Genomic DNA, 92,946 nt, shown 5'->3' with positions numbered 1-92,946 from the left:
GAGACCACATTGACATGAACGTTGAATTAATCACTCAAGTAGCAATGGATGAAGGATTAAGATTCGCTATCAGAGAAGGTGGAAGAACTGTAGGTTCAGGAGTTGTTACTAGCATAATCGAGTAATAATTTCTATAAGATAATATAAATTAAAATAAAACTGTGATCACATTCAGAGAGCAAGGGGACGCCCTTGCTCTCTTTTTATTATGTAAAGAAAAATATAATAAAAAAATACTCAATATGAAGTAATAAATGAAGTATCTAGTTATAGTTGATATCTTTAATATTTAATAAATTAATATTTAATAAATTAATATAACGAAAACTAATATAGTAACAATTAGCAAGGAATATACTTAAATTTCCTTGTAAATGATTAATATATTGTAATTAGTTAAGAATTATAATAAGGAAAAATGTTCGCCAAAAATTACAAGAAAAAATGTGTTGATAAAATGTAAAAACAAATATAAAATATATTTACGAAAGAGATCATATTTTAAAGATAGCACTTAAATATACTTTAAAATTTATCAAAAAAGGCCAAAAAACTCTTGAAAAGGCTATGTAAACATAGTATAATAAAGAAGTTGTATAGCAAACAGCGATGAGTCAGGAGGTTGCCGGACTTCCGGGTTAATTCTTGATGAGTATGTTAGGATCTAGAATCCAACGACAGGGGTTTTGTAAAGCCATGTGATTAAGTATGAAACACGTGGAACAGTTTATAGAACATCCGCTGTTGTGCGTTAGAAGTAAAGCGTACATGAAAAGGAGGGAAACCAAGATGTCAAAACAAAAAATAAGAATCAGATTAAAGGCTTTTGATCACAATATATTAGATCAATCAGCTGAAAAAATTGTTGAAACAGCAAAATCAACAGGAGCTAAGGTTGCAGGTCCAGTACCACTACCAACTGAAAAAGATGTTGTTACTATATTAAGAGCTGTTCACAAATACAAAGATTCAAGAGAGCAATTCGAAATCAGAACACACAAGAGATTAATCGATATAGTTAATCCATCACCAAAGACTGTTGATGAATTAATGAGATTAAACTTACCAGCAGGTGTGGATATCGAAATAAAGCTATAGTTAATACTTATTAAATAAACAGTTTGAACGGTTATGATTGTTAAACAATCCGCTAATACGTTTAGGAGGTGTAAATACATGAAAAAAGCTATATTAGGAAAGAAAATAGGAATGACTCAAATTTTCGATGCAAACGGAAAAGTAGTTCCTGTAACAGTAGTAGAAGCTGGCCCATGTGTTGTTGTTCAAAAGAAAACTATCGAAAAAGATGGTTATGAAGCAATACAAGTAGGTTTTGGAGATGTTAGAGAAAAGTTAGTTAACAAGCCAAAGAAGGGACACTATGCTAAAGCAGGAGTTTCATTAAAGAGAAAATTAAAAGAGTTCAGATTAGAAGATTGTTCAGCTTATGAAGTTGGTCAAGAAATAAAGGCTGATTTATTTGAAGCTGGAGATAAAATTGATGTATCTGGAGTTTCTAAAGGTAAGGGATTCCAAGGTGTTATCAAGAGATGGAATGCTAACAGAGGACCAATGAGTCACGGTTCTAAGTTCCACAGAGCAGTAGGTTCAATGGGTGCTTCATCAGATCCATCAAGAACTTTCAAGAACAAGAATATGCCAGGACATATGGGAGCTGTTAACACAACAGTATTAAACTTAGAAGTAGTTAAGGTTATAGCTGAAAAGAACTTAATACTAATCAAGGGTGGTATCCCAGGACCTAACAAAGGTACAGTAGTAATAAGAAACGCAGTTAAAGCTTAATTTCTGTAGAAAGGAGGAAACAGGATGCCTACAGTAGGATTATTTAATCAAGAAGGAAAACAAGTTGGAGATATCCAATTAAATGATAATGTGTTCGGAGTTGAAGTTAACACTGATGCTATGCATCAAGTTGTTGTTGCTTTATTAGCAAACAAGAGACAAGGAACTCAATCAGCTAAGACAAGAGCTGAGGTTAGAGGAGGCGGAATCAAGCCTTGGAGACAAAAGGGAACTGGTAGAGCAAGACAAGGTTCTATTAGAGCTCCACAATGGATCAAAGGTGGTATAGTATTCGCACCAAAACCAAGAGACTATAGAATGTCAGTACCAAAGAGCATGAGAAGAGTAGCTATGAAATCTGCATTAACTAGCAAGGTTCAAGACGGACAAATGGTAGTGTTAGAAACATTAGCATTCGAAGCTCCAAAGACTAAGAAAATGGTTGAAGTTTTAAAAGCATTTGATGCAAAGAAAACTTTAATAGTAACTGGAGAATCAAATGAAGTACTTTACAAATCAGCTAGAAATATTGCTGATGTACAAATCATGCCAGTTAACAACATCAATGTTTATGATTTATTAAAGTTTGAGAAATTAATCATAACTAAGGATGCTGTATCAAAAATCGAGGAGGTGTACGCATAATGACAAGCTATGATATAATAAGAAAGCCTGTTATCACTGAAAAGAGTATGACTGCTATGGCAGACAAAAAGTACACTTTCATAGTTCAAATTAATGCAAACAAGGTTCAAATCAAGAAAGCTGTAGAAGAAATCTTCGGCGTTAAGGTTGAAAAAGTTCAAACAATAAGAACTATGGGAAAAACAAAGAGAATGGGCGTACATGTAGGAAAGAGAGCAGACTTCAAGAAGGCTGTTATCACTTTAACAGCAGACAGCAAGAATATAGAATTCTTTGAAGGAATGCAATAACGCAAATAAAGCGTATTATTGGTACATAAGTACCAGAGAAGCTTAAAGTAAGGAGGGAATTTACATGGCAGTTAAAAAGTTTAGACCAACTACCCCATCAAGAAGAGAAATGACAATGGCTACTTTTGAAGAAATTACAACAAGTACACCTGAAAAATCACTTCTTGTTTCTTTAAACAAAACTGGTGGTAGAAATGCTCAAGGTAAAATAACTGTTAGACACCACGGTGGTGGAGCTAAGAGAAAATATAGAATAATAGATTTCAAGAGAAATAAGGATGGTGTTCCTGCAAAGGTTGCAACAATAGAATACGATCCAAACAGAACAGCATACATTGCATTAGTTGTATATGCTGATGGTGAAAAGAGATATATAATTGCTCCAGTTGGATTAAAAGTTGGAGATGTTATAGTTTCAGGACCAGACGCTGATATTAAAGCAGGTAATGCTCTTCCATTAAAGAACATACCAGTAGGTACTTTCGTTCACAACGTTGAGTTACAAGTTGGTAAGGGTGCTCAAATGGTAAGATCAGCTGGTACTACAGCACAATTAATGGCTAAAGAAGGAAACTATGCAACATTAAGATTACCTTCAGGCGAAATGAGATATGTAAGAATCGAATGTAGAGCTACAATCGGAACTGTATCAAATACTACTAACGATATAATCAATATCGGTAAAGCAGGTAGAAAGAGACACATGGGATGGAGACCTACAGTTAGAGGTTCTGTAATGAACCCTAATGATCACCCTCACGGTGGTGGTGAAGGTAGATCACCAATCGGTAGACCAAGTCCAGTTACTCCATGGGGTAAACCAGCACTTGGATACAAGACAAGAAAGAATAAGAAGTATTCTGACAGATTCATAATAAAGAGAAGAAACGATAAGTAGTATGAAGAGAATCTAAATTTCTCTTCATGGCTTGTCAGCCTATAGATTATGAAGGGAGGCAAATTATAGTGAGTAGATCAACAAAAAAGGGGCCTTTTGTACATGAAGGACTTTTAAAGAAAATTGAAGAAATGAATGCTAGTGGAGATAAGAAGGTTGTTAAAACTTGGTCAAGAAGTTCAACAATATTCCCACAAATGATTGGTCATACAATTGCTGTTCACGATGGAAGAAAGCATGTTCCAGTTTTCGTTAGCGAAGACATGGTTGGACACAAGCTTGGTGAGTTCGCATTAACAAGAACTTACAGAGGACACGATTATGACGAAAAAGCAGCAAGAAAAAGAAAGTAATCCCGGAAAGGAGGAACATAAATGGAAGCTAGAGCTATAGCTAAATATGTTAGAATGTCTCCAACAAAAGTAGGAGTAGTTCTTGATTTAATAAGAGGAAAAAATATTCAAGAGGCTTTCGCTATTTTACAATATACTCCAAAAGATGCAGCTGTTGTTATAAATAAAGTTTTAAAATCAGCTGTTGCTAATGCAGAAAATAATCATGAAATGGACGTAGAAAGATTATATGTAGCAGAAGCATTCGTTGGTGCAGGTCCAACATTAAAGAGATTTAGACCAATGGATCACGGAAAAGCATTTAGAATTAACAAGAGAACAAGTAATATAACACTTGTAGTTAAAGAAAGAGCTTAGAAAGAAGGAGGGAAATCAAGTGGGTCAAAAAGTACATCCTCACGGACTTAGAGTAGGAGTTATCAAAGATTGGGATGCTAAGTGGTATGCTTCAAAGAAGAACTTTGCAGACAATCTAATAGAAGATAACAAGATCAGAGAATTCGTAAAGAAAGAACTTTTCTCAGCTGGTATTTCAAAGATTGAAATTGAAAGAGCTGCTAAGAGAGTTAAGTTAAATATATATACTGCTAAACCAGGTGTTATAATCGGAAAAGGTGGAGCAGGAATAGAAGCTTTAAAAGCTAAATTAGCTAAAGTAACTGATAACAAAAACTTATTAATAAATATAGTTGAAGTTAAAAATGCTGAAGCAGATGCTCAATTAATGGCAGAAAATATAGCTGCACAATTAGAAAAAAGAGTATCATTTAGAAGAGCTATGAAACAAAGCATCCAAAGAGCTATGAAACTTGGAGCTAAAGGTGTTAAGACAGCTTGCTCAGGTAGATTAGGTGGAGCTGAAATAGCTAGAACTGAACAATATCATGAAGGAACAATTCCACTACAAACTTTAAGAGCAGATATCGATTATGGATTTGCTGAAGCTGATACAACTTATGGAAAGATCGGTGTGAAAGTTTGGGTTTATAATGGAGAAGTTCTTCCAACTAAAAAAGTTGAAAAGAAGGAAGAAGTTAACGCATAAGAAAGGAGGAATTAGTCATGTTAATGCCTAAGAGAGTTAAGCATCGTAAGGTACAACGTGGTAGAATGAAAGGAAAAGCTACAAGAGGTAATTTCCTTGCATACGGAGATTTTGGTATTCAAGCTACAACTTGTGGTTGGATAACTAGTAATCAAATAGAATCTGCCAGAATTGCTATAAACAGATATATCAGAAGAGGAGGAAAACTTTGGATAAAGATTTTCCCAGATAAGCCAGTAACTGAGAAACCAGCTGAAACAAGAATGGGTTCAGGTAAAGGTTCACCAGAATATTGGGTAGCAGTAGTTAAACCTGGTAGAGTTTTATTCGAACTATCAGGAGTTAATGAAGAAGTTGCAAGAGAAGCTATGAGACTTGCATCACACAAGCTTCCTGTAAAGTGTAAATTCGTTACAAGAAGAGATTTTGAGGAAATGGGTGGTGAAGAATAATGAAGGCTAGAGAATTAAAAGAATTAAGAGCAAATAATCCTCAAGATTTAAAGGTTAAATTAAATGACCTTAAGGCTGAGTTATTCAACTTAAGATTCCAATTAGCTACAGGTCAATTAGAAAATCCTATGAGAATAAGAGAAGTAAAAAAATCTATAGCCCAAATCAAAACCATCATAAGAGAAGAAGAGATCAGGGCTTTCGAGCAGTAAATCTGAAAGGAGGTAACTCTTAATGGAAAGAGGATTAAGAAAGAAAAAAATAGGTAGAGTTGTTTCAGATAAAATGGATAAGACAATAGTTGTTGCTGTTGAAACTAAGGTTAGACACCCATTATATGGTAAGACAGTTAATAGAACAACTAAGTTTAAAGCTCATGATGAAAACAATGAAGCTAAAATGAATGATAGAGTTTTAATTATGGAAACTAGACCATTATCTAAAGATAAGAGATGGAGACTTGTTGAAATAGTTGAAAAAGCTAAATAGGCTTTAAGACTGAAAGGAGGGTAATTCAATGATACAACAACAAACCTTACTAAAGGTAGCAGATAACTCAGGTGCAAAGGAAATAATGTGCATAAGAGTTTTAGGCGGATCAAAGAGAAAGTTCGGTAACATTGGAGATGTAATAGTTGCTAGCGTTAAAAGTGCAACACCAGGCGGAGTTGTTAAAAAAGGAGACGTTGTAAAAGCTGTTATAGTTAGATCAGTTAGAGGATTAAGAAGAGCTGATGGTTCATACATTAAGTTTGATGAAAATGCAGCTGTTATTATAAAGGATGATAAGCAACCAAGAGGAACTCGTATCTTCGGACCAGTTGCTAGGGAGCTAAGAGATAACGAATTTAACAAGATTTTATCATTAGCACCTGAAGTTCTATAATAGAGGAGGTGTCTCATTTGAAGGTACATGTTAGAAAGAACGACACAGTTGTAGTTGTTTCAGGTAAAGATAAAGGAAAAACTGGTGAAGTTTTAAAAGTATATCCTAAAACAGGCAAAGTTATTGTTCAAGGAGTTAATATAGTTAAAAAGCACCAAAAGCCAACTAGAGCTAATGCTCAAGGCGGAATAATTGAAAGAGAAGGAGCTATATACAGCTCAAAAGTTATGTTATACTGCACAAAATGCAAAAATGCTACAAGAATTAGCAACAAAATCTTAGAGGACGGTACTAAGGTTAGAGCTTGTAAGAAGTGTGGAGAAACATTCTAGAATCTGAAAGGAGGTACTAATTATGACAACAAGACTTCAAGAGAAGTATCAAAAAGAAGTAATTCCAGCTATGATTGAAAAGTTCGGATATAAAAATATAATGGAAGTTCCAAAGCTTGAAAAAATAGTTATCAACATGGGAGTTGGAGAAGCTAAGGACAATCAAAAAATATTAGAAGCTGCAGTTAATGATTTAAGCATAATTGCAGGTCAAAAGCCAATCTTAACTAGAGCAAAGAAATCAGTTGCTAACTTCAAGATAAGAGAAAACATGGCTTTAGGATGTAAGGTTACATTAAGAAAGGCAAAGATGTATGAATTTGCTGATAAATTAATGGCTATTGCTCTTCCAAGAGTTAGAGATTTCAGAGGAGTTTCAAGCAAAGCTTTTGATGGTAGAGGAAACTACTCACTAGGAGTAAAAGAGCAATTAATATTCCCAGAAATTGAATACGATAAAATCGATAAGGTTAGAGGAATGGATATTATCTTCGTAACAACAGCTAACACTGACGAAGAAGCAAGAGAATTATTAAGATTCCTTGGTATGCCATTTGCTCAATAATAAGGAGGGAAAACCGTGGCACGTAAGGCTATTATTGAAAAGTGGAAAAAAGAACCTAAATATAAAACAAGAGCTTATACAAGATGCAGAATATGTGGAAGACCACATTCAGTATTAAAGAAGTTCGGTATTTGCCGTATATGTTTTAGAGAACTTGCTTATAAGGGTCAAATCCCTGGTTGTAAGAAAGCAAGTTGGTAAGAAACTGATGTAGTGAAAGGAGGCACATTAAATGGTTATGACAGATCCTATCGCAGATTTGCTAACACGTATTAGAAATGCAAATGCTGTAAGACATGAAGTAGTAGAAGTTCCTTCATCAAATATGAAGAAGGCTGTTGCAAATATATTATTACAAGAGGGATATATTAAAGAATTAGAGGAATATAACGATGGTGTTGTTCCAATGTTAAGAATATCTCTTAAATATGGCGCAGATAAAGAAAGAGTTATAACTGGTATAAAGAGAATATCTAAACCAGGACTAAGAGTTTACTGCAAGAAAGATGAAATTCCAAAGGTACTAAGCGGACTAGGAATTGCTATAATATCAACTTCATCAGGTTTATTAGTTGATAGAGAAGCAAGAAAAGCTGGATTAGGCGGAGAAGTAGTTTGCTACGTTTGGTAATTTCCAAAGTAGAAAGTAACTAGATTAACATATATCAGAACAAGTAAAACAGGAGGTGCGATTATGTCAAGAGTAGGTAGATTACCTATAGCTATACCTGCAGGCGTAACTGTAGCTGTTTCAGCAGATAACGTTGTTTCAGTTAAGGGTCCAAAGGGCGAACTTGTTAAAGCTATGAATAAAGACATGAATATAGCAGTTGAAAACAACCAAGTTGTTGTAACTAGACCTAGCGATCAAAAAGAGCACAGAGCTCTTCATGGTTTAACTAGAGCGTTAATCAATAACATGATAATCGGAGTTGAAAAAGGATTTGAAAAGAGCTTAGAACTAATTGGTGTTGGTTACAGAGCTCAATTACAAGGTAAAAAGCTTGTAATGAACTTAGGATATTCACATCCAGTTGAAATAGAACCAATCGAAGGTGTAACTTTCGAAACTCCAGCTGCAACTAAAGTTGTTGTTAAGGGTATCGATAAGGAAAAGGTTGGAGCAGCTGCGGCTGATATAAGATCATGGAGAAAACCTGAACCATATAAGGGTAAAGGAATTAAATATGATAACGAAGTAATCAGACGTAAAGAAGGTAAAACTGGTAAGAAATAATAGAAAGGAGTGAAATCTTTATGTTCAAAAAGGTAGACAGAAAAGCTAGTAGAGAAAGACGTCACCTAAGAGTACGTAAGAAAATTTCTGGTACTCCTGAAAGACCAAGACTTTCAGTATATAGAAGTGAAAAAAACATATATGCTCAAATTATAGATGATGTAAATTCAGTAACTTTAGTTTCAGCTTCAAGCTTAGATAAAGCATTCGATGCAAAATCAGGTGGCAACAAAGAAGCAGCTAAAATGGTTGGTGAATTAGTAGCTAAGAAAGCTTTAGAAAAGGGAATTTCAGAAGTTGTATTCGATAGAGGTGGATACGTATATCACGGAAGAGTTCAAACTTTAGCTGAAGCTGCAAGAGAAGCAGGCTTAAAATTCTAATAAACAAGGAGGGAAATACATGAGAATCGATCCTAGCACACTAGACCTTAAGGAAAAGGTTGTTAACATAAACAGAGTAACTAAGGTTGTTAAGGGTGGTAGAAACTTCAGATTCAGCGCTTTAGTAGTTGTAGGTGACGAAAACGGACACGTAGGCGTTGGAATGGGTAAGTCAATAGAAATCCCAGAAGCAATTAAAAAAGGAATAGAAGACGCTAAGAAACATTTAGTAAGTGTTGCAATAGTTGGAACAACTGTTCCTCATCAAATATATGGAAAATTCGGAACTGGTAAGGTTCTTATAATGCCAGCTAAAGAAGGTACAGGAGTTATCGCTGGAGGTCCAGCAAGATCTGTATTAGAATTAGCAGGATTAAAGGATGTTAGAGCTAAGTCATTAGGTTCAAACAATCCTAAAAACATGGTGAATGCTACAATTAACGGTTTAGCAAGCTTAAGAACAGCTGAAGATATAGCTAAATTAAGAGGCAAAACTGTAGAAGAAATTTTAGGTTAGGAGGGAAAAGCAATGGCAAAAATTAAAGTTACTCTAGTAAAGAGTTTAATTGGAAGAAAGAAAGACCATATTGCTACTGCACATGCCCTTGGACTTAAAAAGATCGGTAAGACAGTAGAACATGAAGAAACTCCTCAAATCAGAGGAATGATCAACAAAGTTGACTATCTACTAAAAGTAGAAGAAGTTTAATAAGAGGAGGTGCATTGAGTAATGAAACTTCATGAATTAAAACCAGCAGCAGGAAGTAAGAAAGCTCCAAAGAGAGTTGGTAGAGGTACTGGTTCAGGTTTAGGTAGAAATGCCGGAAAAGGTGAAAAAGGCCAAAATGCTAGATCAGGCGGTGGCGTAAGACCAGGATTTGAAGGCGGTCAAATGCCATTATACAGAAGACTTCCTAAGAGAGGATTCACAAATATATTTGCTAAGCAATATGTTAGCATTAATGTTGACAGATTAAATATATTTGAAAATGGAACAGAAATAACACCAGAAGTTTTACTTGAAAGAAGAGTTATCAACAAAGTAAAAGATGGAGTTAAGATTTTAGGAAACGGAACATTAGAGAAGAGCCTAACTGTTAAAGGATGTAAGTTCTCAAAATCAGCGGCTGAAAAGATAGAAGCAGCTGGAGGAAAAGTTGAGGTGATTTAGTATGCTATCAACCCTACGTAATGCCTGGAAGGTTCCCGAATTAAGAAAGAGATTTATATGGACTATATTTTTAGTTGCAATTTTCAGGATAGGAACGCATATTCCTGTTCCTGGAATTAGCACAAATGTTTTAAAAGATTTAGCTAGCAGTGGAACTATATTTGGTTTTTATGATTTGTTATCTGGTGGAGCGTTTAGACAATTTAGTATATTTGCTTTAAGTGTAACACCATATATTAATGCCTCAATAATAGTTCAATTATTGACTATAGCAATACCATCTTTAGAGCAACTTTCTAAAGAGGGTGAAGAAGGCAGAAAGAAGATACAAAAGATAACAAGAATATTATCAATAGTTATAGGATTTGTTCTTGCTTTTGGAACATATAGCATGGTTGCAGCAAAAGGTGCAGCAGTTGGAATGCAATGGACTGGAATGGTTGTTGTATTAGTAGCATTAGTTGCAGGATCAACATTCTGTATGTGGTTAGGTGATCAAATCACAGCTAAAGGTTTTGGAAATGGTATATCCATATTAATATTCGTGAATATAGTATCTCAGTTACCTATAACTTTAATGTCATTATTTACATTAAAGGATCAAGGGAAAATTGATATAATTGAAATTTTACTATTTGTAGTTTTTGCAATTGCATTATTAGGAGTAGTAATATTCTTCTCATTAGCAGAAAGAAGAATTCCAGTCCAATATGCTGGTAAAGCTGTTGGAAATAAAGTTATGAGAGGGCAAAGCACTCACATACCTTTAAGTATAATTGGATCAGCTGTTATAGCAATAATCTTTGCTATGTCAGTTATGATGTTCCCTAAAACAATTGCAGAATTTTTCCCGAATACAACTTGGGTACAAAGTGTGGTTACAAGTAAGTATAGTATTTTTAATGAAAAAACATGGATGTATCCAGTAGCTTATTCATTATTAACTATTTTCTTCACTTGGTTCTATACACAAATTACATTTAAGCCTGATGAAATGGCAGAAAATCTGCATAAGTCAGCAGGATTTGTACCAGGAATTAGACCGGGAGATGCAACTGAAAAGTATTTTGAAAAAGTACTTACTAAAGTATCATTAGTTGGAGGAGTATTCGCTGCTTTACTAGCAATACTACCAATATTAATTTCAAATACGCAATTACAAGGAATTCAATTTGGTGGTACATCATTATTAATTATGGTTGGAGTTGGACTTGATTTTTCAAGACAATTAGACTCACAATTAGTAATGAGACATTATCAAGGATTCTTAAAATAGATTAATAATGGAGATGATGCCCGTGAAGATAGTATTATTAGGTCCTCCTGGAGCAGGAAAGGGAACACAGGCAAAATCAATTAGTAATAGATACTCAATACCACATATTTCTACTGGGGATATTTTTAGAAAGAATATTTCTGAAAACACTCTATTAGGGGTAGAAGCTAAGAAGCACATCGATAAAGGACAGTTAGTACCAGATGAAGTTACTATTAATATGGTAAAAGATAGACTGCAACAAGATGACTGTAAAAATGGTTACTTATTAGATGGTTTCCCAAGAACAGTCAATCAAGCAGAAGCACTTCAAGAATTTCTTTTAGAAAGAAATGAAAATCTTGATACTGCTTTACTAATTGAAGTACCTACTGGATTTATATTAGAAAGAATGACAGGTAGAAGAGTTTGTCCATCATGTGGAGCTAGCTATCATATAAAATTTAATCCACCAGCTATTGTAGGAAAATGCGATGTTTGTGGAAGTGATATAATCCAAAGAAAAGATGATACAGAAGAAACTGTATCTGAAAGACTTGATGTGTATGAGAGACAGACACAACCACTGATTGATTTTTATAAAGAAAGAAACTTACTTTCAATTGTAGATGGAACAAAAGCTATTAATGAAGTATTCGAAGGTATCTGTAATATCTTAGGGAGTGTTGAATAATGATAATCATTAAAAACAACAAAGAGATTGATCTAATGAGATCAGCAGGTAAAATAGTAGCAGAAACACTACTACTAGTTGAAGAAAAAGTAAGACCAGGAATAACTACTGCTGAAATAGACAGGATAGCAGAAGAATTTATAACTAAGCATGGAGCAAAGCCTTCATTTAAAGGGCTGTATGGATTTCCAGCTTCACTATGTATATCTGTTAACGAGCAAGTAGTTCATGGGATCCCAGGAGGTTATGTATTAAAAGATGGAGATATAGTTAGTGTAGACTGTGGTGCTTATCTTAATGGCTTTCACGGAGATGCTGCAAGAACATTTGCAGTAGGAAATGTTAGTGAAGAAGCTAATAAGTTAATTAAAGTAACTGAACAAAGTTTCTTTAAAGGCATAGAATATGCTAAGGTTGGCAACAGACTTACTGATATATCACATGGAATACAAAGCTACATAGAAGCTTCAGGTTTCGCTGTAGTAAGAGATTTCGTAGGACACGGTATAGGTAGAGTTGTACACGAAGATCCAGATGTACCTAACTTTGGTAAACCCGGTAGAGGTCCAAAGTTGGTTCAAGGAATGGCTTTAGCCATTGAACCTATGGTTAATTCAGGAAGCTATAAAGTAAAAACATTAAATGATGACTGGACTGTAGTAACTAGTGATGGAAGTCTATCTGCACACTACGAAAATACTATTGTAATTTTACCAGATGGACCCGAAATATTAACACTGATTAAATAAGTGTTGCTTAGTTATAAATTCGCATGATACCAAAAGGTGGCTTGTAGATTTATGGCTAAGGTAATCATCGAGGTGAAAAGTTTGCAAAACAATGACTTAATTGGGAAAATGGTTCTTTCAAAAACAGGAAGAGATAAAAATCATTTATATGTGATAATAGGTCATTTAAGTGATAATTATGTAATTCTTAGTAATGGGAGCACTAAAACAGTTCAGATGCCTAAAAAAAAGAATTTAAAACATATAAATGTTTTAGAGGATGTAGATGATGAGATTAAAGCATCTATCATATCAAAAGATAGAGGTACTGATTTAAAAATAAAAAGATTTCTAAAACTTAAAGGCATTGTTAAGGAGGGTTGATTACCTTATGTCAAAAGATGATGTAATAGAAATGCAAGGTACAGTACTAGAAGCACTACCAAATGCTATGTTCCAAGTTGAACTAGAGAGTGGTCACAAGATTCTAGCACATATATCAGGAAAATTAAGAATGAACTTCATAAGAATTCTACCAGGAGATAAGGTTACAATAGAACTTTCTCCATACGATTTAACAAGAGGTAGAATTACATGGAGAGCTAAATAAAGGTAGCAAAAGACTACCACGAAGTATTACAAGGAGGGTTAGCGATGAAAGTAAGACCATCAGTTAAGCCTATTTGCGAAAAGTGCAAGATTATAAGAAGAAAAGGAAAAGTAATGGTTATCTGTGAAAATCCTAAGCACAAGCAAAAACAAGGCTAATACAATCAAAGTATAGGCAAAAAAGTATTATTTTACTATGTAAAATTTATTGACTTTTCACTTAAAGTCAAATATGATTATATAGGCATTTAATTAAGCGGATAAATTTTAGGTGCGGCTGACAGTAGAGATATGCTCTACTGACCTAGGATTTTATATATAAAATACACACATATAATTAAAGTTGTATGCATTTCAATATCAGGAGGTGTAAGTTTTAATGGCAAGAATTTCAGGCGTAGACCTACCAAGAGAAAAAAGAGTTGAAATAGGTCTAACATATATATACGGTATAGGACTTTCTACTTCACATAAGATTTTAGCAGAAACAGGAGTTAATCCTGACACAAGAGTTAAGGATCTTACAGAAGAAGAAGTAACAAAAATTAGAGAATACGTAAAGACTTTAACAATTGAAGGTGACTTAAGAAGAGAAGTTGCTTTAAACATTAAAAGATTAGTAGAAATTGGATGTTACAGAGGAATAAGACATAGAAAAGGTCTTCCAGTTAGAGGTCAAAAGACTAAGACTAACGCAAGAACTAGAAAAGGTCCAAAGAAAACTATCGCAAATAAGAAGAAGTAGTGAGGAGGGAATTCGATGGCTCAAAAAGTTAAAAAGACTAGAAGAAGAAAAGAAAGAAAGAACGTTGAGCATGGTGCTGCACACATCAAATCAACTTTCAATAACTCAATAGTTACTTTAACTGATGCGGCAGGAAATGCTCTATCATGGTCAAGCGCAGGAGCTTTAGGCTTCAGAGGATCAAGAAAGAGTACTCCATTCGCAGCTCAAATGGCAGCAGAAACAGCAGCTAAAGCAGCTATGGAACACGGATTAAAGAGTATAGAAGTATATGTAAAGGGACCAGGAGCTGGAAGAGAAGCAGCTATAAGATCTTTACAAGCGGCAGGATTAGAAGTAACTTTAATTAAAGACGTTACTCCAATCCCACACAACGGATGTAGACCACCAAAGAGAAGAAGAGTCTAGTATTCATATAGGAGGTGTAATTAATGGCAAGATATACTGGAGCTACATGTAGATTATGTAGAAGAGAAGGTATGAAATTATTCCTTAAAGGGGATAGATGTTATACAGATAAATGTGCTTTTGTTAGAAGAAGTTATGCACCAGGACAACATGGAGCAGCTAAGAAAAAACTATCTAACTATGGCGTACAATTAAGAGAAAAGCAAAAAGCTAGAAGAATATACGGAGTATTAGAAAGCCAATTCAGAGCTTACTATGAAAAGGCTGATCATATGAAGGGTATCACTGGTGAAAACTTACTTAAGTTATTAGAAATGAGATTAGATAACGTTGTTTACAGACTAGGTTATGGTGCTTCAAGAGCTGAAGCTAGACAATTAGTTAATCATGGACATTTCTTAGTAAATGGTAAGAAAGTTGACATTCCTTCATACAAGGTTTCTGTTAACGATGAAATATTAGTAACAGAAAAGAGCAGAGGAACTGAAAAATTCAAGACATTTATTGAAAATCCAAAGACATTACCAAAGTGGTTAGAAGCAAATGTTGAAAATTATTCAGGTAAAATAGTTGCTGAGCCATCAAGAGAAGATATTGACGTTCCAGTTAATGAAACTCTTATCGTTGAGTTATACAGCAAGTAATAGTTTAGTATTTGTATTGTTAAGATTTTTCTTACAATACAAATATATAAGCAGTTGCCCTCAGAATAATGTTGCCATTTAAAATATAAGGAGGGTTTGTGCATGTTAGAAATCGAAAAGCCAATAATAGAATGTATAGAAGCAAATGAAAATGGTACTTATGGTAAATATGTAGTTGAACCATTGGAAAGAGGATATGGTATAACTCTTGGAAATGCTTTAAGAAGAATACTTTTATCATCACTTCCAGGTGCAGCTCCAACTTCAGTAAAGATAGATGGAGTACTACATGAATTTTCAACTGTACAAGGTGTTAAAGAAGATGTTACAGAAATAATATTAAACATTAAATCTTTAGCATTAATTATGAATGGTGAAGGTCCAAAGACAATATATATAGATGCTCAAGGACCAGGAGTAGTTACAGGTGCAGATATTAAAACTGATGGAGATGTTGAAGTTGTAAGCAAGGATCTTCATATTGCTACATTAGATGATAATGCAAAGTTATATATGGAGATTACAGTTAATAGAGGAAGAGGATATGTTACTCAAAATAAAAATAAGAGTGAAGACCTTCCATTATCAGCTATAGCTGTTGACTCAATTTATACACCAGTAAAAAGAGTTAATTTTACTGTTGAAAATACAAGAGTTGGTCAAATTACTGACTACGATAAATTAACTTTAGAAATCTGGACTAATGGAACTATAAAGATTGATGAAGCTATAAGCTTATCAGCAAAAATACTTATAGAACATTTCAAATTATTTATGTCATTAGGAGATAGTACTAATGATGTAGAGATTATGATAGAAAAAGAAGAAGATAAAAAAGAGAAAGTACTAGAAATGACTGTAGAAGAGCTAGATTTATCAGTTAGATCATATAACTGTTTAAAGAGAGCTGGAATAAATACAGTTCAAGAACTTGCTGGAAAATCAATGGATGATATGATGAAGGTAAGAAATCTAGGAAAGAAATCTTTAGAGGAAGTCGAAAGAAAGCTTAAGGAATTAGGCTTAGGATTAAGACTAAACGATGAGTAAGGAGGTAAATCCACATGGCAGGTTATCGTAAATTAGGTCGTCCTACTGACCAAAGAAGAGCTATGCTAAGAAGCCTTGTTACAAGCTTTTTAAAGCATGGTAAAATAGAAACAACTGAAACAAGAGCAAAAGAAACAAGAAAATTAGCTGAAAAGATGATCACTTTAGCAAAAAGAGGTGACCTTCACGCTAGAAGACAAGTTTTAGCTTTTGTAAATGAAGAAGAAGTAGTTCAAAACCTATTTGACAATGTTGCTCCAAAGTACGCAGAAAGAAATGGTGGATACACTAGAATGTACAAAAAAGGTCCAAGAAGAGGGGACGGAGCAGAAGTTGTTATACTTGAATTAGTATAATATACAGGGGATTAAGTTAATAACTTAGTCCCCATTTTTACATATTCAAATTTAAATATTATATAAGATCTTATAAATTTATTATAAAGTAATTGTAATTAAGCAAATGTATATTATAATATTCTTATGTTAAATGTATATACACTAATAAGTTTTTATATAATATTTAAGATATAAGTTAAGCGATAAGTTAAGCGATAAAAGGAGGGCTATATATGAAAGAAACAATGATTAAATGTAATGATGTATCTTTTAAATATAGAGCACATGAGGGAGAAGAGGAAAGATACGCTGTAAATGGTGTTAGTTTTGAAGTTGAAAAGGGTGAATTCTTAGTAGTTTTAGGTCATAATGGATCAGGGAAATCTACTATAGCTAAGCATATGAATGCGTTACTTATGCCTTCTGAAGGCAATGTAATTGTAGATAGTTTAGATACATCGGATCCTAATAATTTATGGAAAATAAGAGCAAAGGCTGGAATGGTTTTTCAAAATCCCGATAACCAGTTAGTAGCAACTATAGTTGAAGAAGATGTTGCTTTTGGGCCAGAAAATCTAGGTGTTCCTCCAGAAGAAATAAGAAAAAGAGTAGATGAAAGTTTAAAAAAAGTTGGAATGTATGAATATAGAAGACATGCACCTCATTTGCTTTCAGGTGGACAAAAGCAAAGAATTGCGATAGCTGGAATTTTAGCTATGAAGCCAGAATGCATAATTTTTGATGAGCCTACTGCAATGTTAGATCCTTCAGGAAGAAGAGAAGTATTAAATAATATTAAAGAAATAAACGAGAAATATGGGATTACTATAGTTCTTATAACTCATTATATGGATGAAGCAGCACAGGCAGATAGGGTACTTGTTATGGATGATGGAAAGATAATTTTGGAGGGAAAACCAAGAGAAGTGTTTTCTAATGTAAAGCAAATGAAGGACATCGGTTTAGATGTTCCTCAAGTTACTGAACTTTGTTATGAATTAAAGAATAACGGTATAAATATAGATACAAATATTTTAAATGTAGATGAAATGGTGGATGCGTTATGTCAATTAAAATAGAGAACTTAGTACATGTATATATGCCAAAGTCACCTTTTGAAAAAGTGGCTTTAAATAATGTTAATATAGAGATAAATGAAGGTGAATTTGTTGCACTTATTGGTCATACGGGATCGGGCAAATCAACGTTAATTCAACATATGAATGGATTGCTTAAGCCCACATCAGGAAGAATAATAGTTGATGGGGAAGACATTACAAAGGAAGGTGTAAGGCTTACTGATATTAGAAAAAAGGTAGGGTTAGTATTCCAATATCCAGAATATCAATTATTTGAAGAAACTATAGAAAAAGATATAGAATTTGGGCCAAGAAATCTAGGTTTATCCGATGAAGAGATAACAAAAAGAGTAAAAAGGTCTATGGAAATGGTGGGGCTTGATTATGATACTTATAGAAATAAGTCTCCATTTGATTTAAGTGGAGGGCAGAAGAGAAGAGTAGCGATAGCAGGTGTAATTGCTATGGAACCTAAAGTCCTTATATTAGATGAGCCAACAGCAGGTTTAGATCCAAAAGGTAGAGATGATATTCTAAATCAAATAAAGATATTACATGATGAATATAAAATGACTATAATATTAGTTAGCCATAGCATGGAGGATGTAGGTAAGCTTGCTGAAAGAATAATAGTTATGAGTAAGGGAGCGGTAGCTTTAGAAGGAGCACCGGCTAAAGTATTTAAGGAAGTTGAAACATTAGAAAATATAGGTCTTGCAGTTCCACAAGTAACTTACCTTATGCGAGAATTAAAAAGAAGAGGATTTAATGTTTCAGATGAAGTTTATACTATAGAGCAAGGAAAAGAAGAGCTATTAAGAATATTAAAGGAAGTTAAGAGCTAGGGGGAGCAAAAATGATAAAAGATATAACTATAGGTCAATACATACCAGGTGAAACTTTTGTTCATAAGTTAGATCCTAGAACAAAGATACTATTATCAATATTATTTATTATATCCTTATTTGTCGTAGATAAGTTTATTGGATATATATTAATTGTTGGGTTTTTAGCATTAACAGTATATATTGCTAAATTGCCACCTAGATATTTATATAAGGGATTAAAGCCTGTATTTTTTCTTATAATATTTACTGCGGTTTTAAATATTTTTATGATTAAGGGAACAGCAGATACACTAATATTTGAGCTAGGATTTTTGAAAGTATATGAAGAAGGATTAAGAACAGCTGCATTTATGGCATTAAGACTTATCTTCTTAATAATGGGTACATCTGTACTGACATTAACAACATCACCAATCGAACTAACAGATGGTATAGAAAGACTATTAAGGCCAATTGGTAAAGAAATAGCTCATGAACTTGCAATGATGATGACGATAGCATTAAGATTTATACCAACATTAATGGATGAAACAGATAAAATAATGATGGCACAAAAAGCAAGAGGAGCGGATTTTGAAACTGGCGGAATAATTCAAAAGGCAAAAAGTCTGATACCATTATTAGTACCACTATTTATTAGTTCATTTAGAAGAGCTGATGAACTTGCAATGGCAATGGAAGCTAGAGCTTATAGAGGTGGCAATGGAAGAACAAGAATGAAACAGCTGAAATTTACAAATAGAGATGCTATAGCATTTGCTGTATTTTCTATTTTATTTGTAGGAAGTTTACTGGTTAGATTTGCTATTTAAGTAATATGTGCAAAGGTGATTAAAAATATGAGAAATATTAAACTAACTTTAGAATATGATGGAACAAATTATTTAGGATGGCAAAAGCAAAAGATAGGAGCAACAATTCAAGAAACATTAGAAGAGGCTATTAGCCTCTTAACTAATGAAGCGGTTGAGGTTATCGGAAGTTCAAGAACAGATGCTGGAGTTCACGCAAGAGGATTTGTAGCTAATTTTAAAACCAATAGTAAAATACCATCAGAAAAATTTAGAGAAGCTATTAATTATAGATTACCTAATGATATAGTAATTTTAAAATCTGAGGAAGTAGAAGAAGATTTTCATTCAAGATATAGTGCAAAAGGGAAGACTTATTCTTATTCTATATTAAATAGAGATGTTAATTCTGCAATAGGAAAAGATTATGTGTATCATGTAAAGCGTAAATTAGATATAGGAGATATGAAAGAATCATGTAAATACTTTATAGGAACTAAAGATTTTATGGCATTTAAGAGTAGTGGAAGTTCGGTAAAGACAACTGTAAGAACAATATCAGATTTACATATAGATGTACAAAATGACGTAATAAAAATTTATGTTACTGGTGATGGCTTTTTATATAATATGGTAAGAATAATAGTTGGAACATTAATAATGGTGGGATCTAATAAAATTGATCCAATAGAAGTGCAAAATATAATACACAGTAAAGATAGAAAAAAAGCCGGAATATGTGTCCCAGCAACTGGCTTAGTATTAGAAAAAGTTTATTATTAGAATATAACAATGATTTTAAATAATTAGTTTAAATAATTAATTAAAATAATTACTTAAAATAGTTGACACGCCCGTAAGCGTGTATTATAATAATGTATGTTTGTTTGTTAGAATAATTTATGTATATAAGATCCACTAGCCCCGGGTCTTGACATAAAAGCAGTACTTAATAAGTAAAGCACAAATGTAAGTTCAGGGAGGGAAAAACATGAAATCATACATTGCTAAAGCACAAGAAGTTGAAAGAAAATGGTATGTTGTTGACGCTGCTGGAAAGCCACTAGGAAGAGTTGCTAGCCAAGTTGCATCAATTTTAAGAGGAAAAAATAAACCAACATTTACACCAAATGTTGACTGTGGAGATTTCGTTATCGTAATCAATGCAGAAAAGGTTGTTTTAACTGGTAAGAAGTTAGATCAAAAATTAATGAGAAAGCACAGCTTATATCCAGGTGGATTAAAAGAGACTCCATACAGAGAAGTATTAGCAAAGAAGCCTGAATTCGCTTTCGAAGAAGCTGTAAGAAGAATGCTTCCAACAGGAGTTTTAGGAAGAAAAATGCTTAAGAAGCTAAAAGTATATAGAGGTACTGAGCACGGACATGATGCTCAAAAACCAGAAGTACTTGAATTAAAGTACTAATACGCGCTCGGGAGGAGGAATAAAAAATGGCAAAAGTTCAATACATGGGTACTGGAAGAAGAAAAAAATCAATCGCAAGAGTTAGACTTGTACCAGGAAACGGTAAAGTAGTTATAAATAATAGAGAAATAGAAAACTATTTTGGTTTAGAAACTTTAAGAATGATAGTTAACCAACCATTAGTTTTAACTGGAACTAAGGATAGATTTGACGTTTTAGTTAACGTTCACGGTGGTGGATTCACAGGTCAAGCTGGAGCTATCAGACACGGAATAACTAGAGCTTTAGTAAAAGCTGACGAAAACTTAAAGCCAGAATTAAAGAAGGCAGGTTTCGTAACTAGAGATCCAAGAATGAAAGAAAGAAAGAAATACGGTCTTAAAAAGGCAAGAAGAGCTCCACAATTCTCAAAGAGATAATATATGGAACTTCACAAATCCCACAAACCTTATGGTTGTGGGATTTATTTTTTTTATTTTAATTTATAATAGTGTTAAACTTTTGAAGCTAGAAAGAGTGAGAATTATAGGGATAGAAACTATATGAGACAATATCAGAAGAGATTCTTTTTATATATGAAAAAGATAGTGAAATGAATATATGCATTTTTACTGTTATTCCAAAAGAAATGTAAGAAAAATTAACAGAAGATGTTAGAACCAAGTTTGTTCATATAGGATGCAAGTAGCTAAAGGTTTATACAAATAGGAGAAATGTTAGTAAGAATTTTTACAGTTTATTGTTATAGAAAATGAAAAGAAAAAGGTGCTTTGGAGAGCTTAATTGGCTTATAGAGCATAGTGGTAATTGGAAATATAGATAATATAAGCTAGAGATTAACTGCAGCTAATATATCTTAAAAACATAAAAGTTCAAATTAAGAATATGAAAACTAAATAAAGTAAGTTTTACTATATTAAAATCATGTTAAAAATATATTTAATTACTTAACAAATGTAAAAAAATATTGTAAACTAAAAATGTAAAAATAATGTTGAAAAGGAGAATAACTTTGGAATCATTAAAGGTTATTATACAGTTACTTGGCGGACTAGGTCTATTTATTTATGGTATGAAAATAATGGGAGACGGCTTAGAAAATGCTGCTGGTGATGGATTAAAGTCAATTCTTGAAAAAGTAACTAAAAATCCAATTATAGCTGTTATAGTGGGAGCAATAGTTACAGCAGTAATACAAAGTAGTAGTGCTACAACTGTAATGGTAGTTGGATTTGTAAACGCAGGGCTAATGAATTTAGCTCAAGCGGCAGGAATTATAATGGGTGCCAATATAGGTACTACAATTACTGCACAATTAGTTGCATTTAAATTAGATCAGATTGCTCCATTATTTGTTTTTGTAGGGGCGTTTATGGTTATGTTTGCTATGGGTAAAAAGAGAAAAGACATAGGTAACATAATATTAGGTTTCGGTATACTATTTGTTGGAATGGGGCAAATGAGTGCTGCAATGAAACCTTTAACTGCTTCACCTATTTTCAATAATATCTTATCAACAGTAGGAGATAAGTGGTATTTAGGAATTATAGCAGGAGCAGTTATAACAGCTATTCTACAAAGTTCATCAGCAACTACAGGAATTTTAGTAGCTTTAGCAACTGCAGGAGCAATTAATATATATGATGCTCTTCCTATAGTATTTGGATGTAATATAGGCACATGTATTACTGCAATGCTTGCATCAGTTGGTACAAATAAGACTGCACATAAAGCTGCAATTTTACATTTAATATTTAATTTAGGCGGTACGTTAATATTTATACCGGTGTTAATTAGTGGTATTTTAGGTGATGTAGTATCAACTATAAGCCCAGAAGATGTTAGTAGACAAATTGCTAATGCTCATACAGTCTTTAATATAGTAAATACTGCAATAATGCTACCTTTAACTGGCATATTGATTAAAACTGTAAATAGAATTATTCCAGGAGATGATGAAGAGGATAAACCAGGACCAAAGTATATAGATGATAGATTATTAGAAACTCCTGTTATAGCAGCAGGACAAGTTGCTAAAGAAACATTAAGAATGGCTAAGAAAGCTAAGAAAGGATTAGCTTTAGCATTAGAAGCTTTTGAAAAAAATGATGAAAAGCTAATTAAAAAAGTTTATGACAATGAAGTTATTATAAATACATTAAATGAAGCTATCACAAATTACTTAGTTAAGCTTTCTAAATGTGACTTATCTGATAAAGAGCTAAGTATAGTAGCAGCAACATTCCATGTTATAAATGATATAGAAAGAATAGGTGATCATGCTGAAAATATAGCAGATTTAACATCACAAAAAATTTCTAAAAAACTTGAATATAGTAATCAAGCATTAGAACAAATAAATAATATGTATAATAAAACTAATGAGGCTTTACAAGTAGCTATAGATAGCTATGCAAAAAAGGATGTAGAAAAGGCTAAAAGTATTGAAGACATAGAATCAGAAGTTGATAGATTACAAAAGAAATATAGAGAACTTCATATAAAAAGACTTTATGATGGAACTTGTAATGCATATGCAGGAGCTATATTCTTAGATTTATTAAGTAATTTAGAAAGAATTTCAGACCATTCAACAAACATAGCAGAAAGTGTTATAGAAAATAGCTAAAAATATAAAAATCTCTAGTATAGGATATTAAATCCTAATACTGGGGATTTTTTTATTAGAAAGAAAAATCAATAATATGGACATAATATTTTTACAAGTACTTTTATAAATATTATGGAGGCAAACAAATGAAAAAATTACAATCAATAATTTTATGTATAATTATATCACTATCATGTATTGTACCTATCAAAGTTTTTGCAGAAGAAATAAATCAAAAGATAATACTAATTGATCCAGGACATGGTGGATTTGATGGTGGGGCAAAATCAAAATCAGGTGTGATAGAAAAAGATATAAACCTTCAAATAAGCTTAAAGCTTAAGGATGTTTTAGAGAATAAGGGATATAAGGTTTATTTAACAAGAGAAGGAGATCAGGGCTTAGAAGAAAAGGGGGCTACAATAAAAGAAAAGAAGAGGGAAGATCTTAAAAAGAGAAGAGATTTAAAGGCTGAGACAAAGTGTGATGTTTTTGTGTCAATTCATCAAAATATGTTTCCGCAATCTAAATGTTACGGAGCTCAAGTTTGGCATGCATCTAATGAAATAAGTAAAAAGCTAGCTGATAATATACAAGAATCAATTAAGGAGACAGTTAAGGATAATAATAAAAGAGTATCAAAACCTGCTGGAGATTCTTATTTAATATTAAGAGATAAGTATGAAGGTGCATCTGTTTTAGTAGAATGTGGATTTTTATCTAATCCAGAAGAGGAACAAAGGCTACAAACAGAAGAACATCAAAATGCAATAGTTCAAGGAATATCATTGGGAATAGACAAATATTTTGAAGAAATAAATAAAATAGTAAATTAATAAGATGGTTTCCTGGGAAATATATAAAAAGATGTTGTCGAAAAAGTTTTTTATATTATATTAAGTAAAAGCAAGATATATTACATTTGTATAATATATCTTGCTTTATTTTATTAACAATTAATGTTGATGAAATTTAATTATTATATATACTTTGGTTATGTAGCTTATAGCCTTAAATATTAAATTAGATAATCAAATATTTATTTAAGAAAAAATAAAACTGTTTACCTTGAGGCTGTTTGGAGGTATTTCTTTAAAATTAATGAAAGTAATTAAAGTATAAATTATAAATAAGACTAAAATAGCAATAATAAAATAAACTACAAACTTAGCAATTTTACTTAAATTTATATTCATTACATACTCTCCTTAAACATGTTTATTAATATATAGTTTTTATTATTTAAAAATATGATAAAATATTTATGAAAAGCTTTATATTGATATAAATATGAATAAGTTGTTTTTGACTTTTGAGAAAAAATAGATGCATTACTGATATATCTATAAAGTTTTTTGAAATATATAAATTTTCAACTAGTATAATTTAATATTTTAACAAAAAATACATTAAGTTAGGGAGAGGATATATTTATGAAGACTATATGTGTTGAAAAAATTAAAGATGCTATTAAGGGATTGTGCATAGATTCAAATTATAATTTATCTAATGATGTGTATGAAGCTTTAAGTATTGCTAAAAGGGAAGAAACTTGGGGATTAGCTAATGATATACTGGATAAAATAATGATAAACTCAGAAGTGGCAAGGAATGAAAAAATGCCAATGTGTCAAGATACAGGTATAGCATGTGTTTTTATGGAGATTGGACAAGATGTTCATATAGTAGGAGGAAGTCTTGAAGAGGCTATAAACGAAGGTGTTAGAAGAGGATATGAAGAAGGATATTTAAGAAAATCTGTAGTTAAGGATCCTATAGATAGGGTCAATACCAATGATAATACTCCAGCTATAATATATTATGATATAGTTCCTGGTGATAAAGTAAAAATAACTGTTGCCCCAAAAGGATTTGGTTCAGAAAATATGAGTCAAATAAAGATGCTTAAACCTTCGGATGGAATACAAGGAGTTAAGGATTTTATAATAAAGGTGGTAAAAGAAGCTGGTCCTAATCCATGCCCTCCTATGATTATAGGGGTAGGCATAGGGGGAACATTCGATAAAGCTGCATATTTAGCAAAAAAAGCCTTATTAAGACCTATAAATAATAGACATAATAATAAGTTCTATAGTGATTTAGAGGAAGAGCTACTAAAAGAAATAAATAGTCTTGGAATAGGTCCACAAGGTTTTGGTGGAAAGACCACGGCGTTAGGTCTTAATATTGAAACATATCCAACACATATAGCAGGATTGCCTGTGGCTGTAAATATAAGTTGTCATGCAACTAGGCACAAAGAAATAATTTTATAGGGGGATAAAATTGTGGAAAATAAAGAAATAAGAAAAGAAACTGTGGAAAAAAAAATAAATACTCCTTTAACATATGAAAAAATAAAAGATTTAAGAGTAGGAGACACAATTTTACTAACAGGTACTATATATTCAGCTAGAGATGCAGCACATAAGAGATTAGTTGATTTACTAGATTCAGGCGATGATTTACCAATAAATATTGAAGGAGAGACTATATATTATGTAGGACCAAGTCCAGCAAAAGAAGGACAAGTTATAGGATCAGCTGGACCAACTACAAGCTATAGAATGGATGCGTATTCACCTAGGTTACTAGATTTAGGGCTAAAGGCAATGATAGGAAAAGGTGCTAGAAACCAAGAGGTAGTTGATTCAATAGTAAAAAATAAGGCTATATATCTAGGGGCAATTGGAGGCGCTGCTGCATTAATTTCTAAAAGTATAGTTTCATCAGAGATAATTGCATATGAAGATTTAGGTGCAGAAGCTATTAGAAAAATGGAAGTGATAGATATGCCTTTAATAGTTATAATAGATGTAAACGGTAATAACTTATATAAAGAAGGGCAAAGGGATTATTTAAATTCAATATGATAATTGGTAAGAAGGTTTCATTTGCTTTAATATAAGTATATTGATTTTATAAATTTGAATAAAAAAATTACCCCCGTATTAGATAAAAATAAAACCTAATATATGGGGGTAAAATTATTGTATATTTTACAAAATAATTAATATTAAATTTTATGGAATCCCTTTCCATTGACTTCAGAAACATCTATTATTGTAATAAATGCTTTAGGATCTATTCTTAATATTTTACTCTTCAAATGTATCATTTGAGATGATGTTACAGCAATATAAAGCATTTTCTTAAGCTCATGAGTGTACTCACCTTCAGCAATTAGAGAAGTAACTCCTCTATTCATATCTTTAATAACATACTCTATTATTTCTTGTTCTTTTTCAGTTAATATTAATAGTAACTTTTTACTATTAAATCCATTAATAACTTTATCCACTATAGTTCCTTGAACAAACATAGAAATCAAAGTATATAGAGCTTTAGGAAGACCAAAAATTAATGCGCCTATAAAAACTATTATACAGTTAATAGCGAAGCTAAGCTTACCTATTTCAAAGTTAGAATACTTCTTCCTAAGCACCATTGTTATGATATCAGTCCCTCCAGTTGAACCATTTCTTGAAAAAACTAACCCATAGCCTAAACCACATAAAACTCCACCGTAAATACAATAAAGTAATATATCATCTACTTTAACTAAATTAGATAAGGGTTTCGTGATTATAAGTGAAATTGATAACGAGATCATCCCAACTGCAGAGTATATAGTAAATCTCTTATTTAGCATTTTATAACTTATAAAAAATAAAGGAATATTAATTATAAATACAGTTATACCAGAAGGTACTTCAGCTAAATATTGTAAAATAAGTGCTATGCCAGTAGCGCCACCACTAAGTAATTGAGCATTAACTAAGAATAAATTAACTCCAAGAGATGCTATTACACATCCAACAAAAATAAAAAAGAAATCTAAAATCATGTGTTTGTTAATTGTAAGTTTATGTAACATATAAAACTCCTTAAAATTATCTGTTAGAAATATACACTAAAATTATATATTAAATACTATCGAATGTTAATAATAACTTATAGTGATATTTGATTATTTTAATAAAAATGTAATTTTTACAATTAGTAAAATTTTATAATATAAGATATTATAGTTATAAGATAAGATAGAGGGGTGAAAATATGTTTAACGTTTTAGTAGTAGATGATGAAAAGGAAATTAGAGATGCTATTGATATATATCTAAGAGGAGAAGGCATGAAGGTGTTTAAAGCTAAAGATGGTGTAGAGGCATTAGAGTTATTGGATAAAGAAAAAATACATCTTATAGTTTTAGATATAATGATGCCAAGAATGGATGGGATAAAGACATGTTTAAAGATTAGAGAAAAAAGAAATTTACCAATTATAATGTTATCAGCCAAAGGAGAAGACAGTGATAAGATATTAGGATTAAATGTAGGTGCTGATGATTATATAGCTAAACCATTTAATCATTTAGAGCTTGTTGCAAGAGTTAAGTCTCAATTAAGAAGATACCAAAAACCCTTAGAATTAGAAGGTGAGAGTCCGGATATAATAGAAGTAAAGGACTTAATAATAAATAATAAAGAAAAAACAATTTTCTTAAGGGGAGAAGAGGTAAAAGTTACGGCAACAGAATTTAAAATACTTCAACTTCTAGCATCAAACTTAGGAAGGGTTTTTTCTATAAAAGAAATATATGAAAAAGTATGGGAGGAACCATTTTATAGAAGTGAAAATACTGTAACTGTTCATATTAGAAGGATAAGAGAAAAGATAGAACTTAATACAAAGGATCCTGAATATATAAAGGTAGTGTGGGGAGTTGGATATAAAATTGAAAGAGAAGATTAAAAGGTATATAACTGGTGTATGGGGAATAGAAATTTTAACCGTATGTATATTATTAGTTACATTAACTATAGGATATTATCAATCTTTTAATAATACTTTTTCAGATTTAGGAGCGGGAACATTTGATGCATTATTAAATAAAGATAAATACATAGAATCAATGATATATTATGAAAGTAAAGATATATCAAAATATATATATTCACATACTAATAATCTAGAAGATATTAGAGCATTAGAATATGAAAATGAACATCTATCAGAAAATAATTATTTTTATGGGGATTTATTTTATGCACTAATAAATAAAGAAACAGGAAATTTCACTACTAATGATATAAAGTTGCGTGAAGCAGTAGAAAAGGATGATAATACTGTAGCTTTGCGTGAAGATAGTATAAATACGTATCTAAAGGAATTTGGATATTCATCTGTTAGAATAGATAATAAAGATAAATATAATTATTATGTTACTAGTACTACAGATAAGATAATTAAACAAAATGTAGATAAATATATAGAGATATATTATAGAGACCCTAGCGTATATACATATCTTATAAAAACAGATACTATAACAGCAAAAATAATGATAATATCAACAATACTTGCTATAGTGCTTTTATTAAAGATAATAGTAAACTCTATAATTAACAGTAAAAATATACATTTAGAAATTAAAGTTTTAAAGAGACTTATTTATGTTTTAAGATATGGCTACAAATACAAAAATACACGTAATAAAATGATGCTTTCTTTTGGGGGAGCAATAGCAGTAATACTAGTTTATTTATATTTAATTGCAGGAATAAGAAACCAAAATGTTTTAGTAACATTTTTAACTAGATATCCATTTAAGGGAACGTTAATCTTGGTGCTGATTCCATTAGGTTGTGTATTATATTCCTTAAAGAAAAGTCTTGATATTTCAGTTATTAATGATGGACTAAAGAAAATTAATTCAGGTGAATTAGAATATAAACTAAGTGATATTGGAGAAAGAGAAGTTAAAGAATTAGTAGAAAATATAAATCAAATAAGAGAAGGATATATAATAGCTTTAAATGAAAAGGTAAAAAATGAGAAATTAAAAACAGAGCTAATTTCCAATGTTTCTCACGACTTAAAAACACCATTAACATCAATAATAAACTATGTAAATATATTAAATGATACTAATATAACAGAAGAGGAAAGAAAAGATTATTTGACTATATTAGATAGAAATTCAAAGAGATTAAAGACTCTTATAGAAGATTTATTTGAAGTATCAAAATTAAACAGTGGGAAAATGACTATAGAAAAGCATGAAATAGATATAGTTTCTTTAGTATATCAAGGTATTGGAGAGTACTCAAATTTATATGAAGAAAAAAATATGGAATTTAAGGTAAGTACAAATGAGGATGAAATTTTTGTTGATTTAGATGGTAAATTAATGTCTAGAGTATTTGAAAATATAATTGTAAACGCCTTAAAATATTCACTTAATAATACTAGAGTATATATAGATATAACTTCTAAAGAAAACTCTGTAGAGGTATCTTTTAAAAATATATCCAATTATGAAATGGACTTTAATACACAAGATATTTTTGAGAGATTTGCAAGAGCTGATAAATCAAGAAATTCATCTATAGAAGGATCGGGAATGGGGCTTGCAATTACAAAAAGCATAGTAGAACTTCATAATGGGAATATAAAAATCGAAGTAGAAGGTGACATGTTTAAAATTTATTTAATCATACCTAAGAAATAATATGTTATAATAATAATTAAATAATAATAATTAAATATAGGAGTGATAAATATGTCAGTTTTATTTGTTGAATATCCAAAGTGTACTACATGTAGAAAAGCAAAGAAGTTTTTAACAGAAAATAATATAGAATTTATAGATAGACATATAGCTGATGAAAATCCAACAAAAGAGGAACTTAAAGATTGGATAGCTAAAAGTGGTTTACCAATAAATAAATTCTTTAATACATCAGGTGTATTATATAGGGAAATGCAATTAAAAGATAAAGTTAAAGTATTACCTCAAGATGAACTTTTAGATATATTAGCATCTAATGGAATGCTTGTAAAAAGACCAATAGTAATAAAAGATAATACTGTTTTAGTAGGATTTAAAGAAGAAGAATGGATAGAAAAGTTAAAGTAATAAATGTTATTTAACTTTTAATTCTAAGAAATAAAAATTATTTATAAAAGCTGTTATTAAAGGTGAAAAAAGGAGATATTAAATGAATATCTCCATTTTTTCTTGTTTAGTATTAGATTATTAAATTTTACAAAGGAAAAAATAGAAATTATAATTAACTATATATTGTATATTGATGGAAATGGAAAGAGTATTACATACTATATGTAGTGGAAGGGGAAGAGTATGACACATTTACTTAATATTTGTAGGTTAGCTTTAGATGGAATAGATAATGGTCAAGGTATTTATACAGAGGAGAGGCTTTTAGAAGCATTAAATCATATAGTTAGACCTAATATGGAAGATGAAGAAATAAGAAATTCAATAATACAAGTAGCTTTAGAGCTTACATCAGATACAGAACCACAATGGCAAAATGCAGCAGCAAGACTATATGTGTTTAAACTTTATGATAAAATAAGAAAAAGTAGAGGACTTACTAACGACGATAATATATATGGCGATTTATATGGATTTATAAATCAATTAACTGATAAAGGACTTTATGGAAAATACATATTAGAAAATTATACAAAAGAGGAAATAATAGAGTTAGAAAATGAAATTAAACCAGAAAGAGACTTTTTATTTACTTATAGTGGAATAAACCTTCTAGCAAAAAGATACCTAGTTCAAGATTTTGATAGAAGCACATTAGAACTTCCACAACAAATGTTTATGGGAATAGCAATGCATCTAGCAATTCCAGAAAAGAAAGAAGTAAGAGTACTATGGGCAAAGAGATTTTACGATGTATTAAGTTCTCTTAAGGCAACTATGGCAACACCAACAATGTCTAATGCTAGAAAGCCATTCTATCAACTAAGCTCATGCTTTATAGATACAGTACAAGATAGCTTAAAGGGAATATATAAGTCACTTGATAACTTTGCAGAAGTTTCAAAGTTTGGTGGTGGAATGGGAATATACATTGGTAAAGTTAGAGCTTTAGAATCACCTATTAGAGGATTCAAGGGAGCTTCTGGTGGAGTGATACCATGGGTAAAATTATTTAATGATACAGCCATAGCGGTGGATCAATTAGGAGTAAGAAATGGATCAGTTGCTATATGGTTAGATGCTTGGCATAAGGATTTACCTGAGTTTTTACAATTAAAAACTAATAATGGTGACGATAGAAAGAAAGCACATGATGTTTTTCCAGGGCTTTGTTATCCAGATTTATTTTGGAAGCTTGCAGAAACAGATATAGATGCAAATTGGTATATGATGTGTCCTCATGAGATTAGGTTAGCAAAGGGCTATTCATTAGAAGACTTCTATGGAGAAGAATGGGAAAAGAAATATTATGAATGTGTTGAAGACGAGAATATAAGCAAAAGGGTAATGTCAGTAAAAGAAATAGTTAGATTAATAATAAAGAGTGCTGCTGAAACTGGAACTCCATTTGCTTTCTATAGAGATACAGTAAATAAAATGAATCCAAACAAACATAAAGGAATGATATATTCATCAAATCTTTGTACTGAAATTATGCAAAATATGAGTCCAATGGATATTCAACAATCTGAAGTAAAAGATGAAAATGGAGATACTATAATAGTTGAAAGAACAAAATCAGGTGATTTTGTAGTATGTAATTTATCATCAGTAGTTTTAGGAAATGTTGATGTTAAAAATGATGAAGAACTTGGATATGTTGTAGAAACTCAAATAAGAGCTATGGATAATGTAATAGATTTGAACTATTATTCAGTACCATTTGCAGAAGTAACTAATAAAAAATATAGAGCAATAGGGCTTGGAACAAGCGGATATCACCATATGCTTGCAAATAATTTAATTCATTGGACAGAAGATAGACATAAAGAGTTTGCAGATGATGTTTACGAGAGAATTAATTATCATGCAATAAAAGCAAGTATGAATATTTCAAAAGAAAAAGGAAGATATTCATGTTTCGAAGGATCAGACTGGGATAATGGAAATTATTTTGATCTTAGGGATTATAAATCAGAAAAATGGAACGTTCTAAGAGAAGAAGTAAATACTTATGGAATGAGAAATGGATATTTAATGGCAGTAGCTCCGAATGGATCTACAGCAACTATAGCAGGAACTTCAGAAGGCATAGACCCAGTAATGGCAAGATTCTGGCTTGAGGAAAAGAAGGGAAGTATAATACCAAAAACTGCGCCAAATTTAAATGAAGAAAACTATTGGTACTATAATTCTGCGTATAATATAGATCAAAAATGGTGCGTGCAAATAAACGGAGTAAGACAAAGACATATAGATCAAGGGCAATCATTTAATTTATATATAACAACTAATTATACTATGAGACAAATTATGAATTTATATATAGAAGCTTGCAAATCTGGAGTTAAATCCATATACTATGTGCGTTCAAAATCATTAACAGTAAGTGATTGCGAAAGTTGTTCAGCATAAGTTTGTGATAATACTAATAAGGTCTTGGAGGGTAATAAATGTTTATAAATAAGAAACCTCTTTTTAATGAGTTTGGTGATACTGAAACATCTAAAAAGAGAATGATAAATGGAAATACTACTAACTTAAATGATTTTAATAATATGAAATATACTTGGGTTTCAGATTGGTATAGGCAAGCAATGAATAACTTCTGGATTCCAGAAGAAATAAATCTTGCTCAAGATTTAAAAGATTATAATAAATTGACACATGAAGAAAGAACAGCTTATGATAAAATACTTTCTTTCTTAATATTCTTAGACTCAATACAAACAGCGAATTTATCTAATATAAATAATTATATTACAGCAAGTGAAGTTAATTTATGCCTAACAATACAAGCTTTTCAAGAAGCTGTTCATTCACAAAGTTATAGCTATATGTTAGATACAATATGCTCTCCAGAAAAAAGAAATGAAATATTATATCAATGGAAAGATGATAAAATATTATTAGAAAGAAATAAATTTATAGGTGAGCTATATAATAATTTCTTAGAAGCACCAACTCAAGAAAATCTTATTAAAACTATAATGGCAAACTATATTTTAGAGGGAATATATTTTTATTCAGGATTTATGTTCTTCTATAATTTAGAGAGAAATGGTAAGATGCCTGGGTCAGCACAAGAAATTAGATATATAAATAGAGATGAAAATACTCATCTTTGGTTATTTAGAAATATATTAAAAGAATTACAATTAGAGCAACCTGAAATATTTACAGAAGAAGTAAAAAATCAACTAAAAGAAATGATGAAAACTGCAGTTGAGCATGAAATTTCTTGGGGAAATTATGTTATAGGTGATAATATTCAAGGAATAAATAAAAATTTAATTAATGATTATATAAAATATCTAGGAAATTTAAGAATGAAGGCTATAGGATTAGATGAAATTTATGAAGGTTATGATAATAACCCAGCAGCTTGGGTAGATATATTATCAGATGCTAATTCAGTTAAGACAGATTTCTTTGAAGCAAAATCAACTGCTTATGCTAAGGCTGGGGCTCTCATAGATGATTTATAAAAAACAATAAAATGTAAGGATATCTATAAAATATACATTTTTAGATATCCTTTTTTACTATAATAAAATCAATAAATATATTAAATAAAAAGTAAAAAAATAATAGTTGCTTTGAAAAAAATGTAAAATTTTTTAGAATAATTATACTTATATAGAAAATATGCAAATAAAATGAATAAAAAAATAAAATAAATGATAGAAAATAATAAAAATTATGTGTATTCTTATTAACATAGGCGGAAAATATGTTATAATACATTGTAGTTGTAATTAAAAAAACAGATTAGTACTTTCTATAAATTTCATATATAATTTGAATTTATAGCTATTATTAAGGAGGAATCTCGGAAATGAAAAAAGGTATAGCTGCGTCTAAAGGTTATGCAATAGGAAAAGTATTTTTACAAGAACATGAAGAAATAGTAATAACAGATGCAAAAGTTTCTAATGTAGAAGCAGAAAAAGAAGTGCTACAAAAAGCTTTAGAGCAAGCAAGGGCTCAACTAACTGCTATTAGAGATAAAGCTTTAGCAGAAATAGGAGAACATGAAGCTCAAGTTTTCGAAGCTCACCTAACTTTATTAGATGACCCAGAATTTACTGGTGGGATGCTATTAGAAATAGAATCAAATAGCGTCAATGCAATGAAAGCGGTTGAAAGCGTTACAAATATGTTTGTAATGATTTTTGATTCAATGGAAGATGAATACATGAAAGAAAGAGCTGCTGACATAAAAGACGTTTCTAAGAGGATAATTTCAAACTTAGCAGGAAAAGGTGGAGATGCATTTGCAATAACTGAAGCAAATACTGTAGTTGTAGCTCACGATTTAACTCCATCAGATACAGCTCAATTAGATAGAAGCAAAGTTGTTGGTTTCTTAACTAATATCGGAGGAAGAACTTCTCACTCTGCTATTATGGCTAGAACATTAGAAATACCAGCAATAGTAGGTCTAAAAGATATAACTACATCAGTTAAAAATGGAGATACTATTATAGTTGATGGTATTGAAGGAATATGTATAATAAATCCTGAGCAATCAGTTATAGATGAATATACAGCTAAGAGAGAAAAGTTCTTAGCAGAACAAGAAGAATTAAAGAAATTAATAACTGTAAAGACAGTTACTAAATCAGGAAGAAGAGTTGAAGTTTGTGGAAACATAGGTTCACCAGCAGATGCTGAAGCAGTAGTTGCAAATGGTGGAGATGGTGTTGGACTATTCAGAACTGAGTTCTTATACATGGATAGAGATTCAGCTCCAACAGAAGAAGAACAATTCGAAGCTTATAAGAAAGTTCTTGAAATAATGGATGGAAAACAAGTTGTTATAAGAACACTAGATATTGGTGGAGATAAAACACTTCCATACTTACCATTACCACAAGAAATGAATCCTTTCTTAGGCTACAGAGCTATAAGATTATGCTTAGATAGAAAAGATATATTCAAGGTTCAAATAAGAGCTTTATTAAGAGCTTCTGTTTATGGAAATCTTGCAGTAATGTTCCCTATGATTTCAGGTTTAGAAGAATTCCAAGCTGCAAAGGAATTTGTTGATGAATGTAAAGCTGAATTAAAATCAGAAGGAATAGAATACTCAGAAAAAATTCAATGGGGTATAATGGTTGAAATCCCTGCTGCGGCTGTATATGCAGATGAATTAGCTAAGCATGTAGATTTCTTCTCAATAGGAACAAATGATTTAATTCAATACACTTTAGCGGCTGATAGAATGAGCGAAAAAGTATCATACCTTTATAATCCAATGCATCCAGCTGTATTAAGATTAATAAAGATGACTATAGATGGAGCTCATAAGCATGGCAAATGGGTTGGAATGTGTGGAGAAATGGCTGGAGATGAAGCTGCAATTCCAACATTAGTTGAATATGGTTTAGATGAATTCTCAATGAGTGCTACATCAATCTTAACAGCTAAGAAAATAATATTAGAACAAGAATAATTAAAATAAAGAAAAGTCGCATACTATAAATGCGACTTTTTTATTTTAAATTAATATCTTATATGCATAATAAATATATAGGATTAACTAAGGTGGTGAAAATATGAAAAAAGTTCTAGAAATGTTTATTGCATTCTTTAAAATAGGAGCTTTTACCTTTGGAGGCGGATATGCAATGATTCCATTAATAGAAGAGGAGGTTGTTAATAATAAAAAATGGATTGAAAAAGAAGAGTTTATGGATGTATTAGTTGTATCACAAAGTCTTCCAGGTGCATTAGCGGTTAATTGTTCAATATTTCTTGGGTATAAAATTGGAGGATTAATAGGCGCTATAATGGCTCTATTAGCAGTCATATTACCATCGTTTTTAATAATTATCATAATTGCAGCTTTCTTTATGCAGTTTAGAAATAACTATTATGTTAATGCTGCTTTTAAAGGGATAACTGCAGCAGTTCCTATGTTAGTACTAGTTGGAGCAATAAGCTTGAGTAAGGGGTTAGAAAAGAATAAAAGAACAGTTCTAACAATAATAGTAGCACTTATAGCATTAACATTTTTTGATATTCATCCAATTATAGTAATAATGGCATCAGCTATATATGGAATCATCTTTTTAAGAAGGAAGGTGAGCTAGTTGGAGTTATTGATAAAATTATTTTTTTCTTTCTTTAAGATAGGTTCATTTAGCTTCGGTGGAGGCTATGCTATGCTTCCTTTTATTCAAAGAGAAATAGTAGAAAATAATAATTGGATTAGTATAAATGAATTTTTGGATATTATAGGAATATCACAAATGACACCAGGACCAGTTGCAATAAATTCAGCAACATTCGTAGGGTACAAATTAGCTGGGGTTTTAGGAAGTGTTATGGCAACTTTAGGAGTAGTTATAACATCCTTTATATTAGTATCTATAATTAGTAAAACATTAGAAAAATTTAAAGAATCTACAGTTATTAAAGCAGCATTAATGGGAATGAGACCAGTTCTAATTGCTTTAATAATAAAAGCTTTTTTAGATCTAGCTAAAGAATCCTATTTAGATTTAAAGAGTATCATAATAACTTCGATAATAGGAGTAATACTATTAAGTAAAAAAGTACACCCTATATTAGTTATAGTAATAGCAGCAATAATAGGATTAATATTCTACTTATAAAAATTAAAATGAGGTAATTATAAATGAGAAAAAAGGGTATAAAGACTTATGAAAAAGCACTTAGTTTATATAATGATGGATATATAGATAAAGCTATATTAGTTTGCGAGGTAGGTATATCAAGAGACTTACAAGATTCAAATTTACTTAATTTAAAAGGCCTACTGTTATATTTAAAAGGAGATCTTGAAGATGCAATCTCATTATGGAAAATAAACAAATATAATAATGAAGATGAAATTTCCGAAGCGTATTTAAAAGATATAGAAAGAGATTTCCAAAGAAGAGATTTATTTAAAGATGCAGAAAAATTAATAGAAGACTTAAATATAGATGCAGCTATAGAAGTTTTGATGTATTGTAAAGAAAGTGACTATAATTCTATAAATGTAAATAATGCTTTAGCAATATGTTATATGAGAAAAGGGCAATATGATGATTGTAAAAGATGCATTGAAAAAGTATTCTCTTTAGATAAGGGTAATATATTAGCTAATAGTATTAATAAAGAAATAGATGAAATATTAAATACAAACAGTAATAGAAATATTGGAATAAAACCCATTCTAGTAACATCTATAATATGTATTATTATAGTATCAGGAATCCTAGTGAAATATAAATTACAAAATAATTCAAAAAATAATACAGAAAGTAGTTTTGATATAGCTAATAAAAATGAAAGTATAGTGGAAGAAAATTCGGGGGGAATTTTAAATTCTATTGATAATAGTACAGAAGAAATTAGTAATGAGACAGAAGAAGTCAGTAATGTTATGGAAGAAATTAATGATGGTATAGAAGATAAAGAAGAAGTTGATTTAGAACACAATGCATTAACAGAAGAAGAAATAAGAGAAAATTATATTGAATCAACTAATTTGTTTGCTGAAGAAAATTATGATGCGGCTAGAGATATATTAGAGGATACAGTTTTATATTCAGAGAATAACCATTTAAATGATGATATAATATTTTTGCTAGCTTCAACGTATGAAAGATTAGGGATGAATGACCAAGCAATAAAAAGTTTTGAAAAGTATATATCTAGCTACGAAAATGGGAACTATATAGAAGAGTCTTATTATAAGATATCTTTACTTTATAAGGATTTGAATACTGATAAAAGTAAATACTATGCAAAAGAGCTTGCATCTAAGTATTCAAACTCAATTTATAATAATAGTAATATAGACGATATCTTAAATAATTAACTATAGGAGTGACGCAGATGATAACGGTAATAAAGGGAATTAAGGTTTATTCTCCAGAATACCAAGGAGAAAAAGATGTAGTAATATCATCAACTAAAATTGAAGGGATATATGAAAATCTAAAGATTCCTAAGGATTTTATAGATATAAAGATTATAAATGGAGCAGGAAAATTACTTTTTCCTGGCTTTATTGATTGTCACGTTCATATTAATGGTGCTGGTGGAGAAGGAAGCTTTAAGACTAGGACTCCAGAAATAAAATTAACAGACTTAACAACTGCTGGTATAACAACAGTTGTTGGGTGCATAGGAACAGATGGAATTTGTAGAGATATGGCCAGCTTGATAGCTAAGGCAAGGGCTCTAGAAGAAGAGGGTCTAACTACATATTGCTATACAGGTTCATATGAAATACCAGTAAAAACTTTAACTAATAGTATAAAGGGAGATATAATGCTGGTTGATAAGATTATAGGAGTAGGAGAAGTAGCTATTTCTGATAATAGAAGTTCTCAAGCTACATTTACACAATTTGCTCAAACAGTAGCTCAAGCTAGAGTTGGAGGATTATTAGCTGGAAAATCAGGAATAGTAAATATCCATTTAGGTAATGGAGATAGAAAGTTAAATTATTTATTTAAGTTAATTGAGGAAACAGAAATTCCAGCAACACAATTGCTTCCAACTCATATTAATAGAAATAAGGAATTATTTGAGGCAGGAGAAGAATATGTAAGCAAGGGTGGGTTTATAGATCTTACTACAAGTTCAGATCCTAGTTGTTTAGAACCAGGTGAGCTTAGAGCAAGTGAAGGATTAAGTATTTTGCTTAATAATAACGTTGATTTATCACATGTTACATTTTCTTCAGATGGAAATGGAAGTATGCCTATATTCGATAAGGATGGAAACTTAAGTAAAGTAGGTATTTGTGCAGTATCAACTTTATATGGAGAAGTAAGAGAAGCTATAAAAACATATAATATAAAAATTGAAGATGCTATTAAAGTTATAACATCTAATGTTGCAAATATATTAAAACTTTCAAATAAGGGAGCAATAGAAAAGGGAAAAGATGCTGATTTAGTTTTAGTAGATGAAAGTTCATTAGAAATAGATACTGTTATAGCTATGGGAAAAATAATGATTCAAAATGGGAAACCAGTAGTGAAGGGAACATTTGAATAATAAATAATAAATAATTAATAAATAAGTAATAAATAATTATTAACAATTGAAAATTGATAATTGAGTTGGAAATTCAGCTTTTGCTGAATTTCTTTTTTTATTAATATAGGCTAATAGTTTGAAAACTTAATATAATAAGCATAAGTTTTATATTTAAAATTATAAACTAGTAGGAATGTCTTTCGACATTCCTATGATCTTTTTAATATTTTGTTTTGAAAAATAAGTGTTGGCCAATAGATTTACTATCAGCTTTTTCAACATCTTGCATCCAGGAGCAAGTAGCTATAGCAGGATTATAAAAGAATAATGCTTCATTTGTAGGATCATTACCTTTTATAGCCTCATAAACTGCATTATAACATTCTTCAGTTGGGGTAACAGATATTTGACCATCTACTACACAAGAGAATGCCTTAGGTTGAAATATAACCTCACTAATGCTATTTGGAAATCCTGGACTTAATACCCTATTTAAAATAACCGATGCAACTGCAACTTTACCCTCATAGGGTTCACCTTTACTTTCAGCATAAACGATTTTAGCCATCAAATTTACGTCATCTTCTGTTAAATATAGTATGTTGTCATTGTAATTGAAAACCTCAATCACATTTTCTTTTTGCATATTTATTATAGTACTATTTACTTCTCCATTTAAATTAGTGCTTATTGAACTGTTAGAATTACCTACTAAACTAACATTTTTATAAGCAAACACAGGTATTTCTGCTGAAAATAAAAAGGTTAAAAATAAAATAGGTATTGTTTTTAAATATTTCATAAATAACCTCCTTTTGGATAATATATAATCCAAAATTATTATTTCCAAAAGGAAAAATTTAATACACATTATTTTTCCAGAATATTTTTGTAATTAGAATAAGCATCTATTACATCATTTCTTTTAGAAGTAGCGTTCTTATAATTTTTGTTAATTTCTTTAGAGAACTTATCTATATCTGAACAAGTTTTCTCGTATATAACAGCTTCTTTAATAGATTTTAAATAGATATAGTACATATTAAAATATTCATCTAAAGCATCATATATATCCATGCATCCATCTGGAATAGACATAGATATAATTTTAGATTTCAAATTTTCATAAGATTTTTCCTTGCTATATAAATCCTCAACTATAACCTGTAAATCTCTTTTGTCTTCTCTTATTTTATTGATAGCAGGCATTAAATCTTCATTTAATGAGTTAAATTCTGAATTAAATGAATCAAGACGAAGAAAAAATTCTCGTTGTTGCGTATTTTGAAACTCAGAATCTCTATTAACTTTAATTATAGTATTCAAATAATTATAAGTATTATCAAAAAATTGTAATGTATCATTAGAAAAATCTATATTAATTTTGTCTTGTGCTAAAATAGAATAATCTTTTAGGCAAATTTCTTTAAAGGAATTAAAGTTATCTAAATCAGCACTAGACGTTATGTCCTTAGGATTAGAGAGAATATTAATACAATTATCATATAAGGATATAGTAGAGCTTATAGCATTGCTTAAATCATTTTTTATAGATGAAATTTCAGAATCAGTATCTTCGACTTGAGAAGTTAAATTTAATAATTCTTTTAGTTTATTTGATCCAGATACTAAAAGGTCGTAGGATTTAGTTGTATCAATAGTTAAATCTTTTATACCTGATTCAAGATTTGTATTTACAGTATTTAATTCATTACCAATACTTTTTAGAGTTCTTTTAGCTCTATTGGAATCTGAGTTATATATGATAAAAAACATTGAAAATGATAAGAGTAACAGTAGCGATATTATGAATACCGTTAAATTTTTATGATCCTTGAACAAAGTACTAAGTTTTTCTTTCATAATTTTATCACCCCATATAAATTTCTTTACATAAATTTATATTACAGTAAAGTGAAAAATATTATAGAATTAAAAAAATTTTAAATATTATACTAAGAATTTACTTATTGGTGTATAATTAGTAGTATATGAAAATTAGGGGGGTGCCCTTTATGCAGGAGATTAGTACAGTTATAACAAACACTCTAAAAAATATATCTATATTTGCAGTTTTAGATATATTAGTAGTTGCCTATATATTCTATAAAGGATATATACTAATAAAAGAAACAAGGGCAGAACAACTTTTGAAGGGTATTATACTTATGGTGGCATTGATACCTATAAGTTATGTCTTAAAACTAGAAATGCTAAACTTCATTTTAAATAAGACATTGACCATTGGTCTTTTATCTGTTGTTATAATATTTCAACCAGAGATAAGAAGAGCATTAGAGCACATAGGAAGAAGTGCTTTTGAAGAATTACACAATATTCAAGATGAAGAAGAAAGAAACTTAACTGTAAATGAAATAATTAATGCAGTTGGAAACTTAGCAGAAACAAAAACGGGTGCATTAATAGTTATAGAACAGGCGACCAGATTAGGAGAAATACTTAATTCTGGAACTATTTTAGATGCAAAAGTAACTTCAAATTTACTAGAAAATATATTTGTTGTTAATACACCATTACATGATGGTGCTACTATAATAAGAAAAGATAGAATATTAGCATCAGGATGTGTACTTCCACTTACAAATAATAATACAATAAATAAAAAGCTTGGAACAAGGCATAGAGCAGCAATAGGTTTATCAGAAGTTTCGGATTCTATAGTTTTAGTAGTATCTGAAGAAACTGGGATAATCTCTTTAGCCATAAATGGTAGATTAACAAGAAATTATGATAGAGAAAAATTAAGAGTAATTTTACTTAAAATGATGCAACATAATGATAAGAAGAATGTTAAATCAGCTGGGGAGAGGGTGAAAGCTTGGATAAGAAGGAAAAAAGTAGATTAATAATACCAGTAATATGCCTTTTATTATCTATAGGCTTATGGGTTTATGTAACCAATGTAGAAAATAAAATAAGAACTACAGAAATAAGTAAGATACCAGTTGAATTAATTAATACAGAAGCTTTAACTAGCTCAAAATTAGCATTAACACCAAATCAGGAATTATATGTAACTTTAAAAGTTGAAGGAAATACAAGTGACATAAATAAAATAAAAAAAAGTGACTTTAAAGTTCAAGTTGATTTAAGTGAATATGCTTGGAAAAAGGGAGAAAATAAAGTTCCTGTATCTATAGTAGATTATCCGATTACGGTAAGTATAAGAAATACTAATACACTGACAGTATCGGTTAAGATAGAAGATATGGTAGAAAAAACTATGCCGATAACCTCAAATATTAAAGTTACACCAAGACAAGGATATTTTGCATCAGAGGCAACTATAGAACCAAAAGAAGTTAAGGTAACGGGAGCTGAATCAGTTGTTTCAAAGGTATCAAATTTAGTTGTCTCAGATAATAAAGAGGATGTTTTTGAAAATGTAGTAGGCAGTTATGATATAAAACCATTAGATGAAAATGGAAACGCGGTTGAGGGAGTTTTGCTTTCAGAAAAATTTGCTAATGTTGAAATAAGAGTTAGTAAAGGTAAATCTGTAAAAGTAAATGTAGTAACTACAGGAAAGTTACCTAATGGACTTAAACTAAAGTCCATGGAAAGCAATAAAAAGTTTGTGGAAATTTTAGGGCCTAAGGAGATATTAGATACAATAAGTGAAGTAAATTCAACTCCTCTAGATTTAAGTTCAGTAAATGAGAGTAAAGATGTATCGCTTGGGATAGTAGTTCCAGAAGGATTAAGAATATCTCAAGGGGAAGATTATATTACAGTTAAAGTTAATGTAATAAAATTTGCTACTAAGGATTTTAATGTGAAATATAGTATAACAGGGGAAAGTGAAGGCGTAAAAATTACACCAACTAAAGATACCATAAAGGTGACTATAAGTGGTTATGAAGATGAAATAGGAAATGTAACTGAAGAAAATATAAAAGCTTCTATAGATGTAAGTTCATTTAAGGAAGATGGAAGCTTTGAACAAGAGCCTAAAGTTACACTTCAAGGTTTAAATGAGAACTTCAGTGTAGTTTCTGTTGAAAATGTTGCATTTACAGTAGCAAAACAAGTTGCTCAAAAGCCACCTGAAACTAATAATAATGTTAATAATAGCAATAATAATGAGTAATTCAAGTGAAAAGATGCATAGGTATTTCTATGGATCTTTTTTTATTTATTAAAAAAGATATAAGTTCTCACTAATATTAAGTGAAGATAAAATTATTAAGATATATGGCTATTTACTTTTTATCTAAAGTTATTTATAAAATTAGATGATATAGATTATTTAATATAAGAAAATAGTAGAAAATAATACATATAAAAATAATACTACTAATAATAAATTTATGTTAAAATAAGGTGCAATCTAATGAATGTTTAATTTAAATTATATATAAGGTACAATAAAGCTTTGATATATAAGAGTGACTAATAGAAAGGGGATTATAATATGTCCATTAGAGTTAATAATATAGCTTTAAAGATAGATGAAGATAAAGACACATTGATTAAAAGGGTTTCTAAGAAGTTAAAGATTTCTGAATCAGAAATAAAAAATATTAAAATAATAAAAGAAAGCCTAGATGCAAGAAAGAAAAATGATATAAAGTACATATATTGTGTAGAAGTAGAACACAAAAATGAAGAAAAATTAGTTAACAGATTAAAAGATAAAGATGTAAAGTTTGAAGCACCTTCTTATAATGCAGAAATAGTTTCAGGGGATAAGGAGCTGAAAAATAGACCAGTAGTAGTTGGATTTGGACCAGCAGGAATATTCGCTGCATTATTACTAGCAGAAAAAGGATATAAACCATTGGTGATAGAACGTGGAGAAGATGTGGATAAAAGAACAGAGACTGTTGATAACTTTTGGAAAACAGGTGAATTAAATACAGAGTCTAATGTTCAATTTGGAGAAGGTGGAGCTGGAGCTTTTTCAGATGGTAAGTTAACAACAAGAATAAAAGATACAAGATGTGATTATGTTTTAAGAGAGTTAGTTAGAGCAGGAGCACCAGAAGAAATTACTTATGTAGCAAAACCTCACGTTGGAACAGACCTTCTAAAGGGTGTAGTAAAAAACATCAGAGAAAAAATAAAGGAATTAGGTGGAGAAGTTTTATTTTCATCTAAATTAGAAGATATAAAAAGCGAAGATGGTAGAGTAAAATCTATTATAGTAAATGGCAAAGAAATAGAATGTGAAAATCTTATTATTGCAATAGGACACAGTTCAAGAGATACATATGAAATGTTACATAAAAGAGATGTATTTATGCAACCTAAAGCTTTTGCAATTGGTGTTAGAATAGAACATCCACAAGAACTTATAAATAAAAGTCAATATGGAGATATGTATCAGCATCCAAAGCTTAAGGCAGCTGAATATAGGTTAACATATCAAAGTGAAAAGTTAAAGAGAGCTGTATATTCATTTTGTATGTGTCCAGGTGGGGTTGTAGTTGCAGCAGCATCAGAAAATGAGAGATTAGTATCAAATGGTATGAGTTATCATGCTAGAGATTTAGCTAATGCAAACTCAGCTTTAGTTGTAACTGTAGGACCAGAAGACTTTGAAGGAGATTCACCACTTAGAGGAATGGAATTCCAAAGACATTATGAAAGCTTAGCATATAAGTTAGGGGGAGGAAAGTATAAGGCTCCAGTACAATTAGTTGGAGATTTTATGCAAGATAAGGTTAGTACAAAGCTTGGCTCTGTTACTCCTAGTTATACAGCAGGATATGTATTTAAAGATTTAAGAGAGTGTCTTCCTGATTATGTAATAGAAGCGCTAAAAGAAGGTATAGTTGATTTTGATAAAAAGATAAAGGGATATGGAAACTATGACTCAATTTTAACAGGAATAGAGACAAGAACATCTGCTCCAGTTAGAATGACAAGAGATGAAAACTTACAAAGCATATCTATGAATGGGCTATTCCCAGCAGGAGAGGGAGCTGGATTTGCAGGTGGTATAATATCAGCTGCAGTTGATGGATTAAAGGTTGCAGAGAAAATAATTCAAGAATATAAACCAATGAAATAAATATTAAAGAAAATTCTGAAAATTTAAGTTTTCAGAATTTTTTTTGCTACAATATAAAGGGAAATATTTGTAAATTATATCAACAATTGATATAAATTTAACAAAATTATAGTGTATAAATATTAATTAGGGATTATAATAAATATTAAAGAAAGAAAATTCTTAATTATTAGAATAATGCTTGATTATAAAAAAACTTACACTATTAAATGAGGGGTGCTGAAATGAGTAAGAATTTTGATGACTTATTAAAAAAGGTCAATGGTTGTGCTAAAAAGAAAGTTGCAGTAGCAGTAGCACAAGATGAACCAGTATTAGAAGCAATTAAAGCTGCTAAAGAAAGGGGAATAGCAGATGCAATTCTAGTTGGTGATTCAGTAAAAATAAATGAAATAGCTGATAGGATTGATATGGATCTTACACAATTTGAAATTGTAAATGAGACAAATGTAAATAAAGCTGCTTTAGAAGCAATAAGATTAGTATCATCTGGTGAAGCTGATATGGTCATGAAAGGATTAGTAGATACAGCAACATTTTTAAGAAGTGTTCTTAATAAGGAAGTTGGCCTAAGAACAGGAAAGCTTATGTCTCATGTAGCGGTGTTTGAAATAGAAGGGATAGATAGATTAATTTTATTAACAGATGCAGCATTTAATACTTATCCAGATTTAAAAGCAAAGGTTCAAATATTAAACAATGCAGTAGAGGTTGCACATGCTTGTGGAATAGAACTTCCAAAAGTGGCTCCAGTATGTGCAGTAGAGGTAGTTAATCCAGATATGCCAGCAACAATAGATGCATCATTATTATCAAAGATGAATGATAGAGGACAAATTAAGGGTTGTATAGTGGATGGGCCTTTAGCTTTAGATAATGCTTTATCAGAAGAAGCCGCCCACCATAAAGGAATAACAGGAAAAGTAGCAGGAAAAGCAGATGTAATTTTACTTCCAAATATTGAAAGCGCAAATGTTATGTACAAAACATTAACATATACATCAAAATCAAGAAATGGAGGACTTTTAGTTGGAACATCTGCACCAGTAATTTTGACATCAAGAGCTGATAGTTTTGAAACAAAGGTACACTCCATTGCGTTAGCTGCACTAGTTGCAGAAGCAAAAAAATAATATAAAATATGGGGGAGACTTTGTTATGTCTTATAAACTATTAATTATCAATCCAGGATCAACTTCAACTAAAATTGGTGTTTACCAAGATGAAAAAGAGGTTTTTGTTAAAACCTTAAGACATTCCGCAGAAGAAATAGGAAAATATGATAGCATTTATAATCAGTTCCTATTTAGAAAAGAAATAATTATAAAGGCATTAGAGGAAAATAATATTGACGTAAAAAGCCTGAATGCAATCGTTGGTAGAGGCGGAATGCTAAAGCCAATGGAAGGCGGAACATATTTAGTAAATAATCTTATGTTGGAAGATTTAAAAGTTGGAGTCCAAGGACAACATGCTTCTAACTTAGGAGGAATAATTTCAAATGAAATTGCTAAAGAATTAAATGTACCAGCATATATAGTTGACCCAGTAGTTGTTGATGAATTAGAAGACGTAGCAAGAATATCCGGAGTACCTGAATTACCAAGAGTTAGTAAATTTCATGCTTTAAATCAAAAAGCAGTTGCAAAAAGATATGGAGTAGAGTCCGGGAAAGGTTATAAAAACTTAAATTTAATAGTAGTACATCTAGGGGGAGGAGTTTCAGTAGGAGCTCATAAAAATGGAAAAGTAATAGATGTAAATAATGCCTTAGATGGAGACGGACCATTTTCACCAGAAAGATCAGGAAGTGTTCCAATTGGTGAATTAATAAAGTTATGCTTTAGTGGTAAATATACAGAAAAAGAAATATATAGCAAGATAGTTGGAAAAGGCGGATTTGTAGCATATTTAAATACAAATGATGCTAGAGAATTAGAAAATTGGGTAGATGAAGGAAGAGAGGATGCTGTAAAGTATTATAATGCATTTGTTTATCAAATTGCTAAATCAATAGGAGAAATGGCAACAGTTTTAGAAGGGAAAGTAGATAGAATTATAGTTACAGGTGGAATAGCTTATTGGAAAAAGCTTATAGTTGATTTAAATACTAAAGTAGATTTTATAGCACCAATCATAGTTTATCCAGGGGAAGACGAGCTGTTAGCTTTAGCTCAAGGAACTTTAAGAGTTTTGAGGGGAGAAGAGATAGCTAAAGAATATAAATAAGCAGTTAGGAGGACGTTTAAATGGCTTTAAAATTACTTATAATAAATCCAGGTTCAACATCAACTAAAATAGGGGTATATGATGGAGAACAAGAAGTATTAGTGGAAACTTTAAGACACTCATCAGAGGAAATATCAAAATATGAAACAATATATGATCAATTTAAATTTAGAAGAGACATTATAATGAATGTATTAAAAGAAAAGAACTTTGATATAAATACTTTAAATGCAGTAGTAGGTAGAGGTGGGATGCTAAAGCCTATGGAAAGTGGTACTTATAAAGTTAACGAAAAAATGCTTCAGGATTTAAAAGATGGTGTGCAAGGACAGCATGCTTCAAATTTAGGAGGAATAATTGCAAACCAAATAGGTAATGAACTGAAAATACCAGCTTTCATAGTAGATCCAGTTGTTGTTGATGAACTTAATGAAGTTGCAAGAATTTCAGGTGTTCCTGAATTAGAACGAGTTAGTAAGTTTCATGCATTAAATCAAAAAGCTGTAGCTAAAAGATATGCAAGGGAATCTGGAATTAAATATACAGATTTAAACCTAATAGTTGTTCATATGGGAGGCGGAGTTTCAGTAGGAGCTCATAAAAATGGAAAAGTAGTAGATGTAAATAATGCCTTAGATGGAGAAGGCCCATTTTCACCAGAAAGAGCAGGTTCGTTGCCAGTAGGAGCTCTTATAAAAATGTGTTATAGTGGGAAATTTACAGAGCAAGAAGTATATAGCAAGGCAGTTGGAAAAGGTGGGTTTGTAGCATACTTAAATACAAATGATGCTAGAGATGTGCTAAAGTTAGCAGCAGAAGGGGATAAGAAAGCTCAAGTTTGTTTTGATGCATTTATATATCAAATTTCAAAATCAATTGGAGAAATGGCAACAGTTTTAGAAGGAAAAGTTGATAGAATAATATTTACAGGTGGAATAGCCTATTCAGAAAAAGTTATAGATGAATTAAAGAAAAGAGTAGGATGGATAGCACCTATTGTAGTTTATCCAGGAGAAGATGAATTATTAGCCTTAGCACAAGGAGCAATAAGAGTAATGACAGGAGAAGAAGAAGCTAAGGAATACATTTAAACTGAGCATATAAAGGCTACGATAACTAGATATGTTCCATAAGCTAAATAGCTATGCAAAGAAGTACTAGGCTCGTAAGATGTACTATGCCAAGAGTTTTGGTTAACTCGCTACGCTCAAACAAACCAACAACGCTAAGGCCTAGTACCTCTTCCTTCGCCAAGTACTTCTAATTGCTCGCTATATGCTTATTTCACAGTCTATTTATCTTAGCCAACTTATATTTTAAATTTAAATTAATATTGGAGAATGAAATAGTTAGAAGCAAAACATCATTAACTTTTCATTATTTTGCGCTGTAAAATGCTACTAAGGTTTTAATATTACTTTTATGCAGTTGTCTTTTTTATTATCAAAAATATCATAAGCATGTTCACCATCATTTAATGATATTTTGTGTGTTATTATATCTCTAGCATCGAATTTACCTTCTTGTATAAGCTTTAAGATTGGATCAACATATGCTTGAGCTGGGCATTGACCCATTTTTAAAGTTACATTTCTAGAAAAGAAATCGCCAAGTGGAAATAAATTATATCTAGCGCCATAAACACCAACCATAGAGACAGTACCACATTTTCTAATAGCTCTACTAGCAATTTCTATTGCAGATTTAGAGCCACCTTGAAGTTTTAGCATAGATTCCACTTTTTCAAATGTAGACATTTTACCATCCATGCCAACACAATCAATTACAACATCGGCACCACCATTAGTTAATTCTTTTAGATATTCTCCAGTATCATCATAATCTTCTAAATTAACAGTTTCTACACCCTTGTAGCTTTTAGCATGATTTAATCTATAGTCTACACAATCTACAGCGATGACTCTCTTTGCACCTTTGAATATTGCCCATTTTATAGATAAAAGTCCAACTGGACCACATCCAAGAACTACGACAGTATCACCTTTTTTCATACCGCTCATTTCAACACCCCAGTAAGATGTTGGTAATATATCAGTTAAAAATAATACTTGTTCATCTTCAAGTTCTTCAGGAATTATAGTAGGCCCAACATTAGCATAAGGAACTCTTAAATATTCTGCTTGACCTCCATCATAACCACCAAAGGTATCACTATATCCAAATAATCCTCCAACTTCTCCATAGGGATTAGAATTATCACATTGTGAATATAATTCATGATCACAATACCAACAATGTCCGCAAGAAACAGGGAAAGGTACAATAACTCTATCACCTTTTTTAACCTTTTTAACACCTTTACCTACTTCTTCAACTATTCCCATAGTTTCATGCCCTAAAACTGATCCCTTTCTAAGATTAGGAACTCTGCCATGAATTAAATGAAGGTCAGATCCACATATTGCTGTAGATGTAACCTTAACTATAATATCTTCATTATGTTCTATTTTAGGATCTTCAACATTTTCAACTCTAACATCTCTAATACCCTCATAAACAATAGCCTTCATAAGACACCTCCAAAAAATTATACTAGATATAGTTTTAGAAGTTTTTGTAGATAATATACTTGATAAATAAAGAAAGGTATTGAGATTACATATTTCAGAGGTATTATTAGGTTCTAATAAAAAAATTAAGATCTTTGCTAAAGTAGGATAAATTAAAGATATATAAGGTGTGGTTTAAAAGTTTTATTTTATAGAAATAGGAATAAATGAAGAGGAGTGGTATAAATAGATTGAGTATTAATAGGTTAGAAGGTAATTATATTACATGATTAAAATATTGACTAAGGATATATATTATTACCTTAGTCAATATTTACTAAGTTTTAAATTAAAGTTATAATTATTAACTTTAATTTAAGAAAATTATATGAGGTCAGTTACTCAATAGATTAAAATAAGTTTTGTTAAATTTTATGGCTTCAATATTATTTTTATATATGTATCCTTTCTGTCGTTAAATATATTAGATGAGTAGTCTTGATTGTCAAATGCATTAGATTGGTCATTTCCGTTATTTTTAGTAGTACCTTGAGTTATTATGTCTGCTGTATTTCTAGTATCCCTAATACCTTCATATACAATTGCTTTCATAAAGCACCTCCAACAATTAAATAAAATTTTGAATTAATTGATATATATTAATTCTTCCAAAGTTGCATACCAAATATACATTAAAGTGCGAGGTAGTTTTAAAATATAAAATTATGGTAAAATATAGATATAGGAGGAGATATTATGATAACTTCATTTAATACAAATAATAGGATGACAATGGTTTCAGAAATGAAAGGTGACACAATATTTCAAATTTTAGAGTATGATGATTTAGAGGGATCAGATGATTTAAACTTATCAATCCAATTAGATTTTATGAAAAAATCATCAATAAAATTAAGACAAATTAGATTAATACTAGATGATAGTTCAGTTAAGATAGAAGCAGGAGCCCTAAGTTATATGAAGGGGAATATAGAGATAGAAAATAAAACTGGAGGAATTATAGGACTTGGGAAAAAGTTTTTTTCAAGTAAGGTAACAAATGAATCAATGTTTAAGCCAATTATTAGGGGAAGTGGTGAGGTGTTTTTAGAACCCACATTTGGACATTTTACTTTAATAGAATTGGAAGACGAAGAAATAATTGTTGATGATGGGTTATTCTATGCATGTGAAGAGAGTGTAGAAGTAGAGCCTGTAATTCATAAAAATGTATCTTCATTAATTTTTGGAAATGAAGGAGTATATCAAACCAAATTAAGTGGAAGTGGTATAGTAGTATTGGAAATACCAGTTCCAGATAAGGAAATATTAAGATGTAAGATGTTTAGAGATACTTTAAAGGTAGATGGTAACTTTGCTATTTTAAGAAGTTCAAATATAGAATTTACTGTAGAAAAATCAGGAACTACATTAATAGGAACTGCACTCAATGGAGAAGGTTTACTTAATGTATATAGAGGAACAGGAGAAGTATGGCTAGTCCCAACTAAAGCTATATATGATGAGTTAAAGGAAAAGGGATTAAGGGAATTAAGATATCCACATGGGGATAGTAATACAGAGATTTAGATAAAAAATGCTTTATGGCAATAAAGTTGTAAACAAATAAAAAGACAGGTATAATTTATTAGTAGTATTCAAAAGAAAACAAGGAGTGAGATATTTGGGTCAAGCAGAAAGCAAGCTTAAAAATCCAGAGCTAGATCTATTTTTTGAAGCTGTTTTGAAGTTAGAAAATATAGATGATTGCTATAATTTCTTTGAAGATGTTGCAACAATAAATGAGCTTAAGGCACTAGCACAGAGAATGCATGTTGCAAAAATGTTGAAGGAAAAGAAGGTATATACAGAAATTGCAGATGAAACTGGAGCCAGTACAGCAACTATAAGTAGAGTGAATAAATGTTTGAATTATGGTACTGGAGGATATAACTTAATTCTAGATAGATTAGAAGAAAAATAGAATATAATAAAGTTGTAATAATAATAAAGTTGTAATATATAATTTGTGAATGTATACTATTTATTAGGACATTATGTAAAACCAATAAACCAATAGAAAAAGTGAGGTAAAAAATATGGGTAGAATGTTTGGGACAGATGGAGTTAGAGGTATTGCCAATACAGAATTAACATCTGAAATAGCGTATGGCTTAGGGAGAGCAGGAGCTTATGTATTAACAGAAGGAACTCACAAGCCAAAAATATTAGTTGCTAAAGATACAAGAATATCAGGAGATATGCTAGAAGCAGCTTTAGTATCAGGAATACTATCAGTAGGAGCAGAAGCTGTTATATTAGGCGTGGTTCCAACTCCAGCAGTAGCACACTTAATTAGAGAATATAATGCTGATGCAGGTATAATGATTTCAGCATCACATAACCCTGTAGAATATAATGGAATAAAGTTTTTTGATAATAAAGGATACAAATTACAAGATGAATTAGAAGATGAAATTCAAAGAGTTATAGAAAGTGGATTTGAAGGAGTACCAAGTCCAACAGGACATGACTTAGGAAGATCATCAATTGAAGTTGGAGCTCTTGATGAATATACTGATTATGCATTATCAACAATTCCAGTAGATTTAAAAGGTTTAAGAGTAGCTTTAGATTGCGCTAATGGAGCATGTTACAAAGCGGCAGTAAAGGCATTTAGACAACTTGGAGCAGAAGTTTATGTTATAAATGATAATCCAGATGGAACAAATATAAATGAAAACTGTGGATCAACACATCCAGAAGAATTACAAGATTATGTTATAAGAAAAAAATGTGATTTAGGATTTGCTTTTGATGGAGATGCAGATAGATGTTTAGCAGTAGATGAAAAAGGAAATCTTATAAATGGAGATTTCATACTAATGCTATGTGCAAAATATCTTAAAGACTTAGGAAAGCTTAAAGATGATACTTTAGTTGTTACAGTAATGAGTAATCTTGGTTTAGATATTGCTTCTAAAAGAGAAGGTATCAATGTTATAAAAACTAAGGTCGGAGACAGATATGTATTAGAAGAAATGGTTAAGGATGGATATGTTTTAGGTGGAGAACAATCAGGACATATAATATTCTTAGATTATAATACAACTGGTGATGGATTAGTTACAGCTCTTCAAGTTGCTGCAATAGCAAAGAAAAGTGGAAAAACGTTAAGTGAATTAGCTGGAATAATGAAGGAGCTTCCTCAAGTTTTAGTTAATGCTACAGTTCCAAATGAAAAGAAAAATATATACTTAGAAGACGAAGAAATAGTTAATGAAATAAAGAAGATAGAAGAAGCACTACATGGTGCAGGTAGAGTTTTAATAAGACCTTCAGGTACAGAACCACTAGTTAGAGTTATGCTAGAAGGGGAAAATCAAGAAGAAATAGATAAAATGGCGCATGGATTAGCAGATTTAATATTAAGCAAAATATAGTAGAATAATGAAAAAATGAAATTCTGCTTGAAATTATAAGTTCAAATGTACATGAAATTAAAGAAGAAACTCAGCTGAAGAGCTGAGTTTCTTTTTTTATAAATATACAATTATTTTACAAATTTAGTCAAGTTTCAAGGGGCTAACGTTTCGCGAGTCCCTTGATTTCTATGTCTATTCTTCTATTGTGACTGATAATTGTAACTCCCCATTATCTTTTATATCGTTTATTCTTATATGAAGTACTCCTGAATATTTAACAGCAACATCTGGGTTAATTGCATCAGGTTTTAATGCATATGAGAAATTCTCTTCATTTCTTTTATTATACATCATAATATCAGTATGATTCTTTAGATTGATAGTAGAAATCCCTGTCTGTTTATTTTGTCTAGGTTTTAATGTAGGAATAACTACATCTTCTGACATACTTCCTTCATAATTAAAGGAAATATCATTAATAGTTGTATCAGTATTGTTAGTAATATTTACTAGAGTTAATTGTAGTGGTGGAAATCCGCACATAAAAAACATCCCTCTCAATTTAAATATTTTATATTAAAATAAATAATTTATTATTAACAAATTATTTATTTTAGTATCTTGTGAACTAAATTTAATTTAGAATATGAAATTATATATAAGTAATATGTTTTAAAATCGGTTGATTAATAAATATTTTTATATAATATTGTTCATAGAAATATTATTACTACATTTGTTTTTTATTTTATTTAGCATTGATATTAATGATTAATATAGAAAATATAGGTTATTATATAATATTTTACTATTATTATAAAAAATGTAAATAGGATGATTAATAAATAAGAATCCTAGATTTAAGTTGTAAATTAAATTGATAAAAAAATGTATATTTTAATGGAACAAAAATATGATAATAGAAAAATAATTAGTTGTTTATCAGTAATAAAGGATATTAATTAATAAAATGGTAATTATTAGTATTATGAAAAAGTATTCAAAAAGCAATTTGGTAAAGTTTTGAATTTGTGATTGACACTGGAAGAAATGAGGAGTAGAATTTTAGCAATAACAAAATTTAATATGTCCTTATAAGTTTTATAAATGCGAAGACGGAGACTTTTGTTTAGAAAATAAAGTTACAGAGAGTCCATGGTAGGTGTGAATGGATACTTTACTAAATGAATATCACTCTAGAGCAGTGTCCAGAAAGTACATGGGGGTATGAGTAAGCGACTACCGGTAAGCACCGTTAAAGGCAAGGGTTTGATAGAACCTAGTGATAGTATAATTTAAGACGGAATGTTTATTACCACCATATTGAGTCATATCATAAGGGTGGTTTTTTTACACAGTTTTTTAATAAAGGGGGCTAAAAATTTGGAAAGGCATGTATTATCTGTACTGGTACGCAATTCATCTGGGGTATTAACTAGAGTTTCAGGATTATTTGCAAGACGAGGATTTAACATTGATAGTTTAACTGTTGGGAGAACAGAAAATCCTGAAATATCTAGAATGACAATTGTATTAATGGGGAATGAAGATGTACTAGAGCAATTTACAAAACAACTCAATAAGCTAGAGGATGTTCTAAGAGTGCATGAATTAAAGTCAGAATTTTCAGTATATAGAGAGCTGGTTTTAATTAAAGTACAGGCTTCATCAGAAAAAAGAGGAGCAATAAACGAAGTAGTAAAAATATTTAGAAGCAAGATAATAGACGTTGCTCACAATACAGTAACAATAGAATTAACTGGTGATGATAGCAAAATAAATGCATTAATAGAGCTTATGGAAGACTACGGAATAGTAGAAATAGTAAGAACAGGAATAACAGCATTGGAAAGAGGAGACAAAGATATAACAGAGTATGGGGAATATTTTAATTAATGGACAATTGATAATTGACAATGGACAATTTAATGGATAATGGAAAATTGACAATTGATAATTATCCACTATCAATTGTAAATTACTCTTGGGGGTGTTTTAGCAATGAGCAATAGACGAATAGAAATATTTGATTCGACTTTAAGGGATGGGGCACAGGGTGAAGATATTTCATTTTCTCTTGAGGATAAAATCAAGGTTGCTATGGCTTTAGATGAAATGGGGGTATCTTATATAGAGGCAGGGAATCCTGGATCAAATCCAAAGGATATGGAATTTTTTAAAAGGATGAAAAATATTAATTTAAAGAATTCTAAGTTAGCTGCGTTTGGGGCAACGAGAAAAGCTAACATTACGGTTGAAGAAGATATTAATATTAAAAGTTTAATAAAAGCAGAAACAGATGTTATTGTTATCTTCGGTAAGGCATGGGATTTTCAAGTTAAAGAAATATTGAAAACATCACTAGATGAAAATATAAATATGATAACTGATTCAGTTAGATATATAAAAGATAAAAATAAAGAAGTCATATTTGATGCAGAACATTTCTTTGATGGATATAAAGAAAATAAGACATATGCTATGGAAACTATAAACGCAGCAAAGGAAGCTGGAGCTGATGTAATAGTATTATGCGATACAAATGGAGGAACACTTCCATCTGAAATTAAAGATATATCAAAGAGCGTAATGGAATCAATAGGCGGAAGAGTAGGAATTCATTGTCATAATGATATTGGAATGGCTATATCAAATTCAATAATGGCTGTAGAAGAAGGGATATGCCATGTTCAGGGGACATTTATAGGTGTTGGAGAAAGGTGTGGAAATGCTAATTTATCAGCTATTATACCAACATTGCAATTAAGGATGGGTTATGAAGCTATACCAAAAGAAAGATTATCAAACTTAACAAAGACAGCAAGGTTCATTTCAGAAATTTCAAATATAAATTTATTAGATAATATGCCATATATAGGGGCATCAGCTTTTGCACATAAGGGTGGAATGCATATAGATGCAGTGTTTAAATCATCAAAATCATATGAGCATATAAAACCAGAGCTTATAGGAAATGATAGAAGATTTTTAGTATCAGAAGTAAGCGGTAAAAGTACAATTCTAAAAGAAATACAAAAGATTTTCCCAAGTATAACAAGAGAAAGTGAAGAAGTAGAAAAGATAACTAATAGGCTAAAGGAATTGGAATATGAAGGCTATAAGTTTGAAGGAGCAGAAGGGACAGTAGAACTCTTAATAAGAAAAACAATAGGAAAGTATAAACCTTTTTTCAAACTTAATCATTTTAAAACAATAGGAGAACAGCCATGGAATAATAAAGATTTTACTTCAACAGCATTAATTAATATAACAGTTGATGGTAAGAATAAAATGACTGCATCTGAAGGTGATGGTCCTGTGAATGCATTGGATAAAGCATTAAGAGAAGCTCTTGAATGTTTTTATCCACAATTAAAAGAAGTAAGATTAGTAGATTATAAGGTTAGAGTTTTAGATTCAGAAAGTGCAACAGGAGCAAAGGTAAGAGTTCTTATAGAATCAACAGATGGAGTAGAAAATTGGAGCACTGTTGGGGTATCAAGAGATGTTGTGCAGGCCAGTTGGATAGCTTTAGTTGATTCATTAGAGTATAAATTAATAAAAGATATAGAAAAAACAGTAAGAATGTATTTTTAAAAAGGGGGCTTAAAAATATGGGAATGACTATGACTCAAAAGATTCTAGCAGCTCATGCAGGACTAGAAAGTGTAAAGGCAGGTCAACTAATTGAAGCAAACTTAGATTTAGTATTAGGTAATGATATTACATCGCCAGTTGCAGTAAAAGAGTTTAATAAACTAAACTTAGATAAGGTATTTAATAAAGATAAAATAGCTATAGTACCAGATCACTTTACACCTAATAAGGATATAAAAGCAGCAGAGCAATGTAAATTTATTAGAGAGTTTGCAAGAGAAAAAGAAATCACTAACTTTTTTGAAGTCGGAGAAATGGGAATAGAGCATTGCTTAATACCAGAAAAAGGTTTAGCAATTGCAGGGGATGTTGTAATTGGGGCAGATTCACATACTTGCACATATGGGGCATTAGGAGCATTTTCAACAGGAATAGGATCAACAGATATGGCTGCTGGTATGGCTACAGGTAAGTGTTGGTTTAAAGTTCCTTCAGCAATAAAGTTTGTTTTAAAAAATAAGCCATCAAAATGGGTTAGTGGAAAAGATGTAATACTTCATATAATTGGGATGATAGGTGTTGATGGTGCATTATATAAATCCATGGAATTTGTAGGGGATGGATTAAAATACTTATCAATAGATGATAGATTTACAATGGCTAACATGGCTATTGAAGCAGGTGGAAAAAATGGAATATTCAAAGTTGATGATATAACTATTAAATACTTAATGGATCATGCACAAAGAGAATGGAAGGTATATGAAGCAGATGAGGATGCTGAATATGATGAAGTTTATGAAATAGATTTAAGTACATTAAGACCTACAGTAGCATTTCCACATTTGCCTGATAACACAAGAACTATAGATGAAGTTGGAGAAGTAGCTGTAGATCAAGTTGTTATAGGATCTTGCACAAATGGAAGAATTTCAGACCTAAGAGTTGCAAGAGATATATTAAAGAATAAAAAAGTTAAAAAGGGAGTTAGATGTATTGTATTCCCAGGAACTCAAAAGATTTACCTTCAAGCTTTAGAAGAAGGAATAATAAAAGATCTAGTAGAAGCTGGAGCAGTAGTATCAACACCAACTTGTGGTCCATGCCTAGGTGGGCATATGGGGATACTTGCAAAAGGTGAAAGAGCAATATCAACAACAAACAGGAACTTCGTAGGAAGAATGGGGCATGTTGAGTCAGAAGTTTATCTAGCAAGTCCAGCAGTAGCAGCAGCATCAGCATTGACTGGGAAGATAACAAGCCCGGAAGAAGTAGAGAACAATGGATAATGGATAATGAACAATATAATTAATAATTAATAAGGGATAATGTACAATTTAGGAAATAATTCAGGCAAGCTGAGTTAGAGAATTTTAGTTGTTTTAATAATTCAGCAAAGCTGAATTATATCCACAATTATCAATTTTCCATTGTCAATTGTCAATTTAAACAAGGGGGTTATGTAAATGAAAGCAAGTGGAAAGGTCTTTAAATATGGTGACAATGTAGATACGGATGTGATAATTCCTGCAAGATATTTGAATACATCGGATCCTAAAGAATTAGCAATGCATTGTATGGAAGATATAGATTCTGATTTTACGAAGAAGGTTGAAAAGGGAGATATAATCGTTGCAAATAAGAATTTTGGATGTGGATCATCAAGAGAGCATGCTCCAATAGCAATAAAAGAAAGTGGAGTAAGCTGTGTAATAGCATCAACATTTGCAAGGATATTCTATAGAAATGCAATAAATATAGGATTGTCAATAATAGAATGTGAAGAAGCGGTTAAATCAATAGAAGCAGGAGACGAACTCGAAATAGATTTTACTACAGGAGTAATCAAAAACAAATCAAAAAATCAAGAATACCAAGGAGAACCATTTCCAGAGTTTATGCAGAAGATAATAAATAGCAATGGACTAGTAAACTATATTAAGAACAATTCATAATCAATGGATAATGGAGAAAGGACAATGGATAGTTAATGAATAAACTCCTGCGGAGTTTATAAAATTTAATAATTCAGCGAAGCTGAATTATATCTACAATTGTCTATTGTCAATTAATAAGGGGGGCTTTTTAATATGAATTATAAGATAGCGGTTATACCAGGGGATGGAATTGGTCCAGAAGTTGTGGAACAAACTGTGAATATTTTAAATTGTGTTGGGGATAAGTTTAATCATGTGTTTGAATATGAATATTTATTAGCTGGGGGATGTGCAATAGATAAAAAAGGAACACCTCTTCCAGATGAAACTTTGGAAGCATGCAAGAAGGCTGATGCTGTATTACTTGGTGCAGTTGGAGGACCGAAGTGGGATAATCCAAATGCAAAAATTAGACCAGAGCAAGCATTACTTGGGCTTAGAGGTGGAATGAATTTATATTGTAATTTAAGACCAGCTTTATTATATGAACCTCTTAAGGATGCATCTCCACTTAAAGATAGCATTATAGGTGATGGAATTGATATATGCGTAGTTAGAGAATTGACTGGTGGAATATATTTTGGTGAAAGAGGAAGAGAAGAGCTAAATGGAGTATCTGGAGCTTATGATACTGAAAGATACAATGTAAATGAAGTAAGAAGAATAGCTAAAATAGCATTTGATACAGCAATGAAGAGAAAGAAAAAACTTACTAGTGCTGATAAGGCAAATATTTTAGAAACTTCAAGGCTATGGAGAAGTGTTATAGAAGAAGTAGCTAAGGATTATCCAGATGTAGAAGTAAATCATATGTATGTTGATAATGCAGCTATGCAATTAGTTAGGGATCCAAGACAGTTTGATGTAATAGTGACATCTAATATGTTTGGAGATATTTTATCTGATGAAGCTAGTATGATAACTGGTTCTATAGGAATGTTACCTTCAGCTTCATTAGGAGAAGGCACTCTTGGAATGTATGAGCCGATACATGGAAGTGCACCAGATATTGCAGGGAAGGGAATAGCCAATCCGTTGGCAACAATACTTTCAGCAGCAATGATGCTAAGATTTAGCTTTAATTTAGAAAAAGAAGCTAATCTTATAGAAGAATCTGTTGTAAAAGTGCTAGAAGATGGATATAGAACAGGTGACATAATGAGTGAAGGAATGAAGCTAGTTGGAACTAAAGAGATTGGAGAGTTAGTTATACAAAAAATATTGGGATAAAAGAGGTGAGTTATTTGAGAAGCGATGTAGTTAAAAAGGGACCATCAAGGGCTCCTCATAGATCATTACTAAAGGCTACAGGTCTTACAGATGAAGAAATAAATAGGCCGTTAATTGGAGTTGTAACTTCACAAAATGATATAATTCCAGGTCATATAAATTTAGATAAAATAGTTGAAGCAGTTAAAAAAGGCGTAATGCTATCTGGGGGAACACCTTTGGTATTTCCAACTATAGGAGTATGTGATGGTATTGCAATGGGACATGAAGGAATGAAGTATTCCTTAGTTACAAGAGAACTTATAGCAGATACTATTGAGTGCATGGTTAAGGCTCATGGATTTGATGCTTTAGTTTTAATACCAAATTGCGATAAAATTGTTCCAGGTATGATGATGGCAGCATTAAGATTAAACATTCCAGCAATTGTTGTGAGTGGAGGACCAATGCTTGCAGGGAAATTTAAGGATAAGGAAGTATCACTTTCAACTATGTTTGAAGCAGTTGGCGCTTATGAGAATGGGACTATGTTAGAAGGAGATTTGTGTGAACTAGAAAATAAGGCATGCCCAACATGTGGGTCATGTTCAGGAATGTTTACTGCAAATTCAATGAATTGTTTGGCAGAGGTTTTAGGGCTAGCATTGCCTGGTAATGGAACCATACCAGCAGTATATTCAGAAAGAATAAGACTTGCTAAATATGCAGGGATGAGAATAATGGATTTATTAGAAAAAGATATAAAGCCAAGAGATATAGTTAATGAAAAGTCTATAAAGAATGCTTTAACAGTTGATATGGCTTTAGGATGCTCAACAAATAGTGTACTTCATTTAACTGCAATTGCAAATGAAGCAAAGGTTGAAATGAATTTAGATATTATCAACGAAGTATCTTCAAAAACTCCAAACCTTTGTAAGTTGGCACCAGCATCTGATACTCATATAGAAGATTTATATTGGGCTGGTGGAATACAAGCTGTTATGAAGGAACTTTCAAAGAAGGATTTATTAGATTTGGATTGCATAACAGCAACTTCTAAAACTCATAAAGAAAACCTAAAAGATGTAGTAGTAAATGATAATAATGTAATAAGAAATATAGACAATCCATATAGCACTACAGGTGGAATCCAAGTATTAAGAGGAAACTTAGCAAAAGATGGAGCAGTAGTAAAAAAATCAGCAGTTCTAGAAGAAATGTTAACACATAAGGGACCTGCAAGAGTATTTGATTCTGAGGAAGAAGCAATAGAAGCAATTATTTCTAAAAAAATTATAAAAGGTGATGTAGTAGTAATAAGATATGAAGGGCCTAAGGGTGGTCCAGGAATGAGAGAAATGCTATCTCCAACATCAGCAATAGCAGGAATGGGATTAGATAAATATGTAGCATTAATAACAGATGGAAGATTTAGTGGAGCAACAAAAGGAGCTGCAATAGGGCACGTTTCTCCAGAAGCAGCAGAAGGAGGAACAATAGCATTAGTTGAAGAAGGAGATATAATTTCAATAGATATACCAAATGGTAAACTAGAGCTTTTAATAGATGATAAAGTTTTAGAAAAAAGAAGAAAAAATAAAACATTATTAGAGCCAAAAGTAAAAGAAGGCTACTTAGCAAGATACGCTAAGTTGGTGAGCTCGGCTAGCAAAGGAGCAATACTGGAGTAATGGATAATTGGCAATGGATAATTGTCAACTGTCAATTATCCATTATCCATTGAAATAAGGGGGTTATTTATGTTTTTAACAGGGGCTGAAATATTGATTAAATCTCTCTTGGATGAGGGTGTTGATACTATTTTTGGATATCCTGGTGGTGCTGTTCTTAATATATATGATGAGTTATATAAGTATAGGGATAAGATAAATCATATATTAACAGCGCATGAGCAAGGGGCAGCACATGCGGCAGATGGGTATGCTAGGGCAACTGGAAAGGTTGGTGTATGTTTAGCAACTTCTGGACCTGGGGCAACTAATCTTGTGACTGGGATAGCAACTGCTTATATGGATTCTATACCAATGGTTGCAATAACGGGAAATGTTACAAAGCAACTTCTTGGAAAAGATAGCTTTCAGGAAGTTGATATAACTGGAATAACTATGCCGATAACAAAGCATAATTATATAGTTAAAGATGTGAATGATTTACAAGGAATTATAAGGGAAGCTTTTTATATAGCTAAAGAAGGTAGACCAGGACCAGTACTAATAGATATACCTAAGGATATTACGTCAGCTAAAGCAAAATATGAACCTATAATTCCAAAGGAAGTAGAAAGAAAAACAAAGCATATAACGGATGAAGCTTTAGAAGAAGTAGCCGCATTAATAAATGAGGCTGAAAATCCTTTTGTTTATGCAGGGGGTGGAATAGTAGCATCAGAAGCTTTTGAAGAGCTAAAGGGATTTGTTGAAAAAATAAATTCACCAATAGCGACTTCGCTTATGGCAATTTCAGCATTTCCTTATAATCATCCATTATATACAGGGATGATAGGAATGCATGGAACTAAAGCTTCAAATATATTAGCTACTAAATGTGATCTATTAATAAATTTAGGAGCAAGATTTAGTGATAGAGTCATTAATAATCAAAAAAATATAAAGAATGCAAAGGTAGTTCATATAGATGTAGATCCAGCAGAAATTAATAAAAATATCAAAGTGGATTCATTTATAGTTGGGGATTTAAAGGTTGTTCTTCAAAGGTTAATTCCATTACTAAAAGAAAAGAAAAATGAAGAATGGTTAAATCAAATGAATCAACTTAAAGATTTAAATGTTAAAGATACTTCTATTACAGGAGAGTTAACTCCAGAGTTTTTATTTAGGAAGCTTAGTGAATTAGATGATGGAAGTTTTGTAATAGCTACTGAAGTTGGTCAGCATCAAATGTGGGCAGCTCAGTATTTTAAATATAAGAATCCAAGAAGTTTCATATCCTCAGGTGGACTTGGAACTATGGGATTTGGATTAGGGGCATCAATTGGTGCACAAATTGCACTAAAGAATAAGCAGGTTTTTAATATAGCTGGAGATGGAAGCTTCGGAATGAATTGTAATGAATTAGTTACAGCAGTAAAGAATAATTTGCCTGTAATTATAATAATAGTTAATAATAATTCATTAGGAATGGTAAGGCAATGGCAAAACTTTTTCTATGAGGCAAGATATTCATCAACAACTTTAAATAGATCGACTGATTTTGTTAAATTAGCTCAGGCCTTTGGGGGAAGAGGTTTTAGAGTTTATGAAAAAGAAGAACTAGAACCAGCTTTAAGGGAAGCCTTAGAGTTTAAAGGGCCAGTAGTAATAGATTATGTAATTCATAATGATAAAAAAGTATTTCCTATGGTTGCACCTGGTGCACCAATTAATGAAATAATAAGTGAAGAAGATGTAGATAATTAGGGGGTTAGAAAAATGGCAAAAATGTATTATGAAAAGGACACAAATTTAGAATTATTAAAGGGGAAAAAGGTTGCTATAATTGGATATGGTAGTCAAGGCCATGCTCATGCATTAAACTTACATGAAAGTGGAATTGATGTTGTTGTTGGACTTTATGAAGGAAGTAAGTCTTGGGAAAGAGCTGAAAAAGCAGGATTACATGTAGCAACAGTTGCAGAAGCAGCAAAGGCTTCAGATGTAGTGGTTATATTATTACCAGATGAAAAACAAGCAAATGTATATAAATCAGAAATAGCTCCATATCTAGAAGAAGGAAATGCACTAGTATTTGCACATGGATTCAATATTCATTATGGACAAATAGTTCCGCCAGAAAATGTAGATGTATTTATGTGTGCGCCTAAGGGACCAGGACATATGGTAAGAAGAACATATACAGAAGGATCAGGAGTTCCATGTTTAATAGCTGTATATCAAAATCCAACAGGAAATGCTCGTGATTTAGCTTTAGCTTATTCAAATGGAATAGGTGGAGCCAGAGCTGGAGTATTAGAAACTACATTTAAGGATGAAACAGAAACAGATTTATTTGGAGAACAAGCAGTTCTTTGTGGAGGTTGTACAGCGCTTATAAAAGCAGGATTTGAAACTTTAGTAGAAGCAGGATATGCTCCTGAAAATGCATATTTTGAGTGTTTACATGAAATGAAGCTAATTGTAGATTTACTATATCAAGGTGGAATGAGTATGATGAGATATTCTATATCAGATACTGCTGAATACGGTGACTATATGGTGGGGAATAGAATAGTAACTGAAGAAACAAAGAAGGAAATGAAAAAGGTGTTATCTGAAATTCAAGATGGAACATTTGCAAAGAATTGGTTATTAGAAAATCAAGTTGGAAGACCTATGTTTAATGCAAGAAGAAGAATGGAAGCAGAACATCCAATTGAAAAAGTTGGTCAAGAATTAAGAGAAATGATGAGTTGGATAGATACTAAGAAGTTGGATTAGGAATATTTTAAAAGGAGCTGTCTATAAGGCAGCTCTTTAATTTTAATTGTAAGAAGGCTCTTTATTCTATACATATTTAATATATGTTATAATTAATATAGTAAAAACAAAGGAGGATTGGGTATGTTTTTAGATGAACTTAGCAAAGAGTTAGGTACTGCCTATATCAACTTACTTGTAGAATTTGCGTTAGTAGATGATAAAGTAGAAGAAAAAGAGAAGGAATTAATTGAGAGAGCATTAAAAGAAATGAATATGGAGGACTTTGATTTAGAAGAAGTTAGCCATGAAGAAACAATCAATGTTATAAGGAATGCTGGAGAGAGAATAATAAACATAGTATTTTTTGAATTAACTAGAGTTGCATTAGCAGATGCTGAATATGAGATGTCTGAAGTAAGATTTTTAGATGATTTAGCTGAAGAATTAAGCATTTCTAGGGTTAAGAGATTCCAAATGGCAGATTATTTTTATAAGCATTCAGAATATGATGAAGAAGATAAAGAAAGTCAAGAATCAGTTAAAATAGAGGCACAAGCATTTTTAAATTAAATATTTAAATTAAAAATTAAATAAATGAAAGTAAACTAGTAGAGAAAACTTATATCTCATGTTTTAGAACTTATTTATAAAATTAATAAATTTGAATTTCTCTACTTTTTTCTTTTAATTTTAGGTGGAAATATATAAGTTTATTCTAATTCTAAACAAATTTATTAGATTGGTGAACTTACATATTTTCACTTTCTTATTTTTAAAAGAAGTTATAAAATAGTTAATATAATATTTTTAGAGGGAGAGATTAATTTTGAGAATAGGTAGCTTTTTAAAATTAGTAGAGATACAAACAAAAGTAGCAAGTGTAATTCCATTTTTATTAGGAACTTTTTATGCTTTATACAGATATGATAATTTTAATATAAAAAATTCAATAATAATGTTTTTATCAATGATAATATTTGATATGACTACTACAGCGATTAATAATTATATGGATTATGCAAAAGCAGTTAAAAAAGAAGGATATGGATACGAAACTCATAATGCTATAGTTAGTTATAATTTAAATCCAAGAGTAGTTAGGATAACTATTTATTTTATGCTTATATTAGCAACAGCTTTAGGGTTACTGCTAGTTAAAAATACTAATATAATAGTTTTATTAATAGGTGCAATTTCATTTGTTATAGGAATTACATATTCATTTGGTCCAATACCAATATCAAGGACACCATTTGGAGAAATATTTTCAGGTCTTGCAATGGGATTTATAATAACGTTTTTAACTATCTATATACATATATTTGATTCAGAGATATTATCAATTAACTTTACCAATTTAAATAACATAAGCATAAACTTTAATATACTTGAGTTGATATACATATTTATTGTAAGTTTACCAGCTATAACTGGAATTTCTAATATAATGCTTGCAAATAATATTTGTGATATAGATGAAGATATAGTAAATAAAAGATATACACTTCCGATATATATTGGAAAAGAAAATGCCTTAAAGGTATTTAAATGGTTATATTATATTGGATTTATTGCTATAGTAGTTGGAGTATTGCTTAGAATATTACCGGTAGTTTCAATAGTAACATTACTAGTATTAAAAGTTATAAAGGGAAATATAAATAAGTTCAATAAACTTCAAACTAAAAAAGATACTTTTGTATTAGCAGTAAAGAATTTTGTTGTGATGAATGTAGTTTATGCATTAACTGTGTTAGGTGGAGTTATTTTAAATTTATTTTAAAAACAAAAATATTATTTAAACAATTTAAAATAAATTAATGGATTTATTGATTGTGTCAAATTACATAAATAATTTTTAATTTTATAGGAGGAACTGTCTTTTAAGATAGCTCCTTTTTTTACTATAAATTTAGATTGAAATGAATATTGTATTTTGGTAACTGCAAGCTTTCTGAACTTATGAGGGCATCATCAATAAGATGATTACCTAATAAGTATAATTTAAAGTTTAAGAGAGAAAATAATTGTGTGGTTATGAGAGAGGGAGAATAAATATATGGTGAAAAAAGGAGGAACTAAAATGAAAAAATTATTAATAGGTATGTTAATAACTTGTAGTTTAGGATTAGCAGCCTGTGGAAACGCTACAGAAGGAAATCCATCAACAAATAACAATTCAGGTACAGGAGTAACAGATAAGGCAGGCACAGGAACAACAGATGGTACAAACGGAATGAATGGAACAAATGGTACTGGAGTGACAGATAATACAAATTCAAATACTAATGGTACTAATAATCAAGGGGGCTCAGTAAATGAGAGTAGGACTTCTGTAAATAATTTATACACAGAATTTAAAGGAAAAGTTGAGGGCGGAGTAGAAAATATAAAAGCTGAAGATTGGGATAAATATAGCAGTGAATTCAAAGGGAAACTTACAAATTTAAAGAACACAGTTGAAGATGCTTCCATAAAAAGTACTGTAGATGATATGGAAAATTTATTTAACCAATATGATAAAGCAATAAGAGAAAAAACAGATGTTGCTAAAGACAAAGTAGAAGAAATAAGAAATAGAATAGAAAATGCATTAAAATAGATATTGAATAAAAGGTTATCTTAAAAAGTATAGTTTAAGATAACCTTTTTATTAAGTTATAAATTACTTTTATAAAAGCTTTTTATTGAGTTATAATTTACTTATTAAAAATATAATGAAGATTAGACTAGGTGATAAAATGAATTACGTTTATATATTAAAATGTAGCGATAACACTTTATATACAGGGTGGACAACCTCTCTAGAAAAAAGGATTAAAGCTCACAATAGTGGAAAAGGAGCTAAATATACAAAAGCTAGATTACCAGTAGAAATAGTATATTTTGAAGAATTTGAAGATAAAAAAGATGCAATGAAAAGAGAATATGCAATAAAGCAATTATCTAGAAAAGAAAAATTAAAATTAATAAGCATGTTTACTATGCATAATGCAGTTTAATATAATATATTTATAATAAAAATGAAATTAATAAAGGATGTAGTTACTTTTATAAAAAGAAAAAGTAACTACATCTTTTTTAGATAATAGACAATTGATAAAAGAATCAACCTTAAAGCATAGATATGAAAATTCAGCTTAAGATGAGCTTTTTACATAATTATGAATTGTCCATTATCAATTATCCATTGTAAATATGTCTAGACATCTACATGTATAGTTATTAACAAGAGTAAATAAGAGAAAATGAAAGATATATAGAATTAATTTAATAAAATAGCTTAAAATAATTAAATTTAAATAAAAATAGTTGATTTTAACAAAAAATGTGTTAGAATTAGTGTAGATTTTAATTTTATATGCATAAGATAGAGTATAGATTAAATCAAATATTTAAAGAAAGGAGAAAAATGATAATAAAAATAAAAGCGCCAGAACTCAAATGAGTTGACGAGGTTGGGGAGTATCGATACTTCGGCGGGTGCCCCACGGTATTGCACACTACCGTTAACAGCTAATAAAACTACAAAGTGATTTGTAGGACAACATTAGCTTGGTGTTAAAACCTTCAATAAGGAATATAAGTTCTTTATTAGAAATAAAATTAAAAATACAGTTGAAGAAAAGGAAGGAAGATAAATATGTGCGGAATAGTTGGATTCGTAGGAAAAAAGGAAGCATCTCCAATATTAGTTGAGGGATTATCAAAGCTTGAATACAGGGGATATGACTCAGCAGGAGTAGCTGTATTAGAAGATGGAGAAATTAAAGTTAGAAAGTTTAAAGGACGTTTAAAGAATTTAGATGATCATTTAAAGCAGAGTCCTTTAAAAGGAAGTATAGGAATAGGACACACTAGATGGGCAACTCATGGAGAGCCATCAGATATAAATTCACATCCTCATACAAATGGAAATGCAACAATAAGTGTTGTTCATAATGGAATTATAGAAAATTATATGAAGTTAAAGGAATGGCTTAAGACAAAGGGATATGAGTTTTATTCAGAAACTGATACAGAAGTTATTCCAAACTTAGTAGATTATTATTATAAAGGTGATTTATTTGAAGCTGTAGTAAAGGCAACTTCAAAAATGGAAGGAAGCTATGCAATAGGTGTTATTTGTAAAAATGAGCCAGATAAAATAGTTGCAGTTAGAAAAGATAGTCCATTAATAGTTGGACTTGGAGAAAAAGAATACTTTATAGCTTCAGATATACCAGCAGTTCTTAATCATACAAGAGAAGTTTATTTATTAGAAGATAAAGAATTTGTGGTAATGACTAGAGATGGAATAGAAATTAAGACAGAAGATGGCGAAGTTATAGATAAGGAAGTATATCATGTTACTTGGGATGTTGATGCTGCTGAAAAGGGTGGATATGAAGATTTCATGTTAAAAGAAATTCATGAGCAGCCAAAGGCAATAAAAGATACTTTAACTTCAAGAGTTTTAAAGGATTCAAAAGTTAAATTAGATAATATAAATATCACTAAAGAAGAATTAGAATCTTTTGATAGAGTATTTATAGTTGCTTGTGGAACAGCTTATCATGCAGGATTAGTTGGAAAAACTATAATAGAAAAGTTAGCTAAAATACCAGTTGAGGTTGATATAGCTTCAGAATTTAGATATAGAGATCCATTAATAACAGAAAAGTCATTATTAATAGTTGTTAGCCAATCAGGAGAAACTGCTGATACTTTAGCAGTTTTAAGAGATGCGAAAAGAATAGGAGCAAAAGTTTTAGCTATAACAAATGTTGTTGGAAGTTCAGCTTCAAGAGAAGCACATCATGTACTTTATACTTGGGCGGGTCCAGAAATAGCAGTTGCTTCAACAAAGGCTTATGAAACACAATTAATAGCAATGTATATTTTAGGAATATACTTTGGAGAAGTTAAGGGTACAATTGATAATGAAACAGCAGAAAATCTTAAAGAAGAATTAATGAATTTACCAGAAAAGGTAAATGAAATATTAGTTAAGAAAGATGAATTACAAAAGTTTGCATCTAAAAACTATATGGATAAAGATCTTTTCTTCTTAGGAAGAGGATTAGATTATGCTGTTGCTTTAGAAGGTTCTTTAAAGCTTAAAGAAATATCATATATTCATTCAGAAGCATATGCAGGTGGAGAATTAAAGCATGGTCCAATAGCTCTAATAGAAAATGGAACTCCAATAATAGCATTATTAACAGAAGATAGATTAAGAGACAAAATGATAAGTAACATCAGAGAAGTAGTTACAAGAGGGGCAAGAGTTCTAGCAATAGCAAATGAAGGGGACGAAGATGCTAAGGAGGTTTGTGATGATGTAATTTATATCCCAAATACAAATTCATTATTAACTCCAGTATTATCAGTAGTTCCACTTCAATTAATATCATACTATATGGCTAAGCAAAAGGGTTGTGACGTAGATAAGCCACGTAACTTAGCAAAATCAGTTACTGTTGAATAGTATTTGTTATAAAGGAGAGAAGTAATCATGAGAGAAGATTTAGTTAAAACTTTATTAAATGAATATAAGGAAACTGAAAAGGCATTAGAGCTTGGAATAGATTGGTTAAATGATAAAGATTACGCTAAAGGAAAACTTGATTTAGTAAAAGTAATAATATCTGATTTAGAAAGGCTATCTAAAGAAGCTTAATAATATAAGAATGGGGCTGTAGCAAAATAAATTTTGATATTAGCTCATAAAAAGGGAAGCTCTAATTCGAGCTTCCCTTTATTCATACATAAATGATAAAAATTTATATTTAAATTTAAAAATGTCTTTAAGCAAGCAAAATCAATGGTTTAAAAGGGGCTCGCGAAACGCGACCCCCTTTATAAAAATAAGAGATTAACTTTTTTAAGGCAATAAAACTACTTGAAATTGAATTGGACATTGATTTAAAAAATATTTTAAAAGTATATTTTATTAAAAAGGTAGATAAATATGATAAAATGTAGATATACATAATCTAAATGAGGACATATGGTAAGTATAACTTTTATATAAATAAATTAGGAGATTCTTTTTATCATTTATTTGAACTTTATTATAAAAGAAAGGAGGACTACAATGCAAAGAGAGATTACAGAAAATACAAAGTTATTAAATGAACAAGGAAACTTAAATCAACCAGGATATGCAAGGAGTTTAATATTAGATTACGATAGAAAAGATATTAAAGCGAACTCTTTACGTATTAAAGAATGGGATTATTATTTAATATACAATGATGAATATGGAATTGCTTTAACTCTTGCGGATAATTCTTATATGAGCTTAGAGAGTGTATCTATCTTAGATTTTAAAAATGCAAGAGAAAAAACAGTATCACCAATTCAGGCATTTTCTCTTGGTAAAATAAATATGCCTTCGAGTTCAAAAGAAGGAGATGTGGTTTTTACTTCTAAAAAAATTGATTTATCATTCAAACATAAAGCTCATAAAAGAATTTTAGAATGTAGAATACATAATTTTCATGATAAACAAACATTTCATTGTTATCTTGAACTAGATGAAGAACCGCAAGATTCAATAGTTATTGCAACTCCATTTAAAAAAGAAAAACACTTTTATTATAATCAAAAAATAGTAGGGTTTAAAGTTACTGGATATTTTCAATTAGGTGATTTTAAATATGAATTTAATAAAAATAGTACAAGAGGTATTTTAGATCGGGGGAGAGGTGTTTGGACTTATAAAAATGTATGGTACTGGAGTGCAGGTTGTGGAATAGTGGACGAGCATGAAGTAGGATTTAATATTGGATATGGATTTGGAGATACCAGCGAAGCAAGTGAAAATGTTATTTTCTATGATGGTATTTTGCATAAGTTAGAAGATATTACATTTAATATTCCAACTGATGAAAAAGGAAATTATTTATATACGAAACCTTGGACTATTACAAGTAGTGATCAAAGGTTTGAAATGCAATTTGAACCAATTTTAAATAGAGCATCTTGTACAGATGTAAAATTAATTTGTAGTGATCAAAATCAAGTTTTTGGTAAGTTTAATGGCACTATGATATTAGATGATGGTACAAAGGTAGTATTGAAAGACTTTTTAGCTTTTGCAGAAAGAGTCTTAAATAAGTGGTAAAGTATAATTTTCTTTAGATACGTATAATAGAAAAAGAATACACACAAGATTTGTAAATCTCTTATTTAATTTGTAAATCTCTTATTTAATAGGATATAGGATTTAAAAAAATAAATATATCTTGAGAAAAATAAACATATAATGAAAGTAATTAGAGATATTAAAAAGAGGTGATCTTATGTGTTTAACAAGTAATTTAATGAGTCAAGAGAAGATAATAATTCTAAAAGCAACTAAAGATACTGTAAATGATGTAATAGATAATGGAATTTATGCATTAACTAATTTACCTAATAATTATAATCAATTCGAAAAGTTTGTATTAGTAGAAGCTACAGATACTAATGAAACTAAAGTTTTAGCTATAGGAAATATAAGTGAGCCATTTGAAATACATGAAAATAGAAAATCATTAGAAGCTTTTAAGAATAATAATAAAAATTGGAAGTGGGAGTATGAGTTATCTAACATAGTAGATTTAAGGGATGATACATTAACACTTGGAGATATATTTATGGAAAACAGTTTAAATAATATTAACTGTATAGTCCAATTTTAAAAGCAATTATTTAGAAGTGTGTAGTAATTTTAAATATTTTGGTAAACGTTTAAAAATATAGACCAAAAGTAGAAGATTAAAAAGTTCATAGTTAAATTAATTATTTTAAAAGTATGAAATGCCATATTACAATAGCTTATAAGTGTTATTGAAATATGATATTTCATACTTTTTGATTTTCTGTAAAATGAAATTTAACTAATATAAATATTAAAACTTCAGAACAATATAAAAAAATAAATATGTAGTATAATTTTGGAAATACAGTATAAAAGTTATAATAAATCAGATAATTATATGTGGTAATATAGACATATATAGCTAATTTAGTTAATGAAAAATTTAGTGGATAATAAATACGTAATAGATATATATAAAATAAGTAGTATATATATCTGCAATTTAAATTGCAGTTTATATGGCTATTCATAGAAGTATTGATAATATATAATGAAATTGGGTGGTGAAATGGTTTACTATAATTTAACATCAAGACAAAAAGATATACTTAAGTATATTTTAGAATCAAAAGATTATATTAACAGTCAAGAATTAGAAGAGCAATTTAATATATCAAAAAGAACATTAGCTAATGAAATTATGAAATTAAAATTGTTTTGTAAGGAAAAAGATACAGAGTTAATTTTAAAGCGAGGCCTAGGTTATAAATTTATAGCTGCAGATGAGTATAAAAAGGGAATAATTATAGAATGTTTAAATGAAAAAAGTCCTATAAGCGGAAATGATAGTAGTAGAGTAAATGATATATTAGAAATATTAATTTCAAGGAATTTTTCACAAAATAATAAAGCAATAAAATTAGAAGAACTATCTAGGGAATTATATGTAAGTTTATCAACTATAAAGCAAGATATAAAAGAAGTGAAAAATATATTAAATAAATATAATTTAGGAATAAGTAGAGTTTCCAATAATGGGATATCACTAATTGGAAATGAAATTGATATAAGAGCTTTCATTTCAAATTATTTATTTAAAAACAGTAAGGAACTTAAATATTTAAATGTTAATGATTTTAAATTTTCAGCATCTAATGATAATGTCATATATAAATTAATATCTGATATTGTATTAGGCATAGTGAAAAAGTATGAAATTGAATTAAGTGACTTAGGATTTAAAAATCTATGTATTCATATAATAATAGCTATTTATAGAGTAAAGAAAAATAATTTTATCAGTTATTCTAATTTAAGTTGTGATAAGGAATGTAAAGAATATGAAGCTGCATTAGAACTTAAAAAAATGTTAGATTCAAATTTTACTATAAATTTACCTTATGAAGAAGTTGTTTATTTATATCAACATTTAGTATCACAAAAAATGCTATCACTAGATACGAATGCGGACAAGTACTATAAGGATAATTATATTGATAATTTATTTAATCACTGCCTTAACCTAGTTTATGAACATAGTGGAATAAACTTTTTTAATGATAATATTTTGAAAAGTGGACTATTAATTCATCTTAGAAGTGCAATGAATAGAATTAATTTTGGAATGAATATAGAAAATACAATGCTTGATGAAATTAAGGTTAATTATGCATTTGATTATGATATAGCTATTATTTTCTGCGAAGGATTAAAAAGAAAAGCTAATATAGATATATCTGAAGATGAAGTAGGATTTATAACGTTACACTTTGCAGGAGCAGTTGAAAGATTAAAATTAGCAAATAAAATAAACAAATACAGAACTATAGTAGTTTGTGCCACAGGCGGAGGAACTGCAATTCTATTAAAAACTAAGTTGGAAAGTAAATTTAACGATTTTATAGAAATAAAAGGGTTCTACCCAGCATTTAAATTAAATAGTATGGATTTATCTCAATATGATTTAATTATAAGTACTATTCCATTAGAAAATGTTAAATTACCAGTGCTAAATGTATCACCTATAATGCTTGAAGAAGATTGTAAAAAAATAACCAGATTTATTACAATGAAGAAAAATAATGATTTGAAAAAAAGTATATTTAAAGAGGATTTATTTTTTGTAAATTTAGATTTAGAGAATAAGGATGAAATAATAGAATATTTATCTAAAACTATGTATGAAAAAGGTTATATAGATAAAGAGGCAGCAAGTTCCTTTAGAGAAAGAGAAGATATGTCTTCTACGGAGATAGGTAATAAAGTTGCCATACCTCACTTTATAAAAGGAAAAGTTAATAAAGAGGCTATTGCAATAGCAATTTTGAAAAATCCAATAAATTGGGATAAAACAAAAGTACAGCTTGTTATGATGCTAGCCTTTAAATTAGGGAAGGGCTCTGAAAAGTTGTTTTTAGAAATTTATAGTGGAATAGATGATATTAACAAAGTTAATAAACTAATTAAGTGTAGAGATTTTAAAGAATTTAAGCAAATATACGGTAATTAGAGAAAGAAGTGTAGACTATTGAATAATGATTTAATATTTATTAATGAAAATTATAATGATTGCTTTGAATTTTTAGAAAATATATCTGACAGACTTTTGAATTATGGATATGTTAAGGAAAGTTTCAAAGATGCAATAATAGAAAGAGAAAAAATTTTCCCAACTGGATTACCTGTTGAACCGATAGGGGTAGCAATACCTCATTGTAATAGTGAGCATGTAAATAAAGCAGGAATAGTATTTGTGAAATTTAAAGATGATGTAAAATTCATAAGTATGGAAGGTGAAGGGGAAGTAAATGTTAAAATAGCATTTGTCTTACTTGTTAAAGAGAAAGAGAAACAAGTGGAAGTTTTACAAAAACTTATGGAAGTAATATCCAACGAGGATATTCTTACTAAGATGTACAATGAAAATAATAATGATAATTTAATTAATATTATGAAAGAGGTTGGATTAAGATGAAAAAAATAATAGTAGCATGTGGAGCAGGAGTAGCAACATCAACAATAGCAATTCAAAAAATAAAAGCAGGATTAGAAAAAAGAGGATTACTTGATAAAGTTCAAATAACACAATCTACAGTTGTTGAATTATCTAAGCAAGCAAGTAAATATGATTTAATAGTAACAACAGCTATGGTAACAGAAGATTATGGAGTGCCATTAATTAAAGGATTGCCTTTTATAACAGGTATGGGTGTTGATAAAGTAATGGATGAAATAGTTCAAGCATTAGGATTATAAGATTAAATTTATAAGATTCGAGGAGGAATATTAATGGCTGCATTACAGTATTTAGTAGATTTAGGGGCAGCAGTTATGATGCCTATTATATTTATAGTTTTTGCTCTAATTTTAAGAGTTAAAATAGGACAAGCAATTAAATCAGGTTTGTTAGTTGGAATTGGATTTATTGGATTAAACGCTATAATAACATTATTAACTGAAAATTTAGGACCAGCTGCAGAAAGAATGGTTCAGAACTTTGGATTGAATTTAACAGTATTAGATGTTGGTTGGCCAGCTGCATCTGCAATTGCATTTGGATCAACTGTTGGGATTTTAATAATTCCGTTATGTCTGATAGTAAATATAATTATGATTTTAACAAAAACAACAAGAACAATTAATGTTGATATATGGAATTTTTGGCATTTTGCATTTACTGGTTCATTAGTATATATGCTAACAGGAAACCTATGGATAAGTTTATTTATTTCAGCATTAAATATGATTATAACTATGGTTATTGGTGATAGAACAGCACCTATGGTTGAAAAATCTTTAGGATTACCAGGAGTTTCAATTGCTCATGGATTTACGGCTTCTTTTGTACCACTTGCTTTAGCTATAAATTGGGTATTAGATAGAATACCTGGAGTTAATAAAATAAAGCTAGACGCAGCTACAATTCAAAAGAAATTTGGAGTTTTTGGAGAACCTGCTATATTAGGTACTATAATAGGTGCATTACTAGGAATTTTAGCTAAATATAATGTTAAAGAAACACTTAATTTAGCAGTTGTAATGGGAGCTGTATTAGTATTAACACCAAAGATGGCGGCAGTACTTATGGAAGGATTAATGGTTGTTTCTGAAGCAGTACAAGAATTCCTTCAAAAGAAATATTCAGGAAAAGGTACTTTATATATAGGATTAGATTCAGCAGTTGGTGTTGGTCATCCAGTAACATTAGCAATTTCATTAGTTTCAATACCAGTAGCATTATTACTAGCATTTATTGTACCTGGTAATCAATTCTTACCATTTGCAAGTTTAGCAGGATTACCATTTATGTTCGTTCTTATAGTTCCTATTGCAAGAGGAGATTTCTTTAGATCATTTGTTATAGGTGTTATAACATTAGCTCTTGGATTATTAATAGGAACCAATTTAGCACCACTGTTTACAGAAGCAGCATCAGCAGCTAATTTTGCAATTCCAAGTGGAACAGCCTTAATATCAAGTATAGATTATGGCTCAAGCATATTCCCTTGGATATCTATTATGTTAGTTAAATTTAAGTGGGTTGGTATAACAATAGCTACTATATTTACATTAGCTTTAATGATATGGAATAGAAGTAAGATTATAAAAGAAGAAAGTACTAATTAAGATTTAATAAGAAAGGTGACGGTATTAATATGATATTTTTCTTAGATACAGCAAATGTAGAATATATTAAAAAAGTAAATGATATGGGAGTAATAAAGGGTGTTACAACAAATCCATCACTTGTTGCTAAAGAGGGAAGAGATTTCAATGAAGTTATTAAAGAAATAACTGAAATAGTTGATGGACCTATAAGTGGTGAAGTTGTAAGTGAAGATTCAGAAGGCATGATTGTGGAAGGAAGAAAAATTGCTGCTATTCATAAAAATATGATAGTAAAAATTCCAATGACTGAGGAAGGTCTTAAAGCAGTAAAAGTTTTATCAAAAGAAGGAATAAAGACAAATGTTACTTTAATATTTTCAGCAACACAAGCATTACTTGCAGCAAATTCAGGAGCAACTTATGTAAGCCCATTTTTAGGAAGAATAGATGATATATCAATGAATGGAATGGATCTTATAAAAGATATAGCTGAAATATTCTCAATTCATAGAATTGAGTCAAAAATAATTGCAGCAAGTGTAAGAACCCCAATTCATGTTATAGAGGCTGCAAAGGCAGGTGCTGATATAGCTACAGTTCCTTATGATTTAATTATGAATATGCTTAAGCATCCTTTAACTGATCAAGGATTAGAAAAATTCAAAGCAGACTGGCAAGCAGCATTTGGAAAGTAGAATTAGTAAAATATTTAATAGTAAAAAAACACATATACAATAATATGAGAAATGAGGCTGAAAATGAGTAGAAAATTAGATAGATTATCTATAGATGCAATAAGAGTACTTTCAGCAGATGCAATTGAAAAGTCAAAATCAGGACATCCGGGATTACCACTTGGTTCAGCGACTATGGCATATATATTATGGACTAAGATGAATCATAGTGGGAAGAATCCAAACTGGGATAATAGAGATAGATTTATATTATCAGCAGGTCATGGATCAATGCTAGAATATTCTTTATTACACTTATTTGGATATGGAATAACAATTGAGGATATAAAGAATTTTAGACAATTAGGTAGCTTAACACCAGGACATCCCGAATATGGTCATACTAAAGGGGTTGAAATAACAACAGGACCTTTAGGACAAGGCGTATGTAATGCTGTTGGGATGGCTATTGCAGAAAGTCATTTAGCAGAAAAATTTAATAAACCAGGATATGAAGTAGTTAATCATAATACCTATGCTATAGTTGGAGATGGATGTTTAATGGAAGGAATTTCGGCAGAAGCATCTTCATTAGCAGGAACTTTAGGATTAGGAAAGCTTATAGTTTTATATGATTCAAACAATATTTCTATAGAAGGAAATACAGATATAGCATTTAGAGAAGATGTAGCCAAGAGATATGAAGCATATAACTGGCAAGTAATTAAAGTAAATGATGGTAATGATATCGAAGCAGTTGAAAAAGCAATTGAAGAAGCAAAAAATGAAACTACTAAGCCGTCAATTATAATAGTTAAGAATCAAATAGGGTTTGGATGCCCTGAAAAACAAGGAAAGGCATCTGCCCATGGTGAGCCTTTAGGAACTGAAAATGTAAAAGCAATGAAGGAAAATTTAGGATGGAATCAAGAAGATTTCTATGTTCCAAAAGAAGTATATTCTAATATGGATAATTACATCAATTTAGGAATAGAAAAAGAAAAACATTGGAATGATTTATTTGAAGATTATAGAAATGCATATCCAAAATTAGCAGAAGAATATTGTAAATGGATTTCTGGAACAATTGATAGTGAAGCTCTATTAAATAATAAAGATTTCTGGAATTTTGAGAAAGCAATGGCTACTAGAGAGTCTTCAGGAATAATTATAAATAGATTAGCAGAATTAATTCCTAATCTTATTGGAGGATCAGCTGATTTAGCACCTTCTAATAAGAGCTATATGAACGGAAAAGGAGATTTTTCAGAAGAAAATAGAAGTGGAAGAAATCTTCATTTTGGAGTAAGAGAACATGCTATGGCTGCTATAACAAATGGTATTTATGCTCATGGTGGATTAAAGGCATTCTGTGCAACATTCTTTGTGTTTAGTGATTATATGAAGGGTGCAATGAGATTATCAGCATTAATGAATTTACCAGTAACATATGTACTAACTCATGATAGTATTGGAGTAGGAGAAGATGGCCCAACTCACCAACCAATAGAGCAATTAGCTGCACTTAGAAGTATGCCAAATATGACTGTATTTAGACCTGCAGATTCAAAGGAAACTGCGGCTGCTTGGTATTATGCAGTAACTAATGGTTCAAGTCCAACTTCAATAGTATTAAGTAGACAAACCTTACCTTTATATGATGGATCTGCAAAGAGAGCATTAAATGGAGGATATATAATTAAGGATTCCAAGAAAGAAATTCCAGATGCAATATTAATGGCATCAGGCTCAGAGGTTGAATTAATTTACAAGGCAGCAGATGAATTAGAAAATCAGGGGATAGATGTAAGAGTAGTAAGTATCCCTTCATTTGAAATATTTGATTCTCAAGATAAAGAATATAAAGAAAGTGTTCTTCCAAATAAGGTTAGAAAAAGAATTGCGGTTGAAGCATTATCTTCATTTGGATGGCATAAATATGTAGGACTTGATGGTGAAGTTATTTCATTAGATACATTTGGAGCATCTGGTAAAGCTGAAGAGTTATTTAAAAAATTTGGCTTTACAGTGGAAAATGTAGTGAAAAGGGTTAAAGAGTATATATAAATACTTATATTGATTGTAGACTTATAAGAATCAAAGAAAATACAATTAGAAATAGAAATTTATAATTGTAAAATTTTTTAAACTAATGTAAGTAAAATAAGATTATATTATCTTGTTTGTGCTTTAAATGACTTGTAGAAAAGTATAATAAACGGGATGTCTATATTAGACATCCCGTTTATTCATAGGATATTAAAACTATTTATAGAAAAATAATATGTCATTAGGTCTTTATTAATAATATTAGCAATAATAATTTTTGCATTAATATTTCATAACACAATAAAATAGTGACATTAAGTTATACTTACTGGTTTATTGTGCATAGTATCTTCTTAAAATAAATTAATACTCACTATAAAAAGAAAATAATATGTAGTACAATATTCATAGAATTATATACATAATCTGGAGGATATAAAATGAGTTTATTACCACTAGGGTCAATAGTTGTATTAAGAGATGGATATAAAAAGTTAATGGTTATAGGAAGACAAATTTATTCAGAAAATGGTGAAAAACTAAATGATTATTTAGGGTGTCTTTATCCAGAGGGATATTTAGGTGAAGAGTACTGTTATGTTTTTAATAAAGAAGATATAGATCAAATAATTTTTAAGGGATACTCAGATTTAGAAGAAGAAGCATTTGTAAAAGTTATAAATAATATGATGTAAGAAAATTTAACACAAGTAAATAAAGAGGTTATGCTAGCATAGCCTCTTTATTTTATATTTTATTCAGCATAATTATTTGTTTAGTAATGTTAAGTTGAGAAATATAAGCTAGCGAAGATAAATAGAATATGTGGAATAAGCATATAGCGAGCAATTAGAAGTACTTGGTGAAGGAAAAACTACTAGGCCTTAGTGTTGTTGGTTTGTTTGAGCGCAGCGAGTTAACCAAAACTCTTGGCATAGTAGGTTTTCAGAGCCTAGTAATTCTTTGCATAGCTATTTAGCTTATGGAAACATATCTATTTATCTTCAACATTATATTCATAATTCATCATAAACTTGTCACCAATGTTAGATGACAAAAGGTCGGTTTCTTCAAATTGAATTAATGTGTATGTATAAATATAATTAAATTGCAAAGTAAAAGTTTACAATAGAAAAATAAATAAATGGAGGGGAAAATAATGACAAATTCTAAAACTAGTGCAAGGGATTCTATGCAAAGATTTGGAAAATTTCTAAGTGGCATGGTAATGCCCAATATTGGAGCATTTATTGCTTGGGGACTTATAACAGCATTTTTTATTCCAACTGGATGGACACCAAATGAATCATTAGGAAGTTTAGTAGACCCAATGATTAAGTACTTATTACCATTACTAATTGGTTATACAGGCGGTAAGATGGTAGGAGGTGCAAGAGGCGGGGTTATAGGAGCAGTTGCTACTATGGGAGTTATAGTAGGAGCAGATATTCCAATGTTTATTGGAGCAATGATTATGGGACCTTTAGCTGGTTTTGTAATTAAAAAGTTTGATAAAGCTGTAGATGGAAAAATTCCATCAGGTTTTGAAATGCTTGTAAATAACTTTTCTATCGGTATATTAGGTATGATATTGGCCATACTTGGATTTTTTGCAATAGGTCCAGTAGTAGTAGTTTTAACAGGAATATTAAAAACTGGTGTGGAAGCTTTAGTTGCAAGAAAGCTATTACCTTTAGTTTCACTATTCATAGAGCCAGGTAAGATTTTATTCTTAAACAATGCTATTAATCATGGAGTGTTAGGACCAATAGGACTAGAACAAGTTCAAGAAAGTGGTAAATCCATAATGTTCTTATTAGAAGCAAATCCAGGACCTGGATTAGGTATAATATTAGCTTATTGGATGTATAGTAAAGGATCAGTAAAACAATCTGCACCAGGAGCAGCAATAATACATTTCCTTGGTGGTATTCATGAAATTTACTTCCCATATGTATTAATGAATCCGCTGCTTTTATTAGCTGTAATAGCAGGAGGGGCATCAGGAATATTAGTATTTTCAATGTTAGGAGCAGGTCTTGTAGCAACACCTTCACCAGGAAGCATATTTGCTTTAATGGCAATGGCACCAAAGGGGGGATTACTACCAGTTTTAGCAGGGGTAGCAGCAGCAACAGTAGTTTCATTCTTAGTGGCAGCACCATTTATTAAGATAGCATCAAAGAATGCAAAAGAAGAAGATCTAGAAGAAGCAAAGGGAAAAGTTAATGAAATGAAAAATATAAACAAATCTATCGTGAAAAAGATAGTATTTGCTTGTGATGCAGGTATGGGATCAAGTGCAATGGGAGCTTCAAAATTTAGAAATAAGATTAAAGAGCTAAATCTTGGAATAGAAGTTATTCATGCATCTGTTGATGATATACCTAAAGATACAGATATTGTAGTTACTCATAAAACATTAATAGATAGAGCTAAGAAGTCTTGTCCTAATGCGGAATTAATAGGAATCCAAAATTTCTTAACTGATGATAATATTCAGGGCTTATATAATAGATTAGCAAGTAAATAATCAAAGAAAAGGCGTAAGTATTTTTTAGAAAAAGTTACGCCTTTTTTTATTATTTAAAGAAGCAATTGCAAATTGTCTAATTGTTTATTTAATAGAAATAAATTTTTATAAAAAACAAATACAACTTTGATATAATGATTAATAAATATGACCATTTATTTAAAAGTGTCACTAAGTGATTAAGACATTTATGATGGATGATTAAATTGAGTTAAGATATAACAAAGTTTAAAATATAGATATAAGGAGTTGGACAAGCAAAGATGTCATTAATGGAGAGGTTTAATATGAAAAACAAAAAACTAAACTCTAGACAGAAAGAAATAATTCAAATATTAACTAGATCTACAGTAACAAATCCAATAACAATATCATCAATAGCAGATAAATTATCATTAAGCTCTAGAACAGTATTACGAGAAATGCCAAAGATAGAAAAGTGGTTGGAAGAAAATGAGTTCAAGTTTATAAAAAAACCAGGTGTAGGACTAGTAATTGATGAAGACTTAGAAAATCAAAAGTTAATATTAGAATTACTAGAGATAGAAAAAATTGAAAAAGAGTACTCTAAAGATGAGAGAAAAAGGATAATAATAAGCGAGTTGCTCATTTCACAAGGTCCTATTAAATCATTTTACTTTACATCACTTTTAAAAATTTCAGAAGGAACTTTAAGTAATGATTTAGATAGCATAGAAGATTGGCTAAAATCATTTAATATAAAGCTAATTAGAAAACCAGGGCTAGGCGTTTATGTTGAAGGTAAAGAAAACGATTACAGAAAAGCACTTACTAATATTTTATATGATACTTTAGAAGAAAAAGAATTAATCAATCTTTTAAAAGGCTCCTTAATAACTAATAGAGAAAATGGAATAGTAGAATTCTCAATAGAAAATAGACTTTTAAATTTTATAGACAAGTCAATTATAAAAGCTATTGAAGAAATTGTTTCAGGATTAGAAAAAGAAAATGATATCAGACTTGTAGATAGTGCTTATATAGGGTTGGTAGTTCATTTATCTCTAGCTATTCAAAGGATAAAGAATAAAGAAAATATAAAGATGGACCAAGATGTCTTAGAAGAATTAGCTAAATTACCAGAGTTTGAAATAGGAAAAATGTTAGTGAGAAATATTGAGAGCAAATTCAATATAGAAATTCCAATTGATGAGATTGGCTATATAACTATGCATCTTAAAGGGGCAAAGCTTAGATTAAATTCTGTTTCAAAATTAGAAGAAGATATAGCTAATATTGATATTAAGAGAATAGGAAAAAATATAATTGAAGTAGTGGAAAATGAATTAAATATTCTTTTAAAGGATGATGAAAAACTTTTAAAGGATCTTACAAATCATTTAGTGCCTGCAATAAGTAGGCTAAAGATGAAGCTAAATATAAGAAATCCTTTATTAAACAATATAAAAGAAAAATATCCAATGGAATACAATGCAACAAAAAAGGCTTGTGAAATACTTAAGTTAAATATTAAGGTTGATGAAATTCCAGAGTCTGAAATAGCATATATAACTATGCATATAGCTGCAGCTATTTATAAAAAGGGGATAGAAGAAAAAATAAAAGTAGTAATATCTTGCCCAACTGGTATTGGAACCTCTAGTTTATTAGCAGCACTACTTGAAAGAGAATTTAATAATATTGAAGTTATAGGTACAATATCTGCTATAAATATAGACGAAGAGAAATTAAAAAATGATGGAGTAGATATTATAGTTTCTACAGTTCCATTAGATATAGACTTCAAAAATATTTGTGTTGATCCAATTTTATCTTTACATGATAAGGGATTACTACAAGATAGTTTTAGAAAAATACTTAAAAACAAGAAATACAAAAATGTTATAAAGAAAGTAGGCATAAATAATAAAAAAGCTATAGGAATTAGAGAAATTACAGAACTAGGAACTGAAATTATATCAATAGTTGATAATGTAAGAATAAAAGAAATAAAAGATATTGGAGATTTAGATGAAATAATTGATGAAGCAAGCAAGTTATTTTCAAAAGATAAAAAAGAAGCTGACGAGATAAAAAATAAAATCCTAGATAGAGAAAAAATTAATAGTACCTATTTAAAAGATTTAAATATACTACTCTTGCATTGTAAATGTAAATGTTTAGATGGTGGGAGGTTTGGGTATTTAAAAATTAAAGGTCAATTTAAGGACGAAAAAGGAGTAATTAAGGGAGCTTTAATATCTATAATACCAGAAGACTACAAAGAAATTACTTCAGAACTTATGAGCAAGATAAATGGCGCAATTATTGAAGATGAAAGCTTTTTAAATGCGTTAAATGAAGAAGACAGTAAAAAGGCTTCACAAGAGGTTGAAAAGATATTAAAGGAAGTTTACATAAGTAAGATAAAAATAAGCTTGGAGGGATAAGGAGTGATAAAGTCTAAATTTCAAAGAGTAGTTAAATTCTTAAGTTTAATGATAATGACTAATATAGGAGTATTTATTGCTTGGGGACTTATAACTTTACTAGTTATTCCAAAAGGCTTTTTTCATAATGAAGCATTAGGATCTTTAGCAGATTCAATGGTAAAATACCTCTTTCCATTAATAGTTTCAATAAAAGGTGGAAATATGATTTCGGGATACAGAGGAGGAATTATAGCGGCAGTAGCAACTATGGGAGTAATAGTAGGTACAGATATACCAATGATGATTGGAGCAATGATACTTGGACCTTTAGCAGCATACATAATTAAGGCTTTTGATAAGGTTATAGAAAATAGAATTCCAGAAGGATTTGAGATGTTAGTTAATAATTTTTCCATTGGAGCAATTAGCATGATATTAGCAATAATAGGATTTATGATAATTAAGCCAATAACCTTTGGATTGCTGATGATTTTAAAAAGTAGCAAAGAATTCATTGTATCAAAAGGATTAATACCATCAATTTTTATAATTTCTTTTGTAGCATTAATAATATTTTTAAGAGTGTTATCAATAGATAATGAATCAAAAGAAGAAGTAGAAGGAGAAGAAGAAGATTTCAAAGTGAATGAAATAGAAAATAGTGAAATTAAAAAAATAGTATTTGCATGTGATGCTGGAATGGAATCAAGTGCTATGGGAGCAACAAAGTTTAGAAAAAGAATAAAATCTTTAGGTTTAAATATTGAAGTAACTAATTCATCAGTTGATTCAATACCGCAAGATGCTGATTTAGTAATTAGTCACATTAATTTATTGGAAAGAGCAAAAAGAAATTCTCCAAATGCAGAACATATATTTATAGAAGATTTTTTTAGTGACAATAAAATAGATAAATTATTTGAAAGGTTGGAAGAGAATATGTTAAAAAGTTTAAAGCAAAAATTGCAAATTAAAAATATTTTAAATGCTACAGAAGAAAAGAATAATTTACCGATTTTATCAGAAAGCAATATACTTTTAGGGTTAGAAAGTGAAAGCAAAGAAGATGCGATTAAGAGAGCTGGAGAGCTGTTAGTAAAAGGTGGATACGTAAATGAAAATTATATAGAAGCTATGCTGGAAAGGGAAAGAGTTATTTCTACTTATATAGGAATGGGTGTTGCAATTCCTCATGGAATAGGTGAAGCCAAGAAAAATATAAAAGCGTCTGGAATAGTAGTTATTCAATATCCAGAGGGAGTTGATTTTGGAGAAGAGCTTGCCTATTTAGTTATAGGGATTGCTGGAGTTGGAGATGAACATTTAGAAATACTATCTAATATAGCAATATCACTAGAAGATATTGAATTGGTAGATAGACTTAATAAGACAAGAGATAAAAAAGAGATTTTAGACGTATTTAAGAAATAAGGAGGGTTTTTATGAAAAAGGCTGTACAATTTGGAGCTGGAAATATAGGAAGAGGTTTTATAGGAGCATTGCTATCTAAATCAGGATATCAGGTGGTCTTTGCAGATGTGAATGAAACTATAATAAATAAAATTAATGAAGACAAGCAATACACTATAAATGTTATGGATATACAATGTACAGAAGAAAAAATAAATAATATAAGTGGTGTATTATCAAATAGTAATGATATTTTACATGAAATAAATGAAGCTAATATAATCACAACTGCTGTTGGGCCTCTAGTTTTACCTAGAATAGCAGAAACAATCGCAAGAGGAATTAAGCTAAGGAAAGAAAATAACATACAAGAATATCTAAATATAATTGCTTGTGAAAATGCAGTTAAAGCAAGTTCTCAACTTAGAGATGAGGTAATAAAATATTTAAATGAAGAAGAACTACAATATTTAGAAAAATATATTGGTTTTCCTAATTGCTCAGTTGATAGAATAGTTCCTCCTGTTAAAAGTGAAAATATTTTAGATGTAGTTGTTGAAAGTTTTCATGAGTGGAATGTTGAAGAAACTGCCTTTAAAGGTGAAATTCCTAATATTGAAGGAATGAATTTAGTGAATAATTTAGTAGCTTATATAGAAAGAAAGTTATTTACATTAAATACTGGACATGCTATCACAGCATATTTTGGATACTTAAAGGGATATAAAACAATAGATGAAAGTATAAATGATGAAAAAATATATAATTTCGTAAGGAAGGCTATGATTGAAAGTGGAGAAGCTTTAATAGCTAAATATGGATTTGATAGAGAAAGTCATATTAAATATATTGATAAAATTATAGGAAGATTTAGAAATCCTTATTTAAAGGATGATGTTGCAAGAGTAGGAAGAGAACCTTTAAGAAAATTAAATAAAAATGATAGATTAATAAAGCCATTAATAACAGCAAGAGGATATAATATTGATTCTGAAAACTTATTACTAGGTGTTGGAGCTGCTATGCACTATAAAAATGATGAAGATGAGCAGAGCAGACAGCTACAGAACTTAATAAAAAGTAAAGGAATAAAAGGATCATTATCAGAGATAGCAAAATTACCAGAAGATAGTGAAATATTAATTAAAATTGAGCATTACTATAATCAAGTTAGAAGATTAATAGAAGGCTGAAAGATAAATAAAAAATAAAAAATAAAACATTTAAAAACGCCCTATATAAAAATAAAATAAAGTAAAGAACTATTGTATTGAAGTTTACTTCTTTGCAATAGTTTTTTATTTTATAGTAATACATAATTTATAATTAGATTACTTACATGATAGAATGATTTGTAGATATTTAAATATTATTTACATAATTCCTATCAAAAAATAGAAGTCGAGCTTATTAGGAGGAATTAAGAAGAATATTTTTATATTGTTCTTAATTTTTTATGCAAGAATGAATACTACAAGTAATGGAGGCGTGGAAGTTTCAATGATGTTTGATGTAACGACCTTCGATAATTTAGATAAATTAAAACTGATAGTTAAGGATATTGAAGGAAAAGATATAGTATTAGATTTAGAAAAAGAAAATAATTAGAAAGATAAGGATTGTGTTTTAATAGAGAACACAATCCTTATTTTTTTATTGGTAAATTACGAAACAAAATATAAGAATATTTATAATTATAATAAAATTCTGATTAAAATGTTGTAATTTGGAATATTATACTATAATATGTATATATAATGAATATTATGTTATTTATAGCAATGATATATAATATGAAAATTTATTGAAATTAAAAAATAAATTATAGTCATGTAAAAAGGGGAAGTATATTATGAGACATCAAAACATTAACATTATAAGTACAGGAGTTTATCATCCTGCAAATAGAATACATAATGATTATTTTATTAATCACTTTAATAAAATGGGGATTGAAGTAGCAGGATTATTAAAGCATTTAGAAAGAGAATATAGATATATTTCTAATGATCCTAATGAAACTGTTATAACTATGGCTCACAAGGCAAGTATAGGTGCACTAAAGGATGCAAAATTAAATATTAAAGACATAGATTTAATTATTTTTGCAACAGATACACCAGAATATACATCACCATCTAATGCAGTTAAAGTATTAGAGATGTTAGGTGGACCAGAAGTTAAAATACAAATGGCATATGATACAAATACAAATTGTCTAGGAATGATAACTGCATTAGATCAAGCTAGTAGAATACTAATGACTAATAAAAGATTTAAAAGAGCTTTAGTAGTTGGAGGGATTTTATTTAGTTCTGTTGGAAGTCCTAATGATTCAGTTTCATATTCAAACTTTGGAGATGCAGCAGCAGCAGTTGTTTTAGAGAAGGCAGAGGAAGATCAAAAGAGGGGATTCATTGATTCTACACACTTAGCTCAAACATCAGAATGTAACAATATACTGATGCCTAGAGCAGGATACTCAAAAGTTATAAGAGATGGAGTAGAAGAGGAAGACGATAAAAAGTGGTCTTGGAAGCCTTTTGACGGAAGTTTTATATCTGATGTTTGGGTAAAACTAATTAAAGAAGTTGCTGAAGATAATGGGATAAGAGCTAATGAGATTAATCATCTTATTTTTTCTCAATTTACAATTCCTGATGCTAGACTTACATTAGAGAAGTTAGATATAGATAAGAATAGGACAACTTATATTGGAGATGAATTTGGTTATACAGGAACTACAAGTCCTATAGTAGCTCTTGATAGAGCACTAAAATCAGAAAGAATAAAGAAAGGTGACTATGTAACATTATCATCTATGGGATCAGGGTCACTGGTAACTGTTTTATTATTTAAGTTCTAAAGATAAATATACTAATATATCGTTAATATCAGTATGTTTATAATAATAAAAAATAATTTTAGGAGGATTTATTATGATAAAATATCAAGGGAAAAATTCAAATTATCAATTAAATGCGGACAAGATAAAGAAGGTTTTTCATGCGCAAGCTTCAGGATTTTTTAGTGAAGAAGATGGTACATCTTTTTTAAAGGATTATGATGCTATTACTAAGACATTTCCTACAAAAGATTATGCTTTAGTAATTGATGCAGCAGAATTAAAGCCATCAAGTCCAGCCGTAGCAAATATGTTAGGAACTTTATTACAAAGATATATGGAAGTTCCATTTAAGAGCAGATTTTTAGTTACTCAAGGAAATGTTGTTACTATGTCTCAATTTAAGAGATTAGGAAAAGAAATAGCAGGTTGGACTGAATCAGTACAATATGTAGATGATTTTAATGAAGCATTACAGAAACTATAGAATTATAAATAAGTAAATTATTTTATTACTATGTGTACAAGGTATATAGTAATCTATTACATAAAATTAAATATTAATATGAAAGCATATAAAAAATCTAATATAAAGATTAGAAATTTTATATGCTTTTTATTTATTTTAAGTAAAAGTATTATTCTTTTTTGTTAATTTACTGGTTAGAATCAATTACTATAAATTTGTCATAATATATGTTCACATAAAATAAAATAGTTGGTTTTAAAAAGATGATAATTATTATCAATAAATATCTTGACTTAAAGATATTTAAGATATATAATTATCTTGAAATCAAGATAATGTAGGTGGAGATATGAGCGATATAAATTTAAAACTAGTTATTGCTATGGCTAGAACTTATAATGATATGTTTTTTGAAATAGAAAAAAATGTTCAAGAATTTGGACTTAATATTAGTGAATTTGGTGTTTTAGAAATGCTATATCATAAAGGTGATCAACCAGTACAAAAAGTAGCTGAAAAAATTTTAGTTACAAGTGGAACAATAACATATGTAATAAATAAATTAGAAAAGAAAGAATTAGTTGTTAGGAGAAAATGCGAAAAAGATAAAAGAGTCTTTTATGTTTCTTTAACAGAAGAAGGAAAAGAACTTATTTCAGATATATTTCCAAAACATAAGGAGTTCTTAGATAATTTATTTAGTGAATTGGATGAAAGGACTAAAAGAGAATTAGTAGATAACTTAATTCAATTAAGAAACATATTAAAAAAATAAGCTTTAAATTATAAGTTTATAGACTTTAAGAAATTATTTTAGATAGATAAATAATTAAAATCAATCAAAAATTTAAAATGGTATGATAGGAGAATGATGTAAATGAGTAAAAATTTTTATGATGCAATAAAAGAAAGAAGAAGTATATATTCAATTAGTAAAGAATCACCTGTGTCAGATGAAAGAATTAAAGAAGTAATAGAGGATGCAGTAAAACATGTTCCATCTTCTTTTAATTCACAAAGCTCAAGAGTAGTCGTATTATTTGGAGAAAAACATGATAAGTTATGGGATATTGCAATGGAAGCATTAAGAAAAATAGTTCCAGAAGAAAACTTTTATTCAACTGAACAAAAAATAAATTCATTTAAAGCTGGTCACGGAACAGTATTATATTTTGAAGATTTTAGCGTAGTAGAATCATTACAAAAGCAATTTGAACTTTATAAAGACAATTTCCCAGTTTGGGCAGAACAAACTTCAGGAATGTTGCAATTTGCTATTTGGACAGCATTATCTATTGAAGGACTTGGAGCAACACTACAACATTATACTGAATTAATAGAAGATGAAGTTAAAAGAGAATTTAAAATACCAAATAATTGGAATATGATTGGTCAAATGCCTTTTGGTAAAGGAACAGCTCCAGCTGGAGAAAAAGAATTTTCACCAATAGAAAACAGAGTGAAAATACTAAAATAATCAAGAATTAACCTTAATGATATGTATTAACTTTCCGATTTTTATATAATTTCGAATACAATTCTAAATTTAAGATATCTAAGATGACTAAATTTTTATAACTCACTACGCTCAAACAATAAAAATTCTTAACGCCATCTTAGATATCTTAAATAAGAATTGTAGTTTCTCATTATAATAAAATCTCCAATTAATACATATCATTAATGAGGCTAATTCTTTATTTGATAATTTTAAGTGGAGGAATAAAAGTTGGCGAAGATAAATAGACTGTGGAATAAGCATATAGCGAGCAATTAGAAGTACTTGGCATAGTAGTTTTTCCAAGCCTAGTAATTCTTTGCACAGCTATTTAGCTTATGGAACATATCTAGTTATCGTAGCCTTTATATTCTCATTTTATAAGAAGCTAAGGAGGTTTGATTATGTTAAGAAAATTGGACCATAGAAACATGGGAAAAAGTAATTTAGGATGGCTTAAGAGTATATTCCATTTTTCTTTTGCAGAGTATTTTAATATAGATAATATGAATTTTGGAGTATTGAGAGTTATAAATGATGATTTGATTGAAGGTAATACTGGTTTTGATTTACATCCACATAAGGATATGGAGATAGAATTACTGTAATTAGCTTAAATAGTATTTGAAAAAGAAGGTTATTAATATTAAATTGTTAATATAAAACTATATTAATTATTTAATTATTAATAGCCATTTTTTTGTAGAAAATGGCTAAAAAGAAGAAAAGTTAAAGGTTTGTTAATGAATATTAAATAATTTATGAATAGTGAAATTAAAAAATTTTCCACCCTTATGGTATGGGCAAACTATAATCTTTTTTAGAGGTGATTCGGTGATTAAAAAAAATAATTGGACAAATAGTGAGGATTCTAAACTTATAGAATTATTCAATTTAGGTTATATAAGTAAAGAAATAGCAGTAGAACTTAATAGAACAAAAGACGCAGTTCAAAAAAGAATACAATTATTAAAAAAGAAAGGGATTATTTGTGAGAAGGATAGAAAGTTAAAGCAAATAGAGTGTAGAGAAATAAAAAAAGCAATTAATAGAGAGAGTAGTAAATTTTTAAGTAATAGAGCAACTATAAAAGCTTGTAGTTCTGCTTATAAAAATAATAGTATTGGAGATTTAGTATTAGACAGAAAGAAAGCTAAAGAACAAGGAATAGCTTTTCCAATAGATATGCCAGGGGTAAGTGTTAATGAGGAAATTAGAAAGTTCAATAAGTTTGAAGAGAAAAATAGAAAGTTAAATTTAATAGAGTATGTTAAGAGTGAAGCAGAAAGATTAAGAGATTTTCAAAAGGAAGTTAGAAAAGATATAGAAAAGATTAGTATTTAAAGTTTAGAGAAAGGAGAAGAAAAAATGGCTATGATTACATTGACAGAAGAGCAAAAGGAGAAGTTTAATAAATATTTTCCAGAGCAGTATCAAAGAAATGTGGCTATGTCTATTTTTGCAAGTATTAAATATTGGCAAGATAAAGAAGTTGGTTTTCTTAGATTTTCATTGGACAAGCTATATGTAAAATATAAAAATAAGTTTTTCTTAACTTTATCAAATTTTAAGAAAATAGCCAATAAGTTAGTTAGCTTAGGATTATTAAAAACAACTAACAAAGGGAGATTAAAATTTTATGGCACATATGATTGTAAATCTGATAATGAAGTAAGAGAGGAAAATAAAAGATTAAGAGAAGAAAATGATACTTTAAATGAAGAAGTGGAAAGACTAAAGAAAGAGCTTGAAGATTTTAAAAGAGAAGTTAGAGAAAAATTACATAGTGTATCAAAAGATGAAGTAATAGAAAAAAAGAGTGAAATTAATGAGTTTGAAAAAGAAGTTATTTCACAAGATGTTGTGATAGAAACTGCATATTCAATGATGGACGAATTGGGAATTGAAAAAGGTTCAACTCCATTTATGCAAATAATAGAAAGTTTATACGCAAAGACAGATAAAGAAGCAATACATAAAAAAGGATTCGTAAATTACATAAAAAAAGTTATACATAACAAAGTACATAATCAATCAAAATTTAAAGAGATGTTAAGGAATGAAAGAAGAAAGCCTACTACTTTTATGATTAAAGCAGAAGAACAAAAATACATAAAATTAGAAAGAAAATTATTAGGTTGGGATTAATAAAGAGGTGAAATTATGGAATATATAAAGAGAGGAGATATATTTAAAGCTGATTTAGGATTTGATAAAAATGCAGGAAGTGAGCAACAAGGAGAAAGACCTGT

Annotated in this window: 102 protein-coding genes and 1 pseudogene; 97 read left to right on the top strand and 6 right to left on the bottom strand. The window is 29.9% G+C overall.

The window, feature by feature from the left end:
• The 43 genes from NSA50_RS14220 to NSA50_RS14010 form a co-directional block, all read left to right on the top strand.
• Positions 1-125: EF-Tu C-terminal domain-related protein (locus tag NSA50_RS14220; RefSeq protein ID WP_458339759.1), on the top strand; the 125-nt coding region annotated here is incomplete at its 5' end.
• Between the two features lie 664 nt (positions 126-789).
• Positions 790-1,098, top strand: coding sequence for a 30S ribosomal protein S10 (gene rpsJ / locus NSA50_RS14215; RefSeq protein ID WP_257446012.1), 309 nt, complete (start codon positions 790-792; stop codon positions 1,096-1,098).
• Between the two features lie 78 nt (positions 1,099-1,176).
• Positions 1,177-1,806, top strand: a complete 630-nt coding sequence (gene rplC, locus NSA50_RS14210) for a 50S ribosomal protein L3 (protein ID WP_195264680.1) — start codon at positions 1,177-1,179, stop codon at positions 1,804-1,806.
• Between the two features lie 24 nt (positions 1,807-1,830).
• Positions 1,831-2,451, top strand: coding sequence for a 50S ribosomal protein L4 (gene rplD, locus NSA50_RS14205; RefSeq protein ID WP_195264682.1), 621 nt, complete (start codon positions 1,831-1,833; stop codon positions 2,449-2,451).
• Complete coding sequence (gene rplW, locus NSA50_RS14200; protein WP_008681192.1) at positions 2,451-2,741, top strand: 50S ribosomal protein L23; 291 nt, start codon at positions 2,451-2,453, stop codon at positions 2,739-2,741. Before rplD ends, rplW begins: the two co-directional genes overlap by 1 nt.
• 64 nt (positions 2,742-2,805) lie before the next feature.
• The gene (gene rplB, locus NSA50_RS14195) at positions 2,806-3,639 is read left to right on the top strand and encodes a 50S ribosomal protein L2 (protein ID WP_195264684.1); all 834 of its coding nucleotides are present in this window, start codon (positions 2,806-2,808) and stop codon (positions 3,637-3,639) included.
• A gap of 68 nt (positions 3,640-3,707) precedes the next feature.
• On the top strand, positions 3,708-3,992 hold the full coding sequence (rpsS, locus tag NSA50_RS14190; RefSeq protein ID WP_136006846.1) for a 30S ribosomal protein S19: 285 nt from the start codon (positions 3,708-3,710) through the stop codon (positions 3,990-3,992).
• A 21-nt stretch (positions 3,993-4,013) separates the two neighbouring features.
• Entirely contained in the window at positions 4,014-4,349 is a 336-nt protein-coding gene (gene rplV, locus NSA50_RS14185) for a 50S ribosomal protein L22 (protein ID WP_008681188.1), read from the top strand.
• A gap of 19 nt (positions 4,350-4,368) precedes the next feature.
• A complete protein-coding gene (gene rpsC, locus NSA50_RS14180; RefSeq protein ID WP_195264686.1) occupies positions 4,369-5,037 on the top strand; it encodes a 30S ribosomal protein S3 in 669 nt (222 codons plus the stop codon).
• 17 nt (positions 5,038-5,054) lie between these two features.
• Complete coding sequence (gene rplP, locus NSA50_RS14175) at positions 5,055-5,489, top strand: 50S ribosomal protein L16 (RefSeq protein WP_008681186.1); 435 nt, start codon at positions 5,055-5,057, stop codon at positions 5,487-5,489.
• Entirely contained in the window at positions 5,489-5,701 is a 213-nt protein-coding gene (gene rpmC, locus NSA50_RS14170) for a 50S ribosomal protein L29 (RefSeq protein ID WP_008681185.1), read from the top strand. Before rplP ends, rpmC begins: the two co-directional genes overlap by 1 nt.
• Before the next feature lie 22 nt (positions 5,702-5,723).
• Positions 5,724-5,978, top strand: coding sequence for a 30S ribosomal protein S17 (gene rpsQ, locus NSA50_RS14165; RefSeq protein WP_008681184.1), 255 nt, complete (start codon positions 5,724-5,726; stop codon positions 5,976-5,978).
• A 28-nt stretch (positions 5,979-6,006) separates the two neighbouring features.
• Entirely contained in the window at positions 6,007-6,375 is a 369-nt protein-coding gene (rplN, locus tag NSA50_RS14160; RefSeq protein ID WP_008681183.1) for a 50S ribosomal protein L14, read from the top strand.
• Between the two features lie 17 nt (positions 6,376-6,392).
• The gene (gene rplX / locus NSA50_RS14155; protein WP_195264688.1) at positions 6,393-6,707 is read left to right on the top strand and encodes a 50S ribosomal protein L24; all 315 of its coding nucleotides are present in this window, start codon (positions 6,393-6,395) and stop codon (positions 6,705-6,707) included.
• Between the two features lie 22 nt (positions 6,708-6,729).
• Positions 6,730-7,272 carry a 50S ribosomal protein L5 gene (rplE, locus tag NSA50_RS14150; RefSeq protein ID WP_008681180.1) on the top strand — a complete coding sequence of 181 codons (543 nt, stop codon included), beginning with the start codon at positions 6,730-6,732 and terminating at the stop codon, positions 7,270-7,272.
• A 15-nt stretch (positions 7,273-7,287) separates the two neighbouring features.
• Positions 7,288-7,473: a type Z 30S ribosomal protein S14 gene (locus NSA50_RS14145; protein ID WP_008681179.1), complete on the top strand. Its 186-nt coding sequence runs from the start codon at positions 7,288-7,290 to the stop codon at positions 7,471-7,473.
• A 31-nt stretch (positions 7,474-7,504) separates the two neighbouring features.
• Complete coding sequence (gene rpsH, locus NSA50_RS14140) at positions 7,505-7,903, top strand: 30S ribosomal protein S8 (protein WP_016205888.1); 399 nt, start codon at positions 7,505-7,507, stop codon at positions 7,901-7,903.
• Positions 7,904-7,966: 63 nt separating this feature from the next.
• Positions 7,967-8,509 carry a 50S ribosomal protein L6 gene (gene rplF, locus NSA50_RS14135; protein WP_008681175.1) on the top strand — a complete coding sequence of 181 codons (543 nt, stop codon included), beginning with the start codon at positions 7,967-7,969 and terminating at the stop codon, positions 8,507-8,509.
• A gap of 20 nt (positions 8,510-8,529) precedes the next feature.
• Positions 8,530-8,892, top strand: a complete 363-nt coding sequence (gene rplR / locus NSA50_RS14130; protein ID WP_195264690.1) for a 50S ribosomal protein L18 — start codon at positions 8,530-8,532, stop codon at positions 8,890-8,892.
• A 19-nt stretch (positions 8,893-8,911) separates the two neighbouring features.
• Positions 8,912-9,409: a 30S ribosomal protein S5 gene (rpsE, locus tag NSA50_RS14125; RefSeq protein WP_008681172.1), complete on the top strand. Its 498-nt coding sequence runs from the start codon at positions 8,912-8,914 to the stop codon at positions 9,407-9,409.
• Between the two features lie 12 nt (positions 9,410-9,421).
• On the top strand, positions 9,422-9,601 hold the full coding sequence (gene rpmD / locus NSA50_RS14120; protein WP_008681171.1) for a 50S ribosomal protein L30: 180 nt from the start codon (positions 9,422-9,424) through the stop codon (positions 9,599-9,601).
• A gap of 21 nt (positions 9,602-9,622) precedes the next feature.
• Positions 9,623-10,063 carry a 50S ribosomal protein L15 gene (gene rplO, locus NSA50_RS14115; RefSeq protein ID WP_008681170.1) on the top strand — a complete coding sequence of 147 codons (441 nt, stop codon included), beginning with the start codon at positions 9,623-9,625 and terminating at the stop codon, positions 10,061-10,063.
• A gap of 1 nt (position 10,064) precedes the next feature.
• Positions 10,065-11,339 (top strand): preprotein translocase subunit SecY, encoded by a 1,275-nt coding sequence (gene secY, locus NSA50_RS14110; RefSeq protein ID WP_257446000.1) that lies wholly within the window; start codon positions 10,065-10,067, stop codon positions 11,337-11,339.
• Positions 11,340-11,361: 22 nt separating this feature from the next.
• Positions 11,362-12,012: an adenylate kinase gene (locus tag NSA50_RS14105; protein ID WP_257445999.1), complete on the top strand. Its 651-nt coding sequence runs from the start codon at positions 11,362-11,364 to the stop codon at positions 12,010-12,012.
• The gene (map, locus tag NSA50_RS14100; protein WP_195264706.1) at positions 12,012-12,761 is read left to right on the top strand and encodes a type I methionyl aminopeptidase; all 750 of its coding nucleotides are present in this window, start codon (positions 12,012-12,014) and stop codon (positions 12,759-12,761) included. The genes NSA50_RS14105 and map overlap by 1 nt, the downstream gene beginning before the upstream one ends.
• Positions 12,762-12,812: 51 nt before the next feature.
• Positions 12,813-13,124 carry a KOW domain-containing RNA-binding protein gene (locus NSA50_RS14095; protein ID WP_195264707.1) on the top strand — a complete coding sequence of 104 codons (312 nt, stop codon included), beginning with the start codon at positions 12,813-12,815 and terminating at the stop codon, positions 13,122-13,124.
• Positions 13,125-13,131: 7 nt separating this feature from the next.
• Positions 13,132-13,350 (top strand): translation initiation factor IF-1, encoded by a 219-nt coding sequence (gene infA / locus NSA50_RS14090; protein WP_066889870.1) that lies wholly within the window; start codon positions 13,132-13,134, stop codon positions 13,348-13,350.
• A 44-nt stretch (positions 13,351-13,394) separates the two neighbouring features.
• Positions 13,395-13,508: a 50S ribosomal protein L36 gene (rpmJ, locus tag NSA50_RS14085; RefSeq protein WP_016205879.1), complete on the top strand. Its 114-nt coding sequence runs from the start codon at positions 13,395-13,397 to the stop codon at positions 13,506-13,508.
• A gap of 220 nt (positions 13,509-13,728) precedes the next feature.
• Positions 13,729-14,094 (top strand): 30S ribosomal protein S13, encoded by a 366-nt coding sequence (rpsM, locus tag NSA50_RS14080; protein ID WP_016205878.1) that lies wholly within the window; start codon positions 13,729-13,731, stop codon positions 14,092-14,094.
• A 15-nt stretch (positions 14,095-14,109) separates the two neighbouring features.
• On the top strand, positions 14,110-14,502 hold the full coding sequence (rpsK, locus tag NSA50_RS14075) for a 30S ribosomal protein S11 (protein ID WP_008681161.1): 393 nt from the start codon (positions 14,110-14,112) through the stop codon (positions 14,500-14,502).
• Between the two features lie 23 nt (positions 14,503-14,525).
• Entirely contained in the window at positions 14,526-15,146 is a 621-nt protein-coding gene (gene rpsD, locus NSA50_RS14070) for a 30S ribosomal protein S4 (protein WP_195264718.1), read from the top strand.
• A 102-nt stretch (positions 15,147-15,248) separates the two neighbouring features.
• Positions 15,249-16,196 carry a DNA-directed RNA polymerase subunit alpha gene (locus tag NSA50_RS14065; protein ID WP_097033900.1) on the top strand — a complete coding sequence of 316 codons (948 nt, stop codon included), beginning with the start codon at positions 15,249-15,251 and terminating at the stop codon, positions 16,194-16,196.
• Positions 16,197-16,210: 14 nt separating this feature from the next.
• Positions 16,211-16,552: a 50S ribosomal protein L17 gene (gene rplQ, locus NSA50_RS14060; protein WP_008681157.1), complete on the top strand. Its 342-nt coding sequence runs from the start codon at positions 16,211-16,213 to the stop codon at positions 16,550-16,552.
• A 215-nt stretch (positions 16,553-16,767) separates the two neighbouring features.
• A complete protein-coding gene (locus NSA50_RS14055) occupies positions 16,768-17,613 on the top strand; it encodes an energy-coupling factor transporter ATPase (protein ID WP_257445957.1) in 846 nt (281 codons plus the stop codon).
• Positions 17,598-18,458, top strand: a complete 861-nt coding sequence (locus NSA50_RS14050) for an energy-coupling factor transporter ATPase (RefSeq protein ID WP_257445954.1) — start codon at positions 17,598-17,600, stop codon at positions 18,456-18,458. The genes NSA50_RS14055 and NSA50_RS14050 overlap by 16 nt, the downstream gene beginning before the upstream one ends.
• An 11-nt stretch (positions 18,459-18,469) precedes the next feature.
• Positions 18,470-19,273, top strand: a complete 804-nt coding sequence (locus NSA50_RS14045; RefSeq protein ID WP_195264722.1) for an energy-coupling factor transporter transmembrane component T family protein — start codon at positions 18,470-18,472, stop codon at positions 19,271-19,273.
• Between the two features lie 27 nt (positions 19,274-19,300).
• Complete coding sequence (gene truA, locus NSA50_RS14040) at positions 19,301-20,035, top strand: tRNA pseudouridine(38-40) synthase TruA (protein ID WP_195264724.1); 735 nt, start codon at positions 19,301-19,303, stop codon at positions 20,033-20,035.
• 208 nt (positions 20,036-20,243) lie between these two features.
• Positions 20,244-20,678, top strand: coding sequence for a 50S ribosomal protein L13 (rplM, locus tag NSA50_RS14035; RefSeq protein WP_008681152.1), 435 nt, complete (start codon positions 20,244-20,246; stop codon positions 20,676-20,678).
• Positions 20,679-20,704: 26 nt separating this feature from the next.
• The gene (gene rpsI, locus NSA50_RS14030; RefSeq protein WP_195264727.1) at positions 20,705-21,097 is read left to right on the top strand and encodes a 30S ribosomal protein S9; all 393 of its coding nucleotides are present in this window, start codon (positions 20,705-20,707) and stop codon (positions 21,095-21,097) included.
• Between the two features lie 593 nt (positions 21,098-21,690).
• Positions 21,691-23,307 carry a Na/Pi cotransporter family protein gene (locus NSA50_RS14025; protein WP_195264729.1) on the top strand — a complete coding sequence of 539 codons (1,617 nt, stop codon included), beginning with the start codon at positions 21,691-21,693 and terminating at the stop codon, positions 23,305-23,307.
• 128 nt (positions 23,308-23,435) lie between these two features.
• Complete coding sequence (cwlD, locus tag NSA50_RS14020) at positions 23,436-24,125, top strand: N-acetylmuramoyl-L-alanine amidase CwlD (RefSeq protein ID WP_257445947.1); 690 nt, start codon at positions 23,436-23,438, stop codon at positions 24,123-24,125.
• A gap of 597 nt (positions 24,126-24,722) precedes the next feature.
• Positions 24,723-25,565 (top strand): fumarate hydratase, encoded by an 843-nt coding sequence (locus tag NSA50_RS14015; RefSeq protein ID WP_257445945.1) that lies wholly within the window; start codon positions 24,723-24,725, stop codon positions 25,563-25,565.
• Between the two features lie 42 nt (positions 25,566-25,607).
• Positions 25,608-26,162, top strand: a complete 555-nt coding sequence (locus NSA50_RS14010; protein ID WP_374940975.1) for a Fe-S-containing hydro-lyase — start codon at positions 25,608-25,610, stop codon at positions 26,160-26,162.
• Between the two features lie 143 nt (positions 26,163-26,305).
• Here NSA50_RS14010 and NSA50_RS14005 read toward each other — a convergent pair whose 3' ends face one another.
• Entirely contained in the window at positions 26,306-27,166 is an 861-nt protein-coding gene (locus NSA50_RS14005; protein ID WP_195264737.1) for a YitT family protein, read from the bottom strand.
• A gap of 182 nt (positions 27,167-27,348) precedes the next feature.
• On the opposite strand from NSA50_RS14005, the gene NSA50_RS14000 reads away from it, so the two are divergent.
• The 10 genes from NSA50_RS14000 (at position 27,349) to iadA (ending at position 39,280) form a co-directional block, all read left to right on the top strand.
• Complete coding sequence (locus NSA50_RS14000) at positions 27,349-28,044, top strand: response regulator transcription factor (RefSeq protein ID WP_195264739.1); 696 nt, start codon at positions 27,349-27,351, stop codon at positions 28,042-28,044.
• On the top strand, positions 28,028-29,803 hold the full coding sequence (locus NSA50_RS13995) for a sensor histidine kinase (RefSeq protein WP_195430751.1): 1,776 nt from the start codon (positions 28,028-28,030) through the stop codon (positions 29,801-29,803). The genes NSA50_RS14000 and NSA50_RS13995 overlap by 17 nt, the downstream gene beginning before the upstream one ends.
• A 51-nt stretch (positions 29,804-29,854) precedes the next feature.
• Positions 29,855-30,211, top strand: a complete 357-nt coding sequence (locus NSA50_RS13990; protein ID WP_195264743.1) for an arsenate reductase family protein — start codon at positions 29,855-29,857, stop codon at positions 30,209-30,211.
• Between the two features lie 225 nt (positions 30,212-30,436).
• Positions 30,437-32,668, top strand: coding sequence for a ribonucleoside-diphosphate reductase subunit alpha (locus tag NSA50_RS13985; RefSeq protein ID WP_195264744.1), 2,232 nt, complete (start codon positions 30,437-30,439; stop codon positions 32,666-32,668).
• A 38-nt stretch (positions 32,669-32,706) separates the two neighbouring features.
• On the top strand, positions 32,707-33,741 hold the full coding sequence (locus NSA50_RS13980; RefSeq protein WP_195264746.1) for a ribonucleotide-diphosphate reductase subunit beta: 1,035 nt from the start codon (positions 32,707-32,709) through the stop codon (positions 33,739-33,741).
• A 350-nt stretch (positions 33,742-34,091) separates the two neighbouring features.
• Positions 34,092-35,711 (top strand): phosphoenolpyruvate--protein phosphotransferase, encoded by a 1,620-nt coding sequence (gene ptsP / locus NSA50_RS13975; protein ID WP_195264748.1) that lies wholly within the window; start codon positions 34,092-34,094, stop codon positions 35,709-35,711.
• Positions 35,712-35,814: 103 nt separating this feature from the next.
• The gene (locus NSA50_RS13970; RefSeq protein WP_195264750.1) at positions 35,815-36,351 is read left to right on the top strand and encodes a chromate transporter; all 537 of its coding nucleotides are present in this window, start codon (positions 35,815-35,817) and stop codon (positions 36,349-36,351) included.
• Entirely contained in the window at positions 36,352-36,876 is a 525-nt protein-coding gene (locus NSA50_RS13965) for a chromate transporter (protein ID WP_195264752.1), read from the top strand.
• A 23-nt stretch (positions 36,877-36,899) separates the two neighbouring features.
• Positions 36,900-38,090 carry a tetratricopeptide repeat protein gene (locus NSA50_RS13960; RefSeq protein ID WP_195430753.1) on the top strand — a complete coding sequence of 397 codons (1,191 nt, stop codon included), beginning with the start codon at positions 36,900-36,902 and terminating at the stop codon, positions 38,088-38,090.
• 17 nt (positions 38,091-38,107) lie between these two features.
• On the top strand, positions 38,108-39,280 hold the full coding sequence (iadA, locus tag NSA50_RS13955; RefSeq protein ID WP_257445931.1) for a beta-aspartyl-peptidase: 1,173 nt from the start codon (positions 38,108-38,110) through the stop codon (positions 39,278-39,280).
• 202 nt (positions 39,281-39,482) lie between these two features.
• Here iadA and NSA50_RS13950 read toward each other — a convergent pair whose 3' ends face one another.
• Both NSA50_RS13950 and NSA50_RS13945 read right to left on the bottom strand, forming a co-directional pair.
• On the bottom strand, positions 39,483-40,064 hold the full coding sequence (locus tag NSA50_RS13950; protein WP_257445928.1) for a cell wall hydrolase: 582 nt from the start codon (positions 40,062-40,064) through the stop codon (positions 39,483-39,485).
• Between the two features lie 68 nt (positions 40,065-40,132).
• Complete coding sequence (locus NSA50_RS13945; protein ID WP_207733816.1) at positions 40,133-41,125, bottom strand: hypothetical protein; 993 nt, start codon at positions 41,123-41,125, stop codon at positions 40,133-40,135.
• 152 nt (positions 41,126-41,277) lie between these two features.
• On the opposite strand from NSA50_RS13945, the gene cdaA reads away from it, so the two are divergent.
• The 6 genes from cdaA (at position 41,278) to buk (NSA50_RS13915) (ending at position 48,619) form a co-directional block, all read left to right on the top strand.
• On the top strand, positions 41,278-42,129 hold the full coding sequence (cdaA, locus tag NSA50_RS13940; protein WP_195264759.1) for a diadenylate cyclase CdaA: 852 nt from the start codon (positions 41,278-41,280) through the stop codon (positions 42,127-42,129).
• The gene (locus NSA50_RS13935; RefSeq protein WP_257445921.1) at positions 42,102-43,373 is read left to right on the top strand and encodes a CdaR family protein; all 1,272 of its coding nucleotides are present in this window, start codon (positions 42,102-42,104) and stop codon (positions 43,371-43,373) included. The genes cdaA and NSA50_RS13935 overlap by 28 nt, the downstream gene beginning before the upstream one ends.
• A gap of 324 nt (positions 43,374-43,697) precedes the next feature.
• Entirely contained in the window at positions 43,698-45,299 is a 1,602-nt protein-coding gene (locus NSA50_RS13930; RefSeq protein ID WP_195264763.1) for an NAD(P)/FAD-dependent oxidoreductase, read from the top strand.
• A 224-nt stretch (positions 45,300-45,523) separates the two neighbouring features.
• Complete coding sequence (gene ptb / locus NSA50_RS13925; protein WP_195430754.1) at positions 45,524-46,432, top strand: phosphate butyryltransferase; 909 nt, start codon at positions 45,524-45,526, stop codon at positions 46,430-46,432.
• A gap of 25 nt (positions 46,433-46,457) precedes the next feature.
• Positions 46,458-47,528, top strand: coding sequence for a butyrate kinase (gene buk / locus NSA50_RS13920; protein ID WP_257445918.1), 1,071 nt, complete (start codon positions 46,458-46,460; stop codon positions 47,526-47,528).
• A gap of 20 nt (positions 47,529-47,548) precedes the next feature.
• Entirely contained in the window at positions 47,549-48,619 is a 1,071-nt protein-coding gene (gene buk / locus NSA50_RS13915) for a butyrate kinase (RefSeq protein WP_257445915.1), read from the top strand.
• A gap of 309 nt (positions 48,620-48,928) precedes the next feature.
• On the opposite strand, the gene NSA50_RS13910 is transcribed toward buk (NSA50_RS13915), so the two are convergent.
• Both NSA50_RS13910 and NSA50_RS13905 read right to left on the bottom strand, forming a co-directional pair.
• Entirely contained in the window at positions 48,929-50,059 is a 1,131-nt protein-coding gene (locus NSA50_RS13910; protein ID WP_257445912.1) for a zinc-dependent alcohol dehydrogenase, read from the bottom strand.
• A gap of 411 nt (positions 50,060-50,470) precedes the next feature.
• Positions 50,471-50,650 (bottom strand): hypothetical protein, encoded by a 180-nt coding sequence (locus NSA50_RS13905; RefSeq protein WP_195264772.1) that lies wholly within the window; start codon positions 50,648-50,650, stop codon positions 50,471-50,473.
• Positions 50,651-50,794: 144 nt separating this feature from the next.
• Here NSA50_RS13905 and NSA50_RS13900 point away from each other — a divergent pair, with 144 nt between their 5' ends.
• From NSA50_RS13900 to glmM, 3 genes are all read left to right on the top strand, one after another.
• Positions 50,795-51,628, top strand: coding sequence for an AIM24 family protein (locus NSA50_RS13900; protein ID WP_195430762.1), 834 nt, complete (start codon positions 50,795-50,797; stop codon positions 51,626-51,628).
• Positions 51,629-51,722: 94 nt separating this feature from the next.
• On the top strand, positions 51,723-52,022 hold the full coding sequence (locus tag NSA50_RS13895; RefSeq protein WP_195264775.1) for a YerC/YecD family TrpR-related protein: 300 nt from the start codon (positions 51,723-51,725) through the stop codon (positions 52,020-52,022).
• Positions 52,023-52,137: 115 nt separating this feature from the next.
• Complete coding sequence (gene glmM, locus NSA50_RS13890; protein ID WP_195264777.1) at positions 52,138-53,481, top strand: phosphoglucosamine mutase; 1,344 nt, start codon at positions 52,138-52,140, stop codon at positions 53,479-53,481.
• A gap of 174 nt (positions 53,482-53,655) precedes the next feature.
• Here glmM and NSA50_RS13885 read toward each other — a convergent pair whose 3' ends face one another.
• Positions 53,656-54,006 (bottom strand): hypothetical protein, encoded by a 351-nt coding sequence (locus NSA50_RS13885; RefSeq protein WP_257445904.1) that lies wholly within the window; start codon positions 54,004-54,006, stop codon positions 53,656-53,658.
• Positions 54,007-54,846: 840 nt separating this feature from the next.
• On the opposite strand from NSA50_RS13885, the gene ilvN reads away from it, so the two are divergent.
• The 35 genes and pseudogenes from ilvN (at position 54,847) to NSA50_RS13710 (ending at position 92,842) form a co-directional block, all read left to right on the top strand.
• Positions 54,847-55,359, top strand: a complete 513-nt coding sequence (gene ilvN, locus NSA50_RS13880; RefSeq protein ID WP_257445900.1) for an acetolactate synthase small subunit — start codon at positions 54,847-54,849, stop codon at positions 55,357-55,359.
• Positions 55,360-55,464: 105 nt separating this feature from the next.
• A complete protein-coding gene (gene cimA / locus NSA50_RS13875) occupies positions 55,465-57,060 on the top strand; it encodes a citramalate synthase (protein WP_195431342.1) in 1,596 nt (531 codons plus the stop codon).
• A gap of 17 nt (positions 57,061-57,077) precedes the next feature.
• Complete coding sequence (gene leuC, locus NSA50_RS13870) at positions 57,078-58,349, top strand: 3-isopropylmalate dehydratase large subunit (RefSeq protein ID WP_195266864.1); 1,272 nt, start codon at positions 57,078-57,080, stop codon at positions 58,347-58,349.
• 177 nt (positions 58,350-58,526) lie between these two features.
• Positions 58,527-59,015 carry a 3-isopropylmalate dehydratase small subunit gene (gene leuD / locus NSA50_RS13865; RefSeq protein ID WP_257445896.1) on the top strand — a complete coding sequence of 163 codons (489 nt, stop codon included), beginning with the start codon at positions 58,527-58,529 and terminating at the stop codon, positions 59,013-59,015.
• Between the two features lie 135 nt (positions 59,016-59,150).
• Complete coding sequence (leuB, locus tag NSA50_RS13860) at positions 59,151-60,227, top strand: 3-isopropylmalate dehydrogenase (RefSeq protein WP_257445893.1); 1,077 nt, start codon at positions 59,151-59,153, stop codon at positions 60,225-60,227.
• Positions 60,228-60,241: 14 nt separating this feature from the next.
• Positions 60,242-61,900 carry a dihydroxy-acid dehydratase gene (gene ilvD / locus NSA50_RS13855; RefSeq protein WP_257445890.1) on the top strand — a complete coding sequence of 553 codons (1,659 nt, stop codon included), beginning with the start codon at positions 60,242-60,244 and terminating at the stop codon, positions 61,898-61,900.
• Between the two features lie 69 nt (positions 61,901-61,969).
• Complete coding sequence (gene ilvB / locus NSA50_RS13850; RefSeq protein ID WP_257445887.1) at positions 61,970-63,646, top strand: biosynthetic-type acetolactate synthase large subunit; 1,677 nt, start codon at positions 61,970-61,972, stop codon at positions 63,644-63,646.
• A gap of 12 nt (positions 63,647-63,658) precedes the next feature.
• Positions 63,659-64,663: a ketol-acid reductoisomerase gene (ilvC, locus tag NSA50_RS13845; RefSeq protein ID WP_257445884.1), complete on the top strand. Its 1,005-nt coding sequence runs from the start codon at positions 63,659-63,661 to the stop codon at positions 64,661-64,663.
• Positions 64,664-64,786: 123 nt separating this feature from the next.
• Positions 64,787-65,215, top strand: coding sequence for a hypothetical protein (locus NSA50_RS13840; protein WP_195266870.1), 429 nt, complete (start codon positions 64,787-64,789; stop codon positions 65,213-65,215).
• Positions 65,216-65,471: 256 nt separating this feature from the next.
• Positions 65,472-66,428 (top strand): 1,4-dihydroxy-2-naphthoate polyprenyltransferase, encoded by a 957-nt coding sequence (gene menA, locus NSA50_RS13835; protein WP_257445882.1) that lies wholly within the window; start codon positions 65,472-65,474, stop codon positions 66,426-66,428.
• Between the two features lie 300 nt (positions 66,429-66,728).
• Positions 66,729-67,247, top strand: a complete 519-nt coding sequence (locus NSA50_RS13830) for a hypothetical protein (protein WP_195431360.1) — start codon at positions 66,729-66,731, stop codon at positions 67,245-67,247.
• A 139-nt stretch (positions 67,248-67,386) separates the two neighbouring features.
• Entirely contained in the window at positions 67,387-67,647 is a 261-nt protein-coding gene (locus tag NSA50_RS13825) for a GIY-YIG nuclease family protein (protein WP_195266873.1), read from the top strand.
• 641 nt (positions 67,648-68,288) lie between these two features.
• Entirely contained in the window at positions 68,289-70,115 is a 1,827-nt protein-coding gene (gene glmS / locus NSA50_RS13820) for a glutamine--fructose-6-phosphate transaminase (isomerizing) (protein WP_257445877.1), read from the top strand.
• Between the two features lie 27 nt (positions 70,116-70,142).
• Positions 70,143-70,307: a hypothetical protein gene (locus tag NSA50_RS13815; protein WP_195266875.1), complete on the top strand. Its 165-nt coding sequence runs from the start codon at positions 70,143-70,145 to the stop codon at positions 70,305-70,307.
• A gap of 417 nt (positions 70,308-70,724) precedes the next feature.
• Positions 70,725-71,756 carry a DUF2804 domain-containing protein gene (locus NSA50_RS13810; RefSeq protein WP_257445875.1) on the top strand — a complete coding sequence of 344 codons (1,032 nt, stop codon included), beginning with the start codon at positions 70,725-70,727 and terminating at the stop codon, positions 71,754-71,756.
• A 178-nt stretch (positions 71,757-71,934) separates the two neighbouring features.
• A complete protein-coding gene (locus NSA50_RS13805; protein WP_257445873.1) occupies positions 71,935-72,315 on the top strand; it encodes a hypothetical protein in 381 nt (126 codons plus the stop codon).
• A 468-nt stretch (positions 72,316-72,783) separates the two neighbouring features.
• The gene (locus NSA50_RS13800) at positions 72,784-74,724 is read left to right on the top strand and encodes a BglG family transcription antiterminator (protein ID WP_257445871.1); all 1,941 of its coding nucleotides are present in this window, start codon (positions 72,784-72,786) and stop codon (positions 74,722-74,724) included.
• A gap of 18 nt (positions 74,725-74,742) precedes the next feature.
• The gene (locus tag NSA50_RS13795) at positions 74,743-75,189 is read left to right on the top strand and encodes a PTS sugar transporter subunit IIA (RefSeq protein WP_195430011.1); all 447 of its coding nucleotides are present in this window, start codon (positions 74,743-74,745) and stop codon (positions 75,187-75,189) included.
• The gene (locus tag NSA50_RS13790; RefSeq protein ID WP_195430009.1) at positions 75,186-75,470 is read left to right on the top strand and encodes a PTS sugar transporter subunit IIB; all 285 of its coding nucleotides are present in this window, start codon (positions 75,186-75,188) and stop codon (positions 75,468-75,470) included. The genes NSA50_RS13795 and NSA50_RS13790 overlap by 4 nt, the downstream gene beginning before the upstream one ends.
• Before the next feature lie 33 nt (positions 75,471-75,503).
• The gene (locus tag NSA50_RS13785; protein WP_257445867.1) at positions 75,504-76,841 is read left to right on the top strand and encodes a PTS galactitol transporter subunit IIC; all 1,338 of its coding nucleotides are present in this window, start codon (positions 75,504-75,506) and stop codon (positions 76,839-76,841) included.
• Between the two features lie 29 nt (positions 76,842-76,870).
• Positions 76,871-77,518, top strand: a complete 648-nt coding sequence (gene fsa, locus NSA50_RS13780; protein WP_195430007.1) for a fructose-6-phosphate aldolase — start codon at positions 76,871-76,873, stop codon at positions 77,516-77,518.
• A gap of 63 nt (positions 77,519-77,581) precedes the next feature.
• Entirely contained in the window at positions 77,582-79,564 is a 1,983-nt protein-coding gene (tkt, locus tag NSA50_RS13775) for a transketolase (RefSeq protein ID WP_257445863.1), read from the top strand.
• Positions 79,565-79,986: 422 nt separating this feature from the next.
• On the top strand, positions 79,987-80,241 hold the full coding sequence (locus NSA50_RS13770; RefSeq protein WP_195266206.1) for a DUF4176 domain-containing protein: 255 nt from the start codon (positions 79,987-79,989) through the stop codon (positions 80,239-80,241).
• A gap of 464 nt (positions 80,242-80,705) precedes the next feature.
• The gene (locus NSA50_RS13765; protein ID WP_257445860.1) at positions 80,706-82,079 is read left to right on the top strand and encodes a PTS mannitol transporter subunit IICB; all 1,374 of its coding nucleotides are present in this window, start codon (positions 80,706-80,708) and stop codon (positions 82,077-82,079) included.
• Positions 82,080-82,366: 287 nt separating this feature from the next.
• Positions 82,367-84,490, top strand: coding sequence for a BglG family transcription antiterminator (locus NSA50_RS13760; RefSeq protein WP_195266202.1), 2,124 nt, complete (start codon positions 82,367-82,369; stop codon positions 84,488-84,490).
• Positions 84,491-84,493: 3 nt separating this feature from the next.
• Positions 84,494-85,903, top strand: coding sequence for a PTS sugar transporter subunit IIA (locus tag NSA50_RS13755; protein ID WP_257445855.1), 1,410 nt, complete (start codon positions 84,494-84,496; stop codon positions 85,901-85,903).
• An 11-nt stretch (positions 85,904-85,914) separates the two neighbouring features.
• Positions 85,915-87,075, top strand: coding sequence for a mannitol-1-phosphate 5-dehydrogenase (locus NSA50_RS13750; RefSeq protein WP_257445852.1), 1,161 nt, complete (start codon positions 85,915-85,917; stop codon positions 87,073-87,075).
• Between the two features lie 247 nt (positions 87,076-87,322).
• Complete coding sequence (locus NSA50_RS13745) at positions 87,323-87,490, top strand: hypothetical protein (RefSeq protein ID WP_257445850.1); 168 nt, start codon at positions 87,323-87,325, stop codon at positions 87,488-87,490.
• A 244-nt stretch (positions 87,491-87,734) separates the two neighbouring features.
• On the top strand, positions 87,735-88,748 hold the full coding sequence (locus tag NSA50_RS13740; protein ID WP_257445846.1) for a ketoacyl-ACP synthase III: 1,014 nt from the start codon (positions 87,735-87,737) through the stop codon (positions 88,746-88,748).
• 73 nt (positions 88,749-88,821) lie between these two features.
• On the top strand, positions 88,822-89,214 hold the full coding sequence (locus NSA50_RS13735; RefSeq protein WP_257445844.1) for a hypothetical protein: 393 nt from the start codon (positions 88,822-88,824) through the stop codon (positions 89,212-89,214).
• 331 nt (positions 89,215-89,545) lie between these two features.
• Positions 89,546-89,971, top strand: coding sequence for a MarR family winged helix-turn-helix transcriptional regulator (locus NSA50_RS13730; protein WP_195266192.1), 426 nt, complete (start codon positions 89,546-89,548; stop codon positions 89,969-89,971).
• 102 nt (positions 89,972-90,073) lie between these two features.
• A complete protein-coding gene (locus NSA50_RS13725; RefSeq protein ID WP_257445840.1) occupies positions 90,074-90,673 on the top strand; it encodes a nitroreductase family protein in 600 nt (199 codons plus the stop codon).
• 425 nt (positions 90,674-91,098) lie between these two features.
• A pseudogene (locus NSA50_RS13720) lies at positions 91,099-91,290 on the top strand (pirin family protein); the annotation flags it as partial.
• Between the two features lie 238 nt (positions 91,291-91,528).
• Positions 91,529-92,038, top strand: a complete 510-nt coding sequence (locus NSA50_RS13715; RefSeq protein ID WP_257429632.1) for a hypothetical protein — start codon at positions 91,529-91,531, stop codon at positions 92,036-92,038.
• Positions 92,039-92,062: 24 nt separating this feature from the next.
• Positions 92,063-92,842 carry an FtsB family cell division protein gene (locus NSA50_RS13710; protein ID WP_257429629.1) on the top strand — a complete coding sequence of 260 codons (780 nt, stop codon included), beginning with the start codon at positions 92,063-92,065 and terminating at the stop codon, positions 92,840-92,842.
• The last annotated feature ends 104 nt before the right edge of the window (positions 92,843-92,946 follow it).

It is taken from the genome of Clostridium mucosae (assembly GCF_024622765.1).
Classification (GTDB): Bacteria; Bacillota; Clostridia; order Clostridiales; family Clostridiaceae; genus Clostridium.
The sequence above is the reverse complement of the archived record's forward strand: the minus strand, read 5'-3'. Positions and strand labels throughout refer to the sequence as shown.

What these genes read in the sequence shown, in the direction of transcription:
- ptsP (WP_195264748.1), top strand. Translation starts at nt 34,092, where the DNA reads ATGAAAAAAGGTATAGCTGCGTCTAAAGGTTATGCAATAGGAAAAGTA.
- NSA50_RS13945 (WP_207733816.1), bottom strand. Translation starts at nt 41,125, where the DNA reads ATGAAAGAAAAACTTAGTACTTTGTTCAAGGATCATAAAAATTTAACG.
- NSA50_RS13740 (WP_257445846.1), top strand. Translation starts at nt 87,735, where the DNA reads ATGAGACATCAAAACATTAACATTATAAGTACAGGAGTTTATCATCCT.
- cwlD (WP_257445947.1), top strand. Translation starts at nt 23,436, where the DNA reads ATGAAAAAATTACAATCAATAATTTTATGTATAATTATATCACTATCA.
- rpsQ (WP_008681184.1), top strand. Translation starts at nt 5,724, where the DNA reads ATGGAAAGAGGATTAAGAAAGAAAAAAATAGGTAGAGTTGTTTCAGAT.
- leuD (WP_257445896.1), top strand. Translation starts at nt 58,527, where the DNA reads ATGAAAGCAAGTGGAAAGGTCTTTAAATATGGTGACAATGTAGATACG.
- rplO (WP_008681170.1), top strand. Translation starts at nt 9,623, where the DNA reads ATGAAACTTCATGAATTAAAACCAGCAGCAGGAAGTAAGAAAGCTCCA.
- NSA50_RS13735 (WP_257445844.1), top strand. Translation starts at nt 88,822, where the DNA reads ATGATAAAATATCAAGGGAAAAATTCAAATTATCAATTAAATGCGGAC.
- NSA50_RS13960 (WP_195430753.1), top strand. Translation starts at nt 36,900, where the DNA reads ATGAGAAAAAAGGGTATAAAGACTTATGAAAAAGCACTTAGTTTATAT.
- NSA50_RS14050 (WP_257445954.1), top strand. Translation starts at nt 17,598, where the DNA reads ATGTCAATTAAAATAGAGAACTTAGTACATGTATATATGCCAAAGTCA.
- rplV (WP_008681188.1), top strand. Translation starts at nt 4,014, where the DNA reads ATGGAAGCTAGAGCTATAGCTAAATATGTTAGAATGTCTCCAACAAAA.
- rpsD (WP_195264718.1), top strand. Translation starts at nt 14,526, where the DNA reads ATGGCAAGATATACTGGAGCTACATGTAGATTATGTAGAAGAGAAGGT.
- NSA50_RS13930 (WP_195264763.1), top strand. Translation starts at nt 43,698, where the DNA reads ATGTCCATTAGAGTTAATAATATAGCTTTAAAGATAGATGAAGATAAA.
- NSA50_RS14015 (WP_257445945.1), top strand. Translation starts at nt 24,723, where the DNA reads ATGAAGACTATATGTGTTGAAAAAATTAAAGATGCTATTAAGGGATTG.
- NSA50_RS14065 (WP_097033900.1), top strand. Translation starts at nt 15,249, where the DNA reads ATGTTAGAAATCGAAAAGCCAATAATAGAATGTATAGAAGCAAATGAA.
- rpsK (WP_008681161.1), top strand. Translation starts at nt 14,110, where the DNA reads ATGGCTCAAAAAGTTAAAAAGACTAGAAGAAGAAAAGAAAGAAAGAAC.
- rplF (WP_008681175.1), top strand. Translation starts at nt 7,967, where the DNA reads ATGTCAAGAGTAGGTAGATTACCTATAGCTATACCTGCAGGCGTAACT.
- NSA50_RS13990 (WP_195264743.1), top strand. Translation starts at nt 29,855, where the DNA reads ATGTCAGTTTTATTTGTTGAATATCCAAAGTGTACTACATGTAGAAAA.
- NSA50_RS13980 (WP_195264746.1), top strand. Translation starts at nt 32,707, where the DNA reads ATGTTTATAAATAAGAAACCTCTTTTTAATGAGTTTGGTGATACTGAA.
- glmM (WP_195264777.1), top strand. Translation starts at nt 52,138, where the DNA reads ATGGGTAGAATGTTTGGGACAGATGGAGTTAGAGGTATTGCCAATACA.
- rplD (WP_195264682.1), top strand. Translation starts at nt 1,831, where the DNA reads ATGCCTACAGTAGGATTATTTAATCAAGAAGGAAAACAAGTTGGAGAT.
- NSA50_RS14095 (WP_195264707.1), top strand. Translation starts at nt 12,813, where the DNA reads ATGGCTAAGGTAATCATCGAGGTGAAAAGTTTGCAAAACAATGACTTA.
- rpsE (WP_008681172.1), top strand. Translation starts at nt 8,912, where the DNA reads ATGAGAATCGATCCTAGCACACTAGACCTTAAGGAAAAGGTTGTTAAC.
- NSA50_RS14000 (WP_195264739.1), top strand. Translation starts at nt 27,349, where the DNA reads ATGTTTAACGTTTTAGTAGTAGATGATGAAAAGGAAATTAGAGATGCT.
- rpsH (WP_016205888.1), top strand. Translation starts at nt 7,505, where the DNA reads ATGGTTATGACAGATCCTATCGCAGATTTGCTAACACGTATTAGAAAT.
- NSA50_RS13730 (WP_195266192.1), top strand. Translation starts at nt 89,546, where the DNA reads ATGAGCGATATAAATTTAAAACTAGTTATTGCTATGGCTAGAACTTAT.
- rplE (WP_008681180.1), top strand. Translation starts at nt 6,730, where the DNA reads ATGACAACAAGACTTCAAGAGAAGTATCAAAAAGAAGTAATTCCAGCT.
- rpmC (WP_008681185.1), top strand. Translation starts at nt 5,489, where the DNA reads ATGAAGGCTAGAGAATTAAAAGAATTAAGAGCAAATAATCCTCAAGAT.
- NSA50_RS14005 (WP_195264737.1), bottom strand. Translation starts at nt 27,166, where the DNA reads ATGTTACATAAACTTACAATTAACAAACACATGATTTTAGATTTCTTT.
- rpsJ (WP_257446012.1), top strand. Translation starts at nt 790, where the DNA reads ATGTCAAAACAAAAAATAAGAATCAGATTAAAGGCTTTTGATCACAAT.
- NSA50_RS14045 (WP_195264722.1), top strand. Translation starts at nt 18,470, where the DNA reads ATGATAAAAGATATAACTATAGGTCAATACATACCAGGTGAAACTTTT.
- NSA50_RS13785 (WP_257445867.1), top strand. Translation starts at nt 75,504, where the DNA reads ATGGCTGCATTACAGTATTTAGTAGATTTAGGGGCAGCAGTTATGATG.
- ilvC (WP_257445884.1), top strand. Translation starts at nt 63,659, where the DNA reads ATGGCAAAAATGTATTATGAAAAGGACACAAATTTAGAATTATTAAAG.
- NSA50_RS13825 (WP_195266873.1), top strand. Translation starts at nt 67,387, where the DNA reads ATGAATTACGTTTATATATTAAAATGTAGCGATAACACTTTATATACA.
- iadA (WP_257445931.1), top strand. Translation starts at nt 38,108, where the DNA reads ATGATAACGGTAATAAAGGGAATTAAGGTTTATTCTCCAGAATACCAA.
- NSA50_RS13815 (WP_195266875.1), top strand. Translation starts at nt 70,143, where the DNA reads ATGAGAGAAGATTTAGTTAAAACTTTATTAAATGAATATAAGGAAACT.
- NSA50_RS13950 (WP_257445928.1), bottom strand. Translation starts at nt 40,064, where the DNA reads ATGAAATATTTAAAAACAATACCTATTTTATTTTTAACCTTTTTATTT.
- leuB (WP_257445893.1), top strand. Translation starts at nt 59,151, where the DNA reads ATGAATTATAAGATAGCGGTTATACCAGGGGATGGAATTGGTCCAGAA.
- rplP (WP_008681186.1), top strand. Translation starts at nt 5,055, where the DNA reads ATGTTAATGCCTAAGAGAGTTAAGCATCGTAAGGTACAACGTGGTAGA.
- NSA50_RS13790 (WP_195430009.1), top strand. Translation starts at nt 75,186, where the DNA reads ATGAAAAAAATAATAGTAGCATGTGGAGCAGGAGTAGCAACATCAACA.
- rplC (WP_195264680.1), top strand. Translation starts at nt 1,177, where the DNA reads ATGAAAAAAGCTATATTAGGAAAGAAAATAGGAATGACTCAAATTTTC.
- rplR (WP_195264690.1), top strand. Translation starts at nt 8,530, where the DNA reads ATGTTCAAAAAGGTAGACAGAAAAGCTAGTAGAGAAAGACGTCACCTA.
- NSA50_RS13970 (WP_195264750.1), top strand. Translation starts at nt 35,815, where the DNA reads ATGAAAAAAGTTCTAGAAATGTTTATTGCATTCTTTAAAATAGGAGCT.
- glmS (WP_257445877.1), top strand. Translation starts at nt 68,289, where the DNA reads ATGTGCGGAATAGTTGGATTCGTAGGAAAAAAGGAAGCATCTCCAATA.
- NSA50_RS13985 (WP_195264744.1), top strand. Translation starts at nt 30,437, where the DNA reads ATGACACATTTACTTAATATTTGTAGGTTAGCTTTAGATGGAATAGAT.
- cdaA (WP_195264759.1), top strand. Translation starts at nt 41,278, where the DNA reads ATGCAGGAGATTAGTACAGTTATAACAAACACTCTAAAAAATATATCT.
- cimA (WP_195431342.1), top strand. Translation starts at nt 55,465, where the DNA reads ATGAGCAATAGACGAATAGAAATATTTGATTCGACTTTAAGGGATGGG.
- tkt (WP_257445863.1), top strand. Translation starts at nt 77,582, where the DNA reads ATGAGTAGAAAATTAGATAGATTATCTATAGATGCAATAAGAGTACTT.
- NSA50_RS13910 (WP_257445912.1), bottom strand. Translation starts at nt 50,059, where the DNA reads ATGAAGGCTATTGTTTATGAGGGTATTAGAGATGTTAGAGTTGAAAAT.
- rplN (WP_008681183.1), top strand. Translation starts at nt 6,007, where the DNA reads ATGATACAACAACAAACCTTACTAAAGGTAGCAGATAACTCAGGTGCA.
- NSA50_RS13725 (WP_257445840.1), top strand. Translation starts at nt 90,074, where the DNA reads ATGAGTAAAAATTTTTATGATGCAATAAAAGAAAGAAGAAGTATATAT.
- NSA50_RS14055 (WP_257445957.1), top strand. Translation starts at nt 16,768, where the DNA reads ATGAAAGAAACAATGATTAAATGTAATGATGTATCTTTTAAATATAGA.
- NSA50_RS13900 (WP_195430762.1), top strand. Translation starts at nt 50,795, where the DNA reads ATGATAACTTCATTTAATACAAATAATAGGATGACAATGGTTTCAGAA.
- rpsM (WP_016205878.1), top strand. Translation starts at nt 13,729, where the DNA reads ATGGCAAGAATTTCAGGCGTAGACCTACCAAGAGAAAAAAGAGTTGAA.
- infA (WP_066889870.1), top strand. Translation starts at nt 13,132, where the DNA reads ATGTCAAAAGATGATGTAATAGAAATGCAAGGTACAGTACTAGAAGCA.
- secY (WP_257446000.1), top strand. Translation starts at nt 10,065, where the DNA reads ATGCTATCAACCCTACGTAATGCCTGGAAGGTTCCCGAATTAAGAAAG.
- rplQ (WP_008681157.1), top strand. Translation starts at nt 16,211, where the DNA reads ATGGCAGGTTATCGTAAATTAGGTCGTCCTACTGACCAAAGAAGAGCT.
- NSA50_RS13710 (WP_257429629.1), top strand. Translation starts at nt 92,063, where the DNA reads ATGGCTATGATTACATTGACAGAAGAGCAAAAGGAGAAGTTTAATAAA.
- NSA50_RS13800 (WP_257445871.1), top strand. Translation starts at nt 72,784, where the DNA reads ATGGTTTACTATAATTTAACATCAAGACAAAAAGATATACTTAAGTAT.
- map (WP_195264706.1), top strand. Translation starts at nt 12,012, where the DNA reads ATGATAATCATTAAAAACAACAAAGAGATTGATCTAATGAGATCAGCA.
- ptb (WP_195430754.1), top strand. Translation starts at nt 45,524, where the DNA reads ATGAGTAAGAATTTTGATGACTTATTAAAAAAGGTCAATGGTTGTGCT.
- rpsI (WP_195264727.1), top strand. Translation starts at nt 20,705, where the DNA reads ATGGCAAAAGTTCAATACATGGGTACTGGAAGAAGAAAAAAATCAATC.
- NSA50_RS13830 (WP_195431360.1), top strand. Translation starts at nt 66,729, where the DNA reads ATGAAAAAATTATTAATAGGTATGTTAATAACTTGTAGTTTAGGATTA.
- NSA50_RS13805 (WP_257445873.1), top strand. Translation starts at nt 71,935, where the DNA reads ATGTGTTTAACAAGTAATTTAATGAGTCAAGAGAAGATAATAATTCTA.
- NSA50_RS13810 (WP_257445875.1), top strand. Translation starts at nt 70,725, where the DNA reads ATGCAAAGAGAGATTACAGAAAATACAAAGTTATTAAATGAACAAGGA.
- NSA50_RS13885 (WP_257445904.1), bottom strand. Translation starts at nt 54,006, where the DNA reads ATGTGCGGATTTCCACCACTACAATTAACTCTAGTAAATATTACTAAC.
- NSA50_RS13905 (WP_195264772.1), bottom strand. Translation starts at nt 50,650, where the DNA reads ATGAAAGCAATTGTATATGAAGGTATTAGGGATACTAGAAATACAGCA.
- NSA50_RS13770 (WP_195266206.1), top strand. Translation starts at nt 79,987, where the DNA reads ATGAGTTTATTACCACTAGGGTCAATAGTTGTATTAAGAGATGGATAT.
- NSA50_RS13840 (WP_195266870.1), top strand. Translation starts at nt 64,787, where the DNA reads ATGTTTTTAGATGAACTTAGCAAAGAGTTAGGTACTGCCTATATCAAC.
- rplM (WP_008681152.1), top strand. Translation starts at nt 20,244, where the DNA reads ATGAAATCATACATTGCTAAAGCACAAGAAGTTGAAAGAAAATGGTAT.
- NSA50_RS13765 (WP_257445860.1), top strand. Translation starts at nt 80,706, where the DNA reads ATGACAAATTCTAAAACTAGTGCAAGGGATTCTATGCAAAGATTTGGA.
- rpmJ (WP_016205879.1), top strand. Translation starts at nt 13,395, where the DNA reads ATGAAAGTAAGACCATCAGTTAAGCCTATTTGCGAAAAGTGCAAGATT.
- ilvB (WP_257445887.1), top strand. Translation starts at nt 61,970, where the DNA reads ATGTTTTTAACAGGGGCTGAAATATTGATTAAATCTCTCTTGGATGAG.
- rplB (WP_195264684.1), top strand. Translation starts at nt 2,806, where the DNA reads ATGGCAGTTAAAAAGTTTAGACCAACTACCCCATCAAGAAGAGAAATG.
- truA (WP_195264724.1), top strand. Translation starts at nt 19,301, where the DNA reads ATGAGAAATATTAAACTAACTTTAGAATATGATGGAACAAATTATTTA.
- rplW (WP_008681192.1), top strand. Translation starts at nt 2,451, where the DNA reads ATGACAAGCTATGATATAATAAGAAAGCCTGTTATCACTGAAAAGAGT.
- leuC (WP_195266864.1), top strand. Translation starts at nt 57,078, where the DNA reads ATGGGAATGACTATGACTCAAAAGATTCTAGCAGCTCATGCAGGACTA.
- rpmD (WP_008681171.1), top strand. Translation starts at nt 9,422, where the DNA reads ATGGCAAAAATTAAAGTTACTCTAGTAAAGAGTTTAATTGGAAGAAAG.
- NSA50_RS13760 (WP_195266202.1), top strand. Translation starts at nt 82,367, where the DNA reads ATGAAAAACAAAAAACTAAACTCTAGACAGAAAGAAATAATTCAAATA.
- fsa (WP_195430007.1), top strand. Translation starts at nt 76,871, where the DNA reads ATGATATTTTTCTTAGATACAGCAAATGTAGAATATATTAAAAAAGTA.
- NSA50_RS13750 (WP_257445852.1), top strand. Translation starts at nt 85,915, where the DNA reads ATGAAAAAGGCTGTACAATTTGGAGCTGGAAATATAGGAAGAGGTTTT.
- buk (WP_257445915.1), top strand. Translation starts at nt 47,549, where the DNA reads ATGGCTTTAAAATTACTTATAATAAATCCAGGTTCAACATCAACTAAA.
- buk (WP_257445918.1), top strand. Translation starts at nt 46,458, where the DNA reads ATGTCTTATAAACTATTAATTATCAATCCAGGATCAACTTCAACTAAA.